General features: G+C 41.7%; 109 protein-coding genes and 2 pseudogenes (2 of these 111 cut by a window edge). 72 read left to right on the top strand and 39 right to left on the bottom strand.

The window, feature by feature from the left end; genetic code table 11:
* From prsK to OCU87_RS21935, 7 genes are all read left to right on the top strand, one after another.
* Positions 1–376: the final stretch of an XrtA/PEP-CTERM system histidine kinase PrsK gene (gene prsK, locus OCU87_RS21905; protein ID WP_261858485.1), read on the top strand. 1,697 nt of this gene lie to the left of the window's left edge; only the last 376 of its 2,073 coding nucleotides appear in the window; its start codon lies off the left edge, out of view; its stop codon occupies positions 374–376.
* A 62-nt stretch (positions 377–438) separates the two neighbouring features.
* Positions 439–1,776, top strand: coding sequence for a PEP-CTERM-box response regulator transcription factor (gene prsR, locus OCU87_RS21910; protein ID WP_261858486.1), 1,338 nt, complete (start codon positions 439–441; stop codon positions 1,774–1,776).
* A gap of 153 nt (positions 1,777–1,929) precedes the next feature.
* Positions 1,930–2,742, top strand: a complete 813-nt coding sequence (locus OCU87_RS21915; RefSeq protein ID WP_261858487.1) for a hypothetical protein — start codon at positions 1,930–1,932, stop codon at positions 2,740–2,742.
* A gap of 29 nt (positions 2,743–2,771) precedes the next feature.
* A complete protein-coding gene (locus OCU87_RS21920; RefSeq protein WP_261858488.1) occupies positions 2,772–3,107 on the top strand; it encodes a hypothetical protein in 336 nt (111 codons plus the stop codon).
* A gap of 2 nt (positions 3,108–3,109) precedes the next feature.
* Entirely contained in the window at positions 3,110–4,078 is a 969-nt protein-coding gene (locus tag OCU87_RS21925) for an HprK-related kinase A (RefSeq protein WP_261858489.1), read from the top strand.
* Positions 4,008–5,135, top strand: a complete 1,128-nt coding sequence (locus OCU87_RS21930; protein ID WP_261858490.1) for a nucleotidyltransferase domain-containing protein — start codon at positions 4,008–4,010, stop codon at positions 5,133–5,135. The genes OCU87_RS21925 and OCU87_RS21930 overlap by 71 nt, the downstream gene beginning before the upstream one ends.
* 279 nt (positions 5,136–5,414) lie before the next feature.
* On the top strand, positions 5,415–6,029 hold the full coding sequence (locus OCU87_RS21935; protein ID WP_062687620.1) for a porin family protein: 615 nt from the start codon (positions 5,415–5,417) through the stop codon (positions 6,027–6,029).
* Positions 6,030–6,127: 98 nt separating this feature from the next.
* Here the strand turns inward: OCU87_RS21935 and OCU87_RS21940 are convergent, their stop codons facing one another.
* From OCU87_RS21940 to OCU87_RS21975, 8 genes are all read right to left on the bottom strand, one after another.
* The gene (locus OCU87_RS21940) at positions 6,128–6,634 is read right to left on the bottom strand and encodes a ComEA family DNA-binding protein (RefSeq protein ID WP_261858491.1); all 507 of its coding nucleotides are present in this window, start codon (positions 6,632–6,634) and stop codon (positions 6,128–6,130) included.
* Positions 6,635–6,840: 206 nt separating this feature from the next.
* Positions 6,841–7,656: an alpha/beta fold hydrolase gene (locus OCU87_RS21945; protein ID WP_261858492.1), complete on the bottom strand. Its 816-nt coding sequence runs from the start codon at positions 7,654–7,656 to the stop codon at positions 6,841–6,843.
* 40 nt (positions 7,657–7,696) lie between these two features.
* On the bottom strand, positions 7,697–8,269 hold the full coding sequence (locus OCU87_RS21950) for a nucleoside triphosphate pyrophosphohydrolase family protein (protein WP_062687618.1): 573 nt from the start codon (positions 8,267–8,269) through the stop codon (positions 7,697–7,699).
* Between the two features lie 163 nt (positions 8,270–8,432).
* Positions 8,433–9,611: an XrtA/PEP-CTERM system-associated ATPase gene (locus OCU87_RS21955; RefSeq protein ID WP_083540739.1), complete on the bottom strand. Its 1,179-nt coding sequence runs from the start codon at positions 9,609–9,611 to the stop codon at positions 8,433–8,435.
* A 2-nt stretch (positions 9,612–9,613) separates the two neighbouring features.
* A complete protein-coding gene (locus OCU87_RS21960) occupies positions 9,614–11,074 on the bottom strand; it encodes a TIGR03016 family PEP-CTERM system-associated outer membrane protein (RefSeq protein ID WP_162267725.1) in 1,461 nt (486 codons plus the stop codon).
* Positions 11,043–11,984 (bottom strand): XrtA-associated tyrosine autokinase, encoded by a 942-nt coding sequence (locus OCU87_RS21965; RefSeq protein ID WP_261858493.1) that lies wholly within the window; start codon positions 11,982–11,984, stop codon positions 11,043–11,045. Before OCU87_RS21965 ends, OCU87_RS21960 begins: the two co-directional genes overlap by 32 nt.
* Positions 11,981–13,528 carry an XrtA system polysaccharide chain length determinant gene (locus tag OCU87_RS21970; protein WP_094956506.1) on the bottom strand — a complete coding sequence of 516 codons (1,548 nt, stop codon included), beginning with the start codon at positions 13,526–13,528 and terminating at the stop codon, positions 11,981–11,983. The genes OCU87_RS21965 and OCU87_RS21970 overlap by 4 nt, the downstream gene beginning before the upstream one ends.
* A gap of 17 nt (positions 13,529–13,545) precedes the next feature.
* Positions 13,546–14,193, bottom strand: a complete 648-nt coding sequence (locus tag OCU87_RS21975; RefSeq protein ID WP_205049182.1) for an XrtA/PEP-CTERM system exopolysaccharide export protein — start codon at positions 14,191–14,193, stop codon at positions 13,546–13,548.
* 308 nt (positions 14,194–14,501) lie between these two features.
* On the opposite strand from OCU87_RS21975, the gene OCU87_RS21980 reads away from it, so the two are divergent.
* From OCU87_RS21980 to OCU87_RS22020, 9 genes are read left to right on the top strand one after another with little or no spacing between them, the layout of a single operon-like run.
* Positions 14,502–15,836 (top strand): TIGR03013 family XrtA/PEP-CTERM system glycosyltransferase, encoded by a 1,335-nt coding sequence (locus tag OCU87_RS21980; protein WP_261858494.1) that lies wholly within the window; start codon positions 14,502–14,504, stop codon positions 15,834–15,836.
* 37 nt (positions 15,837–15,873) lie between these two features.
* A complete protein-coding gene (locus OCU87_RS21985; RefSeq protein ID WP_261858495.1) occupies positions 15,874–16,806 on the top strand; it encodes an XrtA system polysaccharide deacetylase in 933 nt (310 codons plus the stop codon).
* On the top strand, positions 16,742–17,782 hold the full coding sequence (locus tag OCU87_RS21990) for a FemAB family XrtA/PEP-CTERM system-associated protein (protein WP_062687612.1): 1,041 nt from the start codon (positions 16,742–16,744) through the stop codon (positions 17,780–17,782). The genes OCU87_RS21985 and OCU87_RS21990 overlap by 65 nt, the downstream gene beginning before the upstream one ends.
* Positions 17,783–17,787: 5 nt before the next feature.
* Positions 17,788–19,002 carry a TIGR03087 family PEP-CTERM/XrtA system glycosyltransferase gene (locus OCU87_RS21995; RefSeq protein WP_261858496.1) on the top strand — a complete coding sequence of 405 codons (1,215 nt, stop codon included), beginning with the start codon at positions 17,788–17,790 and terminating at the stop codon, positions 19,000–19,002.
* Positions 18,995–20,404: an exosortase A gene (xrtA, locus tag OCU87_RS22000; RefSeq protein WP_261858497.1), complete on the top strand. Its 1,410-nt coding sequence runs from the start codon at positions 18,995–18,997 to the stop codon at positions 20,402–20,404. Before OCU87_RS21995 ends, xrtA begins: the two co-directional genes overlap by 8 nt.
* A 36-nt stretch (positions 20,405–20,440) precedes the next feature.
* A complete protein-coding gene (locus OCU87_RS22005; protein ID WP_261858498.1) occupies positions 20,441–22,336 on the top strand; it encodes an XrtA/PEP-CTERM system amidotransferase in 1,896 nt (631 codons plus the stop codon).
* Positions 22,337–22,350: 14 nt separating this feature from the next.
* Positions 22,351–23,532: a glycosyltransferase family 4 protein gene (locus tag OCU87_RS22010; protein WP_261858499.1), complete on the top strand. Its 1,182-nt coding sequence runs from the start codon at positions 22,351–22,353 to the stop codon at positions 23,530–23,532.
* A 41-nt stretch (positions 23,533–23,573) separates the two neighbouring features.
* Positions 23,574–24,749 (top strand): glycosyltransferase family 4 protein, encoded by a 1,176-nt coding sequence (locus OCU87_RS22015; protein ID WP_261858500.1) that lies wholly within the window; start codon positions 23,574–23,576, stop codon positions 24,747–24,749.
* Positions 24,749–25,594 (top strand): glycosyltransferase family A protein, encoded by an 846-nt coding sequence (locus OCU87_RS22020; protein ID WP_261858501.1) that lies wholly within the window; start codon positions 24,749–24,751, stop codon positions 25,592–25,594. The genes OCU87_RS22015 and OCU87_RS22020 overlap by 1 nt, the downstream gene beginning before the upstream one ends.
* Here the strand turns inward: OCU87_RS22020 and OCU87_RS22025 are convergent.
* On the bottom strand, positions 25,591–26,910 hold the full coding sequence (locus OCU87_RS22025; protein WP_261858502.1) for a putative O-glycosylation ligase, exosortase A system-associated: 1,320 nt from the start codon (positions 26,908–26,910) through the stop codon (positions 25,591–25,593). The two genes, OCU87_RS22020 and OCU87_RS22025, sit on opposite strands and share 4 nt — an antisense overlap.
* A gap of 305 nt (positions 26,911–27,215) precedes the next feature.
* Between OCU87_RS22025 and OCU87_RS22030 the strand changes: the two genes are divergently transcribed.
* The 5 genes from OCU87_RS22030 to OCU87_RS22050 are packed head-to-tail and all read left to right on the top strand — an operon-like array spanning position 27,216 to position 32,544.
* Positions 27,216–28,244 (top strand): GHMP family kinase ATP-binding protein, encoded by a 1,029-nt coding sequence (locus OCU87_RS22030; protein WP_062687602.1) that lies wholly within the window; start codon positions 27,216–27,218, stop codon positions 28,242–28,244.
* Positions 28,232–28,813, top strand: coding sequence for a D-sedoheptulose-7-phosphate isomerase (locus OCU87_RS22035; RefSeq protein ID WP_062687601.1), 582 nt, complete (start codon positions 28,232–28,234; stop codon positions 28,811–28,813). Before OCU87_RS22030 ends, OCU87_RS22035 begins: the two co-directional genes overlap by 13 nt.
* Positions 28,806–29,534 (top strand): nucleotidyltransferase family protein, encoded by a 729-nt coding sequence (locus OCU87_RS22040; protein ID WP_062687600.1) that lies wholly within the window; start codon positions 28,806–28,808, stop codon positions 29,532–29,534. The genes OCU87_RS22035 and OCU87_RS22040 overlap by 8 nt, the downstream gene beginning before the upstream one ends.
* Positions 29,522–31,027, top strand: coding sequence for an oligosaccharide flippase family protein (locus OCU87_RS22045; RefSeq protein WP_261858503.1), 1,506 nt, complete (start codon positions 29,522–29,524; stop codon positions 31,025–31,027). Before OCU87_RS22040 ends, OCU87_RS22045 begins: the two co-directional genes overlap by 13 nt.
* Before the next feature lie 29 nt (positions 31,028–31,056).
* Entirely contained in the window at positions 31,057–32,544 is a 1,488-nt protein-coding gene (locus OCU87_RS22050) for a polysaccharide lyase domain-containing protein (RefSeq protein WP_062687598.1), read from the top strand.
* Here OCU87_RS22050 and OCU87_RS22055 read toward each other — a convergent pair.
* Complete coding sequence (locus tag OCU87_RS22055) at positions 32,525–33,649, bottom strand: GNAT family N-acetyltransferase (protein WP_261858504.1); 1,125 nt, start codon at positions 33,647–33,649, stop codon at positions 32,525–32,527. The two genes, OCU87_RS22050 and OCU87_RS22055, sit on opposite strands and share 20 nt — an antisense overlap.
* Before the next feature lie 157 nt (positions 33,650–33,806).
* Between OCU87_RS22055 and prsT the strand changes: the two genes are divergently transcribed.
* The 3 genes from prsT to OCU87_RS22070 all read left to right on the top strand — a co-directional run bounded on the left by prsT (position 33,807) and on the right by OCU87_RS22070 (position 37,927).
* Complete coding sequence (gene prsT, locus OCU87_RS22060; RefSeq protein WP_261858505.1) at positions 33,807–36,590, top strand: XrtA/PEP-CTERM system TPR-repeat protein PrsT; 2,784 nt, start codon at positions 33,807–33,809, stop codon at positions 36,588–36,590.
* A 133-nt stretch (positions 36,591–36,723) separates the two neighbouring features.
* Entirely contained in the window at positions 36,724–37,518 is a 795-nt protein-coding gene (locus OCU87_RS22065; protein ID WP_261858506.1) for a S1 family peptidase, read from the top strand.
* A 4-nt stretch (positions 37,519–37,522) separates the two neighbouring features.
* The gene (locus OCU87_RS22070; protein ID WP_261858507.1) at positions 37,523–37,927 is read left to right on the top strand and encodes a VanZ family protein; all 405 of its coding nucleotides are present in this window, start codon (positions 37,523–37,525) and stop codon (positions 37,925–37,927) included.
* 120 nt (positions 37,928–38,047) lie between these two features.
* Here OCU87_RS22070 and OCU87_RS22075 read toward each other — a convergent pair whose 3' ends face one another.
* Entirely contained in the window at positions 38,048–39,133 is a 1,086-nt protein-coding gene (locus OCU87_RS22075) for a right-handed parallel beta-helix repeat-containing protein (RefSeq protein ID WP_261858508.1), read from the bottom strand.
* Positions 39,134–39,725: 592 nt separating this feature from the next.
* Here OCU87_RS22075 and OCU87_RS22080 point away from each other — a divergent pair.
* Entirely contained in the window at positions 39,726–39,872 is a 147-nt protein-coding gene (locus OCU87_RS22080) for a hypothetical protein (protein ID WP_261858509.1), read from the top strand.
* Between the two features lie 142 nt (positions 39,873–40,014).
* On the opposite strand, the gene OCU87_RS22085 is transcribed toward OCU87_RS22080, so the two are convergent.
* Positions 40,015–40,152 carry a hypothetical protein gene (locus OCU87_RS22085; RefSeq protein ID WP_261858510.1) on the bottom strand — a complete coding sequence of 46 codons (138 nt, stop codon included), beginning with the start codon at positions 40,150–40,152 and terminating at the stop codon, positions 40,015–40,017.
* Positions 40,153–40,252: 100 nt separating this feature from the next.
* Here OCU87_RS22085 and OCU87_RS22090 point away from each other — a divergent pair, with 100 nt between their 5' ends.
* Complete coding sequence (locus OCU87_RS22090; RefSeq protein ID WP_094955984.1) at positions 40,253–41,548, top strand: DEAD/DEAH box helicase; 1,296 nt, start codon at positions 40,253–40,255, stop codon at positions 41,546–41,548.
* Positions 41,549–41,711: 163 nt separating this feature from the next.
* Here OCU87_RS22090 and OCU87_RS22095 read toward each other — a convergent pair whose 3' ends face one another.
* A complete protein-coding gene (locus OCU87_RS22095; protein WP_062689001.1) occupies positions 41,712–41,945 on the bottom strand; it encodes a hypothetical protein in 234 nt (77 codons plus the stop codon).
* Positions 41,946–42,132: 187 nt separating this feature from the next.
* On the opposite strand from OCU87_RS22095, the gene adhP reads away from it, so the two are divergent.
* Positions 42,133–43,146: an alcohol dehydrogenase AdhP gene (adhP, locus tag OCU87_RS22100; protein ID WP_261858511.1), complete on the top strand. Its 1,014-nt coding sequence runs from the start codon at positions 42,133–42,135 to the stop codon at positions 43,144–43,146.
* Between the two features lie 124 nt (positions 43,147–43,270).
* Here adhP and OCU87_RS22105 read toward each other — a convergent pair whose 3' ends face one another.
* Positions 43,271–44,176, bottom strand: a complete 906-nt coding sequence (locus tag OCU87_RS22105) for a LysR family transcriptional regulator (RefSeq protein WP_261858512.1) — start codon at positions 44,174–44,176, stop codon at positions 43,271–43,273.
* Positions 44,177–44,559: 383 nt separating this feature from the next.
* Here OCU87_RS22105 and OCU87_RS22110 point away from each other — a divergent pair, with 383 nt between their 5' ends.
* The 4 genes from OCU87_RS22110 (at position 44,560) to OCU87_RS22125 (ending at position 50,125) form a co-directional block, all read left to right on the top strand.
* Positions 44,560–45,084 (top strand): NADPH-dependent FMN reductase, encoded by a 525-nt coding sequence (locus tag OCU87_RS22110; protein WP_062688996.1) that lies wholly within the window; start codon positions 44,560–44,562, stop codon positions 45,082–45,084.
* Between the two features lie 297 nt (positions 45,085–45,381).
* Positions 45,382–46,392, top strand: a complete 1,011-nt coding sequence (locus OCU87_RS22115) for a manganese-dependent inorganic pyrophosphatase (protein WP_062688994.1) — start codon at positions 45,382–45,384, stop codon at positions 46,390–46,392.
* 383 nt (positions 46,393–46,775) lie between these two features.
* Entirely contained in the window at positions 46,776–47,969 is a 1,194-nt protein-coding gene (locus tag OCU87_RS22120) for a NupC/NupG family nucleoside CNT transporter (protein WP_062688992.1), read from the top strand.
* A gap of 530 nt (positions 47,970–48,499) precedes the next feature.
* The gene (locus tag OCU87_RS22125; RefSeq protein ID WP_261858513.1) at positions 48,500–50,125 is read left to right on the top strand and encodes a pullulanase-associated domain-containing protein; all 1,626 of its coding nucleotides are present in this window, start codon (positions 48,500–48,502) and stop codon (positions 50,123–50,125) included.
* Positions 50,126–50,303: 178 nt separating this feature from the next.
* Here OCU87_RS22125 and OCU87_RS22130 read toward each other — a convergent pair whose 3' ends face one another.
* The 3 genes from OCU87_RS22130 to OCU87_RS22140 all read right to left on the bottom strand — a co-directional run bounded on the left by OCU87_RS22130 (position 50,304) and on the right by OCU87_RS22140 (position 53,468).
* On the bottom strand, positions 50,304–51,569 hold the full coding sequence (locus tag OCU87_RS22130) for a RidA family protein (RefSeq protein ID WP_062688988.1): 1,266 nt from the start codon (positions 51,567–51,569) through the stop codon (positions 50,304–50,306).
* Between the two features lie 909 nt (positions 51,570–52,478).
* Positions 52,479–53,048, bottom strand: a complete 570-nt coding sequence (locus tag OCU87_RS25030) for a prepilin-type N-terminal cleavage/methylation domain-containing protein (protein WP_277422651.1) — start codon at positions 53,046–53,048, stop codon at positions 52,479–52,481.
* Positions 53,049–53,177: 129 nt separating this feature from the next.
* On the bottom strand, positions 53,178–53,468 hold the full coding sequence (locus OCU87_RS22140; protein WP_261858514.1) for a GNAT family N-acetyltransferase: 291 nt from the start codon (positions 53,466–53,468) through the stop codon (positions 53,178–53,180).
* Positions 53,469–53,566: 98 nt separating this feature from the next.
* Here OCU87_RS22140 and OCU87_RS22145 point away from each other — a divergent pair, with 98 nt between their 5' ends.
* The 5 genes from OCU87_RS22145 (at position 53,567) to OCU87_RS22165 (ending at position 59,268) form a co-directional block, all read left to right on the top strand.
* Entirely contained in the window at positions 53,567–54,199 is a 633-nt protein-coding gene (locus OCU87_RS22145) for a 3'-5' exonuclease (RefSeq protein WP_062688982.1), read from the top strand.
* 257 nt (positions 54,200–54,456) lie between these two features.
* The gene (locus tag OCU87_RS22150; RefSeq protein ID WP_261858515.1) at positions 54,457–55,347 is read left to right on the top strand and encodes a tetratricopeptide repeat protein; all 891 of its coding nucleotides are present in this window, start codon (positions 54,457–54,459) and stop codon (positions 55,345–55,347) included.
* A 442-nt stretch (positions 55,348–55,789) separates the two neighbouring features.
* Positions 55,790–57,760: a BCCT family transporter gene (locus OCU87_RS22155; protein ID WP_062688980.1), complete on the top strand. Its 1,971-nt coding sequence runs from the start codon at positions 55,790–55,792 to the stop codon at positions 57,758–57,760.
* A gap of 241 nt (positions 57,761–58,001) precedes the next feature.
* Positions 58,002–58,733 (top strand): SDR family NAD(P)-dependent oxidoreductase, encoded by a 732-nt coding sequence (locus tag OCU87_RS22160; protein WP_261858516.1) that lies wholly within the window; start codon positions 58,002–58,004, stop codon positions 58,731–58,733.
* A gap of 112 nt (positions 58,734–58,845) precedes the next feature.
* Positions 58,846–59,268 (top strand): hypothetical protein, encoded by a 423-nt coding sequence (locus tag OCU87_RS22165; RefSeq protein ID WP_261858517.1) that lies wholly within the window; start codon positions 58,846–58,848, stop codon positions 59,266–59,268.
* Positions 59,269–59,757: 489 nt separating this feature from the next.
* Here OCU87_RS22165 and dbpA read toward each other — a convergent pair whose 3' ends face one another.
* Positions 59,758–61,146, bottom strand: a complete 1,389-nt coding sequence (gene dbpA, locus OCU87_RS22170) for an ATP-dependent RNA helicase DbpA (protein ID WP_261858518.1) — start codon at positions 61,144–61,146, stop codon at positions 59,758–59,760.
* Positions 61,147–61,649: 503 nt separating this feature from the next.
* Here dbpA and OCU87_RS22175 point away from each other — a divergent pair.
* Both OCU87_RS22175 and OCU87_RS22180 read left to right on the top strand, forming a co-directional pair.
* Positions 61,650–62,051, top strand: a complete 402-nt coding sequence (locus OCU87_RS22175) for a hypothetical protein (protein WP_261858519.1) — start codon at positions 61,650–61,652, stop codon at positions 62,049–62,051.
* 260 nt (positions 62,052–62,311) lie between these two features.
* Positions 62,312–62,860, top strand: coding sequence for a hypothetical protein (locus OCU87_RS22180; protein WP_261858520.1), 549 nt, complete (start codon positions 62,312–62,314; stop codon positions 62,858–62,860).
* A gap of 46 nt (positions 62,861–62,906) precedes the next feature.
* Here OCU87_RS22180 and OCU87_RS22185 read toward each other — a convergent pair whose 3' ends face one another.
* Entirely contained in the window at positions 62,907–63,518 is a 612-nt protein-coding gene (locus OCU87_RS22185) for a DNA-3-methyladenine glycosylase family protein (protein ID WP_062688971.1), read from the bottom strand.
* A 118-nt stretch (positions 63,519–63,636) separates the two neighbouring features.
* The gene (locus tag OCU87_RS22190; RefSeq protein WP_261858521.1) at positions 63,637–65,487 is read right to left on the bottom strand and encodes a beta-ketoacyl synthase; all 1,851 of its coding nucleotides are present in this window, start codon (positions 65,485–65,487) and stop codon (positions 63,637–63,639) included.
* Positions 65,488–65,601: 114 nt separating this feature from the next.
* On the opposite strand from OCU87_RS22190, the gene OCU87_RS22195 reads away from it, so the two are divergent.
* Together OCU87_RS22195 and OCU87_RS22200 are read left to right on the top strand one after the other, a co-directional pair.
* Complete coding sequence (locus tag OCU87_RS22195; RefSeq protein WP_261858522.1) at positions 65,602–66,582, top strand: GlxA family transcriptional regulator; 981 nt, start codon at positions 65,602–65,604, stop codon at positions 66,580–66,582.
* A 158-nt stretch (positions 66,583–66,740) separates the two neighbouring features.
* The gene (locus tag OCU87_RS22200) at positions 66,741–67,403 is read left to right on the top strand and encodes a hypothetical protein (RefSeq protein WP_062688970.1); all 663 of its coding nucleotides are present in this window, start codon (positions 66,741–66,743) and stop codon (positions 67,401–67,403) included.
* A 3-nt stretch (positions 67,404–67,406) separates the two neighbouring features.
* Here the strand turns inward: OCU87_RS22200 and OCU87_RS22205 are convergent, their stop codons facing one another.
* Positions 67,407–67,847 (bottom strand): methylated-DNA--[protein]-cysteine S-methyltransferase, encoded by a 441-nt coding sequence (locus OCU87_RS22205; protein WP_390960950.1) that lies wholly within the window; start codon positions 67,845–67,847, stop codon positions 67,407–67,409.
* 414 nt (positions 67,848–68,261) lie between these two features.
* Between OCU87_RS22205 and OCU87_RS22210 the strand changes: the two genes are divergently transcribed.
* Positions 68,262–68,921, top strand: coding sequence for a nitroreductase family protein (locus tag OCU87_RS22210; RefSeq protein WP_261858523.1), 660 nt, complete (start codon positions 68,262–68,264; stop codon positions 68,919–68,921).
* 98 nt (positions 68,922–69,019) lie between these two features.
* Here OCU87_RS22210 and OCU87_RS22215 read toward each other — a convergent pair whose 3' ends face one another.
* Both OCU87_RS22215 and OCU87_RS22220 read right to left on the bottom strand, forming a co-directional pair.
* The gene (locus OCU87_RS22215; protein ID WP_062688964.1) at positions 69,020–69,691 is read right to left on the bottom strand and encodes a PH domain-containing protein; all 672 of its coding nucleotides are present in this window, start codon (positions 69,689–69,691) and stop codon (positions 69,020–69,022) included.
* Positions 69,692–69,754: 63 nt separating this feature from the next.
* Positions 69,755–70,219 carry a c-type cytochrome gene (locus tag OCU87_RS22220; protein ID WP_261858524.1) on the bottom strand — a complete coding sequence of 155 codons (465 nt, stop codon included), beginning with the start codon at positions 70,217–70,219 and terminating at the stop codon, positions 69,755–69,757.
* A 146-nt stretch (positions 70,220–70,365) separates the two neighbouring features.
* Here OCU87_RS22220 and OCU87_RS22225 point away from each other — a divergent pair, with 146 nt between their 5' ends.
* Together OCU87_RS22225 and OCU87_RS22230 are read left to right on the top strand one after the other, a co-directional pair.
* Positions 70,366–70,992 carry a cytochrome b/b6 domain-containing protein gene (locus OCU87_RS22225; protein WP_261858525.1) on the top strand — a complete coding sequence of 209 codons (627 nt, stop codon included), beginning with the start codon at positions 70,366–70,368 and terminating at the stop codon, positions 70,990–70,992.
* 10 nt (positions 70,993–71,002) lie between these two features.
* Entirely contained in the window at positions 71,003–71,434 is a 432-nt protein-coding gene (locus OCU87_RS22230; protein WP_261858526.1) for a MarR family winged helix-turn-helix transcriptional regulator, read from the top strand.
* A gap of 221 nt (positions 71,435–71,655) precedes the next feature.
* On the opposite strand, the gene ppiC is transcribed toward OCU87_RS22230, so the two are convergent.
* Positions 71,656–71,937: a peptidylprolyl isomerase PpiC gene (ppiC, locus tag OCU87_RS22235; RefSeq protein ID WP_062688960.1), complete on the bottom strand. Its 282-nt coding sequence runs from the start codon at positions 71,935–71,937 to the stop codon at positions 71,656–71,658.
* Between the two features lie 203 nt (positions 71,938–72,140).
* Positions 72,141–74,033: a methyl-accepting chemotaxis protein gene (locus OCU87_RS22240; protein WP_261858527.1), complete on the bottom strand. Its 1,893-nt coding sequence runs from the start codon at positions 74,031–74,033 to the stop codon at positions 72,141–72,143.
* Between the two features lie 208 nt (positions 74,034–74,241).
* Between OCU87_RS22240 and OCU87_RS22245 the strand changes: the two genes are divergently transcribed.
* From OCU87_RS22245 to OCU87_RS22255, 3 genes are read left to right on the top strand one after another with little or no spacing between them, the layout of a single operon-like run.
* Positions 74,242–74,613: a PepSY domain-containing protein gene (locus OCU87_RS22245; protein WP_261858528.1), complete on the top strand. Its 372-nt coding sequence runs from the start codon at positions 74,242–74,244 to the stop codon at positions 74,611–74,613.
* Positions 74,610–75,275 carry a response regulator transcription factor gene (locus OCU87_RS22250; RefSeq protein ID WP_261858529.1) on the top strand — a complete coding sequence of 222 codons (666 nt, stop codon included), beginning with the start codon at positions 74,610–74,612 and terminating at the stop codon, positions 75,273–75,275. The genes OCU87_RS22245 and OCU87_RS22250 overlap by 4 nt, the downstream gene beginning before the upstream one ends.
* Positions 75,259–76,602: an ATP-binding protein gene (locus OCU87_RS22255; protein WP_261858530.1), complete on the top strand. Its 1,344-nt coding sequence runs from the start codon at positions 75,259–75,261 to the stop codon at positions 76,600–76,602. The genes OCU87_RS22250 and OCU87_RS22255 overlap by 17 nt, the downstream gene beginning before the upstream one ends.
* Positions 76,603–76,709: 107 nt before the next feature.
* Here OCU87_RS22255 and OCU87_RS22260 read toward each other — a convergent pair whose 3' ends face one another.
* Positions 76,710–76,949 (bottom strand): hypothetical protein, encoded by a 240-nt coding sequence (locus OCU87_RS22260; protein WP_094957864.1) that lies wholly within the window; start codon positions 76,947–76,949, stop codon positions 76,710–76,712.
* 191 nt (positions 76,950–77,140) lie between these two features.
* Between OCU87_RS22260 and OCU87_RS22265 the strand changes: the two genes are divergently transcribed.
* The 3 genes and pseudogenes from OCU87_RS22265 to OCU87_RS22275 form a co-directional block, all read left to right on the top strand.
* Positions 77,141–78,787 (top strand): ABC-ATPase domain-containing protein, encoded by a 1,647-nt coding sequence (locus OCU87_RS22265; RefSeq protein ID WP_261858531.1) that lies wholly within the window; start codon positions 77,141–77,143, stop codon positions 78,785–78,787.
* Between the two features lie 208 nt (positions 78,788–78,995).
* Positions 78,996–79,755 (top strand): annotated as a pseudogene (locus OCU87_RS22270) (transposase).
* A 733-nt stretch (positions 79,756–80,488) separates the two neighbouring features.
* Positions 80,489–80,686, top strand: a pseudogene (locus OCU87_RS22275) (IS1595 family transposase); the annotation flags it as partial.
* A 119-nt stretch (positions 80,687–80,805) separates the two neighbouring features.
* On the opposite strand, the gene OCU87_RS22280 reads toward OCU87_RS22275, so the two are convergent.
* Complete coding sequence (locus OCU87_RS22280) at positions 80,806–81,048, bottom strand: hypothetical protein (RefSeq protein ID WP_261858532.1); 243 nt, start codon at positions 81,046–81,048, stop codon at positions 80,806–80,808.
* A gap of 142 nt (positions 81,049–81,190) precedes the next feature.
* Between OCU87_RS22280 and OCU87_RS22285 the strand changes: the two genes are divergently transcribed.
* Positions 81,191–81,664, top strand: a complete 474-nt coding sequence (locus OCU87_RS22285; RefSeq protein ID WP_261858533.1) for a hypothetical protein — start codon at positions 81,191–81,193, stop codon at positions 81,662–81,664.
* A 215-nt stretch (positions 81,665–81,879) separates the two neighbouring features.
* Here the strand turns inward: OCU87_RS22285 and OCU87_RS22290 are convergent, their stop codons facing one another.
* Together OCU87_RS22290 and OCU87_RS22295 are read right to left on the bottom strand one after the other, a co-directional pair.
* Positions 81,880–82,071 carry a response regulator transcription factor gene (locus OCU87_RS22290; protein WP_390960958.1) on the bottom strand — a complete coding sequence of 64 codons (192 nt, stop codon included), beginning with the start codon at positions 82,069–82,071 and terminating at the stop codon, positions 81,880–81,882.
* Between the two features lie 156 nt (positions 82,072–82,227).
* Positions 82,228–83,142, bottom strand: a complete 915-nt coding sequence (locus tag OCU87_RS22295) for an NmrA family NAD(P)-binding protein (RefSeq protein ID WP_261858534.1) — start codon at positions 83,140–83,142, stop codon at positions 82,228–82,230.
* Positions 83,143–83,296: 154 nt separating this feature from the next.
* Between OCU87_RS22295 and OCU87_RS22300 the strand changes: the two genes are divergently transcribed.
* On the top strand, positions 83,297–84,181 hold the full coding sequence (locus tag OCU87_RS22300; protein ID WP_261858535.1) for a LysR family transcriptional regulator: 885 nt from the start codon (positions 83,297–83,299) through the stop codon (positions 84,179–84,181).
* A gap of 50 nt (positions 84,182–84,231) precedes the next feature.
* Here the strand turns inward: OCU87_RS22300 and OCU87_RS22305 are convergent, their stop codons facing one another.
* Positions 84,232–84,672, bottom strand: coding sequence for an Lrp/AsnC family transcriptional regulator (locus OCU87_RS22305; RefSeq protein WP_062688943.1), 441 nt, complete (start codon positions 84,670–84,672; stop codon positions 84,232–84,234).
* Positions 84,673–84,829: 157 nt separating this feature from the next.
* Here OCU87_RS22305 and OCU87_RS22310 point away from each other — a divergent pair, with 157 nt between their 5' ends.
* Positions 84,830–85,261 (top strand): DUF2000 domain-containing protein, encoded by a 432-nt coding sequence (locus OCU87_RS22310; RefSeq protein ID WP_062688942.1) that lies wholly within the window; start codon positions 84,830–84,832, stop codon positions 85,259–85,261.
* A gap of 245 nt (positions 85,262–85,506) precedes the next feature.
* Here the strand turns inward: OCU87_RS22310 and OCU87_RS22315 are convergent, their stop codons facing one another.
* The 3 genes from OCU87_RS22315 to OCU87_RS22325 all read right to left on the bottom strand — a co-directional run bounded on the left by OCU87_RS22315 (position 85,507) and on the right by OCU87_RS22325 (position 88,095).
* Positions 85,507–86,763: a hypothetical protein gene (locus OCU87_RS22315; protein ID WP_261858536.1), complete on the bottom strand. Its 1,257-nt coding sequence runs from the start codon at positions 86,761–86,763 to the stop codon at positions 85,507–85,509.
* A 523-nt stretch (positions 86,764–87,286) separates the two neighbouring features.
* Positions 87,287–87,481 carry a hypothetical protein gene (locus OCU87_RS22320; protein ID WP_062688937.1) on the bottom strand — a complete coding sequence of 65 codons (195 nt, stop codon included), beginning with the start codon at positions 87,479–87,481 and terminating at the stop codon, positions 87,287–87,289.
* A gap of 38 nt (positions 87,482–87,519) precedes the next feature.
* On the bottom strand, positions 87,520–88,095 hold the full coding sequence (locus tag OCU87_RS22325) for a cyclase family protein (RefSeq protein WP_062688935.1): 576 nt from the start codon (positions 88,093–88,095) through the stop codon (positions 87,520–87,522).
* A 355-nt stretch (positions 88,096–88,450) separates the two neighbouring features.
* Here OCU87_RS22325 and OCU87_RS22330 point away from each other — a divergent pair, with 355 nt between their 5' ends.
* The 9 genes from OCU87_RS22330 (at position 88,451) to OCU87_RS22370 (ending at position 97,256) form a co-directional block, all read left to right on the top strand.
* Positions 88,451–88,741: a c-type cytochrome gene (locus OCU87_RS22330; protein WP_241148820.1), complete on the top strand. Its 291-nt coding sequence runs from the start codon at positions 88,451–88,453 to the stop codon at positions 88,739–88,741.
* A 27-nt stretch (positions 88,742–88,768) separates the two neighbouring features.
* Positions 88,769–90,178 (top strand): cytochrome-c oxidase, cbb3-type subunit I, encoded by a 1,410-nt coding sequence (gene ccoN, locus OCU87_RS22335; protein ID WP_261858537.1) that lies wholly within the window; start codon positions 88,769–88,771, stop codon positions 90,176–90,178.
* The gene (locus OCU87_RS22340) at positions 90,179–90,793 is read left to right on the top strand and encodes a cbb3-type cytochrome c oxidase subunit II (RefSeq protein WP_261858538.1); all 615 of its coding nucleotides are present in this window, start codon (positions 90,179–90,181) and stop codon (positions 90,791–90,793) included.
* Positions 90,790–92,958, top strand: coding sequence for a cytochrome c (locus OCU87_RS22345; protein ID WP_261858539.1), 2,169 nt, complete (start codon positions 90,790–90,792; stop codon positions 92,956–92,958). Before OCU87_RS22340 ends, OCU87_RS22345 begins: the two co-directional genes overlap by 4 nt.
* Positions 92,959–93,386: 428 nt before the next feature.
* Positions 93,387–94,121: a winged helix-turn-helix domain-containing protein gene (locus tag OCU87_RS22350; RefSeq protein ID WP_261858540.1), complete on the top strand. Its 735-nt coding sequence runs from the start codon at positions 93,387–93,389 to the stop codon at positions 94,119–94,121.
* Positions 94,096–94,593, top strand: a complete 498-nt coding sequence (locus OCU87_RS22355) for a hypothetical protein (RefSeq protein ID WP_062688924.1) — start codon at positions 94,096–94,098, stop codon at positions 94,591–94,593. The genes OCU87_RS22350 and OCU87_RS22355 overlap by 26 nt, the downstream gene beginning before the upstream one ends.
* Before the next feature lie 3 nt (positions 94,594–94,596).
* Complete coding sequence (locus OCU87_RS22360; protein WP_261858541.1) at positions 94,597–95,403, top strand: winged helix-turn-helix domain-containing protein; 807 nt, start codon at positions 94,597–94,599, stop codon at positions 95,401–95,403.
* The gene (locus OCU87_RS22365) at positions 95,387–95,872 is read left to right on the top strand and encodes a hypothetical protein (RefSeq protein ID WP_261858542.1); all 486 of its coding nucleotides are present in this window, start codon (positions 95,387–95,389) and stop codon (positions 95,870–95,872) included. Before OCU87_RS22360 ends, OCU87_RS22365 begins: the two co-directional genes overlap by 17 nt.
* Positions 95,873–96,266: 394 nt before the next feature.
* A complete protein-coding gene (locus tag OCU87_RS22370) occupies positions 96,267–97,256 on the top strand; it encodes a GlxA family transcriptional regulator (RefSeq protein ID WP_261858543.1) in 990 nt (329 codons plus the stop codon).
* Between the two features lie 94 nt (positions 97,257–97,350).
* Here OCU87_RS22370 and OCU87_RS22375 read toward each other — a convergent pair whose 3' ends face one another.
* Positions 97,351–97,599, bottom strand: coding sequence for a hypothetical protein (locus OCU87_RS22375; protein ID WP_062692628.1), 249 nt, complete (start codon positions 97,597–97,599; stop codon positions 97,351–97,353).
* On the bottom strand, positions 97,589–97,948 hold the full coding sequence (locus OCU87_RS22380) for a hypothetical protein (protein WP_261858544.1): 360 nt from the start codon (positions 97,946–97,948) through the stop codon (positions 97,589–97,591). Before OCU87_RS22380 ends, OCU87_RS22375 begins: the two co-directional genes overlap by 11 nt.
* A gap of 466 nt (positions 97,949–98,414) precedes the next feature.
* On the opposite strand from OCU87_RS22380, the gene OCU87_RS22385 reads away from it, so the two are divergent.
* Positions 98,415–99,920 carry an aldehyde dehydrogenase family protein gene (locus tag OCU87_RS22385; RefSeq protein WP_261858545.1) on the top strand — a complete coding sequence of 502 codons (1,506 nt, stop codon included), beginning with the start codon at positions 98,415–98,417 and terminating at the stop codon, positions 99,918–99,920.
* A gap of 114 nt (positions 99,921–100,034) precedes the next feature.
* On the opposite strand, the gene OCU87_RS22390 is transcribed toward OCU87_RS22385, so the two are convergent.
* Both OCU87_RS22390 and OCU87_RS22395 read right to left on the bottom strand, forming a co-directional pair.
* On the bottom strand, positions 100,035–100,718 hold the full coding sequence (locus tag OCU87_RS22390) for a response regulator (protein ID WP_261858546.1): 684 nt from the start codon (positions 100,716–100,718) through the stop codon (positions 100,035–100,037).
* Positions 100,715–102,289, bottom strand: coding sequence for an ATP-binding protein (locus OCU87_RS22395; RefSeq protein ID WP_261858547.1), 1,575 nt, complete (start codon positions 102,287–102,289; stop codon positions 100,715–100,717). The genes OCU87_RS22390 and OCU87_RS22395 overlap by 4 nt, the downstream gene beginning before the upstream one ends.
* A 340-nt stretch (positions 102,290–102,629) precedes the next feature.
* Here OCU87_RS22395 and citC point away from each other — a divergent pair, with 340 nt between their 5' ends.
* From citC to OCU87_RS22440, 9 genes are all read left to right on the top strand, one after another.
* Positions 102,630–103,637 carry a [citrate (pro-3S)-lyase] ligase gene (gene citC, locus OCU87_RS22400; RefSeq protein ID WP_261858548.1) on the top strand — a complete coding sequence of 336 codons (1,008 nt, stop codon included), beginning with the start codon at positions 102,630–102,632 and terminating at the stop codon, positions 103,635–103,637.
* A gap of 13 nt (positions 103,638–103,650) precedes the next feature.
* The gene (gene citD, locus OCU87_RS22405; RefSeq protein ID WP_261858549.1) at positions 103,651–103,938 is read left to right on the top strand and encodes a citrate lyase acyl carrier protein; all 288 of its coding nucleotides are present in this window, start codon (positions 103,651–103,653) and stop codon (positions 103,936–103,938) included.
* Complete coding sequence (citE, locus tag OCU87_RS22410; RefSeq protein ID WP_261858550.1) at positions 103,935–104,810, top strand: citrate (pro-3S)-lyase subunit beta; 876 nt, start codon at positions 103,935–103,937, stop codon at positions 104,808–104,810. The genes citD and citE overlap by 4 nt, the downstream gene beginning before the upstream one ends.
* Positions 104,811–104,812: 2 nt before the next feature.
* Positions 104,813–106,237, top strand: a complete 1,425-nt coding sequence (gene citF / locus OCU87_RS22415; protein ID WP_261858551.1) for a citrate lyase subunit alpha — start codon at positions 104,813–104,815, stop codon at positions 106,235–106,237.
* Positions 106,237–106,767 (top strand): citrate lyase holo-[acyl-carrier protein] synthase, encoded by a 531-nt coding sequence (gene citX / locus OCU87_RS22420; protein ID WP_261858552.1) that lies wholly within the window; start codon positions 106,237–106,239, stop codon positions 106,765–106,767. Before citF ends, citX begins: the two co-directional genes overlap by 1 nt.
* Positions 106,764–107,714, top strand: coding sequence for a triphosphoribosyl-dephospho-CoA synthase CitG (citG, locus tag OCU87_RS22425; RefSeq protein ID WP_261858553.1), 951 nt, complete (start codon positions 106,764–106,766; stop codon positions 107,712–107,714). Before citX ends, citG begins: the two co-directional genes overlap by 4 nt.
* A gap of 104 nt (positions 107,715–107,818) precedes the next feature.
* Entirely contained in the window at positions 107,819–108,592 is a 774-nt protein-coding gene (locus OCU87_RS22430; protein WP_261858554.1) for a DUF5718 family protein, read from the top strand.
* Between the two features lie 265 nt (positions 108,593–108,857).
* Positions 108,858–110,168: a PTS transporter subunit IIC gene (locus tag OCU87_RS22435; RefSeq protein WP_261858555.1), complete on the top strand. Its 1,311-nt coding sequence runs from the start codon at positions 108,858–108,860 to the stop codon at positions 110,166–110,168.
* 74 nt (positions 110,169–110,242) lie between these two features.
* Positions 110,243–112,819 carry a bifunctional aconitate hydratase 2/2-methylisocitrate dehydratase gene (locus OCU87_RS22440; protein WP_261858556.1) on the top strand — a complete coding sequence of 859 codons (2,577 nt, stop codon included), beginning with the start codon at positions 110,243–110,245 and terminating at the stop codon, positions 112,817–112,819.
* 108 nt (positions 112,820–112,927) lie between these two features.
* Here OCU87_RS22440 and OCU87_RS22445 read toward each other — a convergent pair whose 3' ends face one another.
* Positions 112,928–113,233, bottom strand: coding sequence for a hypothetical protein (locus OCU87_RS22445; protein WP_261858557.1), 306 nt, complete (start codon positions 113,231–113,233; stop codon positions 112,928–112,930).
* A gap of 413 nt (positions 113,234–113,646) precedes the next feature.
* On the opposite strand from OCU87_RS22445, the gene OCU87_RS22450 reads away from it, so the two are divergent.
* Complete coding sequence (locus OCU87_RS22450; RefSeq protein ID WP_261858558.1) at positions 113,647–114,099, top strand: putative adhesin; 453 nt, start codon at positions 113,647–113,649, stop codon at positions 114,097–114,099.
* Between the two features lie 160 nt (positions 114,100–114,259).
* Here OCU87_RS22450 and OCU87_RS22455 read toward each other — a convergent pair whose 3' ends face one another.
* Positions 114,260–115,343: the 3' portion of an AGE family epimerase/isomerase gene (locus OCU87_RS22455; protein ID WP_390960972.1), read on the bottom strand. 362 nt of this gene lie beyond the right edge of the window; the window shows 1,084 of its 1,446 coding nt (coding positions 363–1,446); its start codon lies beyond the right edge, outside the window — the gene reads right to left on this strand; it ends in the stop codon at positions 114,260–114,262.

The raw sequence follows: 115,343 nt of genomic DNA on the forward strand, positions 1-115,343 counted from the left end.
AGTGACCTATTATCATTTGTCTGCTGATGCTGATCGATTAAGAAATATCTTCGGCCATTTGATCCAAAATGCACAAGATGCAACGCCCCAAGAGGGCGTAGTCACCGTGAAAGCGGAGTTAAAACCAGATTATTTTGTCATCGCCATTGAAGATAATGGCACTGGAATGTCACAAGATTTTATTGAATCACGGCTATTTAAGCCCTTTGATACCACTAAAGGTAACGCTGGAATGGGCATTGGTGCCTATGATGCTAAGCAGTTTATTGAAGACCTTGGCGGCTATATCGAAGTTGATTCTACGCTAGGTAAAGGCACGCGTTTCCAAGTTTATTTACCCGTAATAAACGAAAATCAAACCGTCATTGAAAAATAAGTCACTATACTTTTAATAAATCATCATACTTTTACAACACCACTTTTTAATGGAGTGTCGGAATGGAATCACTACTTGTCATTGAAGACGACCTTGGTATTCAAAAGCAATTAAAATGGTGTTTCACTGACTATGAGGTTGTTACCGCTGGGGATAGAAAAAGTGCAATTACTGCGCTTCGTCGCCATGAACCTAAAGTAATAACGCTAGATTTAGGCTTACCGCCTGATGAAACTAATGCATCAGAAGGCTTGGCAACCTTACAAGAAATACTTTCTCTTTGCCCTCAGGCTAAGGTTATCGTTATTACAGGGAATGATGATAAAACAAATGCATTAAAGGCCATTGAACTAGGCGCACATGATTTTTATCAAAAGCCCATTGATGACGATATTCTTAATATTATTGTGCAACGAGCCTTTATCATCGCCAAGCTTGAAGCTGAAAATACCGCATTAAAAAGTACTTCTCTTGATGATAATGGTTTTATTGGTACTAGCCCACAAATTCAGCAAGTGTGTCGTATGGTTGAACGTATTGCACCTACCGAAATCACCACGTTGATCCTTGGGGAAAGTGGTACGGGCAAAGAGGTTATTGCCAGAGCATTACACCAACAAGGCGCAAGAAATGATAAACCTTTCATTGCGATAAACTGTGCATCTATTCCTGAAACATTACTTGAAAGCGAACTTTTTGGATTCGAGAAAGGTGCATTTACTGGTGCGCATAAAACCACAAAAGGTAAGATCGAATGCGCTGATGGCGGGACACTTTTCCTCGATGAAATTGGCGATATGCCCTATTCACTTCAAGCGAAAATATTACGTTTCTTACAGGAAAAAGTCATTGAACGAGTGGGGGGGCGTCAAGAAATCCCAGTCGATGTGAAAATTGTTTGTGCTACTCACCAAAATTTACAAGGAATGGTGGCGGATAAGACTTTTCGTGAAGACTTATTCTACCGTATCAGCGAAATTACGATAAATATCCCGCCATTACGCGAGCGCGGCGAAGATGTACTATTACTAGCCCGCTATTTCCTAAATACGGCTAATCAACAAACTCACCGCAACCTTTCTGGTTATACCGATGAAGCCATTGATGCATTAATCGCTCACCACTGGCCAGGCAATATTCGGGAACTACAAAACAAAGTGAAATCAGCCGTTATTATGGCAGATGGAAAACTGGTAACCGCAGATGATCTTGCATTATTTAATTTAAATGAAGAGAAAATCGCGCTTAACCTTCGCCAAATAAGAGAAGAAGCGGAACGCACAGCCGTACACCGTGCACTTTCTATGAGTGATGGTAATATGTCTAATACCGCTAACCTCCTCGGCATCACTCGGCCAACCCTGTATTCATTAATGGATAAATACACCATTCAAAAATGAAATCGATTGCTTTGACTTGTAGAACGACTTGTTGTCGTCTTTACTTACAGTAACTATTTGCGTTGTTAATAACAAAAAATATCAATTACAACTATTGTTATTTTGAGTTCAACACTTAACTCAGACCGCTCAAGCGGACGATTGGGGGATGTTATGGATAATGAGCATCAAACTAACAGTAACACCGATGCTAACCACAAAGAGTCAGCGACAAACCTTCATGCAGTCTCTTCAGAAGAAGAAGCCTCACGATTCTCACGCCGTCGGTTTCTCCGAACATCTGCGGCTGTATCACCTGTGCTGTTATCACTTAAAAGTCCAACAGCTTGGGCGAGTGGGATGGGAGAACAAAACTGCAGTATCATGATGTCAGGTAATGCGTCTAACCCCCAAAACTGTGTAACAGAACCACTTGCGCCTCGTGAATGGGAAGACATTCTCAATTCTCGCCGAGATTCCCCGCAATACCCGCTTCGTCAGTCACTAAAAAGTGGTGGGATCAATGGTAACTCCCCCTTCAATGGCAAGTTTTTGCGCCCTTTAAATCAATGGCGTTATTCTCCAACCAAAGGTTGGATGTTTAAAGTTTCTTTTCGTAAATGCAGCAATCCAAAGTTTAAACAGACACTACGAAACGCACAAAACTCTAAATATAAAATCGCACTCTCATTCAAACCGACGTCACGAGAGAAAGGCAAGCAAAAAGAAGATTTTATCATCATCCTTGAACCGCCTCGTTTTCATAACACGGTCGTGACTGCGTATTTAAATAGCTACTTTTCACCCAGTTTAATCAGCTATGGCTATTACCCAGAGCAAGTGGAGACATCGGTAATACAAACCATAATGACGAGCGCTAACCTGATAATGGACGAATTAAATAAAGGTAATGAACCGAAGAAAAATCTCGCCAGCATCTATCACCCTTTTACTCAGTTAGTGCGGGATTTGAAACGCTGGACATAACAATCAACTGAACAATAGCAAGGAATGCTATGACAGAAGCAAGGCAGCTTACAAACAAGGTGAGGTTTCACCCCAAGTTTACTACCAATGAATGTACATTCACTGATGGTAAGAATGGGGTGATTTTCAGCCCTGCGACATCCGAAACCCTGCTATGTGAATGCTCAATACTTGACTACATCAAAGCGATAGAAGCTGATTTAACAAATCATGCCACCTTATCTACGGCGAACTTAGCGTTAAGCGATGATCAGCGCATTATTATTGAAAAGCTGCTTCACATACGGGTTTTGCTGCCACTAAATAGCGTATCACCTGAATTAACACGCCCATGCTCCAGCTTTTCCGCATTAAGCGAGGAGTAGCTATGCCGATTCTAGATCGTTTAAAAAAAATCATACCCGCAATAAACAAACATTATACTGTTGTGACAGGCCCTTTTATCATGTCGATTTCTAGCCCAGTACCGAGTGTACAACGCTATATCGAAAGCCATTATGCTCATAATTTAATTGATTGTAATGACAACACTTTCATTGATTTTGAAATTCAGATTGGTTTTGGGAAAGGCATAAGGCGCTGGTTTCGACAGCAGGCTACATTCACCTTTAATCACCATCAACCTTTCAAGCCCCTTCCTCTTAATCAAGCCAATGCCATGTTGGAATGGGGAATGAACTGGGTTATTTCCAGTTACGCACATCAGTATTTAATTATCCATGCAGCAACCTTAGAAAAAGACGGTAACGGTATTATCATTTCCGCCCCTTCAGGCTCAGGTAAAAGTACACTCTGCGCGTACCTCGCCGCAAAAGGGTGGCGATTACTCTCTGACGAACTCGCTCTCATCGATCCTGAAACACTACAATTACATGGGCTAGGTAGGCCCATGAACTTAAAAAATCAATCTGTTGATTTAATGCGTAATTATTATCCAAAATCTGCTTTTAGCCCTATTATTCAAGATACGCATAAGGGCAAAATCAGCTTAGTAAAAGCACGGTCTACTTATACTGAGCAATTACCACTCGTTGCAGACCCGAAACTGCTAGTGTTTGTCAATTATGACCCTTCTGAATCTTGTTACGCCGAGCGAGTGACACAAAGCCACGCGCTTACTGAGATAATTCAGAACAGTTTCAATTTTGGTTTACTCAACCAGCAAGGCTTTCAAACAGCAAAAGCACTAGTGAACAAAACTAAAGCCCTCTTTATTGAATATCATAACTTTCAAGAGTGTGAGTCTGTTATCAAGGAGTACCTGGATGAAAGAAGCAGTATCCCAAGGCAACAAAGTGGAAACACTGCCTCTAGTGAATGTGCTCACATCACCTGAAAAGTTGATTCACGCCTCACCTCGTATACAAGCACAAGTGATTGCAGAAGCTCGCTACTTTAATATGCTCGCTCAGTTAAAGTATGTATGTGAAGACGCCAATATTTGGTACCAATTACCACTTCGCGTCAAACAACACATCCAATCCGCAGAATATTCCTTTAAGAACCAAAAACGCCAGTTAGACATCGAGCACGCTGCTATAAAAGAGGCTCTATCTGAACTATCTTGTTCTTGGGTATATTTAAAAGGAGCGGCCTATCAAATGCTTGAGCTGCCCGTTTTCTACGGCCGTTTAATGAACGACATTGATATATTAGTACCAGAAGACCAACTAAAGAAAATCGAAACCGCGCTTGGTGATCACGGCTGGACACATAAAACGCTCACCGACTACGATGAAAAATTCTACCGTGAATGGTCACAAGAAATCCCACCGCTTAGACACTTTTCTCGTCAGACAGAACTAGATGTCCATTTCAATATTTTGCCTAAGCGGCTCAGCCAGTCACCAGCCTCTGCTTTTTTGCTAAAGCAAACCCAGCGGTTAGACAGTGACGAAAATGCTTATACCCTCACCCCTGCAGCACTGTTGCTACATAGTGCAATCCACTTATTTCACGAGAGCGAATACCACAAAGGGATCCGTGACCTATTCGATATTCACCTTCTCATTAAACACTTTGGAACAGACGATGCCTTTTGGTCACAGTTAGTTACCTTGCAAGCGCAACTCGGCAATACTGATAGCACCTTTTACGCTCTGCATTTTAGTGAGGCTATTTACCAGACAAAAATCCCTGCTCATATCAAAGCACATTACCAACAATACAAACCGAACATGTTGACACTTATGCTAACTGAGCCCTCTTTTCATTATGTATTCACATCTATGTATCCACTTCATCACCACTCGGGTCACCATAGGGCTATATCAACGCTCTATCTTCGCGGTCACTTTAAACGCCTGCCAATTTATAAATTAATCCCTCACCTTATAAAAAAATCGCTTTTAAAACTGTTACCCGAGAAAAAAGAAGAGACAATGTTTGACTAGGAACCACATTCCTAGTCTTTATATTTACTTTTTTAATCCCCAAAAAGCATATCCGCTCATTATCTTCGCAACCTCTCCACAGAAGAAAATAAAGATAAACAACTGAAGTAAAACACAAAAAAAGCAAACACATCTCAAGCAAGAATACTAATCACGTTACTTATCCAAGGTTATGTGACATAAAATCACAATCAAACAGTGATTTTTATTTTGACATTCGACGTCAAGCCAGTATGATTCAACGCAAAACCAAACACCTAAACACATAAAGGTCAGATAATGAAAAAGGTTCTTTCTGTAGCAGCAATCGCTCTAGCACTTTCAGCAACAGCAGTTCAAGCAAACGAAGGCGTTTACGTTGGCGCTAACTTCCAAATGGCTGATTTCAACCTAAAGCCAGAAGTTAAAGAGGCTGACGCTCTATTCGGCGGTAAATACAACGCATCAACTGTAAACCTAATTGCTGGTTATGACTTCAATGAATACGTTGCAGTTGAAGGCCGCATTGGTATTCCTGCTTCTTCTGAGTCTAGCTCAAGAATGATTGCTTCATTAGAAGGCAAACCAACTACGTCTTACGCTGTATTTGGTAAAGGTAAACTACCGCTTAACGACATGTTTAGCCTATACGCACTTGTTGGTTTCGGTTCTTCACCATACAAACTAGAAGCAAAACTAGCTGACCAATCAATTGGTGACATCAAATTTGATAAAGTAAGCCTTCAGTACGCAGCAGGTGTTGAAGTGAACTTCACACAAAACATTGCAATGACAGCAGAATACGGCATGTTTGGTTCTGGTAAACAAGATATCGTTCTAGTGAAAGGCGATCTTGAAAGTAAAGCTAAGTACGACACAACTGGCTTCAACGTTGGCATCAAGTACAAGTTCTAATTTCAGTTAACACGCTTTACTTGTAGTTATCCATATACTCAAAAGCGGCTTCGTATTAACGAAGCCGCTTTTATTTTTCTGCCATATAAATCATCAGACTAAAACTTCAAATACTTCTTCATACCTGCAACACTTTTCTGACCAAGTCCTGGCACCTTCTCAAGATCTGCGGCTGATTTGAACTTACCATTTTTCTTACGATAATCGACGATTGCCTGCGCTTTTTTATCCCCTACACCTGGTAATGACTCCGCTAGCTGCTTAGCCGATGCACTATTAACATTCACGGCTTTAAGCGCTTTTTTGGTTGTTACAGACGATGCAGTGGCCGCTTTGACTTTATCTGATTTCGATTTATCTGCTTTGCTCAGGTCAGATTTCGCACTCTCTGATTTTTTATCTATCTTCGCTTTATTAGCTGAAGCTTTATCGGTATTTTTTGCCGATTTTTTAACTTTTTTAATGCAGTCTGTTTTCTTTGTTTTATCCGATTTATATTTACTTTCACATTTTTCAATTTGCGCTTTCAGTTCTTTATCTGCAGTGGCTGCATAAACAGATAATGGTAATACTGCCAATGCAAAAATTAAAAATAACTGCTTCATCTCCAGTCTCCTTTGTAAATAAGCAAATAACGCTTCTAATACATGCCCCTATATCTAGTTAAGCCCAATATATGAAAAGGGGGAGACCATTTTCTTTTTGTCTCATGTTTGAATCACAGCCTAAGCAAAAGTTACAGGTAAAGAAAAGGCCTGAATAACACTGTTATTCAGGCCTTTAAATACATCAAATGGCAGACTGGGTGCTACTAATCATAAACTGTTGCTAAAAACTGCTCTAGCTTCTCTGTTACAAGCTCGGGTTGTTCTAAATTACTAATATGTCCGGCTTTCGGGATCACAAAGTAACTACTGCCCTTAACTGTGTCATGCATGAGCTGTGATTCTAATGGCGTACGCGGTTTATCTTCTGCACCGACCATGATCATAGTCGGTACTGTAAATGTCTCAAGATCATCGAAGGCATCACGGCGACCAAAGACTTTTCGCCCGATCGTCGCAACATCGACAGCGCGCTGCCCTGTTAGACTTGAAAGGTGTTCACGGAAATGAGCAACTAGCTCTGGAGAGTCCGTTTCTGCGTTATTTGCAAAAAACATAGGAACAACAACATCAAGAATTGGTTCAGGCACAGCCTGAGCAGCCGTGATGGCATCAAGCATACCAAAGTACTTCGCATGCGTAACTTCAGGTTCAAAGCCAACAAAAGTATCCATTAATACCAAGGATGTCACACGCTGTGGTGCTAATGCAGTTAAGTCCGTCCCCCACATACCACCAACAGACAGCCCAATTATCGAAAATGTATCGATTTCAAGGTGATCCATTAAGGCTAGAAGATCTTGCGCATAGTCTTGCAGCGTGACCGTTTGTACTGGCGCCGCATCAGACCCACCGTGCGCCCATAAGTCTGGCACAATGCAACGGTACTTTTGGCTTAAAGCTTCAATTTGTGGCGCCCACATAGCGTGATCCCACAAATAGCTATGCCCCATCAAAAGGACGGGCCCTTCTCCCTGATCAACATACTGCATTGTGCTGCCGTTGATAGTAAATGTTTTCATTCCATGCTCTCTATTCTTAGGGGAAGATAAACCGATAACGCTAAACTAATTTCGCTAAATCAGCAGGACGATAATAAACTGATTTTAATACTTTACCTTGACGAATAAGCTTACCTTCAAGCTCGACGTCTTTGGCACATTTAGCAATAATAAAGTTACCTTTCTCGCTCGCCGCAATTTCTACGCCAGATTTAGCATAAAACTGTTTAGTGTCTTCAAACTCAGCCATATCTCGACAAACTTTGCTCATGTTGCTTGAATGCACTTCATCCCAGCAAATAACAAAATTGATATTACGACGGCTGGCAATGTTAAGCAGCAAGTCAATAAGATAGCTAATACCAATATTGTCTTCTACTTTCGCATGGCCCAAATGTACTAGTCGTCCCATAAGCACATAAACAGTATCAACAATGGCGTCAGCTTGCTCATCCAATGATGTCGCTTCTGCAAGCTCGGTCATTTCTTCAATTGCTAGCGATGTATGCAATTGGTCAGCTTTATCATCCAATGTCGCTGGCGAATCAATATCCAGATCAAACGTTGCACGAAATTCAGTGATATCACGGTATAAGTGGTCAAAAAGAGTTTGATCTAGCAGTGAAAGGTTCATGTTTTGTTCCTATAAGACGTCTTTCTAAAAAGCTTCATACGTGTGAAGTAATGAATAGTAAAGCAAACGAAGACGAGATACAAAAACAAAGAAGGAAGATATAAAACCTCATTTTATTCATGAGGTTAATATCAACAAAGGAGGATGGTTAACAAGCCGAATACTATGAATGTGTTTTCATTAATGCCTTAAACCAATGTTTTTGCTTCAATGGCGAGTTGACCTCTTCATCAATTTCAGCAAGCACACGTTCGCTTGTATTCACATTACCGTCCTGAGTGTGGCTACCATCGCCAGCATCTTCTGATAACAGTTTTCTTTTTTGGCGGATCATTTTATCTAATTGACGGATCGTGCTAATTTTCCGTTGAATAACGTTATCGAGTACAGTGGAAACTTCATCTAACGTTTTAAATACTGCTGCCTGCTTACTATCCTGGCCACTATTCTCAACCGTATTTTGATCATGGTGACTCTCTGCGGAATTACAATCAGATGCTGTAGCTAATACTGTCGAGGTGGATAACGAGCCTGATAACTCTCCCCCCATCTCTTCTATCACTTGCGCGATATCATCGAGCGTAATCACGGTTAGATCTGCCATGAAAGCATAAAGAAACAGGCGGTCAGCAAAGATGTTTATCTTCCGTGGTATTCCTGCTGTATACGTAGCAATTTTTTCAAAGATGTCATCATTAAGCTGAGGGTGACCATCCCACCCCACTTGTACCAATCGATGTTTAATATAATCACGAGTTTGTTCTTCGTTAAACGGTTGCAAATGACACGAGGCAATAATGCGTTGCCTGAATTGTTCCATTTCTGGCAGTTCGATAATCCCTTTAAGTTCTTCTTGCCCCAGCAGAAAACTTTGAATCAAAGGCTGATCATCAAGCTGAAAGTTCGACAACATTCGTAACTCTTCTACTGTTTCAGCTGGCAAATTTTGAGCTTCATCGACAATCAATAAGGCTCTTTTCCCCTGACTATGAAGCTGTAACAGATACATTTCTAACTTTTTCAATATATCCGCTTTGTTCAAACCTTCGACGTCTAAGTTAAACTTGGCGGCAACTAAACGTACCAATTCATCAGGGGTTAAACGCGTCGTCGCAATTTGGACTGCCACGATAGAGTCATCAATCAGCGATAATAAATTCCGAGCAAGCGTTGTTTTTCCGGTTCCAATAGGACCTGTAATAACAATAAAACCTTCCCCCTGAGATAAACCGTACTGTAAATACGACACGGCTTTATCATGGTGAGGGCTCGCAAAGAAGAAACGAGGATCCGGGCTCAACTTAAAGGGCTTATCAGTTAAGCCAAAATGCGATTCATACATAATTAAAAGCTCATTTTTAAGTCATAATAGAATCGGTTTTCATCATATTCATAAATAGAGGATGAAGACTGTCGGGTGCTATATCTATAGCCAAATGAGGAAGTTAGCTTCTTAAGGTGCTGATAAACAGCGCCGATATCAAAGGTATGGTAATCATCATTCTGATTAGAGCCATCTAAGCGATCAAAATCGTAGGTGGCGTATTCATAAGCACCGTTAATTTTAAATCGGCGGGTTAAATTATGATTTCCACTGATTCTTGTACCATATGAACGCTCGTCCTGATTTTCAGAAAAAACAGTTAACGCTTCTTCTTGGCGACCAAAAAGAGAGAAGCTGTATTGTGAACGTCGTAAATCTAGCGTAGATGTCCAGTCTAATAACCGAACCAGAGTAATATCTTCAGGCCTATCCCCGACAGTAAAATTTGTCCGATCAAAACTCACTGGCTCTTCTGTATAACTAACAGTATTGGTGACACGGCGATTACGGTGGCTGAATAAAAACTCGTAAGCATCACCAAAAAATCGCTTACCGTATTCTAGGTACAATCGTGTTCTCGGTGTAGGGTTAAAGTTAAGTGAGCCCGCCCAAAAATCGGGATTAACATCATCTTCAGAGAAGTTATAACTTAGCTCGGCATAAGAACGTTTATGCCAAAAATAACGCACGCCCGGCCCCCAACTGACCGTTTTTCGGCTATTCAAATCACTCGAGCCTTCGAGGTTCTCATAATTCAAACGCATCAATGGCGAGAAACCATAAATAGTTTGCAAACCAAGGGTCTCGCTCAATGCGGTATAGCGCGTATCGCCTATTTCATCTTCACGGCCTTTTTTATAATCATACGACGCATCAATTTGCCAAAAAACGTCTTTGATACTTTGGCCGTTCGCAAAACTTACCGACGCACCATAGCCATTGTAGTCACCGATTCTATCGCCACTGCGACTTACCCGAGTGAAGACTCGGCTTTCTAGATCTATTTGGCTTAGAGGATTACTTCTGAATCCAAAACCAATTTCACCACGTTGATTTTCTACTGTATTTCCTGAGAAAATATCTGCAGCAGCGTCGTCATCGAGCGATTTAGCCACATTCTGAATACTGGCATTGGCATCAACAAAAAAGCCACTATGCGCTATGCCCTTTTCAGCCACAAAGTCTAAATCGTTGTACAGATCATCACGGTCGCTACTGTCGCTGTATAAAAGCTGCCTAATTTGATAATCAAAATTTAAGTAACCTTCTGTAGCAAGAATGTCGGCTTTTAAACCTGCACCTATCGTCGTGATAAAGCTTGCTGTTTTATCAGGTTCACGGTCAACGTTATCTGTAAAAACCAGACCAACATCAACACTTGGCGTGAAAGTAACATCAGCGCTGTAACCACTCATCGAAACAAATGACGCAACACCAATAACATATATACTAGGATTTCTTCGCTTTCGAGTCATAGCCATATCCATATCCGTATTGACTATACGCTCCGCGTACGGCTTTATTCATAATAAAACCAATTGCCATGTCCTTGTTCAACTGCGATACCGCCGCTTTTACATCAGCAATTTTGGTTTTGTCCTGTTCTACAACAATCACGGCCTGCCCCAATAACTTAGATAGGGTGACTGTTTCAACGACCCCAAGTAATGGTGGGCAATCAAACACAACTACACGATCGCTATATCTTGATGCTAATTCTTTGGCCAAGATTTCCATTTTACTACTTGCGAGTAGTTCGTTATTTAAATGGTGAAACGCCCCAGCAGGCATCAACTTTAGATTCGGAATTGAGGTGGGATATATAATGTCTGATAACTGAGAAACATTACCGACCAGAAAATCAATTAAACCCGGCTTATCTTCAATATCTAAGGTGTGGTTAACACTTGGCTTAATAACATCAGCATCAACCAGTAATACTGTCTTATCTTTTTCAGATGCTAAGCTAAGCGCTAAGTTAACAGCAGAGAACGTTTTACCCTCATCCGGTAAAGCACTTGAAACCATCACTAGGTTGCCGTTTTTGTGAAAAGCCGCGCCGCTACCAAATGCATTATCTAACAGCTTTTGTTTGATAGAACGAAACTCATTGTTAATTTTAACGTTAACAGCCTCATCGGTATGCATAACCATACCCATGTTTTTTAACCTTTCCGTATCAATAGCAATGGGTTGATGAACTACTGACTCTTTTGCCGTTAGCAACTTCTCCGCAGCATACGAGTCAGCAGAAGCAGAAACATTGTCCGTCTCTGACGGTATGGCAACTTTAGTCTGAGCCCCTTTTTTTGCATTCATTGCCGCGGTAATGGAATTCGGCTTTGCTGTTGACTGGCGATGCTTCCCCATCGCTTTTTCAATGGTACTCATAACAACTCCATTAACGACAGAATACGTCCATGAACTGATGGAATCAGGTTCATTAACATAAAGCCGATGAATATAGTGATTAACCCAACAAGAACGGCACCAAAGATAAAGACTTTACGCTTATTGGTTTTCGTTAACCCTGATTGCTCAGTAGCTGATACCGCGCCAAATACAGGTAAATTGGTGACTTGATACAATTGATTAGCTGAAGTAACAACCGGAGAAACTTGGCTACTAAGGAAAGACATCCCTGTTCCAGCTCCCAGCCCAACAATCAGCACCATGCTCAACAATAATGGTCTTACTGGCCCTGATGGTTCTGTTGGTACACGTGGTGGGTCAATCACCCGAAACTTAATATCATCCGATGCGGCCCCTACACTTTGCGAAATAAGCGCAGACTCTCGACGAGACAAAAGTTCTTCATACTTATTCTTCGTAATGTCATAGCTTCGCATTAAGTTCGTCAACTTAGCTTCTACTTGCGGTAATTTAGCCAGTCTTTCACGTAAAAAAACGACTTTTTCACTAAAACTGGATGCCCGTACTTTTAACGATGCTTCCTCATTTTCCAGCTGACGAATAATCAACTTCAGGTCATTGAAGAGATTATCACCTCGGCCCCCCGCTACAGACGCTGTTTGTTGTGAGGCTGACTTAAGGTCTTTCAGGTCCGCGATTTGACGGCGTGTCTCTTTTACATCTGGGTGCTTTTCCGTGAATCGGAACAGCAGTGCATCTAACCTTGTTTCTAGGGCTTCTAATCGTTCGTCATATTCAGTTCGAATACCCGTATAGTTTTTTGACGCTAAAGAACGTTCGCTGCTGAGCTGAGAACGCGCTGTGACTAACTGCGTTTTCACTTCGCGCAATTTGAGCTGAGTTGCTTCTAATTCAGACTCTAACTGCTCTAAACGGTTGTAGTAATTTTGTTCTGAACCCGGCATATAACCAGCATTTTGCTGTTTAAACAAAGCTAAGCCTGTTTCCGCTTTTAATAAGCGTGTTTCGTAATCCTCTATCTGCTTTGCGATAAACTGGCTCGCCTGATCAGTATCTTGACGTTTCTCACCTAATGCATTTTCAACAAACACGTTAAGGGCAGATTGAACAACATCGCGTACATAACGAGGATCATCGCCGGAGTAACTGATGGTAAATAAGTTTTCACGCCCTGCAGAACGGATCTTGATATTTGATTTAAGATCTTCCAAGATCTCTTCGTATTCTTCGTTATTTGTCGCTCGAATATCAGCGTCAGTGTCTCGTGCGATGGTCTCTAAATTTGAGCGACTTAAAAGGGTTTTAACCATTAACGCCACTTCTTGAGAAGGATCCGTTTCGATGGTTAAACCACGTAATAAGGGTTGTAAAATAGATCGAGTGTCAGCATACACACGTGCATTGGCGGTGTACTGATTAGGCATCATGGTGACAAATAACCAACCAAGAGGACATATCACCCAGGCCGCAATAATTGCATAACGGCGTTTTAACCACACACCGCGAGCATACTGAATCAGAATATCAAGCTGTTCTTGCATCTGCTTCCCTTCCCTGATTAGAACCAAGCTTCCGGAATAATAATGATATCGCCAGGAAGAATGTCTACATTGGCACGGATTTGACCATCACGAAGTAAATCACCCATGTTCAAACCGTACTGGCGCTGCTGTCCGTCAACAACACGGATCAAACGCGCATCATTTCCGTCGGCATATTCCGTTAAGCCGCCCACTTCCACCATGACATCTAGCAATGTCATATTTTCACGATAATTAATCGCTTTCGGCTTTGAAGCCTCACCGATGACACGCACTTGTTCGCTATAAGGGCCAACAAAACCTTGCACGATAACGGTAACAATAGGATCTCGCACATATTCAGCTAAGCGCATTTCTAGGCTACGAGCTAAGTCAGTTGGGGTTCGACCTGACGCAGGAACATCATCAACTAAGGATGTAGATAACATGCCATCAGGGCGTACAGAAAACGTACCCGAGATTTCAGGGTTACCCCATACAAAAATATTCAAAGAGTCACCAGGACCAATCAAATATTTGTACTGGTTAATATTTTGAGTAAGCGACGCTTGAGGTGTTGTTGAGGGTAACGTGGGTAAGTCGTTAGATGAGCAACCTCCAAGGAACAATACTGTTGCGCATGCAATCGTACTGGGAACAGTAAGCGAACAACCTTTTTTCTTCATAACAGCATCCATCCTGCTCTGTTTCGTCCAAAAACCCTAATAAACAAATAACTAGGGTGCACTTATTACTATGGTTTAGAAGATGTCATTTTTCCATTGAACTTATTTAACTATATATGATTTTTTTATTTTGCAGATTTTTTATAGTCGTCAATAATCAATTAGGTAGGTGATGATAAGAAAATATTACGCGCTGCTTATTAGTTGAATTTTAAAGTTACGTTTTATAGGTAAGGATATCTATGTCGCACTCTCGATTTCACGACTTAAATTTAAGCAATGCCACTCTTATATTTGCTGATATTTTGGTGTTATTCTCTATTTTTACTTTAAGTTTGGTCGGAATTGGCTACTTTTCGGCAATATCACTTCCTAATTATGGCGATGCTACTTTTTTTATTCACTTGATCTTATATACCCTTCCTCTCCAGGTTGCATTACTTGCCGTTGGTTTATATAACGAAAAATTACGAGAAAACTTCAATGGGATCGCTGTCCGATTAATTGTTGCTCTTATTCTCGCTTATGTTCTTGCTAGTGGTTTTTATTTCATCCTTCCCATTCCTTACTTGCCAGGACTTAGCCGAGAGTTAATTTTCTTTCTTACTTTCATTGGGTTAATGGCATCTCGCTTTGTCGCCATCTCAAATAATTACGAAAAAATAGGGCAAGTGAGAGTGTTGGTGATCGGTGCAGGTGAACGTGCAAGTTTGATTGAAAAATGTATGCGCCGTAAAGCAGACCGTGTTCATGTTGATCTTTACGGCTATGTAAAAATTGAAGGTGACAGTAGCCAACATACACCCAAAGGCACGAAATTCGAGCTAGATTGCCCGTTAAACGAGTTTGTCAGTAAACATAAAATTGAAGAAATTGTCATTGCCGCTGATGAGCGACGAGGAAACCTTCCTGTCGATAGTTTATTCAACTGTAAAATTGAAGGTGTATTAATCACAGATATCATTGATTTTATTGAAAGAGAAACCGGACAAATTGCCGTTACACACATTTATCCATCTTGGGTTATATATAACGACAAAAAACCGGCCTCATTTATTGCTAAAACATTGAATTGGTTATTTAATAGTTCAGTCGCTGTTTTAATTTTACTCTTTTGTTGGCCGCTTATTTTATTCGCTATTTTATTTATAAAGTTAGAAGACGGTATTTCATCGCCCATTTTATATTCCCAGCAACGTATTGGTTTGAAAGGGAAACCATTCAAAATCTATAAATTTAGAAGCATGTCCTTAGACGCGGAAAAAGATGGCATAAAATGGGCAGAAAAAGCAGACCCTCGCATAACCAGAGTTGGCCACTACCTTCGTAAATATCGCATAGACGAGCTACCCCAACTTTTTAATGTTTTTCGAGGTGATATGTGTTTTGTTGGCCCTCGCCCTGAACGCCCTCATTTTTCAGAACAATTCGAAGAGTCTATTCCATATTACAACCATCGCCATAATGTTAAGCCCGGCTTAACAGGCTGGGCTCAACTAAAGTATCCCTATGGCTGTGGCAAGGAAGATGCCATTGAAAAACTAAAGTTTGACCTTTATTACATAAAACATCGTAGCTTTATCCTTGATTTACTGATACTCGTGCGCACTTCTGAAATAGTGCTGTTTGGTAAAGGACGTTAGTTCTTGATATTCCATCGCTTATTCTAGAGGGCTTGCCATGAATGGATTCACAAATAACATTCTCCCAACAACCAATGCTTTAACCATTGATGTAGAAGATTACTTTCATGTTGAAGCATTTTCATCTGTTGTAAAACGGGAGGATTGGGGCAATAAATACCCGTTACGTGTTGAAAAGAATACTCATCGCATTCTTAACATCCTTGATCAGCATGATGTAAAAGCCACGTTTTTTGTCTTAGGTTGGGTCGCAGAAGCCTGCCCCAATTTAGCACGAGCAATTGTTGCAGGTGGGCATGAGTTAGCGAGCCATGGTTTTGCCCACCAGCATGCGAACAAACAAACGCGAGAAACATTCAAACAAGATATATGTCGCAGTAAGCAGCTACTCGAAGATCAATCTGGTATGCGCGTTCATGGCTACCGTGCACCCAGCTTTTCAATTGGGCTAGATAACACTTGGGCTTTTGAAGAATTACAACAAGCGGGCTTTAGCTACACTAGCAGCACTTATCCTGTTAAACACGATATTTACGGCACACCAGAGTGGCCTCGATTTAAGCATCAACGCCAAGAAGGGATTATCGAAATTCCAATTCCAACACTCAATGTACTAAATCGAAATGTACCCATTGGTGGTGGTGGATATTTTCGACTGTACCCATATGCTTTAAGTCGCTATTTCATAGAGCGTTTCAGGCAACAAACTCAACAGCCTTTCAGTTTTTATTTCCATCCGTGGGAAATTGACCCTATGCAACCACAAATGCACGGTATTTCAATAAAATCTCGCGTACGGCACTACTTGAACTTGAATCGTATGGAAGCCCGTCTTCATCGGCTCCTCCGCGATTTCCAGTGGGACACAATGTACAACACCTATCAATTACATGGATTAGTAAGCGATGAAAAATCTAGCAATCAGGAAGATAGCAGACAACGACTTTCCAGCTTGGGACAATTACGTTGATAACCATGACGACGGTAGCTTTTTTCATCTAACGGGGTGGCAACATGTTATCAGTAAAGTTTTTGGTCATCGTCATCACTATTTATTAGCGGAAAATGATGATCAGCTTGTCGGCATATTGCCGCTTTTTGAGCAAAAAAGTCGATTGTTTGGTCATGCGCTAGTCTCGACCCCTTTTTGCGTTTACGGCGGTGTTATTGCCGATGATGATGATGTTAGAAAAGCATTAGAAAAAGCAGCTTATGAACTAGGATGTTCACTCAATGTTGATTACATTGAGCTAAGGGACAAAGAGAATAAAGAAAGTGAAGAACCTTGGCAGCCACATTGTCATCACGCAACGTTCTCATGTGCGCTCGAAGCTAACCCTGATGCCATCCTCTCGACGGTTAAACGTAAACAACGCGCTGTTATTCGCCAATCTAATAAAAACAGCTTACACGCAGATCTAACAAATAACCCTGAACTTTGTTATCAAGTATATGCTGAATCAGTCCGAAATTTGGGTACACCTGTTTTTAACAAAGCGCTTTTTAGTGAATTAAAACAAACTTTTGGCGAACGTTGTGAAACGCTCGTTATTAGGGATAGCAACAATGTCCCTGTTTCGAGCGTTTTAAGTTTTTACTACAAAAAACAAGTCCTTCCCTATTATGGCGGCGGTACAACACAAGCCAGACAGCTAAAAAGTAATGACTTTATGTACTACCAGCTCATGTGTGAAGCCCAGAAAAAAGGGGCTGACGCTTTTGATTTTGGTCGTAGCAAAATTGACTCTGGCGCTTATCAATATAAACGTCACTGGGGAATGGACGAAAAACCATTGCACTATCGCATTGCCCTTGTTAACGCAAAATCTCTCCCTAACTTATCGCCAAACAATCCAAAGTATCGTTTTTTCATCCAAGCATGGCAAAAACTGCCACTCGGCATTAGTCGCCAATTAGGGCCAATGTTATCGAAGTATTTAGGGTGAACACTATGAAAGAGCCATTGTTATACCTATGCCACCGCATTCCTTTCCCGCCCAATAAAGGCGATAAGATAACAACGTGCAACGTACTTAAATTTTTAAGTCGCCATTTCGATGTTTATCTTGGTTGTTTTATTGATGATCAGTTTGATCAGCGCTATGTCGATGATGTAAAAAAACTGTGTAAAGAGACCCTATTCATTCCACTGAATCCTTCCATAGCAAAGGTTAAAGGCTTACGCGCTTTTTTAACGGGTGATCCAATCACAGTGCCTTACTACTCGCATCAAAAAATGCAAAACTGGGTTAATCAGGTTATAACCACCCATGGTATCGAAAAGGCCTTCGTCTATTCAGGCTGTATGGCGCAGTACCTACTTAATCCGCCCACTTCGATCCATAAAGTGATTCATTTTGCAGATATTGATTCCGATAAATGGCGCCAGTATGCACATCAAGCAACGGGCATCATGCGCTATGTTTATCAACGTGAACATACGACGCTAGAGCATTTTGAGATAAACGTTGCTAATAACTTTGATATCAGCTGTTTTATTTCAGAAACTGAAGCTGACCAATTTAAAACCATGGTCGATAAACAGACCAAACCAAAAATTCAAATTCTTGAAAATGGTCTCGATTGCGCTTACTTTTCGCCCGAGCAACCCTCTGTGCTATCAGAGCCCTACGCATTAGATTCACAAAACTACATCGTTTTCACTGGCGCTATGGACTACCGCCCCAATATTGATGCTGTTTTGTGGTTTGTCGAAAATGTATGGCCAAGTGTGCTTGCCGCGCAACCAGAGAGTTATTTTTATATCGTCGGTTCAGCCCCGCCTAAATCGGTACTCAATTTAGCGCAGGAAAAAGGGGTTGTGGTAACGGGCAGAGTTGAAGATATTCGCCCATATATGCAACACGCAAAAGGCGCCATCGCACCAATGAGGATGGCACGTGGAATTCAAAATAAGATATTAGAAGCAATGGCGATGGCGAAGCCTGTTCTCTCATCCACCATTGGCATGGAAGGGCTTGAAAACTACCCTACGCAATACCTTTCTGTCGAGGATTCCCCTGAAGAAATCACAGCTTGGATTATTGAAAAATTAGAGAATCCAGCTCTTACCGCAACGGAATCCCGTCAATGGCTTGAAGCCAATTTTAGCTGGGAGGCCAAACTCACGCCCTTATTAAGCTATTTAGGAGAGAGCCATGAATAACTCTATCATATTACGCTTAATGCTTCCTTTGGCCGCATGGGGGCTTGTTTTTTCAGGCTCTCTACAAACAATGGGCGGGGTATGGATGCAATCAAAAACCTATGAACACTGCTTTTTGATTGTTCCTATTTCATTATGGCTCGTATGGCAAAAACGACAAGATATTCGGAAAGTACCTTACACCTCTAGTTGGATCCCTCTTTTCTTACTCATTTTTCCTGCAATGTTGTGGCTTCTTGGGCGCGCAGCCGATATATCTTTATTTCAGCACGTAGCCAGTGTAGTAAGTTTGCAACTCATCATATGGGCAGTCATTGGCACCCCAATGGCAAAGCTACTTTGGTTCCCTATCCTATTTTTGATTTTTGCGGCGCCTTTTGGCGAAGAGCTGGTACCGGCACTTCAGATTATCACAGCTGATCTTTCCGTTTTCTTCTTAAATATTGTTAATATTCCGGTATACCGTGAAGGCCTTTACCTCACGATTCCTAATGGCCAATTTCACGTTGCTGAAGCATGTTCTGGTATACGCTTTCTTATTTCGAGCATTGCCTTGGGAACGCTTTTTGCCTACTTGCAATTCAACCATTGGTGGAAACGAATCCTTTTCACAGGCTTTTCTTTTATCTTCCCTATTGTTGCCAATGGACTCAGGGCTTTTGGCATTATCACTATTGGTTACCTCAGCGATATGGAGCACGCAACAGGCGCTGATCACCTCGTATATGGTTGGGTATTTTTCAGTATTGTTATTTTGGTTATCTTTTTCACTGCCAATATCTTTGCCGATCCTCCTGCGAAAAACGCGGACTTTGCCTTTTATAATGTCTCTGCCGAGAAAACAGATAAAAGTCTGAAAGTTATCGGTTGTTTAACCATGGTTTTACTAAGCTTAGGGTTATGGGAACAATCCTTTAAAACTAACGATATCGTCGCGAAACCCGCAAAACTGATGCCAAACAATGTCGCGCCTATCAGTCAATCACAATGGGGAATTCAGTTTCAACACGCTCAACAACACGTCTTAGGTCAGAGTCAAGATGGCAGTGTTGAGTACTTCAATGCGATATTCAGTCTTCGCCAAGATGAAGGCGAAATTATCAATCAAAACAATCAATTATTTAATAAGAAACACTGGAGGGAAGTGGCTTCACAGGTTATTCAGTTAACTCCAGATCTCGATGCCACCGAAGTCCTTGTTTTAAATGATACTGGTACACAGATGAAAATCATCTACTGGTACTGTGTCGATGACTTTTGCTCAAGCAAGCCCATTGATATCAAGTGGGCACAAGCGACACACTTAATTACAGGACAAAATGCAACCGCAGAAGTACTCGCGGTTGCCAGTACAACCCTTAGCGAGAAAACAATACGAGAATTAGCAAAACAATGGCAGTAGTCATGATGACGGACGCTCACCATAAAAGGATTATCTATGTGTGGAATTGCGGGGATTTTCAATCTTTATCGAACCGCCCCATTACAGCCAGAGCTACTTAAAACCATTAATCGTCGCCAAAGCCATCGCGGTCCAGATGATGAGGGTTACTATTTTGACAGTTACATTGGCTTGGCGCACCGTCGTTTGTCTATCATCGATTTATCAGGCGGTCATCAGCCGCTATTCAATGAAGATGGTAGTATCGCAGTCGTTTTCAATGGGGAGATTTATAACTTTCAATCCTTAGTTGCTGAGCTAACACAAGCGGGTCATGTCTTTAGTACATACAGTGACACCGAGGTCATTGTGCACGCATGGGAAGAATGGGGAGAAAAAGCGGTAACGCGTTTTCGCGGTATGTTTACCTTTGCCATTTGGGATACTAACCGTCGTCAATTATTTATTGCTCGTGATCGTTTGGGCAAGAAGCCTCTGTTTTACAGCCAAACAGCCCAAGGGCAACTTGTTTTTGCATCTGAATTAAAAGTACTGCTTGAACACCCAGAAGTGAGCCATGCGTTACGACCTGAAATGGCAGAAGATTTCTTCATGTATGGTTATATCCCAGATCCCTACACGGCTTACCAGCATATCTATAAACTTGAAGCTGGCCATACCATGCTGCTAACACCCGGAGAGCAATTAAGAACATCCCCCTATTGGGATCTTTCAGCGCCTGAAAATTATTTAAGTTGGGAGCAAACCCAAGGGGCATTGATTGAACGGTTAGAAGACGCAGTAAAAATACGTTTAATGGCAGATGTACCATTAGGGGCATTTCTTTCTGGTGGTGTCGACTCTAGCGCCATTGTCTCTATGATGGCTCGCTTACAAAATAACCCTGTAAACACCTGTGCTATTGGCTTCAATGAAGCTGATTTTGATGAAAGTGAATATGCCCTTCAAATCGCGAACCAATACAGTACCAATCATATCGCTCACATTGTGGATGCTGATGATGTCAGCTTAATTAAGCAACTCAATGATATTTACGATGAACCGTTTGCCGACAGTTCTGCATTGCCTACATACAGAGTGTGTCAGCTCGCCAGAAAGTCGGTTAAAGTTGCACTATCAGGTGACGGTGGTGATGAGATATTCGGTGGATATCGCCGCCATCGCATGCATTTAGCAGAGCAAAGAGTCCGCCAAGCAATCCCTTCCCGTTTCCGTAAAACCATATTTGGCTCACTCGGCAGGCTTTATCCCAAGGCTGATTGGGCACCACGCCCATTACGCGCCAAAACAACGTTTCAATCGTTGGCATTAAACCAAGTAGAAGCATATGCCAGCTCTATCTCTAAGCTGCGTGTGGACGAACGCGAACAATTATTTAGTGCCCAATATCGCCAGCAGTTGAATGGCTATAACGGTATCGATCAATTAACACAACATGCCAATAATGCCCCAACTGATGATCCCCTCAAGCTCATTCAATACTTAGATATAAAAACGTGGTTAGTCGGCGATATTCTGACTAAAGTTGACCGCGCCAGTATGGCTAACTCGCTAGAAGTCCGTGCACCTTTATTGGACCATGAGTTTATCGAGTGGGCTTATAGCGTTCGTAGTCAAGACAATATCCAGAGCGTGCAAGGCAAAGGAGTGCAAGGAAAGTATGCGTTCAAAAAAGCCTTAGAACCCTATATTAACCAAGACATTTTGTATCGACCTAAAATGGGATTCTCCATGCCGATTAGCCAATGGTTTAGGACATCCCTTAAGCAAACGCTACACGATTCTGTTTTGTCTACCAATATGCTGGACAGTGGCTACTTCAATGTCGACCACCTTAAAAAAATGCTACAAGAACACAGCGAGGGGTATCGCGATCATGGCGCGTCATTGTGGTGTTTACTGATGTTCTCTCAATTCATGATGAAGCAATAGGAAACAGTCTCAGTATGAATATATTAACGATTTCGACACTGTTCCCAAATAGCATGGATCCTAAACATGGCGTATTTGTTGAGACAAGGCTAAAGCATTTAAAAAAACATTACCCCGACGTGAACATTACGGTTATCGCACCTGTGCCATGGTTCCCGTTCAAGTCCGCTTACTTTGGCCAGTACAGCCTATATGCCAACACACCACAGCATGAACAGCGCAATGGGTTTGAGGTGTATCACCCTCGCTATCTTGTCATACCCAAAATAGGCATGACATTAACACCTGTCACCCTTGCTCATAGTATAGAAAAGCAAATTCAGGCCCTTCTTGATCAAGGGCTGACGTTTGATGCTATCGATGGCCACTATTTCTATCCCGATGGCGTTGCTATCAACCAAGTCGCCAAACGTTTTAACATCCCTTATACAGTGACGGCTCGCGGGACTGACATTAACCTTATTCCACAATTTAGTAAGCCTAAACGGCAAATCCAACAAGTGCTTCAAGACAGTAATCACAACATGGCAGTGTGTGAAGCACTGCGCCAAGAAATGCTCTCACTTGGTGCTGAGCCACAAAAAGTGAGCACACTCCGTAACGGAGTCGATTTGGATCTGTTTCAATTCAGCAATGAAGATAAACAACAGCAACTTCGTGAAGAATTAGATCTACCCGCTGATAAAACTATTGTGATTTCAGTTGGCTGGCTGATTGAACGTAAAGGGCATCATCATGTGATCCGTGCTATCAATGATGTACCAAACGCGATTTTATTGATTGCTGGCAACGGCCCTGAAGATAAAAAGCTCAAGCAACTGGTTACATCACTTGGACTAGAGGGGCGTGTTCGCTTTTTGGGACAACAACCGCAGCCTATGCTGTGTAAATACTATGGTGCTGCCGATATATTAGTTTTAGCTTCCAGCCGAGAAGGTTGGGCTAACGTATTATTAGAAGCGATGGCCTGTGGCACCCCTGTGGTTGCCACCAAAATTTGGGGTTCACCCGAAGTTGTACAACATCCCCATGCTGGGGTATTAGTCGACAGAGAGCCACAGCAAATTGCCAAAGCAATCAACCAGCTCAGCCATAAAACATTCACACGATTAGATACCCGCAAGTATGCAGAACAATTTGACTGGCAGAGTACATCTGACAAGCAATATGCACTATTTAGTGAATTAGTGAATTAGTGAATTAGTGAATTAGTGAATTAGAAAAAGGTTTATCACGGATGAAGATACTCTACCACCACCGCATCGCTTCCAAAGATGGCCAATATGTTCATATTGATGCCATCGTATCTGCCCTGCGTGATCAAGGCCATACCGTCATCATGGTGGCACCGAACGTAGCAGAAAAAGCTAGTTTTGGTAGTGATGGTGGCTGGGTTTCTCGTCTGCGTCAAAAGTTACCAAAGGTCATCAGTGAGTTACTGGAGTTTGGCTATTGTTTCTATGATTTGATTAAACTCTGCCAAGCAATCAAAAAGCACCAACCCGATGCAATTTATGAGCGGTATAACCTCTATTTACCGTCAGGTATTTGGGCAAAGCAGCTATTTAACCTACCACTGATTCTTGAGGTTAACTCTCCACTTTATCAAGAGCGAATGAACTACGGTGGCGTTGCCTTTGGTATGCTTGCAAAATGGTCTGAATATTATGCTTGGCGCAATACCGATCACCTGCTTCCTGTCACTGAGGTACTTGCAGGCTATATTCGAACAGCGGGTGTCACTAACGACAAAATCACTGTCATTCACAATGGAATTGATAAACGAGTTTTTTCGTCTATACGCAATAATGAACGCCATGATCGCTTCAAAAATAAACTTGTCGTTGGTTTTGTCGGTTTCTGTCGCGAATGGCACCAACTAGATCAGGTACTCACTATGTTAGCGCGCCACCAGGCAGATAATGTCATGTTTTTGATTGTTGGTGACGGACCTGTTTTAGAAGCACTAAAAGACCAAGCTAAAGCCATGAGAATGATTGATCGCATTCACATTACAGGGTTAGTTAACAGGAAAGACATGCCCTACTGGCTAGAACAAATCGATATCGCAATTCAACCTGCTGTCACGCCTTGGTGCTCTCCTCTAAAGCTGATTGAATACTTAGCAACAGGTAAAGCCGTTGTGGCACCTAACACACCTAATATTCGAGAACTTATCACGGACGAAGTAAACGGCCTTCTTTTTGAATCCAATAATATGCAGCACTTACTCGCTAAAATTGAACAACTCATCAATGATGCAACTTTACGGGAACAACTGCAGAAAGAAGCAGTAAAAACCATAGAAATAAAAGAATTAGAATGGCAAAAAAATGCCAACAAAATCGTTGATTTAATCAACATTCAATTATCATCAACATCTTTACCATCCCCACCTGTAGAGGTTAAATAATGTCAAAAATACAAATCTGTGTGTTTGCTTACAACCTAGAGCATCATATAGAGAAGTCAATTAACAGTATTATAAAAAACCAAGGCAATTATAGTGCTGACATCTATATCATGGCCAATGGATGCAAAGACAAAACAGCAGAAGTCGCTTACAAGATCGCAAAGAAAAACAAAAAAGTGCATGTCGTAGAGTTGTCAATTGGCGACAAATCTAATGCCTGGAATATATTCACTTACGATTATTATGATCATTCTTCAATTCCTATCTTTGTCGATGGAGATTTAGAATTTGAAAACGATGCCATCAAAAACATCATTGATTTTCACCTCAGTCACCCAGCCTACAATAGTATTTCAAGCTTCCCGTTTGAACATGGAAGAAGTTCTATCGCTTGGAGAAAAGAGTTACTAGAAAAACATCAGTTTACCGGCAACCTATACTTACTATCTCAACCGTTTATATCAAAAATAATAAGCCAAGAAGTTAAACTGCCTGTTGGTCTGATTGGCGATGATAGTATGCTAGGCTATTTATCAGCGACTAACTTAGAACAAAACAGTGATCACCCCAAACAAAGAATTGGCGTTTGCCAGAGTGCTATTTTTACCTATGAACCCTTAGCTATTTTCTCTATTAAAGACATCAAACTTTATTTAAGACGTCGTGTACGGTATTCAACCCGCTATATGCAACAATCCTCTATTGTACCTAACCTTAAAGTACATGGTTTGTCAGCTATGCCTGAAGATGCATCAACTATTTCTAAAGAACTATTACCAGCAATTCGATGGAAAAGTTCCAACCTTATTTTTGATATAATTGCGAAGCATAAATTATCAAATTAAACTTTAACTGCGGTCATATCCTGACAACGATGCTGCTTGTAAAAATAGGAATGAACATAAAGGCAATTACTCACCGCGACTAAAGCCCAAAATAACTCAAGGTACGCGAGGGAGAGCGCTGCACCTGCTGCACAAAATGCAAGAAAAGAAACCTTAAGCATTTTGGCAAGCTCATACTCCCAAGCATTTTTTTCGCTTTTATCATTTACAAAATACTTCTCTACCGCAGTTAACTGGAAATAGGTCAGCGATAGAATAAAAGCAAAAAGAATAAAACCAACAAATCCCTGATCGCCAATCACTTGAAAGTAAATACTATGTGCTGCTAGGCCTTTTTCACCGGGTTCAGGTGAAGGAATAAAGCTCAAAGCATCAATATTAAGTGCCGTCAGTTGCCACAGGTGTGCATACTGCGCAGCTTTAAAACCACCGCCAAAGATAGGGTTATCCATCGCCATCAGGGTATGGATCTTCCACGACGTTACCCGATGCATAAACGAACCATCTTGATCAGCCTGCTCGATGGTATTCATTCGATCAAACCAGCTATCAGGGAGATAGAATAAGGCAACCGATAGCACCAAGCACATCACTATAAGCGATGCCATCTTGCTACTACTTCGCATCCAAAAATAACCACCTATAATGATAAGGCCTAATAACCCCCCTCTTGAGTGTGTACCCAATACTGAAATAACACAGAATGCAGTTATCCCACAAAGTATGTACTTTATTATTTTACTTTCCTCTTGAGAGAACAAATAAAGCGCCAAGGGGATGGTCATACACAAAGCAACAGCTAAGTGATTATTATCACTGAGTAAATGACTATTAGGGCCTGCTATTTTATGTCCACCAAAAGACAAAATAAACTTTAACCCTTCAACACAACCGTAAAAGCCGATTGATAAGACAACGGCCCAAACAACCATATCAAAATGTGCTTTTTTCCTAACTAACAAGCACACAAAAATAAAAGTAAGAATTATTTTAAAGAATTTAACCCACTCAAACCAAACCAACTCAAAATACGCAAGGGTAAATTGTGTCGCCAATAATGTATGAATACAAAAAAGAAGGACACAAACGAAAAGACCTGTCAGTTTGAAACGAGGTTTGTCCCTTAAAATAAGGTAACCCAGCATAGTTAAAGCCGCAAAAGCAGAGTTATAACTAAAAGAAGCAGCAAATCCACCTAACCAGTGTGTTGGGACAAACAAGCCAGACCAAAGCCATAACGATAATGCAATAAACGGCCGTCTAATAGCAAAAACAGCCATGAAAGCAAATGCTGTAACAAACACAAGATCACGCATCAATCATCCTTTTCTGCTGTTATCTTGGTTGATTTCCAGCACAAGTACACTAATAGTACGAGGCAACCTAAAAAAAGTAGTGATTCCATACTTCATCCCTGAGAAATCTCAAATCAGATTTCGCTGTTGCATATTTATATTGTACTTATTTGCTTTAGTCACGAGACAAACTTGCACAAAACATACTCTGCATCCATCCTAAATATAGGATGACTATTTGATGTAAACCAAGTTTTATCCGCAACAAATACAAACGAGTAGTCGCCGAAATTTCAGTAATTCATGCGCAAGTAAGGATGCTTATTATGATTGTTCGCTCTCGTTCTCCACTTCGTTTAGGCCTTGCTGGTGGCGGCACCGATATATCTCCCTATTGCGACCAATATGGTGGCTGCGTGTTAAATGCAACTATTAATATGTATGCACATTGCACCATCGAGCTACATTCGCCCGAAAAAGGCATTTCTTTTGTCGCACAAGATATTGACGTCACTTACCACTCCCCTTTACTTAACTACCTCGAATTAGAGGGTGAACTCCTCCTACATAAAGCCGTTTACAACCGTATTGTCAGCCAATTTAACGACAACAAACCATTAGCAGTGACGGTTTACACCCACTCTGAAGCCCCACCAGGAAGCGGGTTAGGCTCGTCTTCAACTATGGTTGTAACCATCATCAGTGCTTACCAAAAACTGCTCAATTTATCGTTAGATGAATATGAAGTTGCTCGATTGGCTTACGATATAGAACGTATTGATTGCCAACTCTCTGGTGGTAAACAAGACCAGTATGCAACCACTTTTGGTGGTTTTAACTTCATGGAGTTCTATGAAAACGAGCGCGTTTTAGTTAATCCGCTTCGCATTCGCCAGCCAATTATTAACGAACTAGAGAGCCAGTTAATGCTTTATTTCACTGGTGTTTCACGTTCGTCAGCTCAAATCATTGAAGATCAGGTTAAAACGACCACTTCTACAGATAAAAAACCACTTGAAGCGATGCATGACGTTAAGCGATTCGCTTTTGAGATGAAAGAACGGCTATTGCACTCTGATATCTGCGGCATGTCTGATCTACTCCAAGAGTCATGGAATGCAAAAAAAGCCACATCAGATTCCATTGCAACTCCCCATATTAATTTGATTGAAGATCGCGCACTAACATCTGGGGCTAAGTCACTCAAAATTTCAGGCGCTGGCGGTGGTGGCTTCATGATGCTGTTTGTCGACCCTATCCACCGACTCAGTGTTGAGGAATCACTCTCAGATTTAGACGGCAAGATCCAGCCATTCCACTTCACTTGGCAAGGAACACAATCATGGAAAGCCTAACGTATTTTAACCAGCAAATTCGTTCTTCTATCGAAACCAAGCAACGCCTACTTGAGCGCGATGACGTGTTAGAAGCAATGACGCGTGCGGGAGAGATCTGCTTAGAGGCTTATCAAGCGGGTAATCAAGTGCTGCTCGCAGGTAACGGTGGCAGTGCAGCAGATGCCCAGCATATTGCTGCTGAATTTGTGAGTCGCTTTGAATTTGATCGCCCCGGCCTCCCTGCACAAGCGCTTACTACGGATACATCGATACTTACTGCCATAGGGAACGATTACGGCTTTGAAAAACTGTTTGCTCGCCAACTGCAGGCCAATGGGAGAAAAGGCGATGTATTCATTGGCATTAGTACATCAGGTAAATCGCCAAATATCTTACGAGCAATCGAGATAGCAAAAGAAAAAGGCATTACGACCATAGGATTAACAGGTGAAGGTGGCGATATGAAAGCCATGTGCGATTTGTGTATCTCTGTTCCATCATCCCATACTGCACGTATACAGGAATGCCACATCCTTATTGGTCATGCTATTTGCGGGTTTGTCGAGAAAGGATATTTCAATGGGTAATACCACCACAACGGCCATTATCCTTTGTGGTGGTCTAGGTACAAGATTGAGCAGCATCACCAACAACAAACCCAAACCTATGGTCAATGTTGCCGGTGTTCCCTTTCTTGAACATCAATTTGACTATCTTATTTCTCAGGGAGTATCGCGGGTTGTTTTAGCAGTATCCCACTTAAAAGAATGCATTATTCACCACTTCGGCGACCAATACAGAAGCCTACATATTGAATATATCGCTGAAGCATCACCACTCGGTACTGGCGGCGCAATTAAAAACGTATTACTCAATGCTTCGTTTCAACCGAATGAAAGCATAGTCATACTCAATGGTGACACTTTTGTTGAATTTAACTTATCAAAGCTAGAACAAGATAAAACCGATAAATTACTGATTATTGCCGCAAAGGCAATTGACGACACTGCTCGCTACGGCAAACTCACCATCGATAACGACATGCTAGTCACTGGGTTTCAAGAAAAAAAAGCGGGGTCTAAAGGTTACATCAATGCTGGTGTTTATTTAACTCAACCAGAGTTACTTACAAAGCTTCCTAAGCTTGATTGCTTTTCTTTTGAAGAAGACTTTCTGCACCATGAACTTGCTCATCAAACGATAGGCGCCAGTATTCTTGATGGGTTTTTCATTGATATTGGCATCCCTGAAGATTACTACACTTTCTGTGATCTTATGGGATCAGGTCAAATTCAATGTCTTTCGTAAAAAAATTAGCTTCAGCTTCTTTCTGGCTAACCATCGCCTCGTGGGTATCTTCTGCTGTTGGCATACTTACCATGCTAATTTTCGCTCGAATTCTATCCGTTGATGAATTCGGGCTTATCGCAACCGCGACCTTAGTTACCGCTTTTTTTGACCTATTTTCTCGATTAGGTACTGAAGCCTACTTAATTAAAGAGGTTGACCCAGACTCTGAAGACATCAACACCGCGTGGACGATTCAACTCATTATTAAACTGCTTATTGCTTTAACTATATTTAGCTTTTCAAGCTGGACTGCCTCTTATTTTAATGAACCACAGCTTGAGAATATATTAAAAGCGTTAGCACTAATTCCACTCTTTCTCGCCTTTGCCAATATTGGCATTGCGCTATTAAAAAAAGAAATGGCATTTAAAACGTTGATGTTCTGGGATGCAAGCGCAAAAATAACCTCCTTTATAATAACACTCATTCTAATTTTAATAACCCCGACATATTGGGCCTATATTGTTGGCATGGTGAGTTATTTCGCTATTATCACGACAACAAGTTATTATTTTTCCAGCTACCGACCAGCACTCTGTTTAAGTCGATTGAACAAACAAATTTCGTTCTCTCAGTGGACATTACTAAAAGGCATCGTCAATTATTTCAACAACAAATGCGATCAACTCATAATATCAAAATTTGTTGGTTCAGCAGCGTTAGGTGCATTTAGTATCACCCAGAGAATATATGAGACAGCATCAGATGTTCTTGTTTTGCCATTTATATCAATACTTTACCCTGGTCTTGGTCAACTTGACAGGAAATCACCACAATTCACGACCATTTTTCACAACACCTTAATTACCACCAGTGTCGTTGTCATACTGTTGACGGGCTTGTTAGCGATAAACGCTGAGCAGCTTGTGATAATAGCATTAGGTAGTGCTGAAAAATGGTCTGTCGTTGCTAACCTCTTACCGATTGCTGCACCGTTATTAATTACACGCATACTCTTATTTGCGCTTTTTGATGTATTAACGTTGCTTGATAAAATAAAGTTTCTCTTCAAATTTGAGTTAATAACAGCCATTGTCTCGAGTATTGTCTTATTTCTTGCTGTGTACTGGGGGGACATTGAAGCGCTTGTTATTGCTAGGATAATACTAACAGCAGTAAGTTGCCTTGTTCTGCTTTTCGTGTTGCAACGCCTGATCTCTTTATCTGTTGCGGCCTATCTTCTCGAATCGCTCCCCTTTGTCATTGCTTCGGGCGCGGCTTACTTGATCACAGCACCGTTTCAGCTGTTACTCATAAATGAAGTGACTAATCTGCTATGTGTATTAGCAACAAGTTTTGTCTACACCTCTATTTACATTGCTGTATTAATCAGCTTTATCACCCTATTTAAAAACCATTCCACGACCTATGCCCTTATTTCACTTCAACTTAGTAAACTAAAAATGATGGTTTGGCAAAAACTAACAAAGTCAGATGCTAAACAGATGTAATAACGCTAATCAGACTCAATGAGGCAAATATGAAGTTCCCAATAAACAGTATAAAAAGCTACTTTGCCGCCGTTGGTCTTTTCGCCCATATCCTTATCATTTTTTTGGGTTATAGCGTTTACAACCAAGTTAGCAACCAAGCAGAAGCGCTTCCTGAGACACTCCAACGTATTGGACATACGATAAAAAAAGATTACCCTACTGTTGCTATCGCAGGTGACACCCTATTAAACGCCAGTGAAACGCTAACGACCAACAACTATTTTTGGCGAGAGTTTGATAGTAGCAATTGGCCAACGGTAGGCCCTAACTTCTCTACAGCATATGCTGACCTTCCCAGTGTGAGTCGCTCTATTATTGTCGATAATGAACAAGACATCATTAAAGCCATTAATACCGCACAACCCGGTATGGAAATAGTCATCAAAAATGGTGATTACTACCTTGAACAAAAACGGATCAACAGTAGCCTTGCTTATCCTACAGCAAATAACCCCGTTATCGTTAGGGCTGAAACTGCAGGGAAGGTGAACTTAGAACTCAGTACGTTAGAAGGTTTATTTATCAATAGGCCCAACTGGATTATCACAGGGCTGCGCTTCATTGGGAACTGCCAACCTCACTGTGAGCATGCAATGCATATTGTCGGGCATGCCGATAATTTACAAATCACTCATAATGAGTTTGTGGATTTTAACGCCGCTATAAAAGTTAACGGAGTTAACAACAACTATCCTGATTTTGGCAAAGTTTCTCATAATTATTTCTACTTTACCGAACCCAGTGAGTCTTCCAGCTCAGTCACTCCCATTAACCTCGATTCAGGTAACAGTTGGGTACTTAACAACAATATTATTAGAGACTTTATTAAGTTGGGGGGCAATCAAGTCAGTTATGGCGCTTTTATCAAAGGGGGCTCTAATAATGGTGTGATCGAAAACAACCTCATCGTCTGTAACAGTACAAGTAATGATTATGGGGGTTATCAAGTTGGTGTTTCTTTGGGGGGCGGAGGAATGAAACGCGCCACCAGACGAGATAAATCAAATTTTGAAACAAACCTTTCTGTTGTTCGTAATAATATTATGATGCATTGCAACGACGTTGGGGTGTACATCAACCAAGGGAAAGACACCATAGTGAATAATAATATCCTATATAACACCACAGGGATTGATATTCGCTTTAGACAATCAACCGCTTTAGTTACCAATAACATCTTAAGCGGTAGCATAAGAGAGCGAGATAAAGGCGTTGCTGAACAATTCAACAATACAGTATTGCGCAAAGATTTTTGGGGTGGCGGCGAGAAACTGGATGGTTGGTTTAAAGCGCCTTCTGTCGGCGACTTCACACCCACGAAAGCACTTACCCGTTCAGAAACGCCCTACCCGTTTCTAACGACGAGTGAATCAACAGGTAAGACACCATTGCATGATTTTTGTGGAAACCCAGTATTGGATGGAGACACCTTTATGGGAGCATTTAAAGAGGCAATCAGCTGCTTTGAACCATAAGACGCTTAGCACTCCTAGCCATATTTTGTAGCGATAGGGCAAAATGTGGCTGGTGATATTCTATTATCGAAAGTCGCTGACGGTTGTTTGAAAATGTTTGTTTATATCGAGCCTCTCCCCCCATAAAATCATACATTTTCATCCCACCAGCAAGTGCCTGTTCGATCAATAAATAATGGGCAACTAATCCAGGCTTTAGCTGCGGATCATCACTATATGAAAGTGCACTTAAATAGAAATAAACCACACCGCCAAAATGAAAGTTATAAATAATACCTAGATCACTTTCACCCGCTGTAACTCGGTGGATTTGTATCATACCTTTTGAGAAATTATGACGAATAAAAGCCTGATGAAATTGAACAAATTCAGGATTCGCAAAGCCACTCTCCCCGAGATTCCCCCCCCAACGATTCATGTGCCTATGCTTAGCCTGCTCAAACAATATTAACGCCTTTTCACAAGAATCTGCTGTATGCACTTTTAAAGACCCGCTGCGCTCATACTTTTTAATACTTCGCCGTATTTGCTTACGTGCACTTTTCGACAGCGATTCATCTAGCGTCTGGCCATTACTATTTAACCGTTTAAAATCAATGAAATAACTAGAGCTCTGCCATACCGTTCGCGGGAGCATCGTCCTCGTCTGATCCGTTATAAAAGCATCATGAAAAATAACCTCTTCGCGGCTTGCTCCTACGGATAAACAGTCTCTCGGTTGCAGCCTTAGTTTAACGGCACTAAACATCGCTTCTCTTATTTGCGCTTCATGTTCGCACTCAAGAAGGAAGTCATTATATTCAATCCAAATTTGATCGGCTTGTTCATCTCCGAGTCGATGCAAAGAATAATGGTTGTAACTTTGCCCCAACCAATTTCTTTTCTGTTTCACCGTAAAAATGCCGAGCCCGACTACTTGGTCACTGTTGCAGGCCGTTAGTAACCAAAAATCGTCAACAAAGGTTTCAAGCCATGGTCCAATCCAACACCATGAAATAAAGGGATTGGGCTTGGTATTAGGTTCAAGCGCCAGCCACTGATCTTTTACTTCGTTTATCGAAGGGCTACGTAACCATTCGCACTCAATCTGATTTTGGTAATCCATTCAACCATCCATCTTTCAACAGCGTCCTCTGCCTATTAACTAAGAGTAGCAATCAATAATGTAAAGCACTGGACATCCTTCAATTCTTTGCGCTGACAAACTTATTTAGGTCTATCATAAAAATGTCCAGCAATTTTTTGTCATCACAGGGATGCTTATGACTCACAATAAAAGCAAAACTTTCACCCGACTCGCTTTAGCCAGTTTCATAACGCTTTCTTTGGCTGCATGTAATGATAAATCTACCGAAGAATATCTCCAGCAAGCGCAAACCTATATTGAAGACCAAGATACCAACGCCGCTATTATTGAATTAAAAAATGCTATTAAACAAGCCCCCAAAGACAGCCAAGCTCGACAAATACTTGGTCAAATTTACCTAGATCGCGGTAATTTTGCATCTGCTGAAAAAGAACTCGAAAAAGCCCTTCGGTTGAAAGGCGACAGTGATTCATTGTCTCCTCTTGTTGCTCAAGCATTGCTAGGACAAGATAAAACAGAAGCATTAATCGAATTAGTTGATAACACGCGAACCACAGAACAGAGCGTTAAAACCGAATTGCTGGCATTTAAAGCACTCGCCCTTCTTAAACAAGGGAAAATGGAAGAGGCGCAATACAGCCTTTCTCTTGCTGAAAACGCAGGGCAAGACACCCTGTATCAGTCCATCGGTCGTGCAACACTCGATGCAGCCAACGAGAACATTGATTCGGCACTTTACATTGTAAATAACATCGTTAAAGAACACAGCACAAGCAGTGATGCTTGGCTATTAAAAGGACATTTAGAGACAGCGAAAGGTGATAATAAATCAGCGGCTAGGAGCTATCAAAAAGCCGTGGATAACGCACCAGATGCGATTCAATACACGCTATACCTCGCGCAAGCACTTGTCAGAGATGAAGCTTATAAAGATGCAGATAAGTACGTTAGTAACTTGCTGAAAATGTCAAATAACCACGTCATCGTTAATGAACTAAAAGCAAACATACTCTACGCAGAGGGAGATAGTGACGAAGCTAAAGTACATGCTGATCTTGCCATTCAAAACGGCTCTCAAAACGTATCCACTTACCTTATTTCCGGTGTGGTTGCCTTCCAGCAAGGTAAGTTTGAACAAGCGAATGAACACTTCAAAAAGATAGACCCACTGGTTCCCGATAATCACTTTGTAAAACGCCTATACACCATCACTCAATTTAAGCTTGGTGACATTGATGATGCGATGAGCACTCTAAGTAACTTTAACGGGCAAACAAAACAAGACAGCACTTTCCTTTCATCAATGAGTGTTGAACTCGCGCGTTTAGGCCGTGAAGATGAAGCGCTTGCACTCGCGCAAAAAGCATCCGCTAACGGTTCAGGTGATAGCCAAGTTAAACTTGGGCTCATTCAGCTGGCCAATAATGACACCAGTGGGCTGGATACCCTGCAACAAGCGCTAAATGTTAACCCTGATTTGAAAGAGGCAAAGCTCGGATTAGCCTACTTCTACCTAAAACTGGGCAAAATAGATGAATCAGAAAAAACCATTGATGAATGGTTAGCAGAAAGCCCGACCAACACGCAGGCTATGTTATTAAAAGGCTTGGTTTATCAAATTAGGCAACAGCCCGATCAGGCTAAAACATGGTACACCAAGGTATTAGCGAGCGACGGTGAGAACATTCAAGCACACCTTGCAGTTGCACAACTCGCCGATAAACAAGAAGGCCCTGATGCGGCTTATTCACAAGCAATAAAAGCGTATCAGGTAGAGCCAACCAACCCTCTAGTTTTCCGTCATACCGTACGTTTTGCTTATCAGTCGGACCAAATGGCTGAATTGAGTAAAGCCATCGACGAGCAAAGAAATAAAGACCAAGATAACGATGTGTTGAAGGTTCAAAAAGCAACTACGCTCGCTATCAGCACTGAATATCAAGATGCCATTGAATTGCTTGAAACTATTTCACCCCATAATCAAAACAGCAGTTCTTTACGCTTACTTGGCGATCTCTATAACCAACAACGAGATTATGATAACGCGCTCACCTACTACAGTCAGTGGCTACTAAAAGAGCCCCTTAACCCCAATGCATACATTAAAAACATACAACTTAATGAGCTTGTAAATAGAGCAGATAACAGCTTAAGGCTAACAGAAAAAGCACGCAGCCTGTTTATCAACGACACGCGATTTACCCTCATGCAAGCAGGCCTGCTGCTTAAAACCGGCAAAAGTGAACAAAGCCAAGCCTTATTAAATCAGCAGTCAGATGAAATCAAACAAACCGCTTACTTCTTGCGTTTACAAGCGATGATCTACCTACAAAACAAAGCGTATCCAGAAGCTATCCAAGCATTAGAGCAGCGTTATGACATGCTTCCAAATCAAGATTCAGCCGCTGATTTAGCTATCGCTTATGAAATGGCAGACAAAACAGATCAAGCCATTAAATTCTTAAAATCGGTTATCAACGAATACGGCAACAAAGCCGACTCACTACAAATTCGATTAGCTGATCTGCAAGTTAAATACCGTCCAAATGAGGCGATTGCACAGTATGAAACCATTTTAGTGCGAGAACCAAACAACATCATCGCGCTTAATAATGTCGCTTGGCTGTACCTTGAAAAAGGCGATACCGACAAAGCCTGTCAATCTGCAAACAAAGCGCACAAACTCGCGTCAAAACGAGGAAATATACCGGAAATACTCGATACCTATGGTTATTGCCTATTGAAATCAGGGCAAATCGCACCCTCGCTTCAGCCGCTGAAAGAAGCCTACGCTAAGAAACATGATGATGCCGAGATTGCACTGCACTATGCCGAAAGTTTATTGGAAAATAAGCAAGCAGATAACGCCAAAGATGTGTTGGAAAAAATCAACACATCAGATCCTCGCTTAATGGCGATAAAAGGCCAGCTCCAAAATAAACTGACAGCTGTCAATTAGTGCCATAAATCTCATCCTATGCTTACCGCCCGAATAGGGCGGTTTTAGCATCATGACTAGCAATAGAAGGTTCAGTAAAAATACACATGAAGAGCCCCTCCCCCTCTCTTCCGATGTTTAAACAGGTGCGATTATGAAAACGACTCACAGATTCCAGGCATTGTTCACTTTACTGCTTATGATGGCTATTAGCATACCGATAACAGCCACTGCAGCCTTGCCAGATACCATCAGCAAAGTAAAACCTGCCATTGTCGGTATTGGGATCTATAACAAGCTCGCGACACCGCGCGCGCAGTTATTAGGTACAGGTTTTGCCGTTCGCATCTCTAGTCAATCAACGAAGAGTCAGATCATCGCAACCAATGCGCATGTGGTACCCAGTCGATTACTGAACGATGGTAAAACGCAGTTTGTTGTTTTTGTTGGTCAAGGAAAAAGCCCCGACGTTCGAAATGCGCGTGTTATTGCCCGTGATGAAAAGCATGATTTAGCCTTATTAAAAATCACCGGTAAAGCAATACCCACCCTTTCAATGGCCAACTCACAAGTTAGAGAAGGTGAAGAATACCCCTTTACAGGCTTCCCTATCGGCGCCATTTTAGGGCTTTATCCTGTTACTCATAAAGGCATGATTTCGAGTATTACCCCCGTGGCGATTCCCGCAAGAAATGCGAAAGAACTAACGGTAAAACAGCTTAAGCACCTTAAAAACCCCTACATGGTCTACCAATTAGATGCCACAGCTTACCCTGGAAACAGCGGTAGTCCGGTTTATCACCCTGCAACTGGCAGCGTGATTGCCATCGTTAATAAAGTGCTACTAAAATCAACCAAAGAGTCCGCACTTACCAACCCTAGTGATATCACTTATGCGATCCCTGTAAAACATTTGCAGCAGCTGATTAAACGCACGGCGCTAAATTAAGGTTATGAGATCATATTGGTTAGCACCTCAATTCAAACTGCTGAAGATCTATATTGCTTGGGGGGCTTTTAGCTGTTATTTCGTTTTTATAACGCTAATATCACTTTCTGCGGGGGCAGAAACAGACAGTCTGTTAGATTTAAAACAATACGGCATCTTATTTCTAGATAAGCTGCTTCATCTGGGGGCTTACGGTTTATTCGTAATACTTGCTAGCCAGTTGGGTTTATCCTTCCACAAATTTATCTCACTGTGCATCGCGCTATCAGCCTATGGACTGTTTCTTGAGTTTTGCCAAGGGCAGTTTATTTTAAATCGTGAAGCCTCATGGCTAGATGCGATAGCCAATGTAATGGGTGTCGTTATTGGGTTTATGCTGTTCTATAAATCAGCACGACGAAATAAGTAATATTTTTACTGTTTATTGTCTGTCACCAATACACAGACAAGAAAGGCCAGCAACTGCTGGCCTTCTCGATCACATTATCTTCACTACATAAGTTACCTTAAAGCAACTCACGATAGTTCGTTACAGCCCGATACTCGGCAATTCAGGAAAAGGGCCTAAACCAAAAGCCGCGCGATCAGCATAAAACTGGTTACCACTTTGATAAAGAGCGGAATCATTCATCGAGCCTACAAATTTATTTTGGGTCACAACCTTAGAAACATCTTTCGCACTGTCTGAAATACCAAAGAAATGGTTACTGCCATTACGCTCTAAAATAATAATATTATCTCTAATCTCTACCGAGTGTGAAATTGCAGGATCAACAGGATTCACTTCATAACCATAACCGAGTAACTGGTTATTTGCAGAATTAGGTCCTTGCTCTAACACGCTCCCACGTATAACTAATTTACCGGCATTCGGTACATCGACTAAACGGCTATCATTACCTGTTAACGATGCAATTTCGCTATATTCAATGATCGTTTCTTTTGCGCGGGATTTAATTTCATGCCCTTCATCTTTAGAGCTATAAAATTTACTGTAACGTACTTCTAAACGATCGGCTTTATTCACATAAATCGCATGGGCTCGACCCGCCTTGCCTAAATTTTCAAAACGACTGTATTCAATTCGGATCGTCCCAGTGCCATCATGGGCAAGGATCCCTTGCTCACTATCGTGAAAATACGCATATTTGAGTAACAGGTTCTGCCCCTCTTGACGAATACAAGCGCCATTTTGATCGGGTACTGTGACGCCACTACACTCAATTTGCTCCATGGTTGTGTCGTTGCCTTGGATTACAAATGTCGCTTTACCACTCACAGCCCCCGCTATGAAGTGGGTATTAGGGCTACCTTGGATAGTGACATTACTCGGCTGAATCGTCATGCCCTGACGATAAGTGCCATTACCAATCACGAGTATACTATTGTCTTTCAATGCATTTTGCGCGTCAGATATATTGGAAAAACTCACGCCATCCACAAGAAAGGTGTTATCCGCAACATCAGGGGTGGGCGGCAATGGCTTAGGTGGCGGGATCGGTGTGGGCCCTGGTTCTGGTGTTGGGTTCGGTGTGGGTCCCGGCGTAGGCGTAGGCCCTGGCGTCACAGATGAATCATCTCCAGCACTTCCCCCTTGGCACGCAGTCAGACCCATTATGCAGCTTAACAATACAGCATATCGTACTTTATTTTTTTGGTTTGTGTTCTTCAACATACTTATCAACCGCTTCCTATCTGGTGTGTTTTTAATTAAGCGAAGCGATTCTATGCGGCTGTTTGTAAGGTATGTCAGCGGTATGTTAGAAGACATTGTTCGATTTATATCCTCCTGTTTCTGAAAGATATTTAACCGACGAACAGTTAAAGCTTTAGATAACAAAGACTTAAACGAAAAGGTACACAAAGGCATTCATTCCCTACCATGAATTGTCTTTTTATACTGACAGTCTCACCTATCGTTTTACCAATAAAAGAAAACAACTGGCTAATAGCGCCTCGGTCGCATCACTACCTCTTTTATAAGATGGGTTACTCGAACATGCTTATTCTCAAAGGTTCTCTCAAAAAATCACAATACTGAAATAATTCCACTAAATTTCAATACCACCACAATGCGCCACCGATCACGTTTTGTATGGCTACACACCTCTTTAGTGGTATGCGCTTAAAAGTATTGCTTCTTTTATCTTCCATTTAGCCCAGAGCGACTACTCTCGATATGAATATGTCAAATAAAGGTAATTACCATGGAATCTACTTCCCCAAAACATCCGATGGAACGAGAGGACAATACAGTTTCATCAGGAAAGGAATCGATGGAAGATCTACTTGAGAGAGTGACTAAACTAGCGCTAGATTCAATGCACCAATTATCCTATGAAAACAATGATTAACGCTTCATTGAAAAATAAGCAAGCAACAATACATTTACTCAAAGGCCGCGATTAGCGGTCTTCATCAAAAATTGACAGGGCAAGATCACATCGAGCACGCAATACCGTCTTACACGTATATCAGTGAAAATAGGGATTAGAATTAACGATACAGCTCATCAACCTCAATAAAATCAGCCAGCGGCTCAACTGTAGCCACTGAAACTGTGCATTTTTGGGTTTTATCGGCTTTAACTGTACAAAATCCCTTCATACCTTCACAATTAGTCACCACAGCCACTGATTATTCCTCTATAATCAGCGACCGTATTTTTGGTCAGGCGCTGTTTCTCTTTCTACGATGAAAGCCATACAACAGCCATCTGCTTTAGGAACAAAGAATGTCATTTTCATCACAAGGTTTTTCACCTGATATTGTGCGCGCATTAACCGAGTGTGGTTATGAAAAACTCACTCCCGTTCAACAACAGGCTATTCCACACGCTCGTCGTGGGCACGATATCCTTGCACACGCACAAACAGGTACAGGTAAAACCGCGGCATTTTCTTTGCCTATCATTCAGCAGATTTTTGACAAACAAAAATCACGTAGCCGTTTTAATGTTCGTGCATTAATTCTTGCGCCTACACGTGAGCTTGTTGATCAAATTGCACACAACATCGAAAGCTACACTAAATACACCGACGTTTCTGTTGCGGCTGTTTTTGGTGGTGCAAAAATGTCATCGCAAGAGCGTAAGCTTGAAGCTGGTGTTGATATTCTTGTAGCTACACCGGGTCGCTTAATCGAGCACATCGAGCTGGGTAACGTGAGTTTTGCTAACCTAGAATTCCTTGTATTCGATGAAGCTGACCGTATGTTAGATATGGGCTTTATTAATGCGATTCGCACCATTATGGGTGGCATCAGTCAGCATCCGCAGACCATGTTGTTCTCTGCAACATCGTCTACGCAAATGAATTCATTAGCACAAGATTTATTACGTAAACCAAAGCGTGTCATCGTAACAGCTGAAAACTCAACAGCAGAAACGGTTTCTCACGTTGTGTACCCAGTTGATGAAGACCGTAAGCGTGAATTACTTTCTGAATTGATTGGTAAGAAAAACTGGCAACAAGTGCTGGTATTTGTGAACTACAAAGAAACAGCAAACCAAGTAGTGAAAGAGCTAAAACTTGATGGCATTAAAGCTGTTCTTTGCCACGGTGACAAAGCACAAAGCGCACGTCGTCGTGCACTAGAAGAATTTAAAACAGGCAAAGCACGTGTAATGGTCGCAACAGAAGTTGCTGCTCGTGGTCTGGATATTCAAGGTCTACCGCACGTTGTTAACTACGATATGCCTTTCCTTGCTGAAGATTACGTTCACCGTATTGGCCGCACAGGTCGTGCTGGTCAAGAAGGCCATGCTGTGTCTTTTGTTAGCCGTGAAGAAGAGCTAACACTCGTGCAAATTGAAAAACTCATTCAGCAACGCATTAAACGTATTCAACTTGCAGGCTATGAACCAGCAGACCGTGATGCGCTATTGCTTAAAATGAATACAAAACCAGCATTTAAAAATCGTCAGGGCCGTACTAACAACCCAGAAGAGCAAGGTTCAGCAGAACGTCGTCTTCGCCTTCGCCGTGCGATTCAAGGCAAATCAAGCAAAGTGACTCGCCTTAAAAAGTAGAGCCATCCAGCGCTAGTAAGCACAAATGCAAAAGCCCGCTTTCATAGCGGGCTTTTTTAATTCACTGTCTAATACCAACCTATCTCTCTACTAGACCAACCTAAGTAATTGCTGATGAGATTGGTATTCTGACGTACTTTGATTGATGATCCGACTTACTGTATTAGCGGTGGCTAACGTCTTCGTATTCACCATCAATGGTATTACTGCCGTGTGGTGCAGCGTGCATGTTAGCGCGATTGAATCGAGTTTCCGCGTGTGCGTAAGCAACTTTACGCTTAATGAATGGCGTTGTTAGTAAAGCTGCAACACTAATGAAAAGACCCATTACTGTTGCCATAATCAATGTAAACGCACCTACAATAAGTGCTGCAATACCAGTCAGTATATTCTTCATCGTCTATGCCTCTTCTTTATGTTCTTTCAGACTAACTGAACAAAGATGAACAATATCTGAACGAAGCCATAAATTGATCCATCTCACAGCAACACGAAAATTTTCAATTCGTGATTTACATCATTTTAAATTCAAAACCAATAGATGAGAATGATTATCAAAATCATTAATTAGTGTGGAATGAATCATGAAAGCAGCTGTAGTAAACGAATTTAAAGGTCCTCTTGTCATTAAAGATATACCACTCCCACAAGTAAAACCTCGTGATGTTTTAGTTAAAATCCATGCATGTGGTGTTTGTCATACCGACCTACATGCGTGCCATGGTGATTGGCCAGTAAAACCTAAAATGCCACTTGTGCCAGGCCATGAAGGTGTTGGAGAAATAGTTGAGGTTGGCAGCGAAATAAAACACCTTTCAGTCGGCGATCGTGTTGGTGTACCTTGGCTGTATAGTGCCTGCGGCCACTGTGATTACTGTTTAGAAGGCCAAGAAACATTGTGTCTAGAACAACATAATGCGGGCTACTCTGTTGATGGCGGTTACGCAGAATATTGTCTGGCTCATGGTGAGTACACTATCAAAATTCCAGATGGGATCAGCTACGTTGATGCAGCTCCACTCTTCTGTGCAGGTGTTACAACATATAAAGCATTAAAAGTTACTGCTGTAAAACCGGGGCAATGGGTCGCAATTGTGGGTGTGGGTGGACTTGGTCACCTTGCTATTCAATATGCTGTCGCTATGGGCATGAATGTCGTTGCTGTCGATACTGGTGCTGAAAAACTATCATTAGCGAAAGAACTTGGGGCCACCTACTGCATCGATTTTTTGAAAGATAAACCATCTGACAAAATTCAACAGCTTGTCAACGGTGTTCATGGTGTTGTGTGTACAGCCGTTTCAAAACCCGCTTTCGAAGAAGCGTACCGCTCGGTCCGTCGTGGCGGCACTTGCGTACTGGTTGGATTACCGCCAGAGGATATGCCAATCCCTATTTTTGATACGGTATTGAATGGTATCAAAGTAATCGGCTCTATCGTTGGCACGCGTAAAGATCTACAAGAGTGCTTACAGTTTGCGGCTGAAGGCAAAGTAAAAGCCATTACTGAAGTGAAGCAATTAAAAGATATTAATGATATTTTCGACGATATGTTGAAAGGAGAAATTACGGGCCGAATAGTAATGGATTTCTCCTAAGCCTTTAATTTTATGAAAAATAAAGCCGGCTTACACTAGCCGGTTTTTGTTAGAGTAAATAAGTGAGGAAAAATTTACCCTTCACTTATTCCATCATCTAAATCGATATAATGCAGTCGCCTTTTTAATCATCCCCTAGCTCTTTTAAAACAAAATCAATAAAACTTCTCACCTTTGAAGACATGTGCTTCCTACTGGGGTACATCATATAAACATTGATGATCTGCAATTTAAAGTCCGTAAAAAGGGGAACTAGAAGCCCCTGTTCAATTTCTGACCTTAAATTGAATTTGGGTAACCGTGTAATACCTTGGCCCGCAAGACAAAGACCCAACTCCATTTCTGAGCTGTTCGTCAGTACTTTGCTATGTATTTGGATCGGATGTATCTGATTATTTTGATCCGTAAATTGCCATACATTCGGCGTTTTCAAGTTGCTATAGCTAATGCAGCGGTGATTCACCAAATCAGCTGGGTGTGTCGGTGTTCCATAGCGTGATAAATATTCTGGCGAAGCAAGTGTGATCCCATGTGACTTAAATATAGGACGGCATATTAAGCTTGAATCTTCAATCGTAGCTGATGCTCGGATTAAAAGGTCAAAGCCCTCGGCAACCATATCAACCCGACGATCATTAAGATCCAGCTCCAAGTTCACTTCAGGGTATTGCATCATATATTTCGCGACTACTGGGCGAATTCTGGATATGCCTAAACTAATAGGACATGAAATCCGTAGCAAACCGCGTGGTTCAAGCTGCCCTCCCGTCATGGCGAGTTCAGCTTGCTCTGCATCAAAAAGTAACTGCTGGCATTGTTGAAAGTAAACTTCACCTTCAGATGTAAGACTTAATGATCGCGTAGTACGATGCAACAAACGCACCCCTAATCGCTCTTCGAGTTTGTTTATCTCTTTACTGATATACGATGTTGAGTGACCACTACTTTCAGCTGCTTTTGTGAAACTCCCGCAATTAACAACCTCAACAAAAATGATCATTCCATCGAGTAAATGTGCATTAAACGCCATAACTTCCCTCTCTCTATGACAAACTGAGTAACTAAATTAGCTTAATCAGTGACACACTCTATTACGTACATTCATCAATTAACAGTCATTTGGAAATAATCCATCCACTATAAGGCTATTAATGATTCTCACGATGTAATTTATAGTTAGTCCATCAGCAGCAACACGAAACATGTTTATGGATGTTGAAATAAAGCATTCCACTCAGCAGCACGAACTGGTAACTCACCCAACGGGGCTCTCTCTATTTATTCGAGACCCAGATCGTAACGTTATCAAATTTATTGAATATACTGGATTAAATGCATTCAACTAGTCAGCGTTAAGAACAGTAACAATGCTCAACATCCAAAAATATAAAATTAGAACTTTAAGGAATCATCATGAAAGTATTAGCATTTGCAGCAAGTAACAGTAAGCAGTCAATCAACAAACAATTAGCAACAGCTGCTAGCCAACTCATAAATGAAGCTGATGTTGAAGTTTTAGATATCAATGATTACGAAATGCCGATTTTTAGCATGGAGCGTGAGCAAGAGCTTGGTCAACCTGCACAAGCACAGGCTTTCTTTAAAAAGATTGGTGAAGCCGATGCTCTGATTATCTCTTTTGCAGAGCATAACGGTTCATACACTGCCGCTTACAAAAACCTTTTTGATTGGACATCACGTATCGATCAAAAAGTTTTCCAAGGCAAGCCAATGCTATTGCTTTCAACCTCACCAGGCCCTGGCGGTGCAAGTAACGTATTAGCAGCGGCTGCAGGCTCCGCTCCCTATTTCGCAGGTGACGTAAAGGCGCAGCTTTCTGTACCGAGCTTTTATGACAACTTTGATCCTTCTACCTGTACGGTGACAAATCCAGAGATTTTAGATCAACTTCAATCAGCGGTTGCCTTACTGAAGTAATACACAACGAAATTCTATTATATGATTCTCGCTGTCGTGCTAAATCCTGCATTACAGCGTAAATCATCACATCTATTGCCAGCATTCATTTAATAAGCAACTCTAAGCTAGAGTATTAAATCGACTGGCTCGTATAAACGTAAGTAAATATTTCAAATTGTTAGTCAAACCAGTCTTCTTTTGCTTATCGACTCCTTCATTGTTTTGATTTAACTCGCAAAATGTACAAAAGCCATTATGCGCTTACATATGCCTCTATCACTATGAGCCCCAGTTAAAACAATAATGGATTAGACAATGAAACTACGTTATCTCGCCGTACTCCTTTCTGTGATGAGTTCATCAAGCATGGCATTCGATCTAACAACTCCCCAAGCAAACAATACGGACAAGCTTGTCTGGACAGGTCATTTAAGCCCAGACACCGACACAGTGACATCCGCGATTGCAGCCGCTTATATCTATGGCGGCACCGCAGCCGTACCAGAAGATATCAACCCAGAAAGCCGCTTTGTACTTGAGTACTGTAAAACAGCAGCACCTAAGCTACTTAAAGATGTGTCAGCAAAACAATTTGGCTTAGTGGATTTCAACCAACAAACCCAACTGCATCAATCTGTCGATGAAAAAAATATTGTTGCCATTGTTGACCACCACGCTATTGGTGGTAACCCCGTTAACATGACACAAGTGGCGTCCATTGATATTCGCCCATGGGGTTCAGCTGCCACTATTCTTGCAAACCATGCTGAAACACACGGCATCACCTTACCAGCCAACATCGCTTGTACGACGCTAGGCGGTATTCTATCTGACACCATGGTCTTCCGCTCGCCAACAACCACTGAATACGACCGTAGTTATGCTGAAAAGCTGGCTAAGGTTGCAGGCATTAAAGATCTCAATGCGTTTGGCGAAAAAATGCTTGAGGCAAAATCAGACCTAAGCCATGTTAGCGCCGCTGACATCCTGACGTTGGATTACAAAAACTTTGCTTATGGTGGCAAAAAAGTGGGCATTGGAGTAGCTGAAACAATTACTGCTCAACAACTGTTAGACAGAAAGCCTGAATTTATTGCTGCAATGAAAGCCTATAAAAAAGAAGCAGGCTTAGATCATCTCTTCTTCTCGGTGATTGACACTAAAAACAAACATGCGAACCTTTTGTGGATAGACAACGCCGATCAAAAAATTGCTAACGCTGCATTTAAAGGTAAAGCATCTGAACAATGGCTAGTGCTTGAAGGTGTGACTTCGCGTAAGCGCCAAATTGGCCCTGCCATTCAAAAAGCAGTTGAAGCTAAATAGCTAAATTTAGCTTGATACACTTCAAAATTGATCTCAATTTAAGCCCTTCATACCGTACGGATATGCGGGGCTTTTAAACATAAACGCGTGAAATTTTTTCGATAACGACAACTTTTCTTTTCCTCTTTCAATCGCACCTTCTATTTATTCACATGCTTAATGTACCATCCGCTAAAAATCAGGTTGCATAATTGATACTTGTGAAAATTTTCTATTTAAGCATGAATAAAATCCCGCTAAATCTATTCAACACAATTGGTTATCAGCCATAAAGTCCATCTAAACCAGCTTTGTAAATGGGATTTGTGTCACTCTAAAGTGGTAATCCGCATGCGAGCATACACACAGAATTTGAGAATAATCACAATTGGTACATACCACATATGCCCTACTTACATTTTATTTTTGGTCTTGCTGTTGTCGCCGTTCTTGCCTTATTAGTGAGCAAAGATCGTAAAAGCATAAAACTTCGCTACATCATTCAACTACTCGTGATTGAAATGAGTGTGGCTTACTTCTTACTCAATTCATCCGCTGGTACTGGTATTGTTACCGAGTTCGCAAATGGATTTAATGGCCTTATGGCTTTTGCCGCTGAAGGGACAAATTTCGTTTTCGGTGGGTTAATCAATGACGGTGGTTTCGACTTTTTCCTGCAAGTTTTAATGCCAATTGTGTTCATTTCGGCGCTGATAGGTATTCTTCAGCACATTAGAGTGCTACCCGTTGTTATTAGTGCTATTGGCTTCTTACTCTCTAAAATCAATGGTATGGGTAAACTAGAATCTTTCAATGCCATCAGTGCGCTCATGGTTGGCCAGTCTGAAAACTTTATTACCTATAAAGATATTCTGGGTAAGATGTCTGAACGCCGCATGTACACTTTGGCGGCAACGGCGATGTCGACCGTTTCAATGTCTATCGTGGGTTCTTACATGCAGCTAATCGCCCCTAAGTATGTGGTGGCGGCACTATTTTTAAACATGTTTAGTACTTTCATTATTCTGTCGATCATCAACCCTTATGATCATGAAGCAGAAGTGAACTTCGACGATATGATTGCAGAAGCTGAAGGCGAAAGAGTCACCTTCTTCGAAATGCTAGGTGAATACATTTTAACGGGTTTTAAAGTAGCCGTAATCGTTGCTGCAATGCTGATTGGCTTTATCTCTCTGATTGCCATGATCAACAAAGGCTTTACTGTAGCGCTAGGTATTAGCTTCCAAGACTTGATTGGCTACGTGTTCTACCCTGTCGCTTGGCTGATGGGTATTCCTGCAAGCGAAGCACTGCAAGCCGGTAGTATTATGGCTACTAAGTTAGTATCGAACGAGTTTGTGGCAATGATGGCGCTACAAGAGCAACTAGATACCCTATCTGCTCATACGATTGGTACAATTTCTATCTTCTTGGTGTCATTCGCTAACTTTAGCTCTATCGGTATTATTGCTGGTGCTGTTAAAGGGGTGAACGAAGAAAAAGGTAACCTTGTTGCACGCTTCGGCCTACGCTTACTTTATGGTTCAACCTTGGTAAGTATCCTTTCAGCGATGATCGCTAACATTATGATGGCCTAACGCAGTTCTCCCCTGCCCTCATAATTAATTCACCCTAAAGAAAGCCGACTTATGTCGGCTTTGTTGTATTCATCTGCCATCAATTACTCAATTACTCAATTACTCAATTACTCATCGTTATTTTACATATCTCCACTGACATCTTTCCAATTTCTTGCCACTGAGAATATAAGCTGAATGTTACTAGGCGGTAATCAATATGCTACTTACGCATATATTGTTAACCACCGTGTGAGATGAAAGTCAATTTCCGCTTTCAATAATCACCTAACTCATTGACGTGACAGATAAGTTTGCTCAAGAATACATCGCTCACAATAAATCTGGTCACTATCAAAGCAAGCTGCTCATTGGCTAAACAATTACATTTATTTCGCGTAAAGCAACTTAACACGCAAAGCCAATCTACATATTGCACTTAAATACAGCGTCTACGCTGTGAACTATTACAAGGTATCTGACAGGATTTACCCCAAACAGGACATTAAATTGCCCTGTGTTTTAGTGGTTTTAATGTAAGGAATGTAGATATGAAGCTTGAAAGGGTTTTGCTCTGTTTAGTCGTTAGTCTCGCTGCCGGTTGTGGCGGCGGCTCTGAGAAAACAGATAACACCTCCCCAGCGACCACCACTACCACATCAACAACATTTTCAAATCCGTACCTCCCTGCCCAAGGTGGTGCAGTATGGCGTTATGATGTCGCAGACTCTAGCGAGAGCATCACGCTGTCGAGTAGCAATGTTATTAAAAATAACGGCCAAGAAAGTGTAGAGTTAACATGGGATCACAGCGGATATAAGCAGACGCTACGTCATAAAAATAATGCAGTCTATATCGACCGTATCAAACTCAATCAGGTTACTGTCGACAATAAAGACTATCAAGTTGAAGTCGATTTATCAGGAGATCCCGTTTTGCTACTCCCTGAATATGCTGTTATTGGCAATATGACTGGGGTTAATGGCTATCATGATATGAAAGTGAAAATATCTCCCAATGTCGGGCCAGCGCATGGTGAGTATACATATGAGTGGTCATATAAAGGTGCTGAAACCGTTAAAACCAATACTGGCAACTATGAAGCCTTACATATTAGCTACCGTCTTATCCTTTTAATATCTGTTACGACACAAGATTATGGCACGGTGCATACTCAGGTAGATATCAATCAGGAATTCTGGCTAGTACCTGGTATAGGTATTGTTAAATTAGCCGACTATAGTGCTGCCAGTTCTACCCCATTTATTGCTGTGCTTGGTGGCTTCAATAAATACAAAAATGAAAATAATGTTATCGCCCCCTTGCCGCATAAAATAACGATCCCATCAGATAGCCCATGGAAGAATATCCATAGCATCTACAAACTCAACGAGTTATACGGGAACTGGGAGAATGAATACCAGTGCGATAGCAACACAGAGTACAGCCCTTCATTCAAACTGTCGTTAAATGAAACCAGCTATACACTGCGTACACTTGTGACCAATAACGAGAGCTGTAATCAGGCCGAGGCTCACGAATATATCGAGTCTGGTACTTATAAACTGCTTGGCCACGACATTATAGATACCGATTACTTACACTTAGAGTTAATGCCAAGTTCATCGGAGCAGAACTTCTACCGATTTGGCAATTTAGTGCACAATACCCAGAACTTTGCTTACACTCATGATATCAATTTGGCTAAAGGCAAAAACGGAAGCCTCGAGTTCGCTGTCGATACTATTCCTGAAAAGTTCATTAATCAGCGTTTCTACACAAGATTAAAGCCTACAAAAGCGAAAGAACCTAGCATCGAAGGTTTGGAAAAAACATCACTGATTTATTTTAGAATGTACGATGACGTTATGATGATCGCCCCAGAAGATGACTTTACAGGTTGGGGAATGCAGGTGTGGAATGATAAACAATGCGATTCTATTCTCGATTCACAACTCAAAGACATCAGCTGGGAGAAACCACTTCAACCTTTAGGCTATGATCCAAGCTACGGTATTTACTTTGAATTAAAGATAAAAGAGGGGAATACAGGCTGCGCGAATGTAGTTATCCATAAAGGTGATCAGAAATCTGTCGATGATAATATGAGATTGAAGTTATCCGCTCCGCTTTATTCTACTATTACCTATAAAGACACTCTAATTAGTTATAATTAACTATTTAAAAATAATAAAAACCGCTGAAGCCTCAGTGGTTTTTTTAATTTTTAGATAACACAAAAAAACAGGCTTTTAATATTTAACCATTCCTATCATGATTAAATATTAAAAGCCTGCCTCATCTTATTAGGCAGCTTAGCGTGATGAAAGCACGACTAAGCTGCAATCTAAGCGATTAAGCTTGTGGAAGCGTACCTTCACCGTTAGAAACAACAGCATCGATTTGAACTAGCGCGCCCATTTCGATTTGAGAAACACCTACAACTGTACGTGCTGGAAGCTCACCGTTGAAGAATGTTGTGTAAACTTCGTTTACTGCGTCGATATCAGCAACATCTTTAAGTTGGATGTTGATTTTAACGATATCGTCCATTACGTGGTCAACACTTTCAACGATAGCTTTGATGTTTTTCATGCACTGCTCAGCTTGCTCTTTAGCACCGCCAGCTACGATTGCATTTGTTTTAACGTCAACTGGAAGTTGAGTAGCAACGTGGTTGTAGTGAGAGAAAGCAACTGTTTGTGTGTATAGTGCGTTACGTGGTGCTGCATCTGTGTTGCTTGCACGGATAACGATGTTGTGACGGTCTTCAACTTCTTGTGGAGGTGTGCCGTCGCCGTGAGATACAGATGCATCAATTTGAACTAGTGCACCCATAGGTAGTGCGTCAGCTGCGATAACAGAACGTGCTGGTACGTAAGCAACTGTACGTGCGATAGCTGAATCTGGGAAGAAAGTTGAGTAAACTTCGTTTACTGCGTCAGCATCAGCAAGATCTGTTAGGTACATGTTGATTTTAACGATGTCGTCAAAAGGAACGTCAATGCTTTCTAGCACTGCTTTCATGTTTTTAAGACACTGAGCTGTTTGCTCTTTCACGCCGCCTTCTACTAGAGCGCCTGTTTTAGCGTCTACTGGTAGTTGAGCTGAAATGTTGTTGTAGTGAGAGAAAGCAACAGTTTGAGTTGAAACTGGGCTTTGTGGTGCATTTTCAGTGTTGCGAGAAAGCTTGATAAGCGCACAAGGAGCTTGTGGAGCTGTACCTTCACCGTTAGAGATAAGCGCATCCATTTGAACTAAAGCATCGCCCATTGGCAGTGCGTTAACTTGAACAACTGTGCGAGTCGGTAGAAGGTTAGTGAAGAATGTCGCGTAAACAGCGTCTACAGCTTCAATATCAGCAATGTTTTTAAGGAAAACGTTAATTTTAACAACGTCGTCCATTACATGGTCGATGCTTTCAACGATAGCTTTAATGTTAGTTAAACATTGTGCTGCTTGGTCTTTTACGTCACCAACAACGATTTCACCTGTTTTAGGATCTACTGGCAATTGAGCCGAAAAGTTATTGTAGTGAGAGAAAGCAACTGTTTGAGTAGATAGAGTGCTTTGAGGTGCGTTCTCAGTATTACGAGAAACTTTGATGATCGCGTCAGTCATTGGAATATTATCCTATTATATAGTACATAAATACGTATTTATCTTTGATAGAACGTATTTGAAAGAATGTTCGAAGTGGCGCAATAGTAAGTGAAATAATTCAGGGTAAATGTGACGCACCTCTAAACATTATTTCACTAGCGAGCTAAATAAATAGGATAAATAATCACTTTTCGACTAATTATTCACGATTTTATTAATTACCTGCCTTTTAGTTCATTTTATTTCTATGTTCGATTCGTCAATTGTGAATATAATCTCAATCAATTATTTAGATAAATAACGTCATTTCGGTCAAATCTGATACACCGTTCACAATAAGCTCATTAAAAGTAATGCCCGAACATTATATTAGTGCCGTTTATGCCGTTATAAATGCATAAATTCCCTGAGAAGCCGAATTAAATTCCTTTCTTATAGGAGTAAAGCTTCTTCAGTAGAAATATATATTTTTTCATAATATAACTGACCACCCACTTGTTATTAATATATTACCAACCTTGGTGTATTGTTAATTAAACCCTACTCAAAACATTAACAACATAACAGTAAGCAACTTTTCTCTGTTTATCGTAATGAAAGCCGTATCAGAAAGAACATTTTATTCGCCTTATACTTCTCTTCTTGGGGGGTGGCCTTTATACCGAATACGCTTTCACTTCGTACCTGAGACCCTAGAGCTAGAGTTAGAGTTAGAGCTAGAGTTAGAGTTAGAGTTAGGCAGCCTGCCTTTTTACAATGCTACAGATGTAAAAAAGCCAGCAATCAAGCTGGCTTTCTTGGACAGGAGCACTTTGGGTGTGATGGACTTGGTGCGAATCTCCTCTAACCCAACGCAAAACCCCAAGTTTATGGGGTCACATCATGCTTTAACAAGTCTCCGGGCTTTAAAGAACCCGTTTTAAGTACTTATTGGCAAGGCGTAATTTCTAGGCGATAAGGCTTATCTATAGCCTGACTAGCATAATACCTGATATAACAATTCTCATTCTTTAATGATTCGATATTACCATTGATGGTTTTCTCAACATTATCAGATGTAGTAATTGTCACTGAATAATCTTGATTGTCTGATGCCGTACGTATTAATGCCCAATCTTCCTTTCCAAAGCGATCACCTAAGTGATCAACCAAGCTTGTCAGCGTGGTTGAATCCGGAGCTGGGTAGCCATACCTAAAGTCACATGGAACGCCACTTTCACACTTAGGAATTGGTACAGTTTGCTTTTTATTATCAAACTGAGGAACTTTCTCCAAACCATGCATCGCCAATACGCCATACCCCATCTCTAGTGATGAAGCTATTGCCCCTTTCATTGCCTGTAAGGCTGAATTTCGCGCATCAACTTGCATGTTCAAGAAACGAGGGGCTGCAGTAACGGCTAAAATGCCCAGAATGACAATCACCACAACGAGCTCAATAAGAGTAAAGCCTTTATTTTTCACACCAGTTCCCGACAATAAATTGACACTAGACAATTTTATTCCCTTTATACCTAGAGTCAATACTCCACAGGGATATACACCGCAAAAATGGACATTAAATCAGCACCAATTATCAACGGTTTATAATTACACTCGACACTCAGAGTAACTTTGTAAATCTACTTATTTGATTGCTAATAAATGCTGCCAGTTTTCATGCTTATTGAAGTAATGGACGACATAGCTACAGATGGGTGCAACCTTAAGACCTTCCGATTCAATATACGGTAGTACCGTCTCCATCATTCGACCACCCGCCCCTTGCCCCCGTAGCGCATCAGGAACAGAGCTGTGGTCAACATGTAACACATTGCCTTCACGTTGATAGCTCAGCTTTCCCCAGCAATCTGGTGCTAGCTCTATGCGGTATTCGCTGTTTTCCTTGTCGTGAATAACTTTCAGTAGCTCCGCCATTTTTTCCTCTCTATTTACTCTTGAGTATTTGGTTTTTGCCTCGCGGCTTTGTATCTATATAATATCGAATATCTAATAGTAGTGAGCAAGTGAATATAATGGGTACCCCTCTCGCCAATAGCGTAGTCGTATTGGACTTTGAAACCACAGGTTTGTCACCAAACCAAGGGGATCGTGCAATTGAAATTGGTGCGGTTAAATTAGAAAATGGCATTGTTACAGCGCAATTCCAACAGCTCATGAACCCTGGTCGCCGTGTTAGCAGTTTCATTGAAGGTTATACTGGCATCACAAATAACATGTTACGCACAGCACCATCTTGCGAAGAAGTGATGGATGAATTTGCTGACTTCATTGGTAACGCCAATCTTGTAGCGCACAATGCGTCTTTCGATCAACGATTTCTAGATGCAGAACTTGATATTATCGGTCGCCAGTATGGCGGTACATTTGCCTGTTCAATGCTAATCGCACGTCGCTTATATCAATCAGCACCAAACCATAAATTAGGTAGCCTTGTTGAATATAAAAACATAGAGACTGATGGTGTTTTTCACCGAGCGTTAGCCGATTCAGAAATGACAGCCAAACTGTGGATGCAGATGCTTGACGACCTTAATCTTGACTTTAAGATTGAACACCCAAGCTTTGAGTTAATGCAAAAAATTGCTAAAAAGAATAAAGCGGCTGTTCCTATTTTTTTGTACCGAGAAGCTAAAAAACCAGCTTAAATCACGCGCATCTTCCTTGCTAAACCACACCATACACCCTTCTAAATAAGGTGTGTTGACAAAATGAGTACACCCAAAGTCATTGGGAACAACCTTGAAACGTCAATACGCCTTAACTATCTTCTACTTATGCTCGTATTAACATCCACATACAAATCCAACCTGCAACTGATAGGCTCTCGGGCATAAACATCAAAACTCATGTTGATAATCTGTTAGGGTGTGTACGCACTCAACATCAGAAGTAGGACGATATAATGCAACTAAGACAATGGTTTCTAACCGTTTGCCTGATAGGCATCACCCTTCCCAGCCTTGCTGAATCTCCCCCAGATAATGTGCAAGAAAAAAAGAGTGAGCCACCCTACTCTGAACTCAGCATGTACGACAAACCACTTATGGAACGTTATGTTTTAGATGAATTAAAAGCATTACGCACCAATCAACAAGATCTTGAACGCCGTATGATTATTGAAATTACGGATAGAGAATTAACCGTTGCCGACAAATCACTGAACTATGCCAATGTTACCGTCACTTACTTTTTCTATATTATTGCAGGTGTTGCCTCTTTAATTGCACTTATTGGTTGGCAATCTCTACGTGAAATGCGCGTTAACACCAAGAAAATGGCAGATCAACAGCTACAAGAAATTGCTGAACAATACGAGAAGAAGTTCCAAGTATTAGAACGTGAACTTCGCCGTAAAACTCGAAGTATTAGTGATAACAACAAAGAAATCGAAAAAATCAATGAAGTTCATAATCTCTGGCTTCGTGCACAAAACTTCCAAAATCCAGAGCAAAAAATGGAAGTCTATGATGAGATTTTGAAAATTCGTCCAGGCGATTTAGAAGCCTTAACACACAAAGCCGATGCTGCAATGGAAATCCGAGAATTCCACTGGGCACTCAGCTTATGTAATCGTGTATTAGAAGTTGATGACTCCAATGCACATGCACTCTACCAACGTGCTTGTGCATATGCTCGTTTGGGCGTAGATGAACAAGCAATCTCTGATTTAGAACGTTCAATTGCAGAAAGTGCCTTAATGCGTGATCTTGCTGCGGAAGAAGCAGATTTTGAAATGTTACATGGCAATGAACGATTTGACCTTTTGATCGCCACTGCAGATCAACAAGCTTAGCGATGATGACAAAACACACGTAACACACCGCATCTAACTCATCAGCAAAACTGGCAGTATCTCTCTGAATCATAGACGATACTGCCATTCCCCTCCTCTCTTAACATCTCGTTTATCTCCATTTTTTTAAAAGCTATAAATCGCCCAATTAAATATCGAACTCTAACCAATAATTTGACCAACAATCGCCTGTAACACGCTACCAACACCAAAAATACAGCGGTTACAGAGCATTTAATTCGTCAATATTCTTTAATTTAACGAATCATTCACCTCAATTTCCTTTGTACTCTAAACAATTAGTTGTTAGCATACTGCCGAATTGCTAACTAACAGGAGAAAATAACGCGCATTTTGCGCTCACTGGGTACGGCCAGTTTCATCGTCGAATACCCTCGACACCAGAAGGATAAGCCCGTAACAATGCCATATCGAAGGATGTATGAGTTTTCAAAAAGATATTAATAAACCTGTTTTTTTTACTTCATTAGTAATTATTGTATTACTTTCATTTGTCGGCGTTTTTTGGCCTGACTCAGCACAAAGCTATTTTGGTGCGATCCAGAATTGGTTCGTTACTCAAGCAAGCTGGCTATACATTTTATCTGTTGCCATTTTTCTAATTTTCCTCGTTTTCATCATGTGCAGCCGCATGGGTGACATTAAGCTTGGCCCCGATCATTCAGAACCTGATTACACGTTTGGTTCATGGGTTGCTATGCTATTTTCTGCTGGTATGGGTATTGGCCTGATGTTCTTCGGCGTTGCCGAGCCAGTAATGCACTTCATGTCACCACCTGTTGGCGATCCGCAAACAGTTGAAGCAGCACGCGAAGCAATGAAGCTCACCTTCTTCCATTGGGGCTTACATGCTTGGGCAATTTATGCTGTTGTGGCGCTGTCACTTGCGTACTTCTCTTACCGTCATAAACTACCGCTACTACCACGATCTGTATTACACCCACTGATTGGCGATAAGATTTATGGACCAATTGGCCACGCTGTCGATATCTTTGCCGTTATCGGCACGCTCTTTGGTGTTGCAACATCGTTAGGCTTTGGCGTATTGCAAGTCAATGCTGGCTTCAATTACTTATTCGGCCTGCCACAAACAGTTGAAGTCCAGATGGGCTTAATTGCCGTCATCACCCTGTTTGCAACTGTATCTGTCGTATTGGGTCTCGATGGTGGTATCAAACGTCTGTCTAACATCAATATGACACTGGCAATACTACTGGTTACTGTAGTTATCATTGCGGGCCCAACCGTACTTATTTTGCAATCTTTTGTGCAAAACACAGGTAGCTACCTAAGCGATATTGTGAATAAGACTTTTAACTTATTTGCTTACGAGCCAAAAGCTGACTGGATTGGTGGTTGGACACTACTTTATTGGGGGTGGTGGATTTCATGGTCACCATTCGTCGGTATGTTCATCGCCCGTATTTCACGTGGCCGTACCATCCGTGAATTCTTGATTGGTGTGCTGCTACTACCTTCATTGTTCGGCTTCTTATGGTTCACCGCTTTTGGTAACACTGCAATTGATGCCATTATGAATCATGGTGCCACCTACCTTAGCGACGCTGTAAGTAGTAATGTACCTGTTGCTCTATTTAAGTTCTTCGAGCACATGCCGTTATCTAGCTTATTGTCTATGATGGGTGTGTTACTGGTTATTACTTTCTTCGTTAGCTCGTCTGATTCAGGTTCACTTGTTATTGATACACTGACATCTGGCGGTGCAGAAGAGCCACCTGTTTGGCAACGTATTTTCTGGGCTGTGACTGAAGGTGTTGTTGCGGCAGCATTACTTGGTGCGGGCGGTTTATCAGCCTTGCAAACCATGACAATTGCGAGCGCCTTCCCAATCATGATTCTGCTTTTAGTGTTCTGTTACTGCTTGTTTATCGCACTACGTAACGACTACCTATTGCAGTCGAGTGTGCAAAATCACAATACCTCGGTGCAATACACCAAGACAAGTGTGAGCTGGAAAGATCGTATTTCATCATTAGTCAGTCACCCGAAAAAGGCAGAAGCTAAAGCCTTTATCGATGAGACAGCAAAGCCTGCGTTAACTTCATTGGCTAACGAAATGAAATCTCAAGGGCTGGCGGCACGCATCCAAATTCTGGATCCTGAACGTGTACGTATGGTTATTGAGAAAGAAGGTGTAGAGGATTTTGCCTACGGTATTCGTCTGCGTCGCTTTGTATTACCAACCTATGTCAATGAAGAGCAAAGCACTTACTACCGTGCAGAAGTCTTCTTATTGCAAGGTGGTCAACAATACGATGTATTAGGCTATACCCAAGAGCAAATCATTGCTGATGCAATTACACAATATGAGCGTCATATGCATTTCTTGCACTTAGCTACATCTGAAAATGTTGCAAGCAAAGCTGGCTAGCTCAACTTAGCTCTTAAATAAAAGCGTTATATATTTAAGAACACTAAGACTTAAACCAGATTAAGCCCTTAATACTCAGGTTATCTTCCTTTGGTATTAAGGGCTTTTTTTAATCATAAAATGAATGAATCTAGCTGAAAATCAAATCACTTCCTGCTTTCTTTATCTGAAAATGAACCCATTCATAGCTCTATCAGTATCAATAAGGACATAGCTAAAATTCATACAGGTAATCATTAACATGCAGATATTGATCATTGGAGGCTCAGGTGGAATAGGATCGGCACTTATTTCGCATTTTCAAACGCTCTACCCTGCTGCCACACTATACGCAACATATCGAACCGCAATGCCCAATGCTTTTCAGCGCAAGAGAGCTGTCACTCTTGATTCAAAATTACAGTGGTTCAAACTCGATATCACTTCAGAAACAGAGGTGAAAAACCTCGCAGAACAATTACCTAAGCTCGATATCATCATTAATGCTGTCGGTATATTGCATGATAATTCCCATCTTCCCGAAAAAACGGTAAATGAGTGCGACCTCGATTTTTTCCAAAAAAACATACAAACAAACGTGATGCCTACCATCTGCTTTGCGAAACATTTTTCCCGCCACCTTAAATCATCTACACCAACTTTTTTTGTTGCTCTATCTGCAAGGATCGGCAGTATTTCAGATAATAACCTTGGTGGGTGGATCAGTTACCGCAGCTCAAAAGCGGCACTGAATATGGCAGTAAAGACTATCAGTATTGAGTGGAAGTACAAACTGCCACGCTGCTGTGTCGTTGTTTTTCATCCGGGCACAACAGATACATCACTCTCTAAGCGTTTTCAGCACAATGTTCCCTCTTCACAACTTCACTCAGCCAAAACAGCTGCGACTCAGCTAGTTGCACTCATCAAGCAATTATGCCCCGAAGACTCAGGGAAATTTTATAGCTATGACATGACAGAAATCCCTTGGTAATACATTCAAGTGCATTTTTGCTTTTTTATGTAAATCATCAACACCATTTAATTAAACGATGTTCATTTAGTGCCGCTTATATAACTATAGATCATATAAAAAAGGAAAAAGAATGAACGTAACAATGGGCACCTCCATGTCGATTCTTGACTATCAGCAAGCACACACAAACAACATATCCGCCAAGAACACGGATAAGTTAGTTAAACCTATTATGGAGAGCAGCGAAACAACGATTCACCCAATCGACCATAATAAAAATCTTCATGCGCAAATGAAGCGTACCGACGAAGAAGCAAAAAAAGCATTAACACCGGAAGAGCACCAAAAAGATGAGATCCAAAAACTTAAAGAGCGACTCAATGAGAAAATTGAAGAGCTTGTGAAACAAATAAAAAACTTATCTAAATTCAATAGTGAAGCCACCAAGCAGCTAAAAGAATCATTCCAATCGCAACTGATACAAGTTCAAGGACAGCTTACAAAGATAATTGATGAAGAAAGAAAGTTATTAGAAAAAGAGGCTCGAAAATAGGGTTTATAGCATGACCAAAGCTCACTGTTAAACGTAAAGCCACTTTATAAAAGGTGGCTTATATAAAGCTCATAACTAAAGTCCTCCTCCCTCAAGTTCTTCATAATAATGACTCATCCTGAGCACTTCACTCATGTCAGAGCTAGATGAAAAAACATACGCTTGCAGAGCTGATTTTAGCTACAACATTAACGGGTTGCAGCAATGATGATGGCCTATCAAATTGCCAACTATAGGACAACACCCGTACTTATCGTTGAATCATCTCAGGAGACTCAACGCCGTCACGTACTAATGACTGGCATAAACAATATGCAGTAAATACTATCCCAACCCTCTAATCGTCAGAGGACAGCACGAATAATTAAAGGCGTAGGTAATAAAAAACCCCAAAAACACATCTGTGTATTTGGGGTTTCATTTGAGCTTTGTTATTTGCCGCTAGCTTTGGCTGATACTTGCAGGCTAAATAATCGTCTCGTCAATCTATTAACGGTTAAGTGGACGTACGCGGAAGCTACGGCCTTTCATTTTACCCGTTTCAAGCTTACGCAATGCTGCGCGTGCTACTTCACTATGTACCGCAACATACGCGCGGTTATCAAACATGTGAATTTTGCCGACTTGAGAACCATTGATACCGTTCTCGCCAGTCAATGCACCAAGAATGTCACCAGGACGTACTTTTTGCTTTTTACCACCATCGATAAGCAGCGTTGTCATTAATGGACGACGTGTTGGCTTGTCTAGCAAATCCATAGACGGCAATTCTTCACCGTGAATTGAGCGATCTAGGTAATCTTCCAATAGCGCAACTTTGTAATGCTCTTTATCGCTAAAGAGTGAACAAGCAATACCTTTGCTTCCCGCTCGGCCTGTACGGCCAACACGGTGAACGTGCACTTCAGTATCACGTGCAATGTGGTAGTTAATTACTGCATCTAACGCATCAATATCAAGCCCACGTGCTGCAACATCCGTTGCCACAAGAATAGACGCACTCTTATTCGCAAAACGTACCAATGTTTGGTCACGATCACGTTGCTCTAAATCGCCATGCAGTGCTACAGAACTAAAGCCGTACATATCTAATGCATCTGCAATTTCTTGCGCTTCACGCTTTGTATTACAGAAAACAACGGTTGATTCAGGTTGATGTTGTTGAAGTAGAAGACGCAATGCAATCATGCGGCTTTCATTGTCATCTACTTTGAAAAAGTGCTGTGTGATACTGCTGTTATCGTGAGTCGATTCAACTTTCACCATCACTGGCTTGTTCATAATATCGTCAGCAATTTCTTTGATTTGCTTAGGATAAGTCGCACTAAATAGTAGTGTTTGGCGATCTGCTGGCGCTTCATCAACAATAGCGTCAATCGAAGACTGGAAACCCATTTCCATCATGCGGTCAGCTTCATCAAACACTAACGTATTGAGTTCTTCTAAATTCAAGAAACCTTTACGGATGTGCTCTTCTACACGGCCAGGTGTACCCACAATGATGTGTGCACCATGCTCTAATGAACCAATTTGAGGTCCAAATGGCATACCACCACAAAGCGTCAACACTTTGATGTTATGAATAGCACGTGCAAGTTTACGAATTTCTTTTGCAACTTGGTCTGCTAGCTCACGGGTAGGACACAGCACTAACGTTTGTACACGAAAGCGCTTAACGTTTAAGTTTGAAAGCAAGCCTAAACCGAACGCTGCAGTTTTACCTGAGCCTGTTTTACCTTGCGCAATCACGTCTTTACCTGCCAACATATGTGGCAGACTTTGCGCTTGGATTGGTGTCATCTCGGCGTAGCCCATCGATGATAAGTTTTCCAGCAAAGCGGGATTCAGGTCAAGTGTAGAGAAAGCAGTCTGGCTCAAGGTTATGTCCTATCGTATGCAGAATTATGGTGGCTTATGTCGCTAGTCGTATAATGTCGATCAGCAAAAAGCACAGAAACAATAAAGATCGCGCACGATACCAGTTTGTGCGTCACAAACCTAGCGACTTTGTGGCTTTTTTGCATTCTTTTGTCGGCACTCTAGCCAATAAAGCAAATGCAAGTAGCTGCGAATTTCTAAATCACTAAATATTCAGTAAATACGCGCTAATGAGCAACAAGTATCACAATGACAATGAAGCATTATTATTAATAAGTATAATAACATCCCATATTGAGCTGCATTACTACCATCAATCATATAAGATAGCGATAATTTGCAATTAATCATTTATAAAAAATATGCTTTGTCGTTTATATTTCATCTGTTTTACTTTTCTTTCTTTAATATTTCCAGCCACAAGCTTCGCAAACAATTTTAATTACAACTATGGCGAAGTACTTGTACCCGTTGCTCCTGGAGGTTTAGGTATTGGCGGCTCAATGCTAATACATCAAAATGCTCACATTGTTGCAGAAGCAAAAAGTGCATTTAAGGGCGATTGGCTACTTACTGCAGGAGTTGGATTTAATGCGCCAATTTCAACAGTTGCTGATTTGCGGGGTTATTTGAAAATCCACTCACAAAAGTCGAATAAATCAGATAATAAGCTAGGCCGAATGTTTACCGAGCTCAGCATAGACGCTTCTAGCTGGATCAACCCTGTCTCAGAAGTTGGCGTAGATATAGGGGCTTACCTCATCTCGGATGATGAAACGAAACTTAAACTACAAACTTACTACCGTTTTCATCCAACACCGACAATATCTTTAGCCGCCACCGTAGAACTAAGCGGCCTTGATAATGGCCAACTTATATTATCTGCGCGATACCCTTTCGGTTAATTACAGACAATATAGTGAATGTAACGACGCTTTGAGGAACACTGTTCCAAATAAGAATAGATTGCATTCATTGTATTATCTCAGCATCATTTCCATTGATATATAATGACCAAAATGATGATTGAAAACTTAGCCAATATATACCCATGCAGATTTGAACTGCACGGGTATATCATGTTATTCATAGAACACTATAGATAACATTCATTCTATGACATAATTTCGTGTAGTTGACCATCAACCCATTAAAACGAAATATAATGTACTCTCACTTCAAACACTTTTCGATCAAAATAGCGACTGTGCTTAGCCTTATTGCCACGCCTTTTGCACATGCTAACAACTTTTCTTATAGCTATGTAGAAGTTCAAGTCGTAACCGATCCGGGTGGTATTGGGGTTGCAGGCAGCCTTCCGATCCACCAGCATGCACATGTTGTTTATGAAGCTCAAACAGGTTTTAGTTCAGATTGGCATGCCGCTGCAGGCTTGGGGTTCAGCGCACCTATCGCAGACCGAGCGGATGTTCGAGGCTACTTAAAAGCGCACAGTTTAAAAAATAATGAAACGTCAGGAAAATGGGGAGAGACTTTTTCTGAGTTTAGTCTCGAGTTCTCGGTATGGGCTAATCCGATATCAGAAGTGGGTGCAGCACTAGGGACTTATTTCATGGATGAAGAAGATGCCGATAAATTTCAACTCTTCTATCGCTACCATGCAACAGACCAAATTTCGATTGGCGTGACGCTCAACTTAAGTGGTTACGATGATAACCAACTACTACTGTCTGCCCGTTATCCATTTGGTTAGCATGCATAGCCACAGCACCAAACAGTAGTACTTAACGCTAAGCATTTTAGGCCGGCGCACCTCGGTAGTAGTGCCACAAAAAAAGTGAGCCAACAGTTCGCCATGGCGCCCATGCTCTAACCAGATCGCGGGCGACTTTTGCTGTGGGCTTTTCACCAAGCCCTTTCAATCGCCCTAGTGCCACTTGTAGAGCTAAATCATCCGCTGGGAACACATCGGTTCGTGTTAGTGCAAACATTAGATATATCTCTGCACTCCAGCGACCAAAGCCTTTTAGTGCCATAATGCTTTCAATCGCTTGCGCATCTTCTAGGGTTGCGAGTTGATCTATATTTAACTGCCCATCACAAATCGCCTGTGCTAAACCACGGGTATAGAGTACTTTACGTGATGACAATCCTGCCGCTCGAATGCTTTCTTCACTCAAGGTTAAATAATGCTCTGCTGTGACTGTTGGCATTAATGCAACGACTCGCGACATAATTGCCTTTGCGGCCTGTGTGGAAATTTGCTGACTGACGACTATCGACAATAGCGAGACAAAGTGGGGCTTTAAATAGCGAGGTGGCGGACTACCGTATTCCTGCCAAGCTTTCGCTATATCGGCATCAAGCAAAGCTAACTCTGCCATACCCTGCTCTATTAATTTTTCATCCATCCACTTTCTCCCTATTCGCCTCACTCACTCCAATCTAGCGTATTCGCTCAAAATAGCAAAAGCCATACTAAGTTGCCTTAGTATGGCTTTTATAAAAGAATTTAGCGTAGTTGAAACCTTACGCGTAATCGCTATATGGGTTCTCTGTCGGTAATAGAATTTCTTGACCAAATGCCGATAGGTTCATGCTTTCTGGTGTCATGGTTATCGAGGTTTCGTCCATCACATTGTCACCAAAGTCATAGCGAATATTCTCAACACCCTGACAAGCAGCTTGGTCTTGTTGGACTACCGCTTGGCTAATTGGCAAGTTTTTCGCTTGATACTGGGCAAACACCTCTGCACCGTATTTTTTCACTAACATCTCTGTTGTTTGGGCTGGTGATAGCACTAAACCTGTTGCGTTATTACCGCCAAAGCCTTTAGCATTCAAAATAACGGCTTTGTAATCTTCACCTTTTTCGCCTGCATATTTGTGATCAATCAGAATGTTAAGGTTTGATTGGTGCACATCATCAGCAATGTGGTCGATCGAGGTAATACCCGGAACCCAACCATACTGCCACACCCCTAGCGATGCAATAAGCTGATCACCCGCCGCTGCGCCCATAGAGTGGCCTAGGTAAGATTTCACCGCAGTAACTGGCCACTGATCGATATCAAAGGTTTTTGCTACTTCATTTAAAATATGGCTTTCAGTCACACGGTTTTGGGGAGTCCCTGTACCATGTGCTTGAACATAAGTTTGCTTCACACCTTGTTCGCCCAGAATCGCTTTTGCTAAGGCGGTTGCTTTCGCTACCGTGACATAGTTACCCACGCCAGGTGCAGAGATAGATTTTTTATTACCATCAGCATTTACGAACACATCAGCCACTGAACCATAAATGTTCATGCCTAGCGATAGCGCCAATTCATCATCCATCAGTACTACAAACTGTGATGATTCCGCCATGGTGAAGCCTGCATTGCTTGAGAACGGACGACATGCGCGACGGTTGTCGACAACATCACTTTGATCCAGCGCTTTAATCTGTTCATCTTCCGCCAATGCGCCCATCACACGGAAACCTTCCATCACTTCAGCCACTACAGGTGCTTCTGCATTGCCGACAATAACGACCTTCGATTTGCCATGCTGAATGTCGTACATACCTTGACGAAGGTTATAAAGGAAAGTTGCACACGCCCCCATGTTGGTGCCCGTTGTGCCCACACTGTTGATCATGTAGCCATTAATAAAATCGGCAGGCATTTCTGCAAAAGATAACGCCATCATTTTTGAGCTAACACGGCTACCAATTAATGGCGCAGCAATCATGCCTGATAGTGACTGATCGTCAATTTGGCCTAATGCGCTCCCCGCATAAACAGAGACTTCGTCTGGCTGAATGTGTTTTAAAATTTCTTGCCAATCCACACCCATAGAGTTCAATGCATCAGAAGCACCGTACACCGTCAGTTTTAAGCCACGAGGGTGAAAGCGTGAATTGTATAAACTACCTGGATCAAAACCCGCAGGAATATTGCCGCCGCTAGTTACAGGGTAACTAGTACGATCTTCTAGCAAAGCTGCAAGATCACCTGTGACAGTGATTTTCACTTTGCTTCCTTGCGTTTCAAGCGACCAGTTTTCAGGGATTTTTGTTGGCAACTTAGATTTGCGCACTGTGAAAGTCATAGTGTCGCTACCACTATTAATCGTTGCTTTGTACTGATGCAAAATATTGTCAGGGTCAAATGAATCAATTCGACGGATTAATGTGCCCGCTTTAATCGCTTCAATGAGCTCATCGGTTAGTTTGGCGTCTTGGCTTAACCCCATACGACGTGCAAGATCTTGCCACGTTGATACCATGTCATCAGCAGATAACACATCCGACACCATACGCTTATAACTATGGAAACCAGAACTACGACCAGCAGCATTTATGCCACCAAAACCCACGATAAGCGGTAACTTTGTCATTTGACGCCTACTACAAAACAATAATTTGCGGCTAGGTTACCAATTTACGCTAGTTTATCACCCTGCATTTATGCCAAAATCACTGACATTAACGCCAAACAAGATTCAATGTGTATGAAAGTCGGATTTGTGCTTTACCATCGCGCCCTCATTACGGGTGTATCACTTGCAGCAGAGATGCTAAGCAGTGCCGCTAGCTTGCGTGAAAAACGCTTTCAGCGTAGTGATCCTTTTAGCATTCAGTTAATTGCATCTAGTTTATCGTCACCCAAATTGACGGCTGGTCTACGATTAGAACCTGATATCACATTCGGTGATCCTGCGGTTTTCGATATTATTATTTTACCGCCGATGTGGGGAAATCCGCTCTCTGCACTTAGCCACACCCCCGCGCTAGTGCCTTGGCTTATTGAACAATACCGCCAAGGCGCTAAGTTAGTCGCTACAGGAACTGGGGTTATGTTATTGGCCGAAACAGGATTGTTAGATCATCAAGTTGCGACAACACATTGGTATTTTTATGACAAGTTCACTGCCCGATACCCCGACGTAAAACTTAATCGGAAGGCATCTATTACGGCAGCTAATGGCCTTTACTGTACAGGGAGTATCAACTCCCAAACTGAGATGATTCTATTTTTGATTGCCCAGCAATACGGTCAGAAAATAGCAACCACGATAGAGACACATTACGGTCACGAAATATCGAAGTCATCACAGCAACCGTTTTATCAAATTGGTGGAGAGGTTCAATTTGATGAGTCCATTGCGTTTGCACAAGATTGGATGAAGCGTCATTTGTCACAAACCATAACAGCGCAACAAGTGGCAGATGCCTGTGAACTTCCATTACGCACGTTTAGTCGAAAATTTAAAGATCAAGTCGGGCAAGCCCCCCACCAATATTTACAAAAAATACGAATGGAAGCAGCACAAGAGCTGTTACGTGATTTCGGGATGAGTATTCAAGATGTAGCCGAACAAGTAGGCTATAAAGATGCCTATCATTTTTCGACACGTTTTAAGCAAGCTTTCGCGATGACCCCTGCTCAATATCGCACCATGGTAAAAGCAAAGATTTATAACGCGAGTTAATTTTAACATTCAATATATTGCAGCAATGTACTCACTATTATCGCCTAAGCGGAGTTGTTCCGTTCTAACCAAAAATAAGATTTGTCTAATAGCTGATACACTGGAAAATCATATCGCCACATAAACTGTCACTATTCATTCGCAATGTTCTGACTTGTATGTGGCTCATTCTGTTCTACGTCATAAAACAAATAAAAGCAGCCGGTCTCTATGCCGTCGGCTTTGTGGCGATTTACAGTTATAGCACTCAAGCCGAGGTTTTGCCCACCAGTCAAATCACGGTAGATGCCGACCAATGCCGTATCGATTTTTTCCATTTAGCGAAAAATCAGCAACAGCAATTTGAACCAATGATTCAATTAGCCATGGTGTATACCAAAAATAGCCAAAGCCGTTACGTAGCAATAAAGCGAAAAATTCCACACAACAAAGACGCGTCGGTCCAATATGAAAACATTCAATATCAACGAGCACACAAACCTGTCGCCGTCTTTACCACTTATTGGCAGCCTCTTAACCAAGAACATCAAATTGGTGCCCTTGTGGTATTAGGTAGTGACAATTACCAACAAGCTTTCGACAAAATCACCTCATTGATGTTTCAAGACAATGGTCATTTCGAGTTATTTCCACACTACGGAGCTGACAAAAAAGACACAAGTTCTAAAGACCTCGCCCTTCAAAAACAAATCGTTAAAAACAAATCATCGCAAAATACAAGGCTTGTAAAAACATCACCAGTCAGTAAGCCACGACAAGGCACATACCAGTTTTATGTCCAAGACGATCATTTGGCTCAGTTCAAAAAGTGCCTACCTTAGCCACTAACAATCCGCGGCTAATGAACCTTCTAACTTAAGCAAAAATGCCTTCATCTCTACACCGCCCGCGTAACCCGTCAGCTTCCCATCGGCTCCAATTACACGATGACAGGGTACAATAATCGCAATCGGATTTTTACCATTGGCTGCGCCGACCGCTCTCACTGCTTTTGGATTACTAATCGCTTCAGCTATGGCTTTATATGAGCAGGTTTCACCATAAGGCACACTGCGTAACGCCGTCCATACTTGCTTTTGAAATTCTGTTCCTTGAGGAGCAAGGGGCACCGTAAAACGGGTTAAAGAACCTGAAAAATACGCATCAAGCTGATAACAACACTCAATAAACGGCTCTTGTGTTAATAGCCAATCGGGATCAACATCATCATCTTCCCGTTGTGACGCCAGCGTTAATCCAGTTATACCATGCTCATTAGCGAGCAATCGTATTATACCTAAAGGAGATGGATGGAAATGGCAGAACATTTGAACCTCGGGTAAATAGTTCTAAAAATGAGATGGCCCTTATCATGCCGTGTTTGACGTTAGGATGCACTACCCTATTGATACTAATAACAATAATTACCACATTCACGATCCACCACCTTTTCCATTAAGTGATTTTTGAACAACAGAGCAATCCATTAAATTGGTAATAAATCACACTTTTATCGCTAAAAACCTCCACACGATAGATTCACATCACCTCATTATGGTCATTTTGTTCCATAATGATTGGGTGAAATGGCTATTTTCCATTGTCGTTATTCCCCTTATTCTTGCTGCCAACAACACGGTTGGGAGTATGACTCAAACAGCCGTTACCTTATAAATACAAGTAAAATGCTGGAGAGCACCATGTCTCATCAAATCATCACTGACCTAAATACTCGTTACACTGCGAAAAAATATGACGCGACCAAACGTATTACACCAGCAGATATGGATGTGATTAAAGAAGCTATTCGTCTATCCGCATCGTCAATCAACTCACAGCCTTGGAAGTTTATAGTGATTGAAAGCGATGAAGCGAAACAGCGTTTCCATGATACTTTTGCCAACATGCACCAGTTTAATCAACCGCATGCTAAAGAGGCATCGCACACTGTACTGTTCGCTTATAACCCACGTTATAATAAAGATGCATACAAGAAAGTTGTTGATGTAGAGGTTACATCAGGCCATTTACCTGCAGATATGTACAATAACATGCTTAATGGCGCATACGGTTTTGCGGAAGCCAATACAGATGAAAGCGGCTTTAATGGCGAATGGACGAAAGCTCAAACCTACATTGCACTTGGCAATACACTGCATACATTGGCCCGCTTAGGTATCGACTCAACCCCTATGGAAGGCGTGGACTCTACTTTGATTGGTGAGGCATTTAAAGACGAGCTTGATGGTTTCGTTTGTGATGTTGCACTAGCCATGGGTTACCGCCTGGCAGATGGTGATTACAACTACGGTTTACCTAAATCTCGCCTGGCAGCAGAAGACGTGATCACCGTACTTTAATCGGTCGTTGCTCAGTAACTGCGTATATTAAAAAACCGCCAATAATTACATTGGCGGTTTTCCTGTCATCAGATATACCGCTTTGTTGTATCTACAATTTACTGAGTTAGCTGTACTTTATGACCTAAATACATCACTTCAACCGTAGCATAGCCCAAATTCACCGCTTCAAATTGTTTTGTCAGCTCGCGCGCATGCTGCGCATCTGTCGCTAAAAAAGAAACATTATAGATAGGACGCTCTACACCATCGGCTAGCATTTGAGTATTCAAGTACGAAGACGTAATGAGACCCGCCTGATTTAAACTAATAACACGTTGCAAATCCACGCCAAGTACGCGATCCATTTCTAATGCCTCAATCCCCTCACGCCATGTAAATGTCACACCGTAATTTTTGTGCACGGGTGTATTATCCAACCATTTATTGCCTAGCAAGCGTACGTTATTAATTTTTACGAGTTCTTTTTTATAAAGAGGCAAACTAGCTAACTTCGCTTTAGCGCTGTCTTCATCTTCAGCATCAATAACAAAGCGAATAAGCTTCATCGGTTTACCGTCAATACTACTGTCAAACACAAACATATCTTTAATTTCGCCGTTATTCACTAACTGGCCAAAAGCAGCACGTTGCTCTGACATCGTCGCCAGTACATCATTCGCGTTATCAGTATTCCATGCCAGTTCAACCCCGTAATCAGCGGCAGATACAGCAGTGCTTACAGATAAAGAGGCAAAGATAACAGTAGCAATAGTCATTAATTTTTTCATGGTTCTACCCTTTTGGTTAATTATATTTATTTTGCTGACGTTCTTTCTAAGAAAGATTTTTGGTTAAAAGCGCGCACGGTAACTACGATGGCAACCGCGGCATGTCTTTTCAGCTTGCGACAACCCTGCTTTTAGCTCATTAAGGTTTTGCTGTTCACTGGCTTGGTACATTTGCTGGAAACCCGTATCCATTTGAGCCAACAAGACGTTAAATTTTTCAGGCTTATTCCATACTTCTTTTTTCGCTTTACTGCCGCTTTGGCTCCCCTCAGGAAATAATGTCATGAGCGCTTTACTGTGATCGGTAAGTTGTGCACTGAGTAAAGCAAGCAGCTGCCAATCTGTATCTTGACCATCAATACTTTTTGAGGCTGTTTTCAAGTCACTTTCAATGCTGCTAAAAGCCGTTTGGCGCTGCGCGATCGCTTGGTCATCACTCTCAACACCAGTCTTCGCAATCACTGGCAAGCTGATAACCAGCGGCAGCAATACCAAGGCACATACTTTTTTATTCATTGGCTTTCTCATGACTTTCTCCGAGTTTTATTGATTGCCACTGCTGGCTTGCTTTTTAATTTACACAGCAATAGTTGCAATTACAACTATTGCTGTGTAAATTATTTCCATCGCATAGTGAGAGCATCAACGCATCGAACTTTGATTAAGGGTATACAATGAAAATTTGGGATCTTTCCGCACGTATTTATCACTGGCTACAAGCCACTTTATTTTGCTTACTTCTTGCATCTGGCTTTGCTGGTAAAGACGCGCATATCCCTCTTGGGCTAATGCTGTTTACCTTGATTGTGTGGCGATTTATTTGGGGAATAGTAGGCAGTGACACCAGTCGATTTACGCATTTCTTGCGCTCACCATCGAGTGTTATCAATTATTTGCGTGGTAAAGAAGAAGCTAAAGCAGGCCATAACCCACTGGGAGGATGGATGGTTATTTGTATGATTAGCGCTCTGTTATTGCAGTGCGTGTCGGGATTAGCCCTTGCGGGATTACTCGATAACCTCCCTTTTTCCGACTATTGGCTAACTGATAGTGTTTTCACTGTATTAGAGAGTATCCATCTTCTTTTAGCTAACGGATTACCCACCCTGATCGCTTTACATCTTGGGGCAATCCTTCTTTATAAACTACGCGCAAAACCCTTAGTAAAAGCAATGTTTACTGGCTATCAAAATGAAAGACGAGAAACACCTAATACACTGTATTTTGCGTCTAACACACGTGCATTCATCGTGCTAACTGCCGCAGGATTCGTTACTATTGCAATAGTTGCATTCGCATAAGAGAAAAATAATGGACGAACAGTTTGATAGGCAAAAGAGTTTTGGTTGGATGATCAATGTAGTGGCAAGCCAAGCAGCAAAAAATCTCGAAACCGAACTCGCGAAGCATGATTTTCCGCGTTCACTCTGGCCAACTATGATGTGTTTGTGGGAAAAAGAAGGCGTTACTCAGCGAGAGATCGCCCAAATTGCCAAAGTGGAAAATTCCACCACGACACGTATTATCGACAAACTCGAAATATTAGGGTTAGTTGAACGCCGTGATGATCCAAACAGCCGCCGTTCTTATCGCATTTATTTAACAGAAGCAGGACGAGATTTAAAAGGCACTTTGCAGCCCCTTGCTTTAAAAGTAAATAAAGAGATCCTCGATGTGCTTGATCCTAAAGAACAAGATGAGATGATCCGCTTACTTCAAAAAATGATGCCTACATCTATTTAGATTGTCATGTAAAGCCTAAGAGCATCTACCGTCGATGTTTTTGGGCTTACTTTCTCTAGTCAAAGCTAAAAATACTAAAGACAACCATTTCAATTATAGAGAAGGTACTCCCCTCATAAACAAATCCCCCCCTCAGAAACAAATAACCTCGCAAAAAGCGAGGCCATTCATTTAAAAACTCATCCACATAGTAGATAAGCTATAAGGTGTATTCGTTCAAGCTAGGTACGGTAAAGTACCTTAATAATGTGGTAGCCGAACTTAGTCTTCACAGGGCCAAGGTTTTCTAATACCTTGCCAGAAAACACGGCTTTATCGAACGCAGGTACCATTGCACCTTTACGAAACTCACCGAGATCACCACCACGCTTACCTGATGGGCAAGTCGAATATTTTTTTGCCAACGCTTGGAATTTAGCACCCTTTTGCAATTGCTTAAGGATGTCATCGGCTTGTTCTTTATGCTTCACTAAAATATGAAGCGCTGCTGCTGTAGAGGCCATTACCAATCACCACAATAAATCTAAAAACGAGCAAAGTGTGCGTGAATTCACAGAAACTAGCAAGAAAGATCACGCTAGATTCACGACAAATACAAACACCCGAATAAATGAAAGCCACCCATTACTGAACTAACAATGGATGGCTTTTCGTTAACTCGAGAATTCGCCTTCAGCAAGTAACGCTAATTATAAGCATTTCAGGCTTACAGTTTATAACGCTCGACTTCTTTTTCTAGCTGGTCAGCTAGCGCCTTTAATCCTTCAGCTTGTTTTGCTGCCGCCAGTGCTTCTTCCGCCATGTGGTTCGCCACTTCTTGCACACCTTCCGTATTACGACTTATTTCAGCAGTAACACTGGATTGCTCTTCAGCCGCTGAAGCAATTTGGGTCGACATATCGTTAATCACAGTGATTTGTCGTGCGATATCATCAAGACTTACACCAGCATTATTTACATCTTGAACACTGGTTTCAGCTAGCTGATGACTATCGGACATCACATCAACCGCTTGCTTTGTCGTTGACTGTAAAGTCTCAATCATAGATTGGATTTCTTCAGTAGAAGTATGAGTACGTTGCGAAAGTACGCGTACCTCATCTGCCACAACAGCAAAGCCACGGCCTTGATCGCCTGCGCGTGCCGCTTCAATTGCTGCGTTAAGGGCCAACAAGTTTGTTTGTTCGGCAATCGAACGAATGGTTGCCAGGATTGAGCTAATTTTTAATGCATGATCATTAAGGTGTTCGATAATACTCACCGCACTATCAACTTCTTGCGCTAAGTTACCTATTGATGTTTGGCTCTGCCCTACCTGAGTATGCCCATTTTCAGATAAGCCAACTGCCTCTTCTGCACTCTTCGCTGTATTTTCGGCATTATTCGCAATCTCTTGCGTTGCACTCGCCATTTCTGCCACCGCTGTCGCCACCATAGTGATTTCATCTTGCTGGCGACGAATACTTTCACTACGTGCCAAGGCAGAGTCTGCCGTATTTGCCGCGGCTTCATTTAAGTGATGCGTAATATCGCGTAGTTTGGTCGCCATAATATGTTGACGAGAAACAAACTGATTAAAGTTGTCGGCTAACTTACCAATATCATCATCGCTTTGAACATCAATACGTACAGTTAAATCACCTTCACCGTTTGCAATATCTGCCAATGCATCAGAGACAGTATTCAGTTCTCGTAATTGGTGAGTCACTAGCCAAGCCACAAAAACAGAAACAAAGAGCAAAATAGCTAAGCCAATCAAGGCTTGTTTGATCAACATATCACGCATTGGTGCTTCAAGTGTGTCTTGATCCATCACTAACGCAATCGCCCAAGATGTATTCGGTACTGCTGCGACCACAACCGCTTTTTCCACACCGCCAACTTGGCTAAAAAAGAAGTTATCCGCCGACATAACGCGTTGCAGCTTATCAGCCGCAAAGTCAGCGCCAATATCAGTCAGTGGTTTTAACTGCATTTTCGCATTAGGGTGAGCAACAACAACGTTATCGCGAGTATCAAGTAACATCGCATAGCCTTTACCCGGTACCGCAATATTCAATACATCTTTGACCAACTCGCCCATGGCAAGATTCGAGGCCGCGACACCAATAATTTGGCCTTGTTGAAACACAGGATCGGCTAACGTCACCACGAGTGTTTGCATAGTGTGGCTAACATAAGGCTTAGTTGTAATAGGTTGACGAGCCGCATACGCTTCTTTGTACCAACCACGACTACGAGGATCGTATCCTGCTTTATTTAGCGATGGATCATGACGGTGCATGACACCTTCACGCGTACCGTAATAGCTCAGGCCAAAATCACCCGACACCAGCGTTTGTTTCAAATGAGAAACGATGTCTAAATTTGGGTCTAGTTCGATTGCTTCTTTTAGAGCTTGAACTGCTTGTTGGCGGGATCCAAACCAATCGCCAATCCCCTTACTATAAGCCGCTGCTGTGTTGTGACTTTCACTGCGAATAGCATCCCAGGCTTGATCTTTCATCGATTGATATGAAAACCAAACTAATACGACAATTGTCAAAAAAATTAATGAAAGGCTTGATAAAACCAATTTCATTTTTAAAGATAACCGCATAATATCCCTTATAGTTATATAACTTATCTAAAACCATTTAGTTATAACGGATATTAATGCAAGCGGTAATTTGATCTGCGACACATATCAAACTAATTACAATGCACTCAATTGTTAGGGCAGAATGAGAACAAAGTGTTCACTTTGAGTTCACTTTGTATCCTTTACAATAATCACCATGATAAATATCCATTGGTGGAAGGTACTTATGAAGGTAAGCAAGATCATTAAGTCACTGACATTAAGCACAATGCTTTGCTGGGTCACCCTTGTGAGTGCAACAGCAGCTGCAGCCCCCACCCCGCGATTAGAAATAGACGAAGATCACGATGACTTCATGGAAGCGGTCGAACATGGGTTGATACAATCTTTCTCTGCATTGCAATCAACCGTCGCGAGACAATTGCACGGCCGCATTATCAAAGTTGAATTAGAAGAAGACGACGACATCTGGATTTATGAGCTTAAATTACTCGATCCAAACAATAATATCGTCAAAGTCGAATACGATGCCCGCACGCTTTCTATTATCAAAATATCGGGGCGTCAGCTTGAAAATATTATCAAGGGAACAGAATGAAAATCTTAGTTGTTGAAGACGAAGCCACCCTGGGTGGTCAAATTGTCGAAGGCCTGGAACAAAATGGCTGGGTTGCTGAACTATCAAGTGATGGTATCGACGCATTGTACCGCGCGACCTCAGAGCCTTGGGACGCCATTGTCCTTGATCTGGGGCTACCTAAATTAGATGGTTTAACCGTTTTGAAAGGTATTCGCGATGAAAACGTCAATACGCCCGTAGTTATTTTAAGTGCCCGTAACGAACTCACACAACGTGTAGAGGGGTTGAATGCAGGTGCTGACGACTACCTCACCAAGCCTTTTCAAATGGTTGAGTTGATTGCACGCTTACGTGCGCAGTTACGCCGTGCATCTGGTAGTGGTTCACCTGTTATTCAAGCAAGTGGCCTAAGCCTAGATACCCGTACTTCTAAAGTGATGTGGCAAGGCCAAGCTATCGACCTAACAGCACTCGAATTTAAAGTGTTGGCTTACCTTATGCACAACACAGACAAAGTGATTTCACGCACCGAACTTGTTGAGCATATTTATAAACAAGATTTCGACCGTGACTCAAATACCATTGAAGTCTTCATTGGCCGCATCCGTCGCAAAATTGGTGGTGATGTAATAAAAACGGTTCGAGGGCTAGGATACCGCATCAATGCCGACGCTAAATAAGGCCAACCGTACGCCTGCTAGCCTTCGTAGCCGCTTACTTTTTGCAGCGGCTGCTTGGTTATTGATCATCACTGTCAGTGCGGGTTATCTCGTACCCAACGTTATTCACCAATATTTGGTCGATCAAGAAAAACAGCAACTTGACTTGTACCTCGATGAAATAACCGCGCTGGCCGATACAGACGCCAATGGGCGCATCACCATTACCGCTCCGATGGCTAACCCTCGTTTTCAGTCACCCTACAGCGGTTTATATTGGTCACTCAGTACCGAACAGTTCCAGCTTCGTTCTCGCTCTTTGTGGGATAGCCGCATTTCAGGCAATAAAGAAGAAGGTTTTACAGGTCCAAACGACCAAGCGCTACTCACCGTAAATCGTAATATCTACCTCCCTGATATTGATGACCCTGTATCCTTAACGATCGCGATAGATAAGAGTCGTCTTAACGACACGCTTCATCAGCTTAATCACGGCTTATGGATCTTATTGCTGATCATGGCGGTTGGTATGTTAATGCTCACTTGGCTCCAAGTGAGCTGGTCATTACTACCCCTGAAAAAGCTACAAGCAAATTTAAAGCAAGTACGTGACGGCAATACCACAGAGCTCAAGGCGAATTACCCCAAAGAAGTGCAACCAGTTATTGATGACTTAAACGCACTGCTATTTCACTACCAAGAGTTGTTAGAACGCGCACGAAATCAATCGGGCAACCTTTCGCATGCGCTCAAAACACCCATTGCGATTCTAAACAATGAGGTTACTGCACTACCAAGCGAAGCCAGAGAAAAGTTAGCGCCTACTATCAACCAGTTACAACAACACATCGACTATCATCTCGGTCGTGCTCGTATGGCAGGCGCTGCAAATATCCTTGCAGCGAAAACACCACCGTCAGCGCGAATTGATGCTATTTCAATGGCGATGGATAAAATCTACGCCCAGCGCGGTGTTGTGCTAGTCAATGAAGTTGAGAGTGATATTTTGGTTGCCGTTGAGAAACGCGACCTTGATGAGATCATTGGTAACCTTATCGAGAACAGTTACAAATGGGCAGATAACTTAATCCGAGTTTACATGGAACCCAATACAGAGCAAACCATTCATATTGTGATTGAAGATGATGGCCCAGGGATTAGCGATGAAGGTTGTATTGAAGTATTAAAACGCGGTGTACGACTTGATGAATCGACCCCTGGTACTGGCCTTGGCTTGAATATCGCCAATGAGTTAACCCACAGCTATCGCGGTGAACTGACGCTTTCTCGTGCCCATCTTGGTGGTTTGAGAGTGGATTTGCTGCTTCCTCTTCCACGAGGGGCTTAAACTTAATAGACCCTATCTTTCATCTACAACATAGATGAAAGATAGGCTCATTATGTATGGTACGCGTTCCGCGCTTTACTTGAGTAATAACGTATTGCGTTATATTACTAAACTGGCCACACCGTCAAATTCACAATACGCACAACGACGCCCAGCACGAAGCAAGCAACACCCATGCGGTACCAACGGTATTCAGCCACATCCATGCCGACACGCTTGAAAAACATGGTCGCCACACCTAGCCAGTTTTGAGTTCGCTGACCAAATTGCAGCATGCTTTTCGCAATCATTAGTACACCTATGGTGATCAAAACCACTTCTATTACCGATAGACTTGTTTGCAGCATACAGACATCCCTTTGATAGCTTTCACGTCTACTCTCAGCATAAGCGAAAGGGCGATACAGGCAATTAGACCTTAGTGGCAACTTGTACATACTTTATTTCAACGGATTACCACAAAAGCCACATGCTTATTTAACTACTTTGGTGTAGTATCGCGTCCCCGAGAATGAACAACTACTGATATCGAGGCACTATGCAACTTCTCGAAGCCAAATTACAAAAAATCGATCGACACAATTACCGCAGCTATTCTAGCCTTCGTGGCGAATACAAATTCGTCGACTTCGACTTTTATATCGATATCACTCAAGCAGACCCATACGCGCCTGCTTCTCGTGTTCGTGCGCATCGCGCATGGTCACTAACTGACCTAGCATGGCTTAAAGACCAGTCTGCAGATTACCAACGTGCAGCACGTGATTTTATTGCACGTGCATTCGCCGATCTTGCTCAGCAAGAAAATGGGATCAGAATTGACCGTCCGGGACAAACCGTTCTTGATCGTACTGCCGTTGTCTTCGATGACGAAGGTATTGAATTACGTTTTCGCGTAAACCTACCGTCTGACGGCCGTACTATCATTGCGAAAAAAACACTGAACCTGCTTACCTTCACTATGCCAAAAATCATCCGCCGTGCAACGATTGCACGCGAACTTGATATTGAAGCAATGAAACGTCACTGTGAAGCGGTTGAAGACCAAGTTGCCCTTCGTGCTCAGTTAAAAGAACATAACTTATTAGCGTTTGTCGCTGATAACAGCATTTTACCTCGCCTTGCAGGTAACAATGATTCACCTCTTGCTGATGCCGTTCCTTTCATCGCACCTGAATCACTGGCGATTGAATTAGACGCACCGCACCGCGGTAAAGTTCGCGGCATGGGTGTACCAACGGGTATCACCATGATTGTTGGTGGTGGTTTCCACGGTAAATCTACCCTACTGAATGCGATTGAAAGCTCAGTATTCGATCACCTACCTGGCGATGGTCGTGAGTACATCGTATCTGACGAAACGGCAGCGAAGATTCGTGCCGAAGATGGACGTTGTGTGCATAACGTTGATCTATCACCGTACATCTCTAACCTGCCAATGGGTAAAGATACGGCATCGTTCAGTTCGCAAAACGCTTCTGGCTCAACGTCGCAAGCGGCATGGTTACAAGAATCTATCGAAGCAGGTGCTCGCGCCCTACTTATCGATGAAGATACCTCGGCATCTAACTTCATGATCCGTGATGAGCGTATGCAAGCACTGATCGCAAAAGATGACGAGCCAATCACACCGTTAGTGGACCGTGTATCACTACTACGTGACCAGCTAAACGTTTCAGTATTGCTTGTTATGGGTGGTTCTGGTGACTACCTAGATGTTGCTGATACCGTGATTCAAATGCACAACTACCAAGCTGTTGACGTTACAGCAAAAGCGAAAGAAGTTGTCGCTTCGCACCCGACGCGTCGTGCTCTAGAAGGTACTGAAACACTGCAACGTCCACGTACTCGTCCACTGAACCGTGCCGCGCTTAAAGCATTGCTTGAAGACGGTAAATTCCGTGTCCAAGTAAAAGACAAATCAGCGATGCGTTTTGGCCGTGAATTAGTAGATTTGAAAGCACTAGAACAAGTTGCCGATTCAAGCCAACTTCATACTATTGGCTGGCTATGGTTCCAACTTGCTCAAGGCAAAGGTTGGGAAAAAGTACCAAGCAAGGCATTTGCCGACATGCTAAATGATGACTGGTTTGCCATGATGCCAAACTACGGCGACTTAGCAAAACCACGTGTTATTGAAGTGATGGCGGTACTAAACCGTATGCGCAAATCTGAATTCAAATAACAGCGGCAACACATACTGAATTAGACTCAGTTGTGACATTACACTAACGCTCAAATAGAAAAAGCGGCTCGGTTAATCCCGAGCCGCTTTTTTATCATCTTCGCCGTTATCAACGAGTCGTTTTATACTGGCGTTGTTGACTAAATCAGTGAACTCTTTGCTATTCAGTGATCAGAGCATTTATCAACGGATGTTTTAAGTGTCAGTAATGGCTAAGTCGAAGAACAAAATCACATACTGGAAGCGGTACAAGAAAGCATTAGAGCACGTGTTTCGATTACATTCTGGGTTAATCGACTCTTAGATGTACTGAAAAGCGTGGTCGTGGTTCCAGTATACTGCTACCGCTATTAAAACAGCCTTGATGATTAAAAGGATTGATTCTCTTCCACTGCAAGGTTTTATCAATTCCATTTTCAAGCTTATGGATGTGCCACTTAGCTTGCCGGATTACACCTGTATCAGCAAACGAGCTAAGACTGCCGAGGCGAAATGTCGCAACCATAAAAAGTGCCGTCCAACATATTTCTATCGATTCCGCAGGCCTGAAAGTATTCGGTGACGGTGAGTAGAAAGCCCGAAAACATGGTTATGAGAAACGTAGAACTTGGCGAAAAATTCGAGATGCGTTTGGTGATATAGCTTACGATAGCAACGAATGCCATAAGATCTTACAGCGCTAAGGGATAATTTCTCTTATCCCACCGAGGAAAAATGCAGGATATTGATGGTTATCCGAGAAACAATGCGGTATCGGCGTTGAAGGCTAATAACCTTGCTCAATGGAAACTCAACGCTGGATATCATTTTAGATCGCTCTCAGAAACCGTCATGTCGAAATATAAAGGATTAACCAACACCACCTTGATCGTAGTTACAACGGTCAAGGTGGTGAATACCTAGCCAATGTCAAATGCTTAAATAAAGTCATAAAACTAGGTATGCCAGAAAGAAAAGCTACTACCTAACATACAGCCAATTAATGCTAGATCTGCATAGAGCCTGACTTGACCAACAACGCTATTCCGTTATCAATCTTTTTTATTAATGAATAAAATATATATCTTCCATTGCTATCTCAATAACTCGCAATGTGCATTTTCATCAACAGTGTCGCCAGTAAACATATCGGTACATCGTATATCTGCATCTTCTCTGACTTGCAGCAAATATAATAAATTGGCATCTAAAACCTATAGGTTATCGAGCATTTCTATCTGACAAATCATATTCCCCAAAGTATTCATACACTATTCAACTGGCTGCCTACTTTATCTATTGGATATATCATTATCTGTAAGTATTTTTTGCCTTCTTTTACGCTTAGCCTTGCTGTCTTAGCATTATGGTAACTGTGAAAAGGCTCATTAGGTTATCCCAGCTTAATTTAAGGCTTGGGTCATCCTTTATCAATAATATGGTTAGTCACATCAGCAGAGTTCATTACGCCATCATTCAAGCACATTTCACATAAAGGGATTTACGCCTGTAACTTTCTCTTAATCGCTTCCATGGACTAGACTGATAAAAAAGATAATTATCAGATATATGACCATTTTATTTTAACGATTTATTCTTATCACAATATGAGCAATTGTGACTTGAGAGCATTATTCCCTTACAGGTTGGATGAAAACAGGCTTTATACTCTATAATTAATCCTGATTATCCCTTAAATTTCACTCATTAGACTACACTTACAGTAAAGTAAAAAACTCAATGCATGGGACTTACCATGCGATAAATAAGAAGGATCTTCCCCGTTACTTGTGAGAGTATTGTTTTAAGTTCAATAAGGCGCTTCAACCTTGTAAAGATGCTTGAACGCTTATTTACTCAGGTATTCAAACTGCATCGATGCCTAAGCGGTTACTTAAGCTGGCAGAGGATCGGTGGTAATCAGGTAATTAATAAACCCACATAGCGGTTGGCTTAGACTGGTCAACATCGAAATGAATAAATTTTTTATCAATACCAATTCTAAAATCGCCAACCTCTAATAGAGCGTTAATAACGCTTTATTCGTACATTTTAATTAGCAACAGCAATATCCACAATACATCCAGAGAGATGTGAACTAGAGGATTTACGCCAACATTAGCATTATGTTCTTCGCATCGTATTGAGCTAGTAAATTTAAATGGTACACCTGTAATATCCCTTGCTAAGTCTAACACTTGGATTAATTCCGCTTCCATATTATTAAATTTCAGGGCACACCCCAAATTACATCTAAACTCGGAACGTTCGATGTATTTCATTTATTTACTCCATAAAGGAAGCCGCTCCACGGCATTACGCGCTAGGATGGTTTAATTAAGGCGGGAATCAGTGCGATATTGTTTACAATCGCGATCAAAGTAGTATTATGCATCTGAAATTTGAACAACTAACAAACTCAATATGAAAAAGGTTTTAATTGCTACAATTGCGACTTCTCTATTACTTACAGGCTGTGCAAAACGAATTCCACCAGTAAAAAAAGAAATTAATAACACATTTGTTTCAAACCTTTCTTATGATAAATCTTGGTCTAAAGCCGTAAGAGTATTCGCTAAGCATCAAATTGATATTGATACTCTTGAAAAAGATTCAGGCTTAATTGTAGCTAAATACACTCAGAGCTATGGTGCAAACAGTGGTTTTATGGATTGCGGCAAGTCAGCAAGATATGAAGTATTAGATTCTGTTAATATAAAATTCAATGTTTTCTTTGATGAAAAGAAAGAAAATGAAACAGAAGTTATGATCACAGCAACAGGCCAAGGCGTAACTTACGTAACTAATGCCTACGGTCAGAAAGCACCTAATACTAGAAAGCTAGTTACTTGTTACAGTACAGGTAAATTTGAGCGCGATTTCTTCAATATGATGTAACTGGTACAGGCAGCGGGAATCGAACCCGCTGCAGAGGTGTTTTTACTTTTTATAGGTCAAGGCTTTACCTTGTAGTATCAATGTAATAAAAATTTTAGGGTAGCCTTATATCGTCTAGAGTAGCCTTGAAAAAGAACCTATTTTTATCGGCATTGAAATTGCCATTCAGTAGATACGAGTGGGTATTAACGAAATAACTAATAGTACAGGCATCATCAAACTGCTGATCCCTGAAATTTTTGGTATAAAAGTACCTGATTACCACCTAGCCTCAGCAAAATCAGATCGTAAGTGTTTTCTGTCGCCAGATCTAAACCAGATTCTCCGTTATAAGCAAAATCGAGCTCAAAATAATCACTCAATGCAGAGGCGAGCACCTTGTCATCTTCAATCATCAGAACAATCATTTATCTATTAGCCTACTCATCTTGTCCATTCCACCAGCAAAGATAGCATAAGCATAGTTATCGCTGGGTTACCGTGATTCACTCCAGCTAAATTTCACAGTGTTCAGATGCCAAAAAGGGGCGATAAAGCCCCTTTCTGTCAATGTCACAATACCATCACATATTCGCGAGCTTTTGTAGTTCAGCTTTATTCTCTTCAAGCCAAGATTCAAAGCTTTGCGGTTTCTTACCTGTCAGCGCTTCAAACGCATCACTCGTACCATTGGACAATCCCAAACGGTTATGATGATCCATTGTGGTACAGAGTGACACTATCGGTGCTGGCAAACCAAATGACTCAAGCTGCGCCTGATATTCTTCATCAGACAAATGCACCATATTGATACTTGTACCTATCACACTGTCGATGACTTTCGCCATCTCTGCATGAGTAAGTGCTTCTGCGCCATGCATAGGCAGTGTCACTTTACTCTGATACAGACCTTTAGACTGACTTCCTTTGACTGCTGCAGCTGCCGCTGCATAAGCTAAATCTTTACGAGATAGCTGAGCGATACGTCCTTCCCCCGCGGCAGATAACCAATGGCCCGTCTGCAAAATGCTAGCGTAGTAGTCAGGAAGGTTATCGAAATACCAATTATTTTGCATGATAGTTACATTCGCAATAGTGCTATCCAGAATAGCTTGCTCAGTTGCCTCATGCTCATGAGCAAACACTACAGGTGACTGTGTAGGCACTAGCATTGAAGTATAGGCAATATGCTCAACACCCACCCTTTCTGCTGCTGCAACCGCATTTAAATGCGCTTGAGTACGTGGGCCAGAGGCATCTATGCTAATCAAAAGCATACTATGCGCGCCGAGGAAGGCTTGCTCTAACGCATCAGGACTTGAAAAATCCGCTTCACGCACATCAACGCCTTTTGCCGCCAATTCAGCAAGTTTCTCTGCCTTACGGGTCGTCACAATCAATTGACTCGGCTTCACTTCAAAATCATTCAGTAGGTAAGACACCACTTGCTGACCGAGTTTGCCCGAAGCACCTGTTACTAAAATTTTACGATCTGACATTTTCATTTCTCCATCTCTTTATTCTATAAGAGCAAAACAAATCACTGAGTTAAGTGCTTGTCGCTGTTGATGGAGCTACTATATAGTTTACATCTTGATAGATAATTAGCCTTTAGATAAACTCATTGTTTATTACAACTAAACAGCTAGAGCAATGATCTCACTCGATGACATGATGGTGTTTGCCAAAGTCGCGGAAAAACAATCCTTTACTCAAGCTGGCGATAGCTTAGGTATAGGTAAAGCGCGGGTTTCTCAAATCGTGACCAAGCTTGAAAAGTCACTCAGTACACGATTATTACACCGCACGACTCGTTCGCTATCTTTAACCGACGCAGGTGCCAGATATTACGATAAGTGCAAAGCTATTAGTGAAATAGCAGAAGAGGCCAATAGCGAGACACTCGACATCAACCAAATACCAAGTGGTACGATTCGTATTTCAACACCAAGTACGACTATGGTGGGTTTATTGAGTGAATTTCTACGCCAATACCCTGAGGTAAAACTCGATATTATTGAAAGTGATAGCTATAGCAATTTGATTGAGTCACGTTGTGATATTGCCCTGCGAGCTTCATCAGCGTTAGAGGACTCCAGCTTATACGCGGTTAAATTGGGGTATTTTTGTGACATGCTGTGCGCATCACCCTCTTACCTAGCAAGCCATAAAGAGATAAAAACCAGCGAAGACCTGCTAAAGCTAGATTGGATCAGTCATCATATTGTGCACGGCGAAAAGCAACTAACACTCACGAACAGCTTAGGCCAAGTAACTCAATTACCCCACTCGCCTAAGGTACAGGTACGAACTTCGGCTTCGGTGAAAGAGTTCGTATTGAATAGTTTAGGCTTTGCCATCATGCCAAGCTTTACCGTGAATAAAGAGTTAGCACAAGGTGAGCTTATTCGGATATTACCCGAAGTGCATGATCTGCAAATTCCAATTTACGCGGTATACCAAGAAAAGGCACTCATGCCCCTGCGAGTAAGAACCTTAATTGATTTCTTGAAACAGCATGAAGAGGCTTTTGGCTAAAAGCCTCTAATAAACGTGATTACCCCAGCAACATATCAAGAAAATAGTATTTAGCCTGCTTCTTTCGGGCTATCCATCACAACCATGGTGGTTATCGCATTCACTTGCGAGATCTCACCCAGCACATCCGCGTGAAAGCGTTTGTAAGCCGACAAATCTGCCGTTTCAATACGCAACAGATACTCACTCACACCTGTAATGTTATGGCACTCTTTAACTTCAATGGCATGCCTAACGCTCTCTTCGAACGCTAACTGTGCTTGCTTACTATGGCTTGATAACCCAATGGTAACGTAAGCAACAAAGCCCGTTCCCAGTTTATTTCTATCCAATACTGCGCGGTAACCTTTGATTACCCCACTACGTTCAAGCTCTTGCACCCGACGCAAGGTCGCGGACGTTGATAGCCCAATCCTTTCAGCCAACTCCACGTTCGTCAGCCGACCATCCAATTCAAGCTCGCGCAATATTCTCTCGTCAAATCTATCCATATATTAATATTATTGTGAATTGGTGAATACATAAGCCAAATATAGCAACAAAATTTACCTTATTGCGCATTAAAATATCAAACACAGCATACTTGCGGTTATATGCCTTTTGGTTACCGTAAATCAAAAGCACACAGCAGAAAGAGGACACAACACAATGACATCGGTATCTAGTGAGAACGAAAAACGATTTGTCGCAGTATTAAACAAAAAAACAGAACTAGGTCGATCTCTTAATGTGCTGGGGCACTTAAGTGTTGGACTGACGAACCAACTAGAAGCGGATGAAGCGCTGTTTGTTGATTATCAAGATGGTGACGGCGGTATTCACCCAAGCTTGTCCCACTACCCTTTTATTGTATTAAAAGCTGATAACTCAAACAAAATCAGAAAAGCACGTGAACTAGCCATAGAGCAAGGCATCAAATTTACCGATTTTACTCATACTATGATTGAGGGAGGCTCTACCGTTCAGCAACGCACCACCAGCCAAACCAAAGAACAAGATTTCGAATACCTTGGCATCGCCTTTTTTGGCGATAGCGAAACACTTAAAAACATCACCAAGAAATTCAGCTTGTATAAATAGTGAGGAACGAGTCAAACAGCATGCTGTAATACGCATATTCAGTGTACTGCTCTCCTCTTTCAAATGCTACTGAATTGATACTTCAACCAATTCAGGTTCTACACCTAATGTGTAGAACCTGAATATTCTTTCTTTACAGCAAGCTTATAAGTTTTTTATCAGATAAAAAAGGGAGTAATAAATGTAACCATCAGGTTCAATTCATTACTCCCTTAATTTTATTAAAGCTAAAACTCACTTATATCTTAATCCTGATCGTTGACCAATGATTGCAATGACTGTGCGTCCACATATGAAAATATTGTGTTTTCCACAGTATCATCTCCACCAACTTTAGGTGCAAGTTTTATCCCTACTGGCAAATCCGGATACTCAGACATCACAGTTGCCAACTGTATATTTTGATGAGGAAGACCAATGATATGCCCTATTTCATGCGCAATAACTTTATTCACTTTTTGTTGTAATCCAGAGTTATAAGAATCGCTAATTAGTAACACATTTTTATTTAATTCCTGATCCCAAATCCCCGCAGCTAAAGCACCTTCAAGCTTTCCATGCCTGATAATTACATTAGCTTGTTGAACACTATAAACTCTTGAAGAGTCCGGGCTATAACCTAATGATTTTAATGAATCGATCGTGGCTTTTATTGTTTTTTCTATCGTAATTCTTTCACTCTGAGGGTCATATTCAGGAATTGTAGGGTCTATAAAATACTTAAAATCTAGATTTACCCCCATTTGATGGGCTGCAATATACCCAGGTTTTAGCTCTTGTAACGAGGAGCTTAAATACACTTCAGGTGTTTTCACTCCACTAGGAACGCTGTCAAATGACAATTTTTTATCGCCTTCTAAGAAAACGACACGATAACCATTTGTTAGTTGTTTTGGCGCATACGCTTGATATAAATCATTACCATAATTCCAATCTATATCGTAGACCATATCATTATTCTGAATATCTTCAGACGGGCATGTGAATTTACTAATGTATTTATCACCATCGTTAAGAAAAAAATTATTAGCTATTCTTTTCGTATCCATACCGTCATACAGACCAATGAACTCACATTTGATACCGTTATCAGCACGCGTCTCTAGTGTTGCTTCACCATGACGCATAACTCGAGGATACAGCTTCAAACTTGGTGTGTATTGATGAAATAAGAAGTTACTGTAATCCTGCTCTGAAATATTATCATCGTTATCAACTAACTTATATTTAAGATCACTCATACCATCAAAAATATTCTGTATTTTAACTTCAATATAATGATGACTATCGTCTGTTGGAACCTTTACTTCTACCACTGGAGAGTAGCCATAATTAGCTCGGTTCCCATCAAACACTTTCACTGACATCGTGTACTTGTTCGTTTTAACTTCGTTCACTAAATGTGTGTAAGGGTCTCGTGTTGGTGCTGTATCTTCAGTAGCTTGCGAATTATAAGAAACTAAAACAGCAAACATACTTAATGCAAGAAATATCTTATTCATAACGTTATTCCTTTCTAAATTAAAAACGCTCTAGATATCTAAAAATTGGAATTAGGCGTTATTTCATAAAAATCAATATGAAGTGGATTAAACTCCATCACAGAGCAACAAGTAAAAAACAAAATATTTTCCATTTATAAATCCTTCTGTACTTTTTAGGTTTATTTTATTTATTGTATAACTTCACTTTTAACCACTTAACAAACCCTTACATCAATACATCGCTAAATTAAGTCTCAATATATTCAAAACCAACAATAAACAAGGCTCATTAAGTAGCAAAGCTCATATTAATGCGCAATTAATTACATATAAATAGTGATTAACGACAATCTAAGATTGCACATAGAAAACAGGGTTTTATTGATTGATTACACTTTATTTAAATCAATAACAAAATCAGGCACTAAAATAGTACCTGATTTATTTTGAACTGAACTACCACCTAAAATAACGCATCAGAATAAATAGTTAAACCGCCTTCATATTGGCACTCTAAATAAAGAAATGCGGCTTGCACCATTTAATTCCTTCCGCAGATAGAGCCCCCCCCCGCTGGCATGCTGGCTATTGAAAACGGCAGTTTGCCACTCTCACCAAGATCAATGAAAACATATTGGCCGGCTTTAAACTCGAACTCTCTATCCGCTTGTAAACAAACCGCCAGTGTTTTTGTATTTAGGTAAGTTAAGCTCACAACCTTACAATGTATTGTCATCGTAACGCCTTCCTATAATTAGCTATAAAGCGTTTAAATTACGCCTGACTCAACGCGATAACGTCACAACGCTTACCCGTTGAAGCCGATGTCGGATCAAAACTGATGTCTAGCGACACGGTTGAGTTAAGCATTGCTTGAGTCAGGCAAACATTTTCAATCACAAAGCAATTGTGCGCTTCGCAACGTTTATCAAACGAAATATGCTCGTCGCCATGGGCACCAATCCCGTAGCTATCAATCACAATGAAATTCGGTTCTTGCTTCAATATCGCATCCAAAACATCGCTATCAAGTACCGTGGATTTGCCGCCATAACTCGGGTTACCGTAGCCGTTTTGTTCATAATTGCCGGTATACAGCACCAGTGACTTACCATCTAGTTCCAGTCCTTCAACCTGATCAATCGTCGGCATCGCGCCTGAGCAATCAAGAATATGAACATCTGTTCGGTAGTTTGTTGCTAGTGGTACCTTGGTATAGCAATCAATGTGAGTACCAATATGTCCCATTGCATTGACTGAATCTGCTTGTGCTTTAGCCCACTGATAAGCGGGATGCTCTTCGTTTATCTCAAGGCTGATGTTTTTTGAATATAAATCGCTTTGAGTCATTGTTGTTCTCCTGTCTGGTTGATGGGGAGAATTCTATCGATTTAAAACCCAACCCATTACAAACATTAAGACAAAAAACATCAAAATAAGGACTTTGGGTTTTATCAGCCAACCCGCCTCCTATAAGAGCAAAAGAATGCTTAATTCAACGCTGCTTATAAGCCAAGTGATCTATCATTAAGACTCGCTACGTACTGAACAGGTAAAGAACACAGCATTTCTACGTTTACAAGTAATGCTAAAGCCAGCTGAACCTTAGCCATCCACGACTGAACCTGCATTCATAAGAGGAGCTGTGATGAGTCTCAATCCTTTCAAATACAAGCCACTAGTTGCATTTTCAATACTTGCTGCCATGACAGCCTATTCCCCTGCTCTCATCGCCTCTGAAACTGAACAATTTGAAATAGGAAAACAAAAAGCCAAAGTATGTATGACTTGTCACGGCGCTGATGGCATATCAACACAAGAGTCCTACCCTAACCTTCGTGGTCAGAAGATGGGTTACCTCATCTCATCACTCAAAGACTATAAAACCAGAGAACGCACCAGCGGTTTAGCTGTACTGATGCAGCAACAAGCCGATGCACTTTCTGAGCAAGATATTCAAGATATCGCCTACTTCTATTCACAGCTCGGTAATTAATCACAACGTTAAGCAAAGGGGCTTGTTATGGAACAGGTGACAACGCAGTACAGCACTAAAGTTGTGAAGTATTTCATACTGGCATCTTTCGTATGGGCAATTGCAGGCATGACTATCGGTGTTATTCTCGCGGCGCAGCTGTACTGGCCAGCACTCAACTTCGACTCACAATATTTCCAATTTGGCCGGCTCAGACCTCTTCATACTTCTGGCGTCATTTATGGCTTTGTCGTCAATATTTTAATGGGGACATCACTTTACATCGCGCAGCGCACTGGTCACTGCGAGATCTTTAATAAAAGCCTTTCGTGGATGGTCTTTTGGGGCTGGCAACTCATTTTACTGCTTGCACTTATCTCTTTGCCCGCAGGCTATACCACATCAAAAGAATATGCTGAATTAGAGTGGCCAATTGACCTATTGATTGTGCTAGTTTGGGTGCTATATGCCGTATTATTTTTTGGCACTATAGCTAAGCGTAAGGTCGGTCATATATTCGTTGCCAACTGGTTTTTTGCCGCATTTATTATCGTCATCGCTATGATCTTTATAGTGAATAATCTTGCAATGCCTGTGTCAGCCATGAAATCTTATTCGGTGTTTGCAGGGGCACAAGATGCCATTGTTCAATGGTGGTGGGGGCATAATGCCGTCGGCTTCTTGCTAACGGCGGGGGTGATCGGGATGAACTATTACTTCATTCCCAAAGCCGCTGAGCGCCCTATTTATTCATACCGTTTATCCGTTATTCACTTTTGGGGTTTAGTCGGTTTTTACACTTGGGCTGGTACCCACCACCTCATCTATTCATCAGTACCTGTTTGGGTACAAAACATCGGAATAGTGATGTCACTGATCCTATGGCTTCCCTCTTGGGCGGGCGCTTTCAACAGTGCGATGACCTTGCTACAAAATAAAGAGAAGCTTAAATCTGACTATATTCTGCTGTTCTTCTTCTCGGCGATTCTCTACTACTGCCTTGCCACATTTGAAGGGCCATTACTGGCTATCCGATGGTTCAATATGCTGGCACATAACACCGAGTGGGTTATTGGCCATGTTCACTCTGGCGCGTTGGGCTGGGTCGCCATGTCAGGCATCGCCGTGTTCTACTACTTCATCCCTCGTTTGTGGAATAAAACCGAACTGTGGTCACAGCGGCTGATCAAATGGCATTTCTGGCTAGCGCATGCTGGCGTGGCTATTTACGCAATAGCACTCTGGGTAGCTGGCATTGGGGAAGGCTATATGTGGCTGGCGCAAAACGACAATGGCGAGCTGGTATACAGCTTTATTGAGGCTATGGACTTCAAGGCGCCTTGGTTGTTCCTGCGTTTCTTCGGCGGTGCGCTATTTGTAGTTGGCTTACTTCTTATGGCGGTGAACTTATACAAAACTGTTCGTATGCCAGCTGTACTTGTCGCGAAGGAGGCCTAAATGATGAGCAAAGATTTCACCCACTCTCTTGTCATTTTAATCATAACAACCGTTGTGGTGGCCTCGTTTTCTCTGGTGGTTTGGGTCGTACCCAACATTGTTCGTGGCGATGATATTGCCAAAGGCAGCTTAGCCATACCCTTCACGCCTATTGAATTAGCAGGACGAGATATCTACATCAGCGAAGGGTGCCATGTATGCCACACCCAAATGGTGCGCCCGCTTGATCCCGAAGTGAAACGTAATGGTCGCCCGAACCAAGAAGCTGACGACATTTATGAGTTTCCTAACTTGTGGGGTTCAAAACGTACAGGTCCTGATCTCACAAATATAGGCAGAAAATATTCTGACCAATGGCATGTACTACACCTTGTCGACCCAAGACAGGTTATTCCAACCTCTATCATGCCTGCTTACCCTTGGCTGTTTGAACAAACACTGTCAGGTGATGACATCAGTGCCAAGATGGAAACCCTTAGAACGCTCGGCGTGCCCTATACCGATGAAGAAATAGGTGATGCAAGATTACAGGTAAGAGGGAAAACCAAAGGGGAAGCATTGATCCGCTATCTACAAAGCCTTGGTAAAGATACGTCACAGGAGGTATCACCATGAGTGCATTTTGGGAACTATGGGCCGTAATTTTCACCTTAACCTTCTTCGTACTGATGGTCTCTGTGATAGTGAAATATTGGCGCAGTAACCATCAAGCCGATCAAAACCACACCATCGGCAGCTTTGATGGCATCGAAGAAAAAGATGCCCCACCGCCAAAGCTCTTGTTTACCAGCTACGCTATCGCATTTGTGCTTTCTGCGGGTTATCTCGTGCTCTATCCTGGCTTAGGCGAATGGCAGGGCCTTATCGATTGGCAGCAAAGTGACGATAAACTCAGCTCACCGCGCACTAGCCTTGATCAGCAGTTTTCCCAAATCAATGACACTGAAAATGGCATCAAATTAAACAAGCTAGCTAAAATCCCAGAGATAGTTGCAAGCGGACAAATTCTGTTTCAAACGCACTGCGCCGCCTGTCATCGTAACAATGCACAAGGACAAAAACATTTTCCTAACCTTATCGACCAAGAGTGGCTATATGGCGGCACTGACGAAGCCATAATTCATTCTATAGCGAAAGGCCGAAACGGTGCTATGCCCGGCTGGAGTGAAATACTTCGCCCTGATGAAGTGGCAAAGTTATCGTATTACCTCGCTTCACTGAACCAGCGTCATACCGATGTGCCAGAGGTAAAAGTGGCGTTAGGTAAAACCTTATTTACTCAATACTGTGCATCATGTCATGCCGACGGCTCAGTGGCTAACCAACAACTTGGTGTACCCGATCTCTCTGACGATATTTGGCTGCATGGCGGTAGCATTGAAGAGATCCAACACACGATTAATTATGGTTTAAATAACCTGATGCCCGCCTTTGGTGAGCAGCTGACAGAAAATGAAATACTCGCTTTAGGTGCTTACATTCGCTACACAGGTTTTGAAGAACAACAGAAGTTAGAAAAATTAGAGGCAAAAGCGATCGAACGGGGTGAATACCTCGCTTACGCGGGTGACTGCGTCGCTTGTCATAGTGCTGAAGGTGGCGAACCTTTTGCGGGCGGACTGCCTTTTGTAACGCCATTTGGTACCGTTTATTCTACCAACATCACGCCGCATTCAAGCGAAGGGATTGGAGAATATGACTTTGACGATTTCAGTGATGCGCTTGTTCGAGGTAAGGGCAAAAACGGTTATCTCTACCCTGCAATGCCTTACACTTCTTATCAACACCTCACCGAGCAAGACATGCTCGACTTGTGGGAATACATGCAATCTATCACAACCGTTTCACGTCGTAACGATGACAACAGCATGATGTTTCCGTCGAACATTCGTTTAGGGTTACTGGGCTGGAATATCGTGTTTATGGACACAGATCCTATCGACTACAGCGTACCTAACGCATTGAAAGCACAAATAGCAGATGTCGAAAAATGGCAACAAGGAAAATACTGGGTGGCGGGGTTAGGTCACTGCTCTGAATGTCACACCCCAAGAAACATCGCACAGGCATTAATTGCTGAGCGTATTTTTCAAGGGAATCTCATTGATGGTTGGAACGCACCCGATATCACCGCTAATGAACTGTTTATCGATGGTTGGGATGAAGCCACATTGACTGATTTCTTGCACACAGGTCATTCCGATAAAGGAACAGCCTTTGCTGGCATGGCCGATGTGGTCAAAAACAGTCTGAGCCTAATGACACGAGAAGATGTTGAGTCTATGTCTTATTACCTACTAAGTGGCGATACGAATAACGTGATCAGCAAAGATGCAGTGCCACTACAGCCCAAAGGTTTTGATGATGCCTCTTATCAAACACCTATCTACACCACTTACCGCCAAACCTGCGGTGCATGTCATGGTGACGATGGTAAAGGCCGCCCACCGATTGCACCGACACTGTTAAACAACGGTATTATCATGCACAGCGATCCGTTCAATACCATTGCCGTCACTGTTCGCGGGTTACAACCTACCTATATTGATAAAGATCGTAACTTTATGCCCATGGCCAGTTTTGAGGACGTACTGTCTGATAAGAACCTTGCAGAGCTGATCACCTTTGTTCGTTCCAATCTTGGTGACAGGCATGAACCTGTTACCGCGGAACACGTCAGAGAAGTCAGAGAGACCTTGGAAGCTGCTGGTTATGCAGGAGGATTACACACCACACCCGATATGTATGACCGACGTGATAATACGATTAATATTAAGTAGCGAATCGTCATAGTCGATTCGCTTAAAATCAATACCAATACCAATACCAATACCAATACCAATACCAATACTAATACAAATAAACATACAATTAGCGCCCCCTAAAAGATCATCTATACAGTGATCTTTGGGGGCATCGATAAGCCTATTATCAGATTACACCGCAACGTCAGCTAACAGTTTATGAAAAATAGTGAATTTATGTTCACCTTTGCAGGCAAAAAATAGATACATGAATTGCCCCAGACTTGAGATGAAGCAAGAAGTAGCTCAAAACATCCGCAATAGAGCAATTAAACGCTCCTTTACAGTTTAATTTATGTAACAAAACATATATATTTACAAATCTGTCAATATAGAAATTCCGATAAAAACTAATTTATCGAAAGTAAGATAGACATCCATATCATCAACACTTCAGTCATTAAATGCAGGAAGCTATGTGGGAATTTAGGCCAGGCACCTCAGAGCCATTAAAGCATCGCATGACGGGAGAAGTGAGATCACTTAAGAATTCTGAAAGTCGATTGTTACTGTTACTGCTCACTCATTCGCATCGTACTGTAACGAAAGATGAAATTCACAATTTCGCATGGCCGGGAAAAGTCGTATCGGATGACAGCATCACCCGTGCTATTTCAACATTACGTACAGCTTTAGGTGACAGCGCTGCCCAGCAAAAGATCATTCGTACAGCTCCAAAGTCCGGATACTTTATCATCGGAAATCATGTTGTACTCATTGAAGAAACACCTCAGGCTACAATTACACCTGTTTCTAACCGCACACAGAAAAATAAACTAAGAGTGGGCCTCTTATTGACCTGTTTAGGATTCATATTGGTTAATGTCTTTTTATTTAATTTCCTTTTCATGCCTAGCGGCAATTCAGATCAATACATGTTGTCGCGTATTATTTCGGGCAATACACAATTCATGGTGGAAAGCGATGACTTAGTCAGTCTCGAACTAATGAGCAATCTAAGTCATAAAAAAAGATCTCAACCTGTAGATTTCTATATCACCTCGAATCAAGCGAGAATTTACGTAAGCTGCGTTATTCGCACCCCGGAAGCAAAAAGGCGTAATAGTCTTAATTTATCAATAGATATCGATAACCCCCTTGAGTACATCAGTAATGAAATACATCAACAATGCCAATAAAGCCCTAATATTGCTGCTTGGGGCACTGATCTTGGCTATTCCATTGCAAATATCGGTAAGCCAATTTCTGCTCCCCGAGTTTGTTAAGAACAGTCGTACCATTATAAATAAAACGATTATTTCTTACGGCAAGAAGCAAGTTACCGCTCAATCTCGGACGATTGAATATCGCTTAAAACCCTACTGGTGGAATCGATACCTACTACTTACAGACATTCAATTTGATCATGGCGAAAAGCTCAAGACGCAGTTTATTATCACTTTTTGGCCTTCTAACTTGTATTCAATTCAATACATTAGCAAGTTATTTAATGCCGACGAAATAAAGTATTTTGACCCACCAGAACAACACGTTCTCTTTGATGGCGGCGATGAAAACTTTCAAGTTTTAGTCGAAGATAGTCAACTTTATTGCTATATCCAGCTGTCAAACCAAGCTGTTCAGTGCGTCGATATAAACCAAAGAGAGTAAAAAATGTGGTGTTTTGATCCAACAGCAAGATGGCAGCTTACGCACACACAAAACAGTACTGCGAAAAAGCTAAAATCAACCGACAGTAAAATACTTGAGATGCTGCTGCTTCATCAAGGTCAGGTGGTTTCGAAAGAAGAACTTGAAAACGCAGCTTGGCCAGGTCGTTTTGTGTCCAAATCAAGTCTAACTCAATCGATAGCCCAACTTAGGTTTGCGCTTGGTGACAGTGGACGAGAGCAAAAAATCATTAAAACACTACCAAGACAGGGTTATATGCTTGCCACCAATGTGATGATGATGGAGATAAATACACAATCCAAACCTTCCGTGGAAGTGTCCGTACAGCCTGAAGAACAGAGTGAACTTGATAGCCAGAACATACTAATTCTCCCCCGCAATTCGGAGAGTACGCACTCTTACGTTTCGTCCACTACCGGTATTTCGCGGATTCAATGGTGCCTATTGATACTATTGTCTATTTCATTAATCATGAGTTCGTATTGGCTCACAGTGATGATCTACAGAAATAATCACATTGCACGAGATAAATGGCAGCAAACCTCCTATCAAGGAGTACGCTACTTTTTTGAACCCAAAGAGCAAGGTGAACAACTGTTTAACTGGCTGAAAGATACCTATTCAGACAACCTTCGCATGCTCTATTTATCCAAAAATCCAGAGCAACTCTATGTTTCATGCATCTATCTATCAGGTAGTTTAAAAGAACGCAAAGTGACCAACATGAGCTTCATACATAACTTTTCACCAGAAAATATAAAGAGAGCGATTCGTGAACAATGTCAATAAAGTGATATGCACATTATTCGCTGCGAATGTACTGATTATAGTTAGCATTTTCGCTCTCAATGTTTATCATCATCCCATGTTTTTAGTGGGCAAAAATAATACGATGCTTTTTTCTCACGGGATGACTTATACAGAAGATCGCGTCGAGTCTTATCAAGAATATTTTACCGTTGATCATACATGGAACGGTTTTCATGACCTCTACTCGACCATACAGACTGAGGGTGTGATAAAGAAAAGTTTAAAAGTTTATTACTCCGTCTATTTCTGGGGACTCGATATTTTTTCAAGTCGGAACACCCTAAGAAGCAAAGAATACACACCGTCAACCGAACCTGATATCACAGAGGCTCATCTCATTGATGAAAATATAGAACAGTTCTTTCAGATTTTATACCAAGATGATTTTAGCTTCTGTTACACCAGTTTACTGACCAGCAGCGTCCAGTGTATCACCGCTGACCAATAACGGTATTGCCACAAAAATACACCTTTAAAAGGCGCGACGCCTGCCTCCTTATAGCCATATCTCCCTTCTCATTTCACTTCGATATTTCGTCAATGAACGCATGTCACTGGTGACAGTGATTCTCTGCCTTGGCATATGATGAAGGCACTAAAATTAGAGTAATTAACCTAAAACCAACCAACAGAAAAGGTAAAAACCAAGACCAGCAAGACTCCCCCCTTTAAAATCAACATATTAGGTAAACATAAATATCCCTATTCATACCTTAAAATCTCATTGTACTGTTCTTACAAGAGCCTAATATTGTTAATCAGATAAGTTCATTAGTGCTTTTGTCGCTTTAGGAACATAGTAGATCTCATTGAAAACTTAATTAAGCATTGTAACAATTTCGATGATTATTCAGCACGAACCTTTAAGCATCACGGTGTTACTTTTTGAAGGTATGCCAACAACGGCAATATCCGGTCCGATTGAAATGTTAACTGTTGCTTCTTCATTAGCTGGAATACCTCAACCTAAGGTTAATTTTGTTTCATCAACAGGCAGCAAAGTACAAGCTCTTGGTGGACTAATGTTAACTTGCAATCAGCATTGGCGAGAAGTAGAACACTGTGACATCCTTTTAATAGGAGCATGCGGAAACCCCGAACACAATGTGTTTGTTCTCCCACAAGAGATGAACCAATGGCTAAAAAAGCTGATTCGACGCACATCATTTGTATACTCGTTGTGTACTGGCGCTTTCTTGCTAGCAGAACTTGGGGTATTGAATCGTAAAAGTGCGACAACCCATTGGGTATATGCAGACATGTTTCGCAAGCGCTACCCTGAGGTCAAGTTAATGTCGCAACTAAGCATTACGCATGAAGGGCCTTACATCTGCACATCAAGCGTAAAAGATTATTTTCCTGCAACGATGATGATTATCGATAATTTATTCGGTTCAGCACACAGAGAAAAATGCGAACAATTTATGAGTGGAGAAGTATCTACTATTCAGCAAATATCGAAAACAAGCTTTAACCAATTCCGACAGCATAGTGATGAATTAATTCACTCGCTGCAAGACTGGATGCACAAAGAGGATCCAGCCAAGCTATCCGTTGTGCGTTGCGCGAAAAAAAGCTTTTTAAGTGAGCGGCAAATGAAGCGGCGCTTTAAAGCAGCAACTAGCGAAACCCCTATGAATTATATTCAACGCATACGAATTGTGTTTGCTAGAGATAAGCTGGGCACCACAAAGGTTAATGTCGACCAAATTTGTCAACAAGTCGGCTATAGCGATACTAATTACTTTAGAATGTTATTTAAGAAATTTTACGATATAACGCCGACTCAATACCGTAAAAAAACCCAAGTTTATTCAGCAAGCGAAGCATAACGCCCTGATTCACCATTGGCTATACCTTATAAGGTATAGCCATATTCTGCCTCAGCCCTCGTAATGCGTGAAGCTTATGTAAATATAAACACGCTTATTTATCTAACAATAACTGTGTTTTTTGATGCTGTTCGGTTTTTTCAAAGGCACCAAGCAACAAATGACCAGGGTTGGCAAGTGCACTAGTAAGGGCTGAACCTATATTGTTGATATGGATATCGTTATCAATCACACTGGCAATTATATAAGATCTGATAGTATGGCGGGACATATCAAGTTCAAGAATACGAGCACAACGTTTTGCTTCTTCAAGCCTTTCAATTAGAGTCGATTCAGGCAACACGATTAATCCCTTCTCCGTTTTGTATTATCACCATGTGAAACTCTTCACTTATTCTAAGTGCTGCGCTAAACAATTTATCTCGGTATATTTTCCGGCCATTTAAATCACTATTTATATAATCAACTAACGTATTAACCGCGCAATCTACTGTTATGTTTTTTTCAGCGGAAATAGCGGCCAAAATCGTTTTTGTTTGATCACTATAAACATCAAGATTGCGTTTTTTTGCTTCAACCAACATAGCCTGAATGACTGTTTTTTGGTGTGCTCGAATAATGCATTTTGATAATTCATCTTGATCATAACTATATCCCATTGCATCTAACTGTTTACTTATCTCTTTGTACATTTTATAACCTCCGAAATCCCCCCAGATATTAACGCGTAATTACTTTTATTAAAGAGTGCCCCTATATGCATAATTTATGTAAATTCATTTGATTACAGTTGGATAGATAAAACTTCACAAAAAAAAGTCCTAAAGGTGCATGAGATATGTCCCATTCGTAATGGCCAAATTTTCATTTAAGTCATAGTTATATTTCGGATTTTTATTATGGCATCAGAAATATTCTCAGAAACTGGAAACAAACAGCAATAAATATTCAATTTAGTGAGTAATGTGAAAACGCCTAATAAAGCAGTGTAATATGACTTTCTATCACGCCTGTAAACAATAAGCCTTTAATATATATAAGAAAAACATAATAAAAACTTTTCGTACGTATATAATTGCATATTTATAGACCCTATAAAACAAGAGGATAATTACCCTCAGAAAAACAATTAATCTGAAAATAAGAAGGGGTGAAAATATGTTGTATACACAACCAAACAATGAAGGTGCTGTTGTCAACTTTAAGGAAAAATACCAGAACTTTATTGGCGGCAAATGGATTAAACCTGTCAATGGTCAGTACTTTACCAACACGTCTCCAGTAAACAACACAGCCATTTGTGAGATCCCAGCATCAACACAAGATGATATCGATTTAGCCGTAAAAGCTGCGCACGAAGCACGCGTAACTTGGGCGGTCACCTCTGTGACTGAGCGCGCTAACCTACTTCTGAAAATTGCAGATCGCATTGAAGCCAATTCAGAAATGCTTGCAGTCGCTGAAACTTGGGATAATGGTAAACCAGTTCGCGAAACACTGGCTGCTGATATTCCATTAGTGGTTGATCATTTCCGCTATTTCGCAGGCTGTATCCGAGCGCAAGAGGGTAGCGCAGCTGAACTAGACAGCACGACCGCATCTTACCACTTCCCAGAACCTGTGGGTGTAGTTGGTCAGATCATCCCATGGAACTTCCCACTACTCATGGCTGCTTGGAAACTCGCTCCTGCTCTCGCCGCTGGTTGTTGTGTTGTACTTAAGCCAGCAGAACAAACTCCAGCCTCGATCCTTGTTCTCATGGAGCTACTACAAGATTTAATCCCAGCAGGTGTCGTCAATGTCGTTAACGGCTACGGCCATGAAGCAGGCCAAGCATTAGCAACACACAAAGGGATCAATAAAATTGCCTTTACAGGTTCAACTGAAGTTGGTCAGCAAATTCTAAAATGTGCGGCAGATAGCCTAATCCCTTCGACTGTAGAACTTGGCGGTAAATCACCAAACATCTTCATGGCTGACATCTTTAATCATGAAGACAGCTACCTTGATAAATGTGTGGAAGGTGTACTACTTGCCTTCTTTAACCAAGGCGAAGTATGTACTTGCCCATCTCGCCTACTGATCCAAGAGTCTATCTATGATCGCTTCATGGAAAAACTACAAGCACGTATCAAAACAATTAAACAAGGCAACCCGCTGGACACTGACACGCAAGTGGGCTCACAAGTGTCTCAAGAACAATTCGATAAGATCCGCGGCTATATTACTCTAGGGCAAGAAGAAGGTGCCGAGTTATTGGCTGGCGGCAACAGCAGTTCAGACAACGGCTACTTCGTAGAACCAACATTGCTGAAAGGTACCAATGATATGCGTATCTTCCAAGAGGAAATCTTTGGTCCAGTTGTCGCTGTTACTACCTTCAAAACCATTGAAGAAGCATTAGAAATTGCTAACGATACTGAATACGGCCTTGGCGCAGGTGTTTGGACTCGCGACAGCAATACCGCATATAACATGGCACGCAACATTGAAGCTGGTCGCGTATGGGTAAACTGTTACCACGCATACCCAGCACATGCCGCCTTTGGTGGTTACAAAAAGTCAGGTATTGGTCGTGAAACTCACAAAATGATGCTAGATCATTATCAAAATACCAAGAACTTGCTAGTAAGCTACAGTGTTAACCCTCTAGGTTTCTTCTAATCGAAATCAGTACTTATATTTAAGAGCTCCTTCTCGGGGCTCTTTTTCTATCTGAACATTTACGAAAATACCCCATAGTGATAACAATCAACTTCATAAGTTAACGAGAGTGACTTAACTATTTCGTGTATAGTGCCGCGTAGGTCGCCCGACGCTACCATGACTGATCCTTGCTTCTAAAAATCCCATAGTGACTGCATATTCCAAATAACGTCTCGCCGTCGTTTTACTTACCCCTATCGCCTTACCGACTGAATCTGATGTCTGTTGGCCTTCTTGTTTGAAGGTATCCATCACTAAGTGCAATGTAATTGAGTCAATATTTTTGGGTAACTCATCGATAGATTGGCTATCTCTGCGTACACCATAAACTCGATTAATTTCAGACTGTTTAAATTCTTCTCGTGATGAAATCGTGCGGTGATAATCTTTAAATCTATGTAATACATCGTTAAAAGAAGTCAAAGCAAGTGGCTTAATCAAGTAATCAAACGCACCTAGCCTCACACCTGATGTCACCGTCTGTGCATCTGCAGCAGCTGTTAGCATAATGACATCCACATCAGGAGACTGCCCTGAACGCAACTTCCTTAGCCAATCGATACCCACACCATCAGGCAAATAATTGTCGAGGATTATCAATTCTGGCTTCATGGTGTTTTGCATGAAGCGCGCATCAGCCAACGAAGATGCAATGCCTACCACTTCAAAATACGGGTTTTGGTCAATATAAGCCGCGATCATTTCAGCAAGCTCTAGTTTGTCTTCAACAACGAGTGTTTTTATTTTATCTATCATGCTGATTTGTCCCCTTTGGGAATAAATAGGCTAAATACCGCACCAAAAGGCTCATTATCTTCCACAACGATTTGTCCAGCGGCTTTAGTGGTTAAACTTGCAATCAAAGCCAGCCCGACACCATGAGGCGAATTATCATCAAGCTTACTGGTGTAACCATCTCTAAAAATGGATTCTTTATCTTTTTCCGCTACCCCCGTCCCATTATCAGACACTTCAATAATCAACTCAGCACCTGCATCTGTCGCAAATAGTTCGATATCACCTTTACGGTCAGTATTGGCAACGGCTTCATATGCATTATCCAAAAGGTTTCCTAAAATGGCTGCTATTTCATCGGGTGATAGTGGGGACTCCTCTAAAGATAATGATGAACCATCAACAATATTCAGAGTATAACCAAGCTCAGAAGCCCTTCGTTTTTTCCCTAAAATAATTGCCGCCACAACAGGGTGAAATAGCGTCGTCAATTTAGAGATATCTTCTTGAAGCACATGATTTTCTTTATGGATAAATTGCTGTGCTTTGTCATATAAACCCATCTCTAACATACCAGAAACTACGGCCATATTATTGGCATACTCATGGGTTATAACCCTTAAATCATCACGCTCTTTCGCCACCTGGCTAACCATAAGCTGCAGCATTGTTGAGGTATCGCGTCTTCTAAAACTAACGACATAGCCAATCACAATATCACCATCCATCATCGCTGTGCGTGTTGCTAATAATGTTTCGCCATTAACATTAATGGTGGTTTCTTGCATTTCATCAGCATGGCTCACAAAGAAAGTGCTCGGATAGCAACATGTTGATATGTGAGCGCCAAACAACTCAGATTTTGATTTCTCCATCCCCAGCATTTCAATTGCTCGGTTATTTATGACCAAAATCACCCCCTTCGTGTCTACCGCAATCACTCCTTCGGCCACACTATTTAGGATCCCTTTGCGTAACTGATACGCTTGGGCTATTTGCTCAGGGCTCATTCCCGATAATTTATCTTGTATGTAGTTACTAAAACGTCTCGAGCCATAAAGCATCACTGACAACATCAGTACAATTAACACCGTCGCTTGGAACAAATAATGTAACACCAAACTTTTCACATGCGTCTCAAGGAAACCCACCGAAATCATACCAATCACTTCCCCGTGTGAATAAACAGGCATTCGAGTCTTAATCGATAGCCCAGAAAGTCCTCGGTGGATCTCAGTTTGCGCTTGCCCAGTGATCACTTCTTTGAAGTTGTCATCTAAAATAAACTTACCTTCTTGCTTAGCATCGTTGTGATATAAACGCTCTCCGCTTTTACCTGCAACAACTAGAATATCCACATCAAATATCGCGTTATCACGTAAAACATCATCAAGCCTTATCCGATCTGAAGTTTCTATCGCTTGGATAACATCCGGATTAATCGCGATTGCAGAAGCAAAATTCCTCGTCTCATGAAACTTATCATTTGTTAATACTTTATCGATCGCGGAAAGGCTGGTGAGCACGCAAAATATGGCAATTAAAATTGCAGCAATAGATTGAATCATTAAAATTCGACTTTTAAATTCCATCTTCGCTCCGCCAAAATACTTTTACTGAATAATAGTTACGTTCAACAATAATATAAATGCTTATTTCAGAAAACCTTACATTCATAATTGAATATCTGACATTAAGTTAATCCACCTAATGATTATTAGTTTAACACATTCAAATACAACAATGATTCCCCCTATAACGTTAACACACACTAACAATAACAAACGAGTATCTCTATTCAAGCTCAACCTTAATATCTATGGACTTAAAATCATTAAATTTATTAGCACCATTACCTCACTGTAAAATATTGATTTCCATCAAACTAAAATGATGTGGAAAAAATAAAAATAAGAAACACGGAGGTGAGGAATGAAAATTCAAATCGCGACAATTAATGCTGATTCAGTGCTATACAAAGATTCAGTAAAGTATCTGATTGAAAGCCAAGGGCTCAATTACGAAGACGACCTAGAGTATTACTGTACCGCACATGACGGTTCAGGTGAGCTTATTGGCTGTGTAGGGCTTGCTGGTACAGTGATCAAATGTTTTGCTATTCGTGATGACTACCAAGGCGAAGGCATTTCTCGCTCTATGATGACCGAAATTATTCTTTTGGCTTATCAACTTGGTCGTAAAAGTTTATCTATATTCACCTCACCAGATAACGTTGCAATTTTTGAAAGTATGCGTTTTCAAGCCATCACATCTAAATATAGGCGTTCCGTATTACTAATTAATCGTCCTGATGAAATCATTACACTTCAGCATCAACTCCACAGCTATAAAGTTACGGGAAATAAAATTGGATCCATAGTGATGAACGCCAACCCATTCACGAAAGGTCATGCTTATCTTATTGAAAAAGCAGCAAGTGAATGCGACTGGGTCCATATTTTTGTAGTACGAGAAAACAATCAAGCTTTCTCATTTAAAGACCGTTTTTCAATGGTTAAAAACGGCACTTTGCCTATTCCCAATTTAACCCTCCATGCTGGCAATGACTTTATGATCAGCAAACGGACCTTCCCTTCTTATTTCTTGAAAGAAAGTGGCAACGTGCACCAAGTACACGCTGAAATCGACTGTGAATTATTTGCCAATTATATCGCGCCAAGCCTTGGGATCACTCATCGTTATATCGGCAGTGAGCCCAACTGCAAAGTAACTGAAAACTACAACAGCATCATGAAAACAATGCTGCAACCACATATTGAAGTGGTTGAATTTAATCGTCTTCTCGCCGAAGGCTGCACAATCTCAGCTTCAACCGTTCGAAATCAGCTTTCTAACGCAGCCTCAGCGGTTGCGAGTTTATTGCCGGTTTCAACCATTAATTATCTCGTTGAACACTGTGGCTACGCGCTACATATCTAACATAGAGGCTCCAATGAAAATATGTGAACCAGCAGTAGCTGGCACTTTTGAAAGCTCAGATCTCTTCGTTGAGGTCGAACCAAGTGAAGAATTCACCCTGAAGGTAAGTTCTTCAGCCACCCAATTTCGCGATGCTGTTGAATTACAGGTTCGAGCAACTTTAGACAAGCTCGCTGTCGGCAATGGCAAGTGGGTTATCGCCGATTCAGGTGCGCTAGATTGCATCATCAGTGCACGCGTTCAAGCGGCGGCTTTACGAGGTGCTCAGCAATCTGCACTCAATTGGGAGGAATTAGTATGAAACTTCGTCGCTCTATGCTTTTTGTGCCTTCATCTAACGCAGCGATGGTTTCAAACACCTTTATCTACGATGCTGATGCGATCATGTTTGATCTTGAAGATAGCGTGTCCCTTCGGGAAAAAGACACGGCACGTCTGATCTTATTTAACGCACTACAGCACCCCCTTTACCAAGAGATAGAAACCGTTGTTCGTGTGAATGCTCTTGATTCTGAGTTTGGTGTTCACGATGTCAATGCCGTTGTCGCAGCTGGCGTTGACGTTGTTCGCTTAGCTAAGACCGACAGCGCACAAGATGTCGTTGATATGGAAAAAGCCATTGCAACAGCTGAAGCCGCTTGTGGGCGCCAGATTGGCTCAACCAAAATGCTGGCAGCTATTGAATCGGCAATGGGCATTACAAATGCTAAAGACATTGCTTTTGCTTCTGAACGTTTAATTGGGATCGCACTAGGTGCAGAAGACTACGTCAAAGATTTGAAAACCAACCGTTCACCCGAAGGCACTGAACTTCTTTTCGCACGCTGCGCTATTCTCCAAGCCGCACGGGCTGCAGGTATTCAATGCTTCGATACGGTATACAGCGACGCCAACAATAACCAAGGTTTTACCGCAGAAGCCGAACACATCAAGCAACTTGGCTTTGATGGAAAATCGTTAGTAAATCCACGTCAAATCGAATTGCTTCACAACATCTATGCCCCGACTCAAGCCGAAGTTAACCATGCGGAAGCGGTCTTGATTGCTGCACAAGAAGCGGAAGATAAAGGTATTGGGGTTGCATCGCTCAACGGCAAGATGGTCGATGCACCGATCATCGAACGTGCGCGACTCACATTAAAACGTGCAACTTCAGGTATTAGAGAGGAATAATCATGGCTATCGCTCAGCAGCAAAGAAAAGTACGTTCAGATTTAAAAAACGCCATTCAAGCATCGGGCCTGCAAAATGGTGGGACTGTTTCTTTCCACCACGCATTCCGTGGTGGTGATCAATTAATCAATAATGTGATGAACACCATTGCAAATATGGGATTTAAGAACCTCACACTGGCTTCAAGCTCACTCACCGATTGCCATTCTCCACTGGAACGTCATATCAAAACAGGGGTTATTACTAAGATTTACACATCCGGTATTCGCGGACAACTTGCCGAAGAAATTAGCCATGGTCTAATGGCGCAACCGGTAGAAATTCACTCTCATGGTGGTCGCGTGCACCTTATTCAATCAGGTGAACTCAAGATTGATGTCGCCTTCTTAGGTGCGCCAACATCCGATATTTTTGGTAACGCCAACGCCGTATCTGGATCGGCACGCTGTGGTTCGCTGGGGTATGCGAAAGTTGATGCTCAATACGCCAAGCATACGATTGTATTAACAGAACAGCTGGTTGATTACCCAAACTCACCAGCATCCATCGCCCAAGACTGTGTCGATAGTGTCGTCGTGGTTGATCAACTGGGTGATCCATCGAAAATTGGCGGCGGTGCAACACGCATGACCACCAACCCAAGAGAGCTCCTTATTGCACGTAAAGCCGCAGAGGTAATTGAGCACTCTGGCTACTTCAGTGATGGATTTAGCCTACAAACAGGTTCAGGTGGTGCATCGCTTGCTGTTACTCGATTCCTTGAATCAAAAATGATTAAAAAAGGCATTACCGCATCGTTTGGGCTTGGTGGGATCACAGCCACTATGGTCGATCTACACGAAAAAGGTCTGATCAAAAAACTAATGGATGTACAGTCTTTTGACGCTACCGCTGCGGACAGCCTTGGTCGTAATAACCATCACATCGAAATCAGTGCCAACCAATATGCTAACCCTTCGAGCAAAGGGGCGACGGTTGATCAACTTGATATAGTGATCCTCTCGGCACTTGAAATTGATACCCAATTCAATGTTAACGTAATCACAGGATCGGATGGTGTGATCCGTGGTGCTTCAGGTGGCCACTGTGATGCCGCAGCTGGAGCCAAACTCACCATTGTTGTCGCCCCTTTGGTTCGTGGCCGTATCCCGACACTCGTTAGCAAAGTGCTTAACACAGTAACAATGGGCGACTCGATTGATGTATTAGTTACAGATCACGGCATAGCAGTTAACCCAAACCGCCAAGATGTAATTACTCACCTAACAAACAACAATATCGACCTCACTGACATCAATGAATTACAACAACGCGCAGCAATGCTCGTTGGTGACGCCAGTCCAATTCGTTATACCGACAGAGTGATAGCCAACATACGCTACCGCGATGGCTCAGTGCTAGACCACATTTTACAGGTCGCGCAATAATGTTTGGGGGCGTAAAAGTGTCTGCGCTTGATGTGATGGCATTTAACGATGCTATCGCAGAATTACAGTGTAACTGGTTAAGCCAATACGGCGGCGTGCTAGTCAGTTTCACCGTTAATATGGCAGGACCAATTAAGGTTAACAAAGCATCCAGTGTCGTTTTTGAGCAAGGCTGCCAAGCCATCAATCACGTTTGCTCTAACACGCCCCTGAATATAATCAACCACCATCAAATACAAACCCATGCAGGGTTTCACTACTTGATAGCGCTAAACAATGCGCCTGATAACAACTTCGATGCCATAGCACTGAAAAAACAGTTGATTCAGCTTGAATCCACTCACCCTCTTGGTCGGTTAATGGATATTGATGTACTGAACGGCTCACTCAGGCCACTCTCACGCTCAAACATTGGCTTACCAAGTCGACGTTGCATCATCTGTGATGATGATGCAAAGAATTGCGCGCGCAGTCGTCGCCACTCTTTGCAAAACCTGTATATGGAAATTGAGGAGATGTTAACACAATGATTTTTCCGCTAGAAAGTCTTGTCGATGACCAAAGCCTGCGCGTTATTAAAGGCCGTGTCACCATATCGAACCCTGCAAGGTTGATCGGTCACTTGGCCTATCATGCCATGATGTTAGAAGTCAGCCTACACCCTAAACCAGGCTTGGTCACATCACTTTCGTCAGGTGCACATTGCGACATGGACATTGCTACCTTTGAGGCCAGTGCCCAAGCCCTTCTTCCTCATATGATTCGTTTTGCTGAGCAAGGTTATTGCTTCAGCGAACAACAAATGCAAAAAAAAACCTTCGGCAGCAATAAAGTCGATCTCACTGTCTTATTGGCCTCTATCAGACCATTAGGATTAGCGGCAGAGCAATCTATGTTCAGCGCAACTAAAGGGGTGAACACACACAAAGGCGCCATTTTTATCCTTGGCATTGTCTGTGCTGCTATGGGTTACCTCATGAAGCGACGCGGCATGATTACACCGTCACTGATCCAACAAACAACCAAGAGTATGTGCGCAGGTATAACACGTGAACTTTCGCAAGGTAACGCCACTACTAATGGTGAAAAAGTATTTAAGAAACATGGTATTTATGGCGTAAGAGGAGAAGCAGAACAAGGCTTCCCAACGCTAATAGCAGGGCTTGATGTCTATCACAGTGCTATCGCATCAGGACGTAGCAATGACCATGCAATGCAACTCGCGCTTCTTCGCTGTATGGCCACTAATATGGACAGTTGCTTAGTTAAACGAGGAGGGCTAACTGGATTAGATTTTGCGCGTAACAATGCTAGCAAGCTCCTCTCGCAACCATTCAACCCAGTACAATTAAGGCACCAACTTACCGCTTTAGACACTGAGTTTATTAACAGAAATTTGTCACCTGGTGGAAGTGCTGACTTCTTATCAGCAATTTGGTTGATCTCACAAATCGAGCTGCTTACACAAGCCGAATAATACTCTAGACATCAGTCAATCAATATAAATATTCAACGTGTAGAAAACAAAGTTGTCACTCACTATAGAAAGCAGCTTTTAATTAAATTAAGCAAGGTTATAAAATGAAATGTTTTAGTTTAGGAATTATCGGTAACTTTTCTGGCCATTTATCAGGCGCAGAAAAAGTAGAAGAATCACATTTACCAAATGGCTTATTCGTTGTTAAAGATGCAAATAGCAATGCTGTAACCACAGGCGAAATATTAAAATTCCCACCACATGGCGAGCATATACAAGCTGAGCCTGAATTCGTAGTTAAATTCGACGTGGAATACGATAATAACCATGTCAAATCATTATCACCACGTGCAATTACTGTAGGTAATGATATGACCATTCGTAAACTTGAAGGAGCCACAAAAATTGCAGAAAGAAAGTCTTGGGGCAGTGCATCAAAAGGAGTAGCAACTCACTGGTGGAACGTTGACCAACTCGAAACCTATGATCACGCATACAAACTTGTCTCTGTGGTTAAGCGTAATGGTAAGTCGGTTGACTACACACCTATCGCCGATCCTTCCGAGTTAAAAATCTTCTACCGTGAGATGTGTGACTGGTTAGTTAACACCATGAATAGTCAAACATCACAAGGCATCTGTAAAGAGATCCTACCGCAACTCGCAGCGGCAGGTTACCCATCTGAGGTTGTTATTTTTTGTGGAGCTCCCAACTACACCACATGGGGAGAAACCTACTTCATTCAACCTAACGATGAGATTTCCATTGCATTAGTTAACAGCAAGAAGATCTCTGTAGAAGACATCACAACCAAGTTAAAGTCAGGTGTCGTGATAAATGACAGTGACGTAATTTCATATAGTCAAAAAGTAATTTAGTAATATTAACTAGCCATTACAGGTAAAAGCTAGCTTCAGAGCTAGCTTTTACCTCCCCTTAAAGACAATCATCAAAAAACTCACATTAAAGATAACCACCATCAAATAAAATCACCTTACCTTTATTACACACTGATATTACAACGTATTAAATACATTAAATTCATTTCTGAAATTTAGTACCACAAAATAACCAACCCAAGTCAAAAAAAGCCCAAGGTAATAAAAGTATCGTATCCCTACATTCAATAAACTGGAAACAGTAATGCTAGAAACCATAATCGAATTATTAAAGGACGCGTCAATTCTTGTCTCTTTATTTACACTCATAGGCTGTGTGATTTTACGCAAGAACATTAACGATACCATAGTTTCAGTCAGTAAAACTTTTCTCGGTTTTATATTATTATTTGCCGCAGCTAAGTTAATGATCTCACCATCATTAAAGCAGTTTTCTCATATCTTTATGATGGCTTTCCACGTCGAAGGTATTGTACCTAATAATGAGGTCATCATTGTTGAAGCCATCGTGCAACTTGGCCAAGAGTTTGGCAGTGCGATTGCCTTTGGCCTTATTGGAGCCATGGCGCTCAATGTGTTATTCGCACGCATTACTCCGCTAAAATATGTTGTCCTCTCCGGTCATCACGTCTTTTTTATGGTGTCATGTTTAACTCTTATTTCTATGCTTCATGGTTATAGCATTACTGTTTCTGCAATGATCGGAGCCGTTATTACTGCGATATGGTGTGTCATAAGCCCTTCACTCTTAGTGGGTTATTGCCGCCGAATCAAAGGGGTTGAACCGCTTCGCGCATCTGGTGATTTCTCTATCGGACAATTTGGTTCAACCAGTTACATGCTAGCAGGTTTCCTTGGCGACAAATTTGGTAACGCCGATAATGATATCGAAGAAGCAAAAATCCCAACTGCGATTGGCTTTCTTGCTGATAAAAATACCTCAACTTTTGTTGTGATGCTCGCTTTCTTCCTTGTATCCAGTGCCTTTGCTGGCTTTGACAATGTTCAAGAAATCGCAAATCAACAAGCCAAACACGGCCACGAAAATGTCTTTTTATTCCTACTGAAAGAATCAGGCATGTTTGCTGTTGGTGTTTTTGCACTCACCAAAGGCGTTCACATGTTTGTCGAAGAGTTGATCCCTGCCTTTAAAGGGATCTCTCAAAAACTAATCAAAAACAGTATCCCTGCAATCGAAATCTACAGCCTATTCCCGTACTCAAAGAATGCTGTATTTGTTGGCTTTATCTGCTGTACCGTTGCAGGCTTCATCGCCATGATGCTCCTACCATTCTTTGGCTTACCTGTAATTGTTCCTTCACTTCTGTTTACCTTTGCAAGTGGCGGTGGCGCAGGGATCATAGGTAATGCAACAGGAGGAACTCGTGGTTGTATCCTAGGTTCATTAGCATGTGGTTTCATCTCAATCATTGGATCTGGCATTGTTTTCCAACCCATCCACGACGCAGGCGTCACAGCGCCAACCACCTACTCCACCACTGACTTCTCTATTTTGGGTGAGTCACTTCACTTAGTGCTGTCGCTATTTAGTTAACCCATTTAACTCATACCTCTGGGGACTATATCTGGTACCCAGAGGCAACTTTACCTACATTTCGAGACATGCAGATGTATCAGTCATATAAAGAAAAAACTGAGGCGCGTCGAGCTCTAGGCGTTAGCGCACCAAGCCTAACAGCACAAGAAGTGACGGCTTTCTTTCGTTCAATCACAAACGGTGAGCATTCGGCACATAACGAAACGCTACTAGATCTTATTACCCATATGACCCCATGTGGTGTCGATGATGCAGCGCTAACCAAAGCTGAATGCCTATGGCGATTTGCTCGCGGAGAATGGACAAGCCCATTAATTACGGCACCAAAAGCCATAGCATTACTCGGCACTATGCAAGGGGGTTATAATGTCCAGTATTTAGTGGCTGCGTTAGATATCAACGAACTAGCTCCTTTTGCGGCCCAAGCATTAAAATATCTGATCATGGTTTACGATGCTTTTAATGAAGTCGCAGAACGTGCAAACAACGGTAATGCATACGCACTCTCAGTGGTCCAGTCTTGGGCTGAAGCTGAATGGTTTTTCTCACGTCCAGACATTGCTGAAACGTTGAGTCTTACGGCATTTAAAGTTAATGGCGAAACCAACACGGACGATCTGTCGCCAGCACAAGATGCTTTTACCCGACCAGATATCCCACTTCACGCTCTAGCGATGTACAAAAATGCACGTTCAGGAATTCAACCCGATCAAAGCGGTAAAGTTGGTTGCATCAACCAAATCACTCAAGCCAAATCATTGGGGCACGACATCGCCTTTGTCGGTGATGTCGTAGGTACAGGTTCATCTCGTAAATCTGCCGCGAACTCAGTAATGTGGCATTTTGGCCAAGACATTCCTTTTGTCCCCAACAAACGCACTGGCAGCATCGTCATTGGCGGTAAAATCGCACCGATTTTCTTTGCAACACTTGAAGATTCCGGCGCACTGCCTATCGAGTGTGATGTAAGCCAAATCAAGATGAACGATGAACTTACTATTCATCCGTATCAAGGCGTGATTAAAAACAACAAAAACGACGTTGTTAGTCAGTTCGATCTTAAAGCTGGTATTCTTGATGAAGTAAAGGCTGGTGGCCGAATCAACTACTTAATTGGACGTCGCCTAACTCAGGCGGCTCGCCTTCACCTTGGCTTACCTGAATTTGAACGCTTTAAAGACACAAAGCAAAATATCGTTGATGCAAAATTTACACTCGCTCAAAAAATGGTCGGACAAGCTTGCGATCAACAAGGCGTGCTACCAGGCCAATTTTGTGAACCTAAAACGACTACAGTAGGCTCGCAAGATACCACAGGCGCAATGACGCGCGATGAAATCAAAGATCTTGCATGCCTGTCTTTCTCTGCTCCCTTGGTCATGCAGTCATTTTGCCATACTGCAGCCTACCCAAAAAAAGTAGATGCAGAACTGCACCAATCATTACCAGAATTTATTGAACAACGAAAAGGTGTAGCGTTACGCCCTGGTGACGGTGTTATCCACTCGTGGCTAAACCGTATGTTAGTTCCAGATACAGTTGGAACTGGGGGCGACTCCCATACTCGCTTCCCTATCGGTATTTCCTTTCCGGCTGGCTCAGGGTTAGTCGCATATGCCGCAGCAACAGGTACCATGCCATTAACCATGCCAGAATCGGTATTAGTGCGCTTTAAAGGTAAACTTCAATCAGGGATCACTTTACGTGATTTAGTTCATGCCATTCCATTAAAAGCCATTGAATCGGGTTTACTCAATACTGATACGGCCAACAAAATCAATATCTTCAATGGCCGTATCATTGAAATTGAAGGGCTTGATCATCTTAGCGTTGAACAAGCCTTTGAGCTCACAGATGCTAGTGCAGAGCGCTCTGCAGCGGCATGTACCATTAAGCTAAATCTCGACAGTGTAATCACTCATACTCAATCAAACGTGAGTTTAATAGAGTGGATGATTCGCGAGGGATACGGCGACAAAGCGACACTAAAATCACGCATCGAAGTTATGCTGAAGTGGCTCGACAATCCCTCACTATTACAAGCCGATGAGGGCGCAGAATATGCAGCAGTGATCGAAATTGATTTAAACGACATTAAAGAACCGATTGTCTGTTGCCCTAACGATCCTGATAAAGCCGCTCGCCTCAGCGAGGTAGCCGGCACGAACATCGACGAGGCTTTTGTCGGATCTTGCATGACAAACATTGGACACTTCCGAGCAAGCTCTACTCTATTATCCCATTTAAACGGGGAACAAACACAAGCCCAACTTTGGCTTGCGCCACCAACCCGCATGGACGATAAACAACTTCACCGAGAAGGTGCGAAATCGGCCTACGCCATAGCAGGGGCGAGGGTTGAAATGCCCGGATGTTCCCTGTGTATGGGCAATCAAGCAAGAGTTAAAGCAGGTTGTACCGCAGTATCAACCTCGACACGTAACTTTCCTAACCGACTCGGCCAAGGTGCTAATGTGTATTTGGCCTCTGCAGAACTAGCCACCGTCGCTGCCATTTTAGGTCGATTGCCAACGGCAAAAGAATACCAACAACATGTAGAGGGTGTTTTGACAAACGATCACTATCGTTATTTGAGGTTTGATTTAATGCCTGAATACAACCAATCATTAAACATCGCATGCGTGTGATGTTATCACTGACAAAATAGAGAGATTATTCTCTAGGAACGTGATCACAGCTTTCTGACCAGTGATCACGTTCATTAAACCGCTACATACTCAATGTAAACGCCATACTTAATTGCACACAAAGCTTTTTATATGAACAATACAAGCCACATCATGCGGCTTAAGTAAGATCGCGATGGCGGTAATTAACATTGGTAGTACAATCAGTAACTTTTCAGCACCTTCAAAACTAACACCTAGCTTCTTCCCTCCCATCACTAATTCGACCTTTTCTTTAAACAACAGAAAAATAGACAACGCAAGTAAACCAACGCCCCAAAAACGGAAGCCTTCGACATTGCCAAAGTGATTATTCACATACAATAATGCATAAGTGAAAGTCACCACACACACGGCTCTTAGTAATTTATCCATATTATCTCTGATTCCAATTCTTATCCTTGTTATGATACGTCTTTTATTAACAGTTAACTCATAAAAACCATTAATAACTTTATAAGGCCTCACCTTCGAGCTGCATTTATTTTATAAATATCCAGCATGACCAGTGTAAATTATAAATATTATTATTTATTATTCAACTCTGCGCATTATATTAACACTTTAATTTATCACACAATTAGTTAAGCACCGCCACACCTAAATTAACCATTGAGTAACATATCTTCATGTATATAATAAAGTCAGAATATAAATTATAAAACCCACGTCAATATGGATGAAAAGCTAATCGTTATTAAAACAAGACCTCCGTATCTCAGCAATTAATCACAACACCAGACATATATACCATTTTCAATAATGCTGGATTTGACAACAGGAAAATCATGGAAAGAAAATTCAAAAAGCTTATTATCTCTAGTGTGAACTTTACTGCCAAAAAGGCACTTATTTTATCTCATGGCGGCTATACGCCAAGCCAATCTAAATTTAGAAAAGGCTCGGGACTAGTGGCGATTCCTCATGGGTTAACAATGGAGTTCAACAGCATGAGGAATGAACCTTCAATAGGTACAAAAGCGAACCACTTGCTTAATGGATTCGATATCCAACCCCAAGATACTGTTGTATTTGGTGCCTTCATCAACAACTACTCTTTAACGCACAACCCATTATTTGATCGCTATAAACCCAACGAGCAGTACGACTTAATCAGAATAGATACCGTTGGTAAATCTCATATGACGGATGTTTTTGAAGCTATCAAAACATTAGATCTTGGCTATACAGACATTCGAAGTTTCGCCTGCCGAATCAATAAACTGACATATGATTTTTAAATCACCCTTTTACGTTTAATTCTCACAACTTAGTTATATATTAATGCATGAGACTAAATGTAACGTAGTAAAAGTAACTTCCTGCCCCCTGAAAGATATAAAGCATCTTTATTAGCTTCAGGTAAAATAAATGGGTTATGAATAATAACCCATTATAGAATTAAGCCTGAATATGAGAAAATGCGACTTTGGTGACTTGCTTCGTTACAGGAAGCTTTTTTGATACCTCGGCTTGGAAGTAATAAGGTTGTAATGGCATCTCACTATTTTTCGGTCTTGCGTAATACAGTTCGGCAGGTTTTCCATCATTTTGCTGTGCGTAAAGGTAACCCACTAACGCATGTTCAAATTGATGATACCCGTTACCCCAATGAAACGCTTTGGTCGATTTAGGGTTCAATCCAACCCCACCATATTGATGATCAACCCATGCATCCATAAAGGTTGGCAGCGTATATTTCAACGTATCTTTCATTGAGCCATCAAGTAATGAAACAGTCATCGCCGCTTGATCGAGCTCTGCCCACTCCCATGAAGACGTGCCATTGGAATATGCTCGAGATTGCCATGCAAGGATGGCTTTTCCTTGCCACTTCGCACTTAATGTATCTGAGAAAAACGGCTGCACTAAGTCGAAGTCCTGCGAATATTGAGCCTGTTTCAGAGTATGCTTCATGCCCTTCAGACCAGTTTCAACCCAGCTTGGTTGATCCAGTAAACGCCCACTTAAATACGCCATCCAATACGCTTTAATGGTATGACCAAAGTCATTATGCTTAGCGTCTTGCATCATCACAGCTTTATGATGAATTGCTCCATAGAAGCGCAGCTCTTTCTCAGACTGGTATTGATCAAGCATTATTTGCGTTAACCAGCCTAAGTCTTGCTCCCACTTGGCTTTGGCTTTAGGTGGCAATAACGGTGCCACCAGCAACAAATAACCGTTTATTTGATCTAGCTGAGCCACGAGTTCTCGCTGTTTAGCACTATCTTCTTCACTATCTGCTAGCACCCATGCCAGCCCTTGATCATCAGTGAGGCGATACTTATTAAAGATAAAAGCTTGTTGCTGGATAAGCACTTGTTCAACTTTAGGGTCTTGAGTTAAATAATAATACATCGCCAAACCGACTAAAGCATACGCTTGATCTTGCGCAGTACGCTGCTGCCAATCTAGTCCAGGCTTACCCATGTGGGTATAGCTAATAAAGCCACCATTTTGCTTATCTTGCAGATGGTCGATT

The organism is Photobacterium sanguinicancri, from assembly GCF_024346675.1.
GTDB lineage: Bacteria > Pseudomonadota > Gammaproteobacteria > Enterobacterales > Vibrionaceae > Photobacterium > Photobacterium sanguinicancri.

Excerpts from the sequence above, each read along its gene's own strand:
- OCU87_RS21950 (WP_062687618.1), bottom strand. The coding sequence starts at position 8,269 with ATGAACCTTTCACTGCTAGATCAAACTCTTTTTGACCACTTATACCGT.
- OCU87_RS21935 (WP_062687620.1), top strand. The coding sequence starts at position 5,415 with ATGAAAAAGGTTCTTTCTGTAGCAGCAATCGCTCTAGCACTTTCAGCA.
- citX (WP_261858552.1), top strand. The coding sequence starts at position 106,237 with ATGTTTGGGGGCGTAAAAGTGTCTGCGCTTGATGTGATGGCATTTAAC.
- OCU87_RS22075 (WP_261858508.1), bottom strand. The coding sequence starts at position 39,133 with ATGGGTCTGACTGCGTGCCAAGGGGGAAGTGCTGGAGATGATTCATCT.
- OCU87_RS21960 (WP_162267725.1), bottom strand. The coding sequence starts at position 11,074 with ATGGCTATGACTCGAAAGCGAAGAAATCCTAGTATATATGTTATTGGT.
- OCU87_RS22450 (WP_261858558.1), top strand. The coding sequence starts at position 113,647 with ATGGAAAGAAAATTCAAAAAGCTTATTATCTCTAGTGTGAACTTTACT.
- OCU87_RS22385 (WP_261858545.1), top strand. The coding sequence starts at position 98,415 with ATGTTGTATACACAACCAAACAATGAAGGTGCTGTTGTCAACTTTAAG.
- OCU87_RS21970 (WP_094956506.1), bottom strand. The coding sequence starts at position 13,528 with ATGCAAGAACAGCTTGATATTCTGATTCAGTATGCTCGCGGTGTGTGG.
- OCU87_RS22245 (WP_261858528.1), top strand. The coding sequence starts at position 74,242 with ATGAAGGTAAGCAAGATCATTAAGTCACTGACATTAAGCACAATGCTT.
- OCU87_RS22125 (WP_261858513.1), top strand. The coding sequence starts at position 48,500 with ATGAAGCTTGAAAGGGTTTTGCTCTGTTTAGTCGTTAGTCTCGCTGCC.
- OCU87_RS22285 (WP_261858533.1), top strand. The coding sequence starts at position 81,191 with ATGAAAAAGGTTTTAATTGCTACAATTGCGACTTCTCTATTACTTACA.
- OCU87_RS22210 (WP_261858523.1), top strand. The coding sequence starts at position 68,262 with ATGTCTCATCAAATCATCACTGACCTAAATACTCGTTACACTGCGAAA.
- OCU87_RS22290 (WP_390960958.1), bottom strand. The coding sequence starts at position 82,071 with ATGATTGTTCTGATGATTGAAGATGACAAGGTGCTCGCCTCTGCATTG.
- OCU87_RS21955 (WP_083540739.1), bottom strand. The coding sequence starts at position 9,611 with ATGTATGAATCGCATTTTGGCTTAACTGATAAGCCCTTTAAGTTGAGC.
- OCU87_RS22080 (WP_261858509.1), top strand. The coding sequence starts at position 39,726 with ATGGAATCTACTTCCCCAAAACATCCGATGGAACGAGAGGACAATACA.
- OCU87_RS22440 (WP_261858556.1), top strand. The coding sequence starts at position 110,243 with ATGTATCAGTCATATAAAGAAAAAACTGAGGCGCGTCGAGCTCTAGGC.
- OCU87_RS22315 (WP_261858536.1), bottom strand. The coding sequence starts at position 86,763 with ATGAATAAGATATTTCTTGCATTAAGTATGTTTGCTGTTTTAGTTTCT.
- OCU87_RS22195 (WP_261858522.1), top strand. The coding sequence starts at position 65,602 with ATGAAAGTCGGATTTGTGCTTTACCATCGCGCCCTCATTACGGGTGTA.
- OCU87_RS22005 (WP_261858498.1), top strand. The coding sequence starts at position 20,441 with ATGTGTGGAATTGCGGGGATTTTCAATCTTTATCGAACCGCCCCATTA.
- OCU87_RS22330 (WP_241148820.1), top strand. The coding sequence starts at position 88,451 with ATGACAGCCTATTCCCCTGCTCTCATCGCCTCTGAAACTGAACAATTT.
- citC (WP_261858548.1), top strand. The coding sequence starts at position 102,630 with ATGAAAATTCAAATCGCGACAATTAATGCTGATTCAGTGCTATACAAA.
- OCU87_RS22070 (WP_261858507.1), top strand. The coding sequence starts at position 37,523 with ATGAGATCATATTGGTTAGCACCTCAATTCAAACTGCTGAAGATCTAT.
- citD (WP_261858549.1), top strand. The coding sequence starts at position 103,651 with ATGAAAATATGTGAACCAGCAGTAGCTGGCACTTTTGAAAGCTCAGAT.
- OCU87_RS22130 (WP_062688988.1), bottom strand. The coding sequence starts at position 51,569 with ATGACTGACGCGATCATCAAAGTTTCTCGTAATACTGAGAACGCACCT.
- OCU87_RS21945 (WP_261858492.1), bottom strand. The coding sequence starts at position 7,656 with ATGAAAACATTTACTATCAACGGCAGCACAATGCAGTATGTTGATCAG.
- OCU87_RS22265 (WP_261858531.1), top strand. The coding sequence starts at position 77,141 with ATGCAACTTCTCGAAGCCAAATTACAAAAAATCGATCGACACAATTAC.
- OCU87_RS22230 (WP_261858526.1), top strand. The coding sequence starts at position 71,003 with ATGGACGAACAGTTTGATAGGCAAAAGAGTTTTGGTTGGATGATCAAT.
- OCU87_RS22430 (WP_261858554.1), top strand. The coding sequence starts at position 107,819 with ATGAAATGTTTTAGTTTAGGAATTATCGGTAACTTTTCTGGCCATTTA.
- citG (WP_261858553.1), top strand. The coding sequence starts at position 106,764 with ATGATTTTTCCGCTAGAAAGTCTTGTCGATGACCAAAGCCTGCGCGTT.
- OCU87_RS21915 (WP_261858487.1), top strand. The coding sequence starts at position 1,930 with ATGGATAATGAGCATCAAACTAACAGTAACACCGATGCTAACCACAAA.
- OCU87_RS22200 (WP_062688970.1), top strand. The coding sequence starts at position 66,741 with ATGTGGCTCATTCTGTTCTACGTCATAAAACAAATAAAAGCAGCCGGT.
- OCU87_RS22175 (WP_261858519.1), top strand. The coding sequence starts at position 61,650 with ATGCTAATACATCAAAATGCTCACATTGTTGCAGAAGCAAAAAGTGCA.
- citF (WP_261858551.1), top strand. The coding sequence starts at position 104,813 with ATGGCTATCGCTCAGCAGCAAAGAAAAGTACGTTCAGATTTAAAAAAC.
- OCU87_RS21940 (WP_261858491.1), bottom strand. The coding sequence starts at position 6,634 with ATGAAGCAGTTATTTTTAATTTTTGCATTGGCAGTATTACCATTATCT.
- OCU87_RS21925 (WP_261858489.1), top strand. The coding sequence starts at position 3,110 with ATGCCGATTCTAGATCGTTTAAAAAAAATCATACCCGCAATAAACAAA.
- OCU87_RS22395 (WP_261858547.1), bottom strand. The coding sequence starts at position 102,289 with ATGGAATTTAAAAGTCGAATTTTAATGATTCAATCTATTGCTGCAATT.
- OCU87_RS22360 (WP_261858541.1), top strand. The coding sequence starts at position 94,597 with ATGTGGTGTTTTGATCCAACAGCAAGATGGCAGCTTACGCACACACAA.
- OCU87_RS22220 (WP_261858524.1), bottom strand. The coding sequence starts at position 70,219 with ATGAGAAAGCCAATGAATAAAAAAGTATGTGCCTTGGTATTGCTGCCG.
- citE (WP_261858550.1), top strand. The coding sequence starts at position 103,935 with ATGAAACTTCGTCGCTCTATGCTTTTTGTGCCTTCATCTAACGCAGCG.
- OCU87_RS22370 (WP_261858543.1), top strand. The coding sequence starts at position 96,267 with ATGATTATTCAGCACGAACCTTTAAGCATCACGGTGTTACTTTTTGAA.
- OCU87_RS22185 (WP_062688971.1), bottom strand. The coding sequence starts at position 63,518 with ATGGATGAAAAATTAATAGAGCAGGGTATGGCAGAGTTAGCTTTGCTT.
- OCU87_RS22160 (WP_261858516.1), top strand. The coding sequence starts at position 58,002 with ATGCAGATATTGATCATTGGAGGCTCAGGTGGAATAGGATCGGCACTT.
- OCU87_RS22045 (WP_261858503.1), top strand. The coding sequence starts at position 29,522 with ATGTCTTTCGTAAAAAAATTAGCTTCAGCTTCTTTCTGGCTAACCATC.
- OCU87_RS22435 (WP_261858555.1), top strand. The coding sequence starts at position 108,858 with ATGCTAGAAACCATAATCGAATTATTAAAGGACGCGTCAATTCTTGTC.
- OCU87_RS22050 (WP_062687598.1), top strand. The coding sequence starts at position 31,057 with ATGAAGTTCCCAATAAACAGTATAAAAAGCTACTTTGCCGCCGTTGGT.
- OCU87_RS22390 (WP_261858546.1), bottom strand. The coding sequence starts at position 100,718 with ATGATAGATAAAATAAAAACACTCGTTGTTGAAGACAAACTAGAGCTT.
- OCU87_RS22110 (WP_062688996.1), top strand. The coding sequence starts at position 44,560 with ATGAAAGTATTAGCATTTGCAGCAAGTAACAGTAAGCAGTCAATCAAC.
- xrtA (WP_261858497.1), top strand. The coding sequence starts at position 18,995 with ATGAATAACTCTATCATATTACGCTTAATGCTTCCTTTGGCCGCATGG.
- OCU87_RS22295 (WP_261858534.1), bottom strand. The coding sequence starts at position 83,142 with ATGTCAGATCGTAAAATTTTAGTAACAGGTGCTTCGGGCAAACTCGGT.
- OCU87_RS22345 (WP_261858539.1), top strand. The coding sequence starts at position 90,790 with ATGAGTGCATTTTGGGAACTATGGGCCGTAATTTTCACCTTAACCTTC.
- OCU87_RS22025 (WP_261858502.1), bottom strand. The coding sequence starts at position 26,910 with ATGCGTGATCTTGTGTTTGTTACAGCATTTGCTTTCATGGCTGTTTTT.
- OCU87_RS22355 (WP_062688924.1), top strand. The coding sequence starts at position 94,096 with ATGAAATACATCAACAATGCCAATAAAGCCCTAATATTGCTGCTTGGG.
- OCU87_RS22140 (WP_261858514.1), bottom strand. The coding sequence starts at position 53,468 with ATGGCGGAGCTACTGAAAGTTATTCACGACAAGGAAAACAGCGAATAC.
- OCU87_RS22250 (WP_261858529.1), top strand. The coding sequence starts at position 74,610 with ATGAAAATCTTAGTTGTTGAAGACGAAGCCACCCTGGGTGGTCAAATT.
- OCU87_RS21965 (WP_261858493.1), bottom strand. The coding sequence starts at position 11,984 with ATGAGTACCATTGAAAAAGCGATGGGGAAGCATCGCCAGTCAACAGCA.
- OCU87_RS22445 (WP_261858557.1), bottom strand. The coding sequence starts at position 113,233 with ATGGATAAATTACTAAGAGCCGTGTGTGTGGTGACTTTCACTTATGCA.
- OCU87_RS22380 (WP_261858544.1), bottom strand. The coding sequence starts at position 97,948 with ATGTACAAAGAGATAAGTAAACAGTTAGATGCAATGGGATATAGTTAT.
- prsT (WP_261858505.1), top strand. The coding sequence starts at position 33,807 with ATGACTCACAATAAAAGCAAAACTTTCACCCGACTCGCTTTAGCCAGT.
- OCU87_RS22145 (WP_062688982.1), top strand. The coding sequence starts at position 53,567 with ATGGGTACCCCTCTCGCCAATAGCGTAGTCGTATTGGACTTTGAAACC.
- OCU87_RS22190 (WP_261858521.1), bottom strand. The coding sequence starts at position 65,487 with ATGACAAAGTTACCGCTTATCGTGGGTTTTGGTGGCATAAATGCTGCT.
- OCU87_RS22240 (WP_261858527.1), bottom strand. The coding sequence starts at position 74,033 with ATGCGGTTATCTTTAAAAATGAAATTGGTTTTATCAAGCCTTTCATTA.
- ppiC (WP_062688960.1), bottom strand. The coding sequence starts at position 71,937 with ATGGCCTCTACAGCAGCAGCGCTTCATATTTTAGTGAAGCATAAAGAA.
- OCU87_RS22020 (WP_261858501.1), top strand. The coding sequence starts at position 24,749 with ATGTCAAAAATACAAATCTGTGTGTTTGCTTACAACCTAGAGCATCAT.
- OCU87_RS22010 (WP_261858499.1), top strand. The coding sequence starts at position 22,351 with ATGAATATATTAACGATTTCGACACTGTTCCCAAATAGCATGGATCCT.
- OCU87_RS22180 (WP_261858520.1), top strand. The coding sequence starts at position 62,312 with ATGTACTCTCACTTCAAACACTTTTCGATCAAAATAGCGACTGTGCTT.
- OCU87_RS22215 (WP_062688964.1), bottom strand. The coding sequence starts at position 69,691 with ATGAAAAAATTAATGACTATTGCTACTGTTATCTTTGCCTCTTTATCT.
- OCU87_RS22040 (WP_062687600.1), top strand. The coding sequence starts at position 28,806 with ATGGGTAATACCACCACAACGGCCATTATCCTTTGTGGTGGTCTAGGT.
- OCU87_RS22055 (WP_261858504.1), bottom strand. The coding sequence starts at position 33,649 with ATGGATTACCAAAATCAGATTGAGTGCGAATGGTTACGTAGCCCTTCG.
- OCU87_RS22035 (WP_062687601.1), top strand. The coding sequence starts at position 28,232 with ATGGAAAGCCTAACGTATTTTAACCAGCAAATTCGTTCTTCTATCGAA.
- OCU87_RS21930 (WP_261858490.1), top strand. The coding sequence starts at position 4,008 with ATGAAAGAAGCAGTATCCCAAGGCAACAAAGTGGAAACACTGCCTCTA.
- OCU87_RS22300 (WP_261858535.1), top strand. The coding sequence starts at position 83,297 with ATGATCTCACTCGATGACATGATGGTGTTTGCCAAAGTCGCGGAAAAA.
- OCU87_RS22165 (WP_261858517.1), top strand. The coding sequence starts at position 58,846 with ATGAACGTAACAATGGGCACCTCCATGTCGATTCTTGACTATCAGCAA.
- prsR (WP_261858486.1), top strand. The coding sequence starts at position 439 with ATGGAATCACTACTTGTCATTGAAGACGACCTTGGTATTCAAAAGCAA.
- OCU87_RS22095 (WP_062689001.1), bottom strand. The coding sequence starts at position 41,945 with ATGAAGAATATACTGACTGGTATTGCAGCACTTATTGTAGGTGCGTTT.
- OCU87_RS22305 (WP_062688943.1), bottom strand. The coding sequence starts at position 84,672 with ATGGATAGATTTGACGAGAGAATATTGCGCGAGCTTGAATTGGATGGT.
- OCU87_RS21985 (WP_261858495.1), top strand. The coding sequence starts at position 15,874 with ATGAATGGATTCACAAATAACATTCTCCCAACAACCAATGCTTTAACC.
- OCU87_RS22260 (WP_094957864.1), bottom strand. The coding sequence starts at position 76,949 with ATGCTGCAAACAAGTCTATCGGTAATAGAAGTGGTTTTGATCACCATA.
- OCU87_RS22255 (WP_261858530.1), top strand. The coding sequence starts at position 75,259 with ATGCCGACGCTAAATAAGGCCAACCGTACGCCTGCTAGCCTTCGTAGC.
- OCU87_RS22090 (WP_094955984.1), top strand. The coding sequence starts at position 40,253 with ATGTCATTTTCATCACAAGGTTTTTCACCTGATATTGTGCGCGCATTA.
- OCU87_RS22310 (WP_062688942.1), top strand. The coding sequence starts at position 84,830 with ATGACATCGGTATCTAGTGAGAACGAAAAACGATTTGTCGCAGTATTA.
- OCU87_RS22015 (WP_261858500.1), top strand. The coding sequence starts at position 23,574 with ATGAAGATACTCTACCACCACCGCATCGCTTCCAAAGATGGCCAATAT.
- OCU87_RS21920 (WP_261858488.1), top strand. The coding sequence starts at position 2,772 with ATGACAGAAGCAAGGCAGCTTACAAACAAGGTGAGGTTTCACCCCAAG.
- OCU87_RS22030 (WP_062687602.1), top strand. The coding sequence starts at position 27,216 with ATGATTGTTCGCTCTCGTTCTCCACTTCGTTTAGGCCTTGCTGGTGGC.
- adhP (WP_261858511.1), top strand. The coding sequence starts at position 42,133 with ATGAAAGCAGCTGTAGTAAACGAATTTAAAGGTCCTCTTGTCATTAAA.
- OCU87_RS22340 (WP_261858538.1), top strand. The coding sequence starts at position 90,179 with ATGATGAGCAAAGATTTCACCCACTCTCTTGTCATTTTAATCATAACA.
- OCU87_RS22115 (WP_062688994.1), top strand. The coding sequence starts at position 45,382 with ATGAAACTACGTTATCTCGCCGTACTCCTTTCTGTGATGAGTTCATCA.
- OCU87_RS21975 (WP_205049182.1), bottom strand. The coding sequence starts at position 14,193 with ATGAAGAAAAAAGGTTGTTCGCTTACTGTTCCCAGTACGATTGCATGC.
- OCU87_RS22350 (WP_261858540.1), top strand. The coding sequence starts at position 93,387 with ATGCAGGAAGCTATGTGGGAATTTAGGCCAGGCACCTCAGAGCCATTA.
- OCU87_RS22225 (WP_261858525.1), top strand. The coding sequence starts at position 70,366 with ATGAAAATTTGGGATCTTTCCGCACGTATTTATCACTGGCTACAAGCC.
- OCU87_RS22120 (WP_062688992.1), top strand. The coding sequence starts at position 46,776 with ATGCCCTACTTACATTTTATTTTTGGTCTTGCTGTTGTCGCCGTTCTT.
- OCU87_RS21990 (WP_062687612.1), top strand. The coding sequence starts at position 16,742 with ATGAAAAATCTAGCAATCAGGAAGATAGCAGACAACGACTTTCCAGCT.
- OCU87_RS22155 (WP_062688980.1), top strand. The coding sequence starts at position 55,790 with ATGAGTTTTCAAAAAGATATTAATAAACCTGTTTTTTTTACTTCATTA.
- OCU87_RS22105 (WP_261858512.1), bottom strand. The coding sequence starts at position 44,176 with ATGGCGTTTAATGCACATTTACTCGATGGAATGATCATTTTTGTTGAG.
- OCU87_RS22325 (WP_062688935.1), bottom strand. The coding sequence starts at position 88,095 with ATGACTCAAAGCGATTTATATTCAAAAAACATCAGCCTTGAGATAAAC.
- OCU87_RS21995 (WP_261858496.1), top strand. The coding sequence starts at position 17,788 with ATGAAAGAGCCATTGTTATACCTATGCCACCGCATTCCTTTCCCGCCC.
- OCU87_RS22150 (WP_261858515.1), top strand. The coding sequence starts at position 54,457 with ATGCAACTAAGACAATGGTTTCTAACCGTTTGCCTGATAGGCATCACC.
- OCU87_RS22280 (WP_261858532.1), bottom strand. The coding sequence starts at position 81,048 with ATGAAATACATCGAACGTTCCGAGTTTAGATGTAATTTGGGGTGTGCC.
- OCU87_RS22065 (WP_261858506.1), top strand. The coding sequence starts at position 36,724 with ATGAAAACGACTCACAGATTCCAGGCATTGTTCACTTTACTGCTTATG.
- OCU87_RS22320 (WP_062688937.1), bottom strand. The coding sequence starts at position 87,481 with ATGACAATACATTGTAAGGTTGTGAGCTTAACTTACCTAAATACAAAA.
- ccoN (WP_261858537.1), top strand. The coding sequence starts at position 88,769 with ATGGAACAGGTGACAACGCAGTACAGCACTAAAGTTGTGAAGTATTTC.